This is a genomic window from Massilia aurea, assembly GCF_024753205.1.
Lineage (GTDB): Bacteria > Pseudomonadota > Gammaproteobacteria > Burkholderiales > Burkholderiaceae_D > Telluria > Telluria aurea.
Window position 1 is genome coordinate 1 of the sequence record NZ_JANUGZ010000003.1, and the last position, 115,343, is coordinate 115,343.

96 protein-coding genes, 1 tRNA gene, 1 other RNA gene and 1 riboswitch (1 of these 99 running past the window's edge) are annotated in these 115,343 nt (G+C 63.7%); of the genes, 51 read left to right on the forward strand and 47 right to left on the reverse strand.

Annotated features, from left to right (window positions below):
- Positions 1–64: 64 nt before the first annotated feature.
- Positions 65–991 carry a LysR family transcriptional regulator gene (locus tag NX775_RS10690; RefSeq protein ID WP_258836007.1) on the reverse strand — a complete coding sequence of 309 codons (927 nt, stop codon included), beginning with the start codon at positions 989–991 and terminating at the stop codon, positions 65–67.
- Between the two features lie 96 nt (positions 992–1,087).
- Here NX775_RS10690 and NX775_RS10695 point away from each other — a divergent pair, with 96 nt between their 5' ends.
- The 3 genes from NX775_RS10695 (at position 1,088) to NX775_RS10705 (ending at position 7,221) form a co-directional block, all read left to right on the forward strand.
- The gene (locus tag NX775_RS10695) at positions 1,088–1,723 is read left to right on the forward strand and encodes an NAD(P)H-dependent oxidoreductase (protein WP_258836008.1); all 636 of its coding nucleotides are present in this window, start codon (positions 1,088–1,090) and stop codon (positions 1,721–1,723) included.
- Between the two features lie 454 nt (positions 1,724–2,177).
- A complete protein-coding gene (locus NX775_RS10700) occupies positions 2,178–5,048 on the forward strand; it encodes a hybrid sensor histidine kinase/response regulator (protein WP_258836009.1) in 2,871 nt (956 codons plus the stop codon).
- A 1-nt stretch (position 5,049) separates the two neighbouring features.
- Positions 5,050–7,221, forward strand: a complete 2,172-nt coding sequence (locus NX775_RS10705; protein ID WP_258836010.1) for a putative bifunctional diguanylate cyclase/phosphodiesterase — start codon at positions 5,050–5,052, stop codon at positions 7,219–7,221.
- A gap of 19 nt (positions 7,222–7,240) precedes the next feature.
- Here the strand turns inward: NX775_RS10705 and NX775_RS10710 are convergent, their stop codons facing one another.
- From NX775_RS10710 to ubiD, 7 genes are all read right to left on the reverse strand, one after another.
- Positions 7,241–9,646: a penicillin acylase family protein gene (locus NX775_RS10710; RefSeq protein ID WP_258836011.1), complete on the reverse strand. Its 2,406-nt coding sequence runs from the start codon at positions 9,644–9,646 to the stop codon at positions 7,241–7,243.
- A gap of 77 nt (positions 9,647–9,723) precedes the next feature.
- Positions 9,724–10,704: a hypothetical protein gene (locus tag NX775_RS10715; protein ID WP_258836012.1), complete on the reverse strand. Its 981-nt coding sequence runs from the start codon at positions 10,702–10,704 to the stop codon at positions 9,724–9,726.
- A 57-nt stretch (positions 10,705–10,761) separates the two neighbouring features.
- Entirely contained in the window at positions 10,762–11,352 is a 591-nt protein-coding gene (recR, locus tag NX775_RS10720; protein WP_258836013.1) for a recombination mediator RecR, read from the reverse strand.
- 59 nt (positions 11,353–11,411) lie between these two features.
- Complete coding sequence (locus NX775_RS10725) at positions 11,412–11,741, reverse strand: YbaB/EbfC family nucleoid-associated protein (protein ID WP_183550557.1); 330 nt, start codon at positions 11,739–11,741, stop codon at positions 11,412–11,414.
- Between the two features lie 40 nt (positions 11,742–11,781).
- Positions 11,782–13,992 carry a DNA polymerase III subunit gamma/tau gene (locus tag NX775_RS10730; RefSeq protein WP_258836014.1) on the reverse strand — a complete coding sequence of 737 codons (2,211 nt, stop codon included), beginning with the start codon at positions 13,990–13,992 and terminating at the stop codon, positions 11,782–11,784.
- Between the two features lie 172 nt (positions 13,993–14,164).
- An RNA gene (ffs, locus tag NX775_RS10735) (signal recognition particle sRNA small type) lies at positions 14,165–14,263 on the reverse strand.
- A gap of 69 nt (positions 14,264–14,332) precedes the next feature.
- Positions 14,333–15,817, reverse strand: coding sequence for a 4-hydroxy-3-polyprenylbenzoate decarboxylase (ubiD, locus tag NX775_RS10740; RefSeq protein ID WP_258836015.1), 1,485 nt, complete (start codon positions 15,815–15,817; stop codon positions 14,333–14,335).
- Positions 15,818–16,439: 622 nt separating this feature from the next.
- Between ubiD and NX775_RS10745 the strand changes: the two genes are divergently transcribed.
- Entirely contained in the window at positions 16,440–17,243 is an 804-nt protein-coding gene (locus NX775_RS10745; RefSeq protein WP_258836739.1) for a transglycosylase SLT domain-containing protein, read from the forward strand.
- Between the two features lie 126 nt (positions 17,244–17,369).
- Here the strand turns inward: NX775_RS10745 and nusB are convergent, their stop codons facing one another.
- The 3 genes from nusB to ribBA are packed head-to-tail and all read right to left on the reverse strand — an operon-like array spanning position 17,370 to position 19,485.
- Positions 17,370–17,840, reverse strand: coding sequence for a transcription antitermination factor NusB (nusB, locus tag NX775_RS10750; protein ID WP_183550548.1), 471 nt, complete (start codon positions 17,838–17,840; stop codon positions 17,370–17,372).
- A 19-nt stretch (positions 17,841–17,859) separates the two neighbouring features.
- Positions 17,860–18,339, reverse strand: coding sequence for a 6,7-dimethyl-8-ribityllumazine synthase (gene ribH, locus NX775_RS10755; RefSeq protein WP_183550546.1), 480 nt, complete (start codon positions 18,337–18,339; stop codon positions 17,860–17,862).
- 33 nt (positions 18,340–18,372) lie between these two features.
- Positions 18,373–19,485 (reverse strand): bifunctional 3,4-dihydroxy-2-butanone-4-phosphate synthase/GTP cyclohydrolase II, encoded by a 1,113-nt coding sequence (gene ribBA / locus NX775_RS10760; protein WP_258836016.1) that lies wholly within the window; start codon positions 19,483–19,485, stop codon positions 18,373–18,375.
- Positions 19,486–19,831: 346 nt separating this feature from the next.
- Between ribBA and NX775_RS10765 the strand changes: the two genes are divergently transcribed.
- The 3 genes from NX775_RS10765 (at position 19,832) to NX775_RS10775 (ending at position 28,261) form a co-directional block, all read left to right on the forward strand.
- Entirely contained in the window at positions 19,832–22,504 is a 2,673-nt protein-coding gene (locus NX775_RS10765) for a two-component system response regulator (RefSeq protein WP_258836017.1), read from the forward strand.
- A gap of 115 nt (positions 22,505–22,619) precedes the next feature.
- Positions 22,620–25,562 (forward strand): M16 family metallopeptidase, encoded by a 2,943-nt coding sequence (locus tag NX775_RS10770; RefSeq protein ID WP_258836018.1) that lies wholly within the window; start codon positions 22,620–22,622, stop codon positions 25,560–25,562.
- 236 nt (positions 25,563–25,798) lie between these two features.
- A complete protein-coding gene (locus NX775_RS10775; RefSeq protein WP_258836019.1) occupies positions 25,799–28,261 on the forward strand; it encodes a hybrid sensor histidine kinase/response regulator in 2,463 nt (820 codons plus the stop codon).
- On the opposite strand, the gene NX775_RS10780 is transcribed toward NX775_RS10775, so the two are convergent.
- The 9 genes from NX775_RS10780 to glyA all read right to left on the reverse strand — a co-directional run bounded on the left by NX775_RS10780 (position 28,222) and on the right by glyA (position 35,279).
- Positions 28,222–28,854 carry a riboflavin synthase gene (locus tag NX775_RS10780; protein WP_258836020.1) on the reverse strand — a complete coding sequence of 211 codons (633 nt, stop codon included), beginning with the start codon at positions 28,852–28,854 and terminating at the stop codon, positions 28,222–28,224. The genes NX775_RS10775 and NX775_RS10780 overlap by 40 nt on opposite strands.
- Positions 28,855–28,860: 6 nt before the next feature.
- The gene (gene ribD, locus NX775_RS10785; protein ID WP_258836021.1) at positions 28,861–30,024 is read right to left on the reverse strand and encodes a bifunctional diaminohydroxyphosphoribosylaminopyrimidine deaminase/5-amino-6-(5-phosphoribosylamino)uracil reductase RibD; all 1,164 of its coding nucleotides are present in this window, start codon (positions 30,022–30,024) and stop codon (positions 28,861–28,863) included.
- A 51-nt stretch (positions 30,025–30,075) separates the two neighbouring features.
- Positions 30,076–30,669 carry a GspH/FimT family pseudopilin gene (locus NX775_RS10790; RefSeq protein WP_258836022.1) on the reverse strand — a complete coding sequence of 198 codons (594 nt, stop codon included), beginning with the start codon at positions 30,667–30,669 and terminating at the stop codon, positions 30,076–30,078.
- On the reverse strand, positions 30,666–31,136 hold the full coding sequence (locus tag NX775_RS10795) for a type IV pilin protein (protein WP_258836023.1): 471 nt from the start codon (positions 31,134–31,136) through the stop codon (positions 30,666–30,668). Before NX775_RS10795 ends, NX775_RS10790 begins: the two co-directional genes overlap by 4 nt.
- Before the next feature lie 37 nt (positions 31,137–31,173).
- A complete protein-coding gene (locus NX775_RS10800) occupies positions 31,174–31,818 on the reverse strand; it encodes a pilus assembly PilX family protein (RefSeq protein ID WP_258836024.1) in 645 nt (214 codons plus the stop codon).
- Between the two features lie 7 nt (positions 31,819–31,825).
- Positions 31,826–32,863: a PilW family protein gene (locus NX775_RS10805; protein ID WP_258836025.1), complete on the reverse strand. Its 1,038-nt coding sequence runs from the start codon at positions 32,861–32,863 to the stop codon at positions 31,826–31,828.
- Positions 32,860–33,387 (reverse strand): type IV pilus modification protein PilV, encoded by a 528-nt coding sequence (gene pilV, locus NX775_RS10810; RefSeq protein ID WP_258836026.1) that lies wholly within the window; start codon positions 33,385–33,387, stop codon positions 32,860–32,862. The genes NX775_RS10805 and pilV overlap by 4 nt, the downstream gene beginning before the upstream one ends.
- 103 nt (positions 33,388–33,490) lie before the next feature.
- Entirely contained in the window at positions 33,491–33,958 is a 468-nt protein-coding gene (nrdR, locus tag NX775_RS10815; RefSeq protein WP_183550526.1) for a transcriptional regulator NrdR, read from the reverse strand.
- A gap of 73 nt (positions 33,959–34,031) precedes the next feature.
- Positions 34,032–35,279, reverse strand: coding sequence for a serine hydroxymethyltransferase (gene glyA / locus NX775_RS10820; protein ID WP_258836027.1), 1,248 nt, complete (start codon positions 35,277–35,279; stop codon positions 34,032–34,034).
- 99 nt (positions 35,280–35,378) lie between these two features.
- Positions 35,379–35,498: riboswitch (ZMP/ZTP riboswitch) on the reverse strand.
- Between the two features lie 174 nt (positions 35,499–35,672).
- Here glyA and NX775_RS10825 point away from each other — a divergent pair.
- The 10 genes from NX775_RS10825 to NX775_RS10870 all read left to right on the forward strand — a co-directional run bounded on the left by NX775_RS10825 (position 35,673) and on the right by NX775_RS10870 (position 42,547).
- Positions 35,673–36,419 carry an SDR family oxidoreductase gene (locus NX775_RS10825; RefSeq protein WP_258836028.1) on the forward strand — a complete coding sequence of 249 codons (747 nt, stop codon included), beginning with the start codon at positions 35,673–35,675 and terminating at the stop codon, positions 36,417–36,419.
- 234 nt (positions 36,420–36,653) lie between these two features.
- Positions 36,654–37,058 carry a tol-pal system-associated acyl-CoA thioesterase gene (gene ybgC, locus NX775_RS10830; protein WP_183550519.1) on the forward strand — a complete coding sequence of 135 codons (405 nt, stop codon included), beginning with the start codon at positions 36,654–36,656 and terminating at the stop codon, positions 37,056–37,058.
- Between the two features lie 23 nt (positions 37,059–37,081).
- Positions 37,082–37,765 carry a protein TolQ gene (gene tolQ, locus NX775_RS10835; protein WP_183550516.1) on the forward strand — a complete coding sequence of 228 codons (684 nt, stop codon included), beginning with the start codon at positions 37,082–37,084 and terminating at the stop codon, positions 37,763–37,765.
- 16 nt (positions 37,766–37,781) lie between these two features.
- Entirely contained in the window at positions 37,782–38,213 is a 432-nt protein-coding gene (locus tag NX775_RS10840; RefSeq protein WP_258836029.1) for a biopolymer transporter ExbD, read from the forward strand.
- A gap of 24 nt (positions 38,214–38,237) precedes the next feature.
- Complete coding sequence (tolA, locus tag NX775_RS10845) at positions 38,238–39,320, forward strand: cell envelope integrity protein TolA (RefSeq protein ID WP_258836030.1); 1,083 nt, start codon at positions 38,238–38,240, stop codon at positions 39,318–39,320.
- Positions 39,321–39,351: 31 nt separating this feature from the next.
- Entirely contained in the window at positions 39,352–40,623 is a 1,272-nt protein-coding gene (gene tolB / locus NX775_RS10850) for a Tol-Pal system beta propeller repeat protein TolB (protein WP_183550507.1), read from the forward strand.
- A 33-nt stretch (positions 40,624–40,656) separates the two neighbouring features.
- Positions 40,657–41,184 carry a peptidoglycan-associated lipoprotein Pal gene (pal, locus tag NX775_RS10855; RefSeq protein ID WP_258836031.1) on the forward strand — a complete coding sequence of 176 codons (528 nt, stop codon included), beginning with the start codon at positions 40,657–40,659 and terminating at the stop codon, positions 41,182–41,184.
- Between the two features lie 130 nt (positions 41,185–41,314).
- Positions 41,315–42,070: a tol-pal system protein YbgF gene (gene ybgF, locus NX775_RS10860; RefSeq protein WP_258836032.1), complete on the forward strand. Its 756-nt coding sequence runs from the start codon at positions 41,315–41,317 to the stop codon at positions 42,068–42,070.
- Positions 42,071–42,143: 73 nt separating this feature from the next.
- Positions 42,144–42,219, forward strand: a tRNA-Lys gene (locus NX775_RS10865).
- A gap of 70 nt (positions 42,220–42,289) precedes the next feature.
- Entirely contained in the window at positions 42,290–42,547 is a 258-nt protein-coding gene (locus NX775_RS10870) for a hypothetical protein (RefSeq protein WP_258836033.1), read from the forward strand.
- A 358-nt stretch (positions 42,548–42,905) separates the two neighbouring features.
- Here the strand turns inward: NX775_RS10870 and NX775_RS10875 are convergent, their stop codons facing one another.
- The 5 genes from NX775_RS10875 to NX775_RS10895 all read right to left on the reverse strand — a co-directional run bounded on the left by NX775_RS10875 (position 42,906) and on the right by NX775_RS10895 (position 49,530).
- The gene (locus NX775_RS10875; RefSeq protein ID WP_258836034.1) at positions 42,906–44,630 is read right to left on the reverse strand and encodes an ATP-binding protein; all 1,725 of its coding nucleotides are present in this window, start codon (positions 44,628–44,630) and stop codon (positions 42,906–42,908) included.
- A 3-nt stretch (positions 44,631–44,633) separates the two neighbouring features.
- Positions 44,634–45,842: a hypothetical protein gene (locus NX775_RS10880; RefSeq protein WP_258836035.1), complete on the reverse strand. Its 1,209-nt coding sequence runs from the start codon at positions 45,840–45,842 to the stop codon at positions 44,634–44,636.
- Between the two features lie 649 nt (positions 45,843–46,491).
- Positions 46,492–47,301: an ABC transporter ATP-binding protein gene (locus NX775_RS10885; protein ID WP_258836036.1), complete on the reverse strand. Its 810-nt coding sequence runs from the start codon at positions 47,299–47,301 to the stop codon at positions 46,492–46,494.
- Positions 47,302–47,315: 14 nt separating this feature from the next.
- Positions 47,316–48,221, reverse strand: coding sequence for a nitrate ABC transporter permease (ntrB, locus tag NX775_RS10890; protein WP_258836037.1), 906 nt, complete (start codon positions 48,219–48,221; stop codon positions 47,316–47,318).
- A 28-nt stretch (positions 48,222–48,249) separates the two neighbouring features.
- A complete protein-coding gene (locus NX775_RS10895; RefSeq protein WP_258836038.1) occupies positions 48,250–49,530 on the reverse strand; it encodes a CmpA/NrtA family ABC transporter substrate-binding protein in 1,281 nt (426 codons plus the stop codon).
- Positions 49,531–49,956: 426 nt separating this feature from the next.
- Here NX775_RS10895 and NX775_RS10900 point away from each other — a divergent pair, with 426 nt between their 5' ends.
- The 5 genes from NX775_RS10900 to NX775_RS10920 all read left to right on the forward strand — a co-directional run bounded on the left by NX775_RS10900 (position 49,957) and on the right by NX775_RS10920 (position 54,281).
- The gene (locus NX775_RS10900; RefSeq protein ID WP_183550491.1) at positions 49,957–50,151 is read left to right on the forward strand and encodes a hypothetical protein; all 195 of its coding nucleotides are present in this window, start codon (positions 49,957–49,959) and stop codon (positions 50,149–50,151) included.
- 86 nt (positions 50,152–50,237) lie between these two features.
- Positions 50,238–50,567 carry a hypothetical protein gene (locus tag NX775_RS10905; RefSeq protein WP_258836039.1) on the forward strand — a complete coding sequence of 110 codons (330 nt, stop codon included), beginning with the start codon at positions 50,238–50,240 and terminating at the stop codon, positions 50,565–50,567.
- Positions 50,568–50,731: 164 nt separating this feature from the next.
- Positions 50,732–51,487: an ABC transporter ATP-binding protein gene (locus tag NX775_RS10910; protein WP_307732192.1), complete on the forward strand. Its 756-nt coding sequence runs from the start codon at positions 50,732–50,734 to the stop codon at positions 51,485–51,487.
- Positions 51,484–52,914 carry a DUF3526 domain-containing protein gene (locus tag NX775_RS10915; RefSeq protein ID WP_258836041.1) on the forward strand — a complete coding sequence of 477 codons (1,431 nt, stop codon included), beginning with the start codon at positions 51,484–51,486 and terminating at the stop codon, positions 52,912–52,914. The genes NX775_RS10910 and NX775_RS10915 overlap by 4 nt, the downstream gene beginning before the upstream one ends.
- Complete coding sequence (locus NX775_RS10920; RefSeq protein WP_258836042.1) at positions 52,911–54,281, forward strand: DUF3526 domain-containing protein; 1,371 nt, start codon at positions 52,911–52,913, stop codon at positions 54,279–54,281. The genes NX775_RS10915 and NX775_RS10920 overlap by 4 nt, the downstream gene beginning before the upstream one ends.
- 33 nt (positions 54,282–54,314) lie before the next feature.
- Here the strand turns inward: NX775_RS10920 and NX775_RS10925 are convergent, their stop codons facing one another.
- Positions 54,315–56,111 (reverse strand): methyl-accepting chemotaxis protein, encoded by a 1,797-nt coding sequence (locus NX775_RS10925; RefSeq protein WP_258836043.1) that lies wholly within the window; start codon positions 56,109–56,111, stop codon positions 54,315–54,317.
- 253 nt (positions 56,112–56,364) lie between these two features.
- Here NX775_RS10925 and NX775_RS10930 point away from each other — a divergent pair, with 253 nt between their 5' ends.
- The 4 genes from NX775_RS10930 to NX775_RS10945 all read left to right on the forward strand — a co-directional run bounded on the left by NX775_RS10930 (position 56,365) and on the right by NX775_RS10945 (position 60,304).
- On the forward strand, positions 56,365–57,765 hold the full coding sequence (locus NX775_RS10930; protein ID WP_258836044.1) for an L-cystine transporter: 1,401 nt from the start codon (positions 56,365–56,367) through the stop codon (positions 57,763–57,765).
- Positions 57,766–57,860: 95 nt separating this feature from the next.
- Positions 57,861–58,622: a histidine phosphatase family protein gene (locus NX775_RS10935; protein WP_258836045.1), complete on the forward strand. Its 762-nt coding sequence runs from the start codon at positions 57,861–57,863 to the stop codon at positions 58,620–58,622.
- 11 nt (positions 58,623–58,633) lie between these two features.
- Positions 58,634–59,611 (forward strand): NAD(P)H-hydrate dehydratase, encoded by a 978-nt coding sequence (locus NX775_RS10940; protein ID WP_258836046.1) that lies wholly within the window; start codon positions 58,634–58,636, stop codon positions 59,609–59,611.
- A 291-nt stretch (positions 59,612–59,902) separates the two neighbouring features.
- Positions 59,903–60,304, forward strand: coding sequence for a hypothetical protein (locus NX775_RS10945; protein WP_258836775.1), 402 nt, complete (start codon positions 59,903–59,905; stop codon positions 60,302–60,304).
- Positions 60,305–60,374: 70 nt separating this feature from the next.
- Here the strand turns inward: NX775_RS10945 and NX775_RS10950 are convergent, their stop codons facing one another.
- The 4 genes from NX775_RS10950 to NX775_RS10965 form a co-directional block, all read right to left on the reverse strand.
- Positions 60,375–64,613, reverse strand: a complete 4,239-nt coding sequence (locus NX775_RS10950) for an ATP-binding protein (protein WP_258836047.1) — start codon at positions 64,611–64,613, stop codon at positions 60,375–60,377.
- A gap of 263 nt (positions 64,614–64,876) precedes the next feature.
- Positions 64,877–68,083 carry an efflux RND transporter permease subunit gene (locus NX775_RS10955; RefSeq protein WP_258836048.1) on the reverse strand — a complete coding sequence of 1,069 codons (3,207 nt, stop codon included), beginning with the start codon at positions 68,081–68,083 and terminating at the stop codon, positions 64,877–64,879.
- 28 nt (positions 68,084–68,111) lie between these two features.
- On the reverse strand, positions 68,112–69,257 hold the full coding sequence (locus tag NX775_RS10960) for an efflux RND transporter periplasmic adaptor subunit (protein ID WP_258836049.1): 1,146 nt from the start codon (positions 69,255–69,257) through the stop codon (positions 68,112–68,114).
- Positions 69,258–69,524: 267 nt separating this feature from the next.
- On the reverse strand, positions 69,525–69,947 hold the full coding sequence (locus tag NX775_RS10965; protein WP_258836050.1) for a divergent PAP2 family protein: 423 nt from the start codon (positions 69,945–69,947) through the stop codon (positions 69,525–69,527).
- A 133-nt stretch (positions 69,948–70,080) separates the two neighbouring features.
- Between NX775_RS10965 and NX775_RS10970 the strand changes: the two genes are divergently transcribed.
- A complete protein-coding gene (locus tag NX775_RS10970; protein ID WP_258836051.1) occupies positions 70,081–71,139 on the forward strand; it encodes a DUF475 domain-containing protein in 1,059 nt (352 codons plus the stop codon).
- A 122-nt stretch (positions 71,140–71,261) separates the two neighbouring features.
- Entirely contained in the window at positions 71,262–71,696 is a 435-nt protein-coding gene (locus tag NX775_RS10975) for a DUF8785 domain-containing protein (protein ID WP_221290079.1), read from the forward strand.
- Positions 71,697–71,722: 26 nt separating this feature from the next.
- Here the strand turns inward: NX775_RS10975 and NX775_RS10980 are convergent, their stop codons facing one another.
- Positions 71,723–74,182 carry a coiled-coil domain-containing protein gene (locus tag NX775_RS10980; protein ID WP_258836052.1) on the reverse strand — a complete coding sequence of 820 codons (2,460 nt, stop codon included), beginning with the start codon at positions 74,180–74,182 and terminating at the stop codon, positions 71,723–71,725.
- 117 nt (positions 74,183–74,299) lie between these two features.
- Complete coding sequence (locus tag NX775_RS10985; protein WP_258836053.1) at positions 74,300–75,313, reverse strand: serine/threonine protein kinase; 1,014 nt, start codon at positions 75,311–75,313, stop codon at positions 74,300–74,302.
- Between the two features lie 156 nt (positions 75,314–75,469).
- On the opposite strand from NX775_RS10985, the gene NX775_RS10990 reads away from it, so the two are divergent.
- Together NX775_RS10990 and NX775_RS10995 are read left to right on the forward strand one after the other, a co-directional pair.
- Positions 75,470–76,510: an alpha/beta hydrolase gene (locus tag NX775_RS10990; RefSeq protein ID WP_258836054.1), complete on the forward strand. Its 1,041-nt coding sequence runs from the start codon at positions 75,470–75,472 to the stop codon at positions 76,508–76,510.
- A 142-nt stretch (positions 76,511–76,652) separates the two neighbouring features.
- A complete protein-coding gene (locus NX775_RS10995) occupies positions 76,653–77,339 on the forward strand; it encodes a UPF0149 family protein (RefSeq protein WP_183550443.1) in 687 nt (228 codons plus the stop codon).
- A gap of 27 nt (positions 77,340–77,366) precedes the next feature.
- On the opposite strand, the gene NX775_RS11000 is transcribed toward NX775_RS10995, so the two are convergent.
- A complete protein-coding gene (locus tag NX775_RS11000) occupies positions 77,367–79,868 on the reverse strand; it encodes an ATP-binding protein (protein WP_258836055.1) in 2,502 nt (833 codons plus the stop codon).
- A gap of 100 nt (positions 79,869–79,968) precedes the next feature.
- Positions 79,969–80,553 (reverse strand): oligoribonuclease, encoded by a 585-nt coding sequence (gene orn / locus NX775_RS11005; protein ID WP_183550437.1) that lies wholly within the window; start codon positions 80,551–80,553, stop codon positions 79,969–79,971.
- A 47-nt stretch (positions 80,554–80,600) separates the two neighbouring features.
- On the opposite strand from orn, the gene NX775_RS11010 reads away from it, so the two are divergent.
- The 5 genes from NX775_RS11010 to NX775_RS11030 all read left to right on the forward strand — a co-directional run bounded on the left by NX775_RS11010 (position 80,601) and on the right by NX775_RS11030 (position 85,460).
- Positions 80,601–81,863, forward strand: coding sequence for a M48 family metallopeptidase (locus NX775_RS11010; RefSeq protein WP_258836056.1), 1,263 nt, complete (start codon positions 80,601–80,603; stop codon positions 81,861–81,863).
- Complete coding sequence (locus tag NX775_RS11015; protein WP_258836057.1) at positions 81,860–82,204, forward strand: 4a-hydroxytetrahydrobiopterin dehydratase; 345 nt, start codon at positions 81,860–81,862, stop codon at positions 82,202–82,204. Before NX775_RS11010 ends, NX775_RS11015 begins: the two co-directional genes overlap by 4 nt.
- On the forward strand, positions 82,201–83,115 hold the full coding sequence (rsgA, locus tag NX775_RS11020; protein WP_183550427.1) for a ribosome small subunit-dependent GTPase A: 915 nt from the start codon (positions 82,201–82,203) through the stop codon (positions 83,113–83,115). The genes NX775_RS11015 and rsgA overlap by 4 nt, the downstream gene beginning before the upstream one ends.
- An 84-nt stretch (positions 83,116–83,199) precedes the next feature.
- Entirely contained in the window at positions 83,200–84,123 is a 924-nt protein-coding gene (gene argF / locus NX775_RS11025) for an ornithine carbamoyltransferase (protein WP_258836740.1), read from the forward strand.
- A gap of 104 nt (positions 84,124–84,227) precedes the next feature.
- A complete protein-coding gene (locus NX775_RS11030; protein ID WP_258836058.1) occupies positions 84,228–85,460 on the forward strand; it encodes an argininosuccinate synthase in 1,233 nt (410 codons plus the stop codon).
- A gap of 84 nt (positions 85,461–85,544) precedes the next feature.
- Here NX775_RS11030 and blaOXA (NX775_RS11035) read toward each other — a convergent pair whose 3' ends face one another.
- The 6 genes from blaOXA (NX775_RS11035) to murB all read right to left on the reverse strand — a co-directional run bounded on the left by blaOXA (NX775_RS11035) (position 85,545) and on the right by murB (position 91,116).
- The gene (gene blaOXA, locus NX775_RS11035) at positions 85,545–86,321 is read right to left on the reverse strand and encodes a class D beta-lactamase (protein WP_370660586.1); all 777 of its coding nucleotides are present in this window, start codon (positions 86,319–86,321) and stop codon (positions 85,545–85,547) included.
- On the reverse strand, positions 86,321–87,184 hold the full coding sequence (bla, locus tag NX775_RS11040; protein ID WP_258836060.1) for a subclass B3 metallo-beta-lactamase: 864 nt from the start codon (positions 87,182–87,184) through the stop codon (positions 86,321–86,323). Before bla ends, blaOXA (NX775_RS11035) begins: the two co-directional genes overlap by 1 nt.
- Positions 87,185–87,193: 9 nt before the next feature.
- Complete coding sequence (gene blaOXA, locus NX775_RS11045; protein ID WP_258836061.1) at positions 87,194–88,909, reverse strand: class D beta-lactamase; 1,716 nt, start codon at positions 88,907–88,909, stop codon at positions 87,194–87,196.
- On the reverse strand, positions 88,906–89,289 hold the full coding sequence (locus tag NX775_RS11050) for a BlaI/MecI/CopY family transcriptional regulator (protein ID WP_258836062.1): 384 nt from the start codon (positions 89,287–89,289) through the stop codon (positions 88,906–88,908). The genes blaOXA (NX775_RS11045) and NX775_RS11050 overlap by 4 nt, the downstream gene beginning before the upstream one ends.
- 92 nt (positions 89,290–89,381) lie before the next feature.
- Complete coding sequence (locus tag NX775_RS11055) at positions 89,382–90,089, reverse strand: SDR family oxidoreductase (protein ID WP_258836063.1); 708 nt, start codon at positions 90,087–90,089, stop codon at positions 89,382–89,384.
- Between the two features lie 10 nt (positions 90,090–90,099).
- A complete protein-coding gene (gene murB / locus NX775_RS11060; protein WP_258836064.1) occupies positions 90,100–91,116 on the reverse strand; it encodes a UDP-N-acetylmuramate dehydrogenase in 1,017 nt (338 codons plus the stop codon).
- 143 nt (positions 91,117–91,259) lie between these two features.
- Here murB and NX775_RS11065 point away from each other — a divergent pair, with 143 nt between their 5' ends.
- The 10 genes from NX775_RS11065 (at position 91,260) to NX775_RS11110 (ending at position 104,687) form a co-directional block, all read left to right on the forward strand.
- Positions 91,260–91,745, forward strand: a complete 486-nt coding sequence (locus NX775_RS11065; protein WP_258836065.1) for a YajQ family cyclic di-GMP-binding protein — start codon at positions 91,260–91,262, stop codon at positions 91,743–91,745.
- A 178-nt stretch (positions 91,746–91,923) separates the two neighbouring features.
- Positions 91,924–93,192 (forward strand): nitronate monooxygenase, encoded by a 1,269-nt coding sequence (locus NX775_RS11070; protein ID WP_258836066.1) that lies wholly within the window; start codon positions 91,924–91,926, stop codon positions 93,190–93,192.
- A gap of 216 nt (positions 93,193–93,408) precedes the next feature.
- On the forward strand, positions 93,409–95,736 hold the full coding sequence (locus tag NX775_RS11075; protein WP_258836067.1) for an FdhF/YdeP family oxidoreductase: 2,328 nt from the start codon (positions 93,409–93,411) through the stop codon (positions 95,734–95,736).
- The gene (gene fdhD, locus NX775_RS11080) at positions 95,733–96,590 is read left to right on the forward strand and encodes a formate dehydrogenase accessory sulfurtransferase FdhD (protein ID WP_258836068.1); all 858 of its coding nucleotides are present in this window, start codon (positions 95,733–95,735) and stop codon (positions 96,588–96,590) included. The genes NX775_RS11075 and fdhD overlap by 4 nt, the downstream gene beginning before the upstream one ends.
- 120 nt (positions 96,591–96,710) lie before the next feature.
- Positions 96,711–99,074, forward strand: a complete 2,364-nt coding sequence (locus NX775_RS11085) for a sensor domain-containing protein (protein WP_258836069.1) — start codon at positions 96,711–96,713, stop codon at positions 99,072–99,074.
- 206 nt (positions 99,075–99,280) lie between these two features.
- Entirely contained in the window at positions 99,281–100,564 is a 1,284-nt protein-coding gene (locus NX775_RS11090) for a sensor histidine kinase (RefSeq protein ID WP_258836741.1), read from the forward strand.
- A 104-nt stretch (positions 100,565–100,668) separates the two neighbouring features.
- The gene (locus NX775_RS11095) at positions 100,669–101,430 is read left to right on the forward strand and encodes a LytR/AlgR family response regulator transcription factor (RefSeq protein ID WP_258836070.1); all 762 of its coding nucleotides are present in this window, start codon (positions 100,669–100,671) and stop codon (positions 101,428–101,430) included.
- Positions 101,431–101,547: 117 nt separating this feature from the next.
- Positions 101,548–102,654, forward strand: a complete 1,107-nt coding sequence (locus tag NX775_RS11100) for a PAS domain-containing sensor histidine kinase (protein WP_258836071.1) — start codon at positions 101,548–101,550, stop codon at positions 102,652–102,654.
- Positions 102,655–102,805: 151 nt separating this feature from the next.
- Positions 102,806–103,846, forward strand: a complete 1,041-nt coding sequence (locus NX775_RS11105) for a porin (RefSeq protein ID WP_258836072.1) — start codon at positions 102,806–102,808, stop codon at positions 103,844–103,846.
- Positions 103,847–104,264: 418 nt separating this feature from the next.
- Positions 104,265–104,687: a hypothetical protein gene (locus NX775_RS11110; protein WP_258836073.1), complete on the forward strand. Its 423-nt coding sequence runs from the start codon at positions 104,265–104,267 to the stop codon at positions 104,685–104,687.
- A 121-nt stretch (positions 104,688–104,808) separates the two neighbouring features.
- Here the strand turns inward: NX775_RS11110 and NX775_RS11115 are convergent, their stop codons facing one another.
- On the reverse strand, positions 104,809–105,246 hold the full coding sequence (locus NX775_RS11115; protein ID WP_258836074.1) for a PACE efflux transporter: 438 nt from the start codon (positions 105,244–105,246) through the stop codon (positions 104,809–104,811).
- A 146-nt stretch (positions 105,247–105,392) separates the two neighbouring features.
- Between NX775_RS11115 and NX775_RS11120 the strand changes: the two genes are divergently transcribed.
- Positions 105,393–106,286: a LysR family transcriptional regulator gene (locus NX775_RS11120; RefSeq protein ID WP_258836075.1), complete on the forward strand. Its 894-nt coding sequence runs from the start codon at positions 105,393–105,395 to the stop codon at positions 106,284–106,286.
- Between the two features lie 117 nt (positions 106,287–106,403).
- Here NX775_RS11120 and NX775_RS11125 read toward each other — a convergent pair whose 3' ends face one another.
- From NX775_RS11125 to NX775_RS11150, 6 genes are all read right to left on the reverse strand, one after another.
- Entirely contained in the window at positions 106,404–106,694 is a 291-nt protein-coding gene (locus NX775_RS11125; protein ID WP_258836076.1) for a hypothetical protein, read from the reverse strand.
- Positions 106,695–106,827: 133 nt separating this feature from the next.
- Positions 106,828–107,397 carry a hypothetical protein gene (locus NX775_RS11130; protein WP_258836077.1) on the reverse strand — a complete coding sequence of 190 codons (570 nt, stop codon included), beginning with the start codon at positions 107,395–107,397 and terminating at the stop codon, positions 106,828–106,830.
- Positions 107,398–107,547: 150 nt separating this feature from the next.
- Positions 107,548–107,994: a YaiI/YqxD family protein gene (locus NX775_RS11135; protein ID WP_258836078.1), complete on the reverse strand. Its 447-nt coding sequence runs from the start codon at positions 107,992–107,994 to the stop codon at positions 107,548–107,550.
- A gap of 30 nt (positions 107,995–108,024) precedes the next feature.
- Complete coding sequence (locus NX775_RS11140; RefSeq protein ID WP_258836079.1) at positions 108,025–108,549, reverse strand: GNAT family N-acetyltransferase; 525 nt, start codon at positions 108,547–108,549, stop codon at positions 108,025–108,027.
- A complete protein-coding gene (locus NX775_RS11145) occupies positions 108,546–109,214 on the reverse strand; it encodes a class I SAM-dependent methyltransferase (protein WP_258836080.1) in 669 nt (222 codons plus the stop codon). The genes NX775_RS11140 and NX775_RS11145 overlap by 4 nt, the downstream gene beginning before the upstream one ends.
- A 29-nt stretch (positions 109,215–109,243) precedes the next feature.
- Positions 109,244–110,182 (reverse strand): CysB family HTH-type transcriptional regulator, encoded by a 939-nt coding sequence (locus NX775_RS11150; protein WP_258836081.1) that lies wholly within the window; start codon positions 110,180–110,182, stop codon positions 109,244–109,246.
- Positions 110,183–110,347: 165 nt separating this feature from the next.
- Here NX775_RS11150 and NX775_RS11155 point away from each other — a divergent pair, with 165 nt between their 5' ends.
- The 5 genes in view from NX775_RS11155 to NX775_RS11175 are tightly spaced (at most 24 nt apart) and all read left to right on the forward strand, a layout consistent with a single transcriptional unit that may run on beyond the window.
- Positions 110,348–112,036: a nitrite/sulfite reductase gene (locus NX775_RS11155; RefSeq protein WP_258836082.1), complete on the forward strand. Its 1,689-nt coding sequence runs from the start codon at positions 110,348–110,350 to the stop codon at positions 112,034–112,036.
- On the forward strand, positions 112,029–112,586 hold the full coding sequence (locus NX775_RS11160; RefSeq protein WP_258836083.1) for a DUF934 domain-containing protein: 558 nt from the start codon (positions 112,029–112,031) through the stop codon (positions 112,584–112,586). Before NX775_RS11155 ends, NX775_RS11160 begins: the two co-directional genes overlap by 8 nt.
- Before the next feature lie 3 nt (positions 112,587–112,589).
- Positions 112,590–113,306, forward strand: a complete 717-nt coding sequence (locus NX775_RS11165) for a phosphoadenylyl-sulfate reductase (protein WP_258836084.1) — start codon at positions 112,590–112,592, stop codon at positions 113,304–113,306.
- A gap of 24 nt (positions 113,307–113,330) precedes the next feature.
- A complete protein-coding gene (cysD, locus tag NX775_RS11170; RefSeq protein WP_258836085.1) occupies positions 113,331–114,263 on the forward strand; it encodes a sulfate adenylyltransferase subunit CysD in 933 nt (310 codons plus the stop codon).
- Positions 114,263–115,343 carry the 5' portion of a sulfate adenylyltransferase subunit 1 gene (locus tag NX775_RS11175; RefSeq protein ID WP_258836086.1) on the forward strand. 245 nt of this gene lie beyond the right edge of the window, so the window shows 1,081 of its 1,326 coding nt (coding positions 1–1,081); its start codon is at positions 114,263–114,265; the stop codon falls past the right edge of the window. Before cysD ends, NX775_RS11175 begins: the two co-directional genes overlap by 1 nt.

Genomic DNA, 115,343 nt, shown 5'->3' on the forward strand with positions numbered 1-115,343 from the left:
TTCAACAATAGCCTGCTTATGAAAGACTTTGTGAACGGACTAGTGAAGAGTCCGTGTCCAAATGTCAGACCTGACCCCGGCTTTTTGAACTGTCGTGCGCCGCTACCAGCATGTCGATCAGCGCGCGCGACGCTGCCGACAGGCCACGATGCGCCGGATAGACGACCGAGAATGCGCGTGTGCGGCCACTTAGCTGCGGCAATATCTCCACCAGCTGTCCCGCTGCAAGGCTGGTTTCGGCAAACAGGCGCGGACACAGTGCGATCCCCATCCCCTGCTCGGCCAGCCAGATGACGCCCATCGCGTCGGTCGAGACCATCACCGATGCCGGCGGGATCCAGTCGATGTCGCGCCCGCCATCGCGCAGCTGCCAGGGGAACACCCGGCCGGTGTTGGGCCGGACAAAGGCGATGCATTGCTGGCGCGCCAGGTCCTCGAGCGTCGCAAGCGATCCGGCGGTTTCCAAGTAGGCTGGGGATGCCAGCAGGCACAGTGGCGATGCTTCCAGCTGGCGCGACGCCATCGTGCTGCTCGGCAGTGGTCCGGAGCGGATCGCCAGGTCGAATCCTTCGGCCACCAGATCCACATTGCGGTTGGTGATATCGACGTCCAGCTCGACCAGCGGATAGGCGCGCGCGTAGGCGGCCAGTATCGGTGGCAGGCGCTGCTGGCCGTAGCCGGTGGACACGCTCATGCGCACCTTGCCGCTCAGTTGCGCCGTCGTGCTGCGCATCGCCTGCTCTGCCTGCCCGAGGCGGGCGAAGGCGTCGCGTGCCTCGTTGGCGTAGCGCTGACCGGCGTCGGTAAGGCTGAGGCTGCGCGTGGTCCGGCGCAATAACTGTGTGCCGAGCCGTGCTTCGAGTCGCGACAGAGCCCGACTCAGCACCGACGGCGTGGTTGACAGCACGATCGCGGCTGCGCTGAACGAACCGTGCTCGACGACACTCAGAAATACTTCGACATCGGCCAGGTGATCGAACTTTCTCGCCATCTTGCTTCCTCAAGAACAAATCATTTGCCAAATTCGTAGTTTATCTATCTACTGAGAAAAAATACAATGGTGAATCTTTTATCTGGAAGGATTCACATGGAATTGCTCGACAAACTGAACTGGCGCTATGCCACCAAGGCGATGGACCCGACCCGCAAGGTGCCGCAGGATAAGATCGATCGGATCATCGAAGCGGCGCGCCTGGCGCCGACGTCGTCCGGCCTGCAGCCCTATGAAATCCTGATCGTGAAGAATCAGGCGCTGCGCGCCCAGATCAAGGACGTCGCCTGGAACCAGGCGCAGGTGGTCGACGCCTCGCACCTGATGGTTTTTGCTGCCTGGGACAACTACACGCCCGAGCGGATCAACCACATGTTCGACCTGACCAACGAAGTACGCGGTTTCCACAACGAAGGCTGGGAAGCCTATCGCCAGCAACTGCTGTCAACCTACCCGGGCCGCGATGCACAGGTGAACTTCGAGCACGCGGCGCGCCAGGCCTACATCGGCTTCAGTGCGGCCATGATCGCCGCCGCTTTCGAGGAAGTCGACTGCACGCCGATGGAAGGCTTCGATCCGGCCGCGGTCGACAGCATCCTGAACCTGGGCGAACGCCACCTGCGTAGCGTGGTCATTCTGCCGTTGGGCTATCGCAAGGCCGAAGATGACTGGCTGGCAGGCCTGGCGAAAGTGCGCCGCCCGCTCGACCAGTTCGTCAGCGAAATCGACTGATTCCCGTTTTGCCGTAACCTGCCGGGCGGCGTCGATCTGCGCACGCCGCCCTCGTCCCCTACCATGATCAGGGGGAGTGACTCACCATCCGCGTATCGCGCTAGGCATCTCCGTGCTGCCCTCTGCGTTCGCGCATTAGGCGTCATGGGCCGGCCCCGGCCATGATCGCTGCTCTTCGGTGCCACGATCATCACCGTTGGTTAGTTACATTTTTAGCGAATGGGACTCAAACCTCGCTGTCCGGATCAGTCCATCCAACCTTCAGCAACTAATCTACGCGCTCCCTTTCAATTTGGGCGTGTTTGCAACATGAACCCGGTTCGCCCGCCCCCTTTGCGTTCACGCAAAGCCGCGCACGCCCCTACCCCGTATATTTTTTTCCTGCGGGCTCTTGCCCGCGCGGAGGATCCGCGTCGTGCAGGTCCATGCCGCTGTGCCCACCGCGGGAATTGCGATGCCGAACTTCGAGCGCTCGAGCCTGAACCGGAAGCTGACCATCATCTCGCTGCTCTCGACCGCGACGGCGTTGCTGTTCGTGTTCGGCGCGTTTGCCGTCACCTCCATCCACAATCACCGGCGCGCCGAAGCCGCGCAACTGACGGCGTTCGCGCGCGTCATCGGCGCGGCCTGCGCTGGCGACCTGATGCTGGTCGACCGCAAGCAGGCCGGTGCGACGCTGTCGGCCCTCGAAGCCCGCCAGAGCGTCTCGGCCGCCGTGCTGTACGACCGTTTCGGCCAGCCCATCGCCACCTACCACACGCCTGGGCGCCAGGCCGCCGCCCTCGCGCCGCTCGACGACATCGAGGCCGGCACGCTCGAGCGGATCAACCGCGGCGGCCGCGCGCTGCTGGCGCGCCACATGCGCGTGGTGCAGGCAGTGCGCCACGGCGAGCTGGTGGTGGGCGCGGTGATGATCGAAGCCGACCTGTTGCCGATGTGGCTCGACATCGCCACCAGCCTTGGCGTGATCGGGCTGGCGATGGGCGCGGCGCTGCTTGTGTCGCTGGTGCTGGCCGGACGCCTCAAGCACAGCATCGCCGAGCCAATCACCAAGCTGATCCAGGCCGCGCACAAGGTCTCGGCCAGCCAGAACTACGGCCTGCGCATCCCGCACACGCGCAGCGATGAACTGGGCGTGCTGATCGACAGCTTCAACGGGATGCTGGCGCAGATCGAAGAGCGCGGCGCCGCCCTGCTGCACCACCGCGACGAGCTCGAACGCCAGGTCGGCGTGCGCACCGAGCAGCTCGAGAAAGCCAAGAATGCGGCCGAAGCGGCCAGCCGCGCCAAGAGCGGCTTTCTGGCCACGATGAGCCACGAGATCCGCACGCCGATGAACGGCGTGCTGGGCATGACCGACATGCTGCTGGCCACGTCGCTGACCGACGCCCAGCGCAACTACACGCAGCTCGTAAAACGCTCGGGCGAGCACCTCCTGGTGATCATCAACGACATCCTTGATTTTTCCAAGATCGAAGCCGGCAAGCTCACCATCGAGTACATCAACTTCAACCTGTGGGACCTGCTCGACGAGATCCACAAGGTCTACACGCCGCAAGCCGCGGCCAAGGGCCTGGCGTGCGACTTCGACATCGCCAACGACATCCCGGTGGCGATCTGCGGCGATCCGAACCGGCTGCGCCAGGTCCTGGCCAACCTGCTGGGCAACGCGCTCAAGTTCACCGACGATGGCCGCATCCTGGCGCGCGTGCGCGTGGCGGGCGAAGACCCGCAACAGGTCATGCTGCGCTTCGAAGTGCACGACACCGGCATCGGCATTTCGCGCGAAGCACGGGCGCGCCTGTTCAACGCCTTCTCACAGGCGGACGACTCCACCACCCGCAAGTACGGCGGCACCGGCCTGGGGCTGGCAATTTCAAAGCAGATCGTCGAGCTGATGAACGGCGCCATCGGCGTCGAGAATGCACAGCAGCGCGGCTCGGTCTTCTGGTTCACGGTCAGCTTCGACAAGCACCGGGTCGACCCGTACGCGCCGGGCCATCACCTCAACACACTCGATGGCTTGCGCGTGCTGGTGGTCGACGAGCAGGACGCCAGCCGCAAGGCGCTGGTGCAGCAGCTGACCGCGTGGCATGCGCAGTGCGACGACGTCGGTGGCGCGCTCGCGTTCGAGTGGCTGGTCAACGCGGCCCGCGCCGGACGGCCTTACGATGCCGCGGTGCTGGACATGGAACTGCGCGAGACCAGCGGCCTGGCCCTGGCCGCCGCAGTGCGCGCCGAACCGCTGGCGCGCGACACGCACCTGGTGTTGCTCAGCCCCGAACGGCTGGCCGCCGATCCGGTACAGCGGCGCGAGGCGGGCGTGGCGTACCAGCTGGTCAAGCCGGCGCGCGCGGCCGATCTGTATGCGTGCCTGGCGGTGCGCGCGGCCCGGCTCCAGCGGCCGGCCGCGCCGCCGGCAGAAGGCAGCGGCCAGGAACCCGCGCCGCATCCGGTCAAACGCGCGCGGCGCGTGCTGCTGGCCGAAGACAACCCGGTCAACGTCGAAGTCGCCCGCGCGATGCTGGAAAGCCTGGGTCTCGAAACGGGCTGCGCGAAAAACGGCCAGGAAGCGCTGCGCGCCGTGCACGAGGGCCGTTGGGATGCGGTGCTGATGGATTGCCAGATGCCGGTGATGGACGGCTTTGCGGCCACCGGCGAGATCCGGCGCCACGAGCGCGAAATGGGCCGCCAGCGCGGCCTGCCCGTGATCGCGATCACCGCCAACGCGCTGCAGGGCGACCGCGAAGCCTGCCTGGCGGCGGGCATGGACGATTACCTGTCCAAGCCTTTCACCCAGCAGCAGCTGGCCACCGTCATCGGCCGCTGGATCGCGATGCCGCTGCTGTCGGCGCGCGAGCATGGCGACGAGCCGGTGGTCGAGATCGCGCCGGCGACGCCGCTGCCGCTACCGTCAGTCCGGCCTGCGCCTGCCGCCGCCGGTGCAGCCACGCGCACTGCCCCGGACGCCGACCCGATCAACCGCACCGCCCTGGACAATATCCGCGCCCTGAGCCGCGACGACGGCGACGCCCTGGTACAGAAGGTGATTGCCGCCTATGTCGGCGACACGCCGCGCCAGTTGCATGCGCTGCGCCAGGCGCTGGGCGAAGGCGATGCCGAGAGCGTGCGGCGCGTGGCCCACGGCCTGAAATCGGCCAGCGCCAATATCGGCGCCACGCACTTGTCCAGCCTGTGCCGCGAACTCGAACAACTGGGACGCAGCGGCAATGTGGACAGCGGCGCTTTGCTGCTGGCCGACGCGGCACGCGAGTTTCGCGCGGTAAGACTGTCGCTTCACGCAGCGCTTGAAAAGGAATCCTGACATGCCTTCCGCTCCCACCCAGCGCGTGACGGTCCTGGTTGCCGACGACGATCCGGTCATGCGGATGCTGATGCTCGAAATGGTGGCGCAGGTTGGCCTGGACGGAATTCAGGCCGGCGACGGCATCGAGGCCCTCGACCAGGCCCGCACCGGCCAGCCCGACCTGATCCTGATGGACGTCGACATGCCGCGCATGGACGGTTTTGCTGCCTGCCGCGCGATCCGCGCCGCCGAACGCGATGGCGTCTGCGTGCCGGTCATCATGGTGACCGGCAGCGACGACATCGAAGCCGTCACCCACGCCTACGAAGTGGGCGCGACCGATTTCGTGTCCAAGCCGATTAACTGGCAGATCCTCGGCCACCGCGTGCTGTACGTGCTGCGCGCCAGCGACGCCATCGCCCGCCTGCGCATCGCCGACGCCCAGAACCGCGCCGTGCTGGCGGCGATTCCCGATACCTTCTTTCGCCTGAATGCCGATGGCTTCTATCTGGATTACGAGCAGGGTCATGAGCGTCCGGGACACGAACGTCCGGGACCAGGAGGACCCACCCGCCCGGACCTGCCCGACAGCGCCGGCGCCCGCTTCATCGGCAAACACCTGACCGCGACGCTGCCGCCCGACATCGCCGGGCGCATGCTGGAGCAGATGAAAGCCGTGCTGACCACGCACCAGGTGCGCTCGGTCGAATACGAGCTGGTCGAGGCCGGCGTGGCCCAGCATTTCGAGGCGCGGCTGGTGGCCACCAGTTCGTCCGAAGTGCTGGGTCTCGTGCGCGACATCAGCGAGCGCAAACGCACCGAAGAACAGATCCGGCGCCTGGCCTATTGCGACGGCCTGACGGGGATCCCGAACCGCCAGGCGTTCCTGGAAACGCTCGAACGCGAGCTGCACCGCTCACGGATCGGCAACAAGAAGTTCGCGGTGCTGTTCATGGACCTCGACGCATTCAAGCGCATCAACGACACGCTTGGCCACAATGCGGGCGACCAGCTGCTCAAGATGGTATCCGAGCGCCTGCGCGACACCACGCGCCCGAGTGACCTGGTCTCGCGCGGCGATGGCGGCGACGTGAACGAAGACGGCGCCAGCAACCTGGCGCGCCTGGGTGGCGACGAATTCACGATCCTGATCCCGGACCTGGAGCGGGTCGAGCACGCGCTCAACGTCGCGCACCGGGTGAAAGAAGCGATGCGGCGCTCGTTCATCATCGAAGGCAACGAGATCTTCGTCACGGCCAGCATCGGCATCTCGCTGTTCCCGGAAGACGGCGACGATTGCGTCTCGCTTCTCAAGTTTGCCGACACCGCGATGTACCACGCCAAGAGCTGCGGCAAGAACAACGCCAAGTTGTACAGCTCATCACTGACGATGCAGATCATGAGCCACGTGAAGCTCGAGGTTGGGCTGCGCCGCGCGCTGCAGAACGACGAGCTGTATCTGGTGTACCAGCCGCAGCGCGACGTGCGCAGCACCGAGATTGTCGGCGTCGAGGCGCTGGTGCGCTGGCGCCACCCCGAGCGGGGCCTGATCGCGCCGACCGAATTCATCCCGCTGGCCGAAGAAACGGGCCTGATCGTGCCGATCGGCGAATGGGTGCTGCGCACCGCCTGCCGCCAGGCGCGCACGTGGCAACGCCTGACGCAGCGCACGCTGCGCATTGCGGTGAACCTGTCAGCCAAGCAGTTCAAGGACGAGAACCTGTCGCAGATCGTGCTCTCGGCGCTGCTCGACACGGGGCTCGAGCCGCGCCTGCTCGAACTCGAGCTCACCGAAGGCACACTGATGGACGATGCGCGCGCCACGATGGTCACGCTCGAGCGCCTGCGCAGTATCGGCGTACACCTGTCGATCGACGACTTCGGCACCGGGTATTCGTCGATGAATTACCTGAAGCGCTTCGACGTGCGCGCCTTGAAAATCGACCGCAGCTTCATCTCTGGCCTGCCGCAGGATTCCGAAAACGCGGCCATCACGCGCGCGATCATCGCGATGGCGCATGGCCTCAAAATGGTCGTGGTGGCCGAAGGCGTCGAGACGGGCGAGCAGCTCCTGATGCTCGAAGAATATGGCTGCGATATGGTGCAGGGCTACTATCTTGGCCACCCGTCAGGCGCCGAGACAATCACCGAGCTGCTGCAGGTCGTGCAACTGGTGCTGCCAGCCAGGTAAGGCCGCAGCACCAGCTGATTCACGGATGCAGGCGCAGCGTGTAGCGCGCCGCCCCCGGCAACAACGGCGTCGGCTTGCCATCGACCCAGGCCCCGTGCCCCGTCAGGAAAAACGGCGACAGCGGATGCCCGCTCTGCCCGCCCGGCATATTGTACAAACCCTCTTCTTCGCGCCCCGGCGACACGACCAGGCGTTCGGACTGGCCGAACTTCGGCCCCGCCACGCGCGGCATGTGCGCGTCGCCGGCCAGCTGGTCGGCCGGTGCGGCGAGCCAGGGCCGCAGCGCCGGCACCGCCATGCTGATCGGATGCGCAACGCCTGCCGTGTTGCGCTGGCCCCAGGTGGCTTGCGCCAGCGGCGTGCCGGCGTCCTGCAGCGCGGCGATCGCGCGGTCCACTGCGGCCAGTTGCAGCGCCTGCCAATCGGCGTGGCCCGGCGGCAGCCAGCCGGCCGGCCGTGTATCGAGCAGGCGCGCCACCACGGCCGGCCAGCGCGCGCTGGCGCCGGCGGCGCTGGCCTTCGGATCGACCTCCTTCAGCGCCAGGTTGGCGCCGCCGTACAGCAGATCATGCAGCGCCCACAGAAAATCGCGCGCAAGGCGGTAGCCAACCGAGTTGATGCTGGCACGGCCATCCCAGCTGGTCTCGAGCAGGCGCCGGAACTCGGCGCGCGCCGGATGCCCTGCCAGCGCCCCGGCGTCGAGCGCGGCCAGCGCGCGGTCACGCCAGGCGCCGATCAGGATCGCGCGATCGTCCAGCGCCGCGTCGAATGCACGGCGCACATCGGTCTGCGCGCCCAGCGCCGCCAGGCCATCGTGCAGCTGATGGTTGCGCATGCCCAGGTCGTAGCCGCCGTCGCCCAGCAGCGCGTAACCGGCGCCCATCAACTGGCGGCTGTTGGCGGTGGAGAGCTGGCCATTGGCGGGATTGACCACGCGCGGATGCGCCGTATAGGGCAGCGCGCCCGCCCAGGTGGGCGTTGCGCTATCCGTTGTCAGCGGAAACGTCGTGGCGCTCGGCGCGGTCGTGCGCTGCGGCAGCAAGCCCGCGATCGTCCAGCCGATATTCCCCTGCGCGTCGCCGGCCACGAAGTTCTGCGCCGGGATGCCATCGGTGGCCGCCGTTGCCAGCGCGGCATCGAGCGTGGCGCTGGACTCGAGCTGAAGATGCTGCATGTTCAGCGCCGCCGGATCGTGCGCGATCCAGTGCACGGCGTAGCTGTGGCCACCGGCCTCGCGGATCGGGCCGAGCGACGTCTCGCGAACCACCATCCGTTCAGCGGGCGCGCCTTTCACCAGGATCGACTCGGCGTGTTCCTGCGGCGTTTCCCACTGGCCCGCCACCTTGACCTGCCCCGGGCGCGCAGCATCGACGCCCAGTTCGACCAGGTCCATCGCGTCGGCATAGCTGTTGGTGAAGGCCCACGCTACCTGGCCATTGCTGCCGACGATGACGGAAGGCGGCGCACCGGGCAGGCTCACGCCGACGAGACGGCGCTGGCCGCCGGGCGCCGACGGATCAGGAAAACGCAGCGCCAGCCGGTACCAGATGTTCGGCAGTTGCAGGCCCAGATGCATGTCGTCGGCGACGATCGCCGCGCCGTTGGTGCTGCGGCTGCCGGCCAGCGCGTAGTTGTTGCTGCCGACGGAATCGGTCACGTCGAGGCCAGCCAGTTTGACGGGAGCATCCGCTGCGGCGGGCGCCCCACCCCACCAGGCTGGGGCACGCTCTGGAATCGGGGCCGGCGCTGGCGGGGCGCCGCCATCGAGCGTGGTGTCGAATGCAGTCGCCTCGGGCAACAGGAAGGCCAGTTGCGCGGCGTCGCTGTGCTCGCGCAGCCAGCCGCGCGCCAGTTCGCGCGACGCCTGCATGCCTTGCAAGTCGATATACATGGCCCAGACGACGAGCAGCGAATCGGCGCCATGCCACGGCCGCTGCGCTGCGCCGGTCAGCGCGTACTCGAACGGCCGCGCACCCAGCGCCGCCAAGCCGGCATTGACACCGGCCGCATAGCGTTCGAGCAGCGCACGCTCGGCCGGCGCCAGGCGCGCGAACGTGGCCTGGGCGCGGGCGGCGAAACGGTGAAGCCGGTTGGCGCGGTCGAGGGGCACGGCACGTGGCCCGAACAACTCGGCCAGCTCGCCGCTCGCCGTGCGGCGCAGCAGGTCCATCTGAAAGAAGCGTTCCTGGGCGTGCACGAAGCCGGTCGCATAGGCCACGTCTAGCCGCGTGGCCCCGGTGATCAGGGGCACGCCGCTCGCGTCGCGCTCGATGCGCACCTCGGCCGACAGACCCGCGCCCTGCCGCGCGCCATCGAGCTGCGGCAGGCTGGCGCGCAGGAACAGCCAGGCGCCCAGCAGCACCAGCAGCACGAGGCCCAGCAGCGCAACAAGGCTGCGCAACGTCCATTTCTTCCATCCCTGCATGGTGTCTCCGTGAGTACTCCCGCTTGCTGCGTATGTTGCCAGAAAACCCTGTCAACCTGGATGGAGACGGCGGATGATCAAACGGCGTTCTCGCCTGACCTCGCCTCGATCCTTTGCGTCGTTAGCCAGGGCAGCCGGGCAAAAACGGCGATGGGAATCAAAAATGGGTACAAACTCCAGATGGCCCGACCTTCGATACGTACGGACAAGGCTGCGTAGAGGGGCGGGATTGCCATCATCAAGAGAATCCCCTTGAGCGGCTTGATTGGCTCGGGTATCCGTTTCCATCCCAATACCGCCAACGGAATAACGATCATGGCAGCACTGGTCAAGGACATCAGCGCCCGGTGGTCATGCAACGCTGCAACGACGGTGCCGATATTGGGCACCCATACGTAGGATGGCAGACCAGAAAAAAGCCACCACCGCACACTGACCAGCCAAAGCGCGGCAACCGCCAGTGCAATGGCGCCGCGGACCAGGCCAACCTTGCCGAACACCAGCAGCCAACCGAGCAACAGGATGTTTTCTTCCCTGACCGACGTGGCAAACAACGCGCCCGCCAGCGCAACCCAGGGCTGACAAGTCACGACACCGAGCACGAATACCGACTTGCCAAAAATGGCGCCGGGATCGGTGAGCAGATAGGGCGCATACCAGAAGGTTGGCACCGAGAAGATGAGCAGTATTCCCGCCCACACCGTCTGGCGCCGGTTGCCGCCTGCAGCATGCACGACACAGGAAAGCACGATTGCGGTGCCGGCTGTTGCCAGCCAGTTCAGCATGGCGAACGCATGTCGAACGTCGCCCGGCATCAACGCCGCCAGGGCGGGCATGGTTACCCTGTAAGGAAATGGTGCAACCAACGCGGAAAATGGAAGTTCTCCACGGAGATACCGCGCCGTATTGAAGTAGGCCAGCGAATCTTCAATGGTGCCGCCCCAACGGGCCCACATGATTGCCAGTGAACACGCGGCAAACGCCAGAGACAGGCCAATCCACTGCGTTCGCGACCATGCGCTTTCGGAAGAAATTGCCCCGTTTTTCATGCCATCCATGCCAAGCCGCTTTTTGAAAATTGATGGAAGATGCGACCTTGAGACGCCGGCAATAACCTATGTGCTGCGCCGATCGAGCATCGCGCGCGCGATCGTGCCCGCATCGACGTACTCGAGTTCACCGCCGACCGGCACGCCACGTGCGAGACGGCTGACCTTGAGTCCGCGCGCCTTGAGCATTTCGCTGATGTAGTGCGCGGTGGCTTCGCCTTCGTTGGTGAAATTGGTGGCCAGTACCACTTCGCCCACCACCTCGTCGGTGGCGCGCGCCACCAGCTTTTCCAGGTGCAGATCGCGCGGCCCGATGTTGTCCAGTGGCGACAGGCGCCCCATCAGCACGAAGTACAAGCCGCGCCAGGTCAGCGTCTGCTCGACCATCAACTGGTCGGCCGGCGTTTCGACCACGCACAAGAGCGTGTGGTCGCGTTCGGGATCGGCGCACAGGTCGCAGATCTCGATGTCCGAGAAGGTATTGCACTTGATGCAGTGGTGCACCGTGTCGACCGCCTGGTACAGCGCGCGCGACAGTTGCGCGGCGCCCTCGCGGTCATGCTGGAGCAGGTGAAACGCCATGCGCTGGGCGGACTTGGGGCCCACGCCAGGCAGGCGCCGGAGCGATTCGATGAGAAATTCGAGGGATGTCGACATGAATGGGTGAATAAAACGGCCCGCCGGCATGGCGCCGGCAGTGCCGCATCATTCCTGGATCAGAAAGGCATCTTGAAGCCAGGCGGCAGGCCCGGCATGCCGGCGGTCACGCCGCTCATTTTTTCGGCGGCGGTGGCTTCGGCCTTGCGCGACGCGTCGTTGAATGCAGCAGCCACCAGGTCTTCCAGCATGTCGCGGTCGTCGCCGAGCAGCGACGGGTCGATCGTGACGCGCTTGACGTCGTTCTTGCAGGTCATGACGACCTTGACGAGGCCGGCGCCCGACTGGCCTTCGACTTCGACCAGGGCCAGCGCTTCCTGCGCCTTTTTCATGTTGTCCTGCATGGCTTGCGCCTGTTTCATCAAGCCTGCGAGCTGGTTCTTCATCATGGTGTGGTTCTCCAAATGGGGGTTATCTGTAGTGATTGGATCAGGCGATCTTGACCGAGCCGGGCACGACGAAGGCCTCGAAGCGTTGCTCGAGTTCCTGCACGAACGGGTCGGCCGCGACCAGGGCCTCGGCCTCGCGCTGGCGCGCCTCGCGCGCCGCTTTCTGTTCGGCGCCGGCGGTGTACCAGACCGGGCCGATATCGGACTCCACGCAGACGCGCAGGTTCGGGAAATGTTCTTGCAGCGCCGCTGCCAGCTTCTCGCTGTTGCCGCTCGCGCGCAGCGTGTCGACCGGCACGCGCAGGCGGAACGTGACCGCATTATCACGCGCTTCGCACGCAACCAGCTCGGTCTGCAGCGCCAGTTGCTGGGCGACGCCGCGCAGCGGCAGGCTGCCGGCCAGCGCCGGCCAGTTGCCGTCCCAGTCGATCTCGGGGACCGGCGTGATGACGTAGGCATGCGGCGCCACGCGCGGTGCACGCATAGCTGCAGCTGCGGCCGGAGCCGGAGCAACGACGACGGCTGGCGCGGCCTCGGTGGTGACGGTGGCCACGGCCGTGTCATCCGAAAACTCGGTGACCCAGGACGGCACATCATCATCAGGTGGCTGCTGGGCGCGCAGCGCCGGCTGCGGCGGTGCGATCGCTTGCGCCTGCGCGGGTGCAACGGATTGCGCGACGGCCTGCTGACCGCCGCCTTCCCATGGCGGCGCGGGCCGGCTTTGCGGCGCCGAAGACGCCGCGTGCATCGTGGCGCCCGGGCCCGGCGCGGCCGGCGCTGAAGGGCGCGGTGGCGGTGGTGCAGGGTCGGCGGCGGGCTCGGGCGCGGACTCGGGACGCTTGTTGCCGCTTGGTCGCATGCCAGCGCCGGCGCGCGCTGCTTCCAGCGCCGCATTGATCGCGGCCCGCGCCGACGTCATCGGTGGCGCACCGGGTGCCGAGGCACTGGTCGGCGCGGCAGGCATTGGCGGCGGTGGCGGCCCCGGGCGTGGTGCAGGTGCTGGCGGCGTCGCTGCAGCAGCGGACGCGCTCGCCGGTGCAGCAGCGCGCGGCGTCACCGCTGCATGGCTGGCAGCAGCGGCGGCAGCGGCGCGGGCGCCGGGCACGTTGATCGGTGCGGCAGCGGGTGGGGCCTGGACCTCGGCGCCGCCCTGCCCGGGGCGAAACGCCAGCATGCGCAGCAGCGTCATGGTGAAGCCCGCGTATTCGTCCGGGGCAAGGCCGATCTCGTTACGGCCATGCACGGCGATCTGGTAATACAGTTGCACTTCTTGCGGCTCGAACAGGCCGGCCAGGCGCATGATGTCGGCCAGCTCGGGCAAGTCCTGCGGCACCGCGCCCGGCACCGATTGCGCCAGCGCGATGCGGTGCAGCAGCGTGCCCAGGTCTTGCAGCGCGCCGTTGTACGACAGGCTGCGGCTGGCCATTTCATCGGCCACCGCCATCAGGTCGGCGCCGTCCTGCGCAGCGAGCGCATCGAGCAGGCGCACCAGGTACGACTGGTCGAGCGCGCCGAGCATGCCCTGCACCGATTCGAGCGTGACTTGGCCGGCGGCGTACGCGATGGCCTGATCGGTCAGCGACAGCGCATCGCGCATCGAGCCATGCGCGCCCTGCGCCAGCAGGCGCAGCGCGGGCTGTTCGAACGTGACGCCCTCTTGCCCCAGAATGTCTTCGAGGTGGCCGACGATATGGCCCGGCGGCATCTGCTTGAGGTTGAACTGCAGGCAGCGCGACAGCACCGTCACGGGAATCTTTTGCGGATCCGTGGTGGCGAGGATGAACTTGACGTGCGGCGGCGGTTCTTCGAGCGTCTTGAGCATCGAATTGAACGCGTGGTTCGTCAGCATATGCACCTCGTCGATCATATAGACCTTGAAGCGCGCATTGCTTGGCGCGTAGACCGCCTGTTCGAGCAGCTGGGCCATCTCGTCGACGCCGCGGTTGGACGCCGCATCCATCTCGATGTAATCGACGAAGCGGCCGGCATCGATGGCGACGCAGGCTTCGCACACACCGCAGGGCTGCTCGGTGATGCCGCCCTGCCCGTCCGGACCGATGCAATTGAGCGACTTGGCCAGGATGCGCGACAGCGTGGTCTTGCCGACCCCGCGCGTGCCCGTGAACAGATAGGCGTGGTGCAGCCGCCCGGTGCGCAGGGCGTGGCTCAGTGCACGGACGACGTGCTCCTGGCCGACCAGCGTATCGAAATTCTTGGGACGGTATTTGCGGGCGAGGACTTGATAGGACATGCCACGATTTTACCGCAGATGACGCCCGCCGCGGACATTCGGCGGATGCGCTGGCATACAAGACGGCACGCGACGCTGATGACAGGCGCGACAACGCCGTGCTGGCGAGCATGATGCAAAAAGGGGGGGCAAACAGAAAATACGAACGCGTAATGACGCGAAGAAGAACGAAAGAGGCGAGCCTGATCTGCGGCACTTGCGGTGAACGGCTTTGGCTGCTTCGTTCCCGACCTGACCAGGTAAACCATGCCGCAATGCGCAGGGGCCCGCCAGCGCGAATTATACCGCACGCGGGCGGTTTGGGGAAATGGCCGGCAACATCCATCGCCGGCCACTGTCATCAGATCCCCAGCTCTTGCCAGATCGCATCCACGCGCGCCTTGACGTCCGGCGCCATCACGATCGGCGTGCCCCACTCGCGGTTGGTTTCGCCCGGCCATTTATTGGTCGCATCGATGCCCATCTTGCTGCCCAGGCCACTGATTGGCGACGCGAAGTCCAGGTAATCGATGGGCGTGTTGTCGACCAGCACCGTGTCGCGGGTCGGATCGACGCGCGTCGTGATCGCCCAGATGACTTCTTTCCAGTCGCGCACATTGACGTCTTCGTCGACCACCACGATGAACTTGGTATACATGAACTGGCGCAGGAAACTCCAGACGCCGAACATCACGCGCTTGGCGTGGCCCGCGTACTGCTTCTTCATCTGCACGACTGCCATGCGGTAGCTGCAGCCTTCCGGCGGCAGATAGAAGTCGGTGATTTCGGTGAACTGTTTCTGCAGCAACGGGATGAACACTTCATTGAGCGCCACGCCCAGCACGGCCGGCTCGTCCGGCGGTTTGCCCGTATAGGTCGAGTGGTAGATCGGGTCGCGCCGCATCGTGATCCGGTCAATGGTAAACACCGGGAAACTGTCCTGCTCATTATAGTAGCCAGTATGGTCGCCATACGGCCCCTCGAGCGCATGCTCGAAACCGGTCGGGTGGTTCGCATCCGGATAGATATGGCCTTCCAGCACAATCTCGGCGGACGCTGGCACGCGCAGTTCGCTGCCGATCGCCTTGGTCAGCGTCGTGCGGCTGCCGCGCAGCAAGCCGGCAAACTGGTATTCAGACAGCGAATCCGGCACCGGCGTCACCGCGCCCAGGATCGTGGCCGGATCGGCGCCCAGCGCCACGGCGATCGGATACGGCTTGCCCGGGTTCGACAGCGCGTGCTCGCGGAAGTCAAGCGCGCCACCCCGGTGCGCCAGCCAGCGCATGATGACCTTGTTCCGGCCCAGCACCTGCTGGCGGTAGATGCCCAGGTTCTGGCGCTTCTTGTTCGGCCCCTTGGTAATCACCAGGCCCCAGGTAATCAATGGTGCGACGTCACCCGGCCAGCAATGCTGGATCGGCAGGCGGGCCAGATCAACGTCCTGCCCTTCCCAGACGATCTCCTGGCAAGACGCGCCCTTGACTTCCTTGGGCGCCATGTCCCACACCGCTTTTACCAGGGACCCCATGCCCATGATGTCGGCAAAGCCCTTGGGCGGCTCGGGTTCCTTCAGACGCGCCAGCACGTGGCCGATGCGGCGCAGCTCGCTCACATCGCTCGCGCCCATCCCCAGCGCCACCCGCTTTGGCGTGCCGAACAGGTTGGCCAGCACCGGGATCGTGTGCCCGGTCGGCTTGGAAAACAGCAGCGCAGGACCCTCGGCGCGCAACGTGCGGTCGCACACTTCGGTCATTTCAAGGTGCGTCGAGACAGGGAAATCGACACGTTTGAGCTCACCCATGCGCTCCAATTGGGCCATAAAATCACGCAGATCTGTATATTTCATCAAGTTTTAAGCTTTTCTTCGGTTGCAGAACATTAGTGAAGCGACGCCGCCAAGTGATTGATTCGACAAGTGTTTCACGCTCATCAGTACGCCCTTAATAACTGGAAGTAATATAGAACAGTCGTGCTAGGGTTGACTTGATATAAGCTCGCCCATACAATCCGTCCTACTTGATGAGTCAGCGATACCTTTTTTGACACAATTTTAGCTGTTCTCATGCATTCACGGGGTCGGGGCCCCACATGACATTGTAGGAGTGTTTTCAACGGGCGTCTGCCCACTCCCCCGAGACAGTTGTTGAGCCACTGGCACCAGTCCCCATGTTGGACGGCAGCCAGCTGAAGCAAGGCAATGACGGCGTTAGTCGGCCGCGTCGCGGCGACAAACGATTTTCTGATGCACGGTCCAGAGCACCCCCACGTAACGCCTTTGGCGCGACGACGGGCTTCTTTTTGCCGCGACAAGGGGAAATTCGATGTTTCATCGTTTGATCATGAGCGCAAAGTTCATGCATTCCAGGGCCAGCCAGCCCATCACGGTATCCTCCGTGACAAAAACGGCACGCAGTGTTGTACAAACTGCGCGTTCTACCCTGACCGTATTCGGTCTTAGCGCTGTGGCCCTGATGGCCCTGATCTACTCCAACGACAGCGTCGCCAAGCGCGTCTCCGAGATGCTGCATCCGGAACCGGTGGTCGCCGTCAATATGTCGGCAGCACCTGTTGCCACCGTCGTGCCCGCAATGCAGGCCACGGCCCAGACAGTTGCCGTGGAAACGACCCACATGGGCACATCGTCCGCTACGCTTGGCAATACCAAGCAGCAGCAGTATGTGACCAAGTGGCTGTCGAAGCGTTACCGTGTCGCCAGCGATGCCGCCAATATGCTGGTCTCGACCGCCTATCTGACGGCGCACGATCTGAAACTCGATCCGCTGCTGATCCTGGCGGTGATGGCCATCGAATCGGGCTTGAACCCGTTCGCCGAAAGCGCGATGGGCGCCAAAGGCCTGATGCAAGTGATGGCCAAGGTCCACCATGACAAGTTCGAGAAAGTCGGCGGCCAGCAGGCAGCCCTCAATCCCGTGGCCAACATCCGTGTCGGCGCCTTGATCCTGAAAGACTACGTCAAGCGCACCGGTTCGGTCGAAGGCGGCCTGAAGACCTATGTGGGCGCTGCGGACATGGACAGCGACCAGGGCTACGGCGCGAAGGTCATCAACGAGTACCGCCTGCTGAACCAGGTCGCGAAAGGCCAGAATGTGCCAGCAATGAAGCGCAACAAGCCAACGCCGACGTCGGCGCCAGTCGTCGTCAGCAAGCAGCCTGAGGCAGACAGCGTCAAACCGGGAGCAAAGCCAGTACCTGAAGCGACCACCGCTGCCACCGCACCGGTGGTTGCATCGGACGCGTTGGCCGGTCTGTAAATCCATAGCTCATCTGAAAACCACCGCCCCGGCGGTGGTTTTTTTACGCCGGTCACGCGGGCAACGATCAACAAAAAAGCCACCGGCTCGCGCACGGTGGCTTTTTACATGGTGCAGGCCAAACGATCAGCGGCGCTGATCGCCTGCCGCTTCGTCCGGACGCAGGCGCTGGGCCAGCTTGTCCAGCACGCCATTGACATACTTGTGGCCGTCGATACCGCCAAACGACTTGGTCAGCTCGACCGCTTCGTTGATCACGACGCGGTATGGCACTTCGGGATGGTTTTTCAGCTCGTACGCGCCCAGCAGCAGGACCGCGTGCTCGATCGGCGAGAGTTCGGCGATTGAACGGTCGATCAGCGGGGCGATCGACTCGCGCAGCTCGACCGAGGTGCTGATCGCGCCATTGAGCAGCGCCGAAAAAAACTCGCTGTCAGCTTTATCGAAACCATGGGCGCTGCGGATATTGGCCGCCACGATGCGTGCCGGTTCATTGTTCAGCAGCCATTGGTACAGACCCTGGAGCGCGAACTCGCGCGCGCGGTGGCGCGGCGTGCGGTTCTTGCTCGGGTTGGCATGCATATTCTTGTCAGTCATTGTTCTCTTGCCTTTAGTGTTATTCGTCTTCTGGCACCAGCTCGTCCAGCGCCATCAGCAGGTTGGCCATTTCGACGGCGACACGCGCGGCGTCGGCGCCTTTTTCGGCCATGCGCACTTCTGCCTGGGCATCGTTCTCGGTGGTCAGGATCGCGTTGGCGACCGGGATGCCGTAATCGAGGCCGATGCGGGTGATGCCAGCGCCCGATTCGTTCGACACCAGCTCGAAGTGGTAGGTTTCACCGCGGATGACCGCGCCCAGCGCGATCAGTGCGTCGAACTGTTCGGTTACGGCCATGCGCTGCAGCGCCAGCGGCACTTCGAGCGCACCCGGCACGGTCACGTGCAGGATGTCTTCATCGGCCACGCCCAGGCGCTTGAGCTCAGCCAGGCACGACGACAGCAGGCCATTGCCCACGGTCTCGTTAAAGCGGGCCTGCACGATACCGATGCGCAGGTCTTCGCCCTGCATATTGCTTTCAAAAGTTCCTACCGTCATGACTGACCTCTTGTATTAGTTGGATGGGATGATTCAGGCGTCGGGACGCGGCACGTAGCCGGTCACTTCCAGGTCGAACCCGGTCATCGACGGCATCTTGCGGGGATTGGCCAGCAGCTGCATCTTGCGCACGCCCAGCGCGCGCAGGATCTGGGCGCCGATGCCATAGGTACGCAGGTCCATCGACGCGGCGCGTGCGCCGGCGCGGTTGCCGCGCGCATCCTGCGGTGCCAGTTGCGCAAACAGTTGCTCGGCCGTTTCACCGCAATTGAGCAGCACGATCACGCCGGCGTCGCTGGCCTTAATCGTGCGCATCGCCGAAGCCATGTCCCACGAGTGGGTGGTGGCGCGGTTTTCCAGCAGGTCGAGAATCGACACCGGCTGGTGCACGCGCACGAGCGCTTCTTTATCAGGCGACAGTTCGCCATGCACGAGCGCCAGGTGGGCCGAGCCGCTTGGTGCGTCGCGGAACGCCACCAGCTTGAATTCGCCCGACTCGGTCGACAGCGCGCGTTCGGCAATGCGCTCGACCAGGCATTCGTTCTGGCTGCGGTAATGGATCAGGTCAGCGATGGTACCGATCTTGAGATCGTGCTCTTTGGCGAACTCGATCAGGTCGGGCAGGCGCGCCATCGTGCCGTCTTCCTTGATGATCTCGCAGATCACCGACGCGGGCGACAGGCCGGCCATCTGCGTCAGGTCGCAACCGGCTTCGGTATGGCCGGCGCGCATTAGTACGCCGCCCTTCTGGGCGCGCAGCGGGAAGATGTGGCCCGGCTGGACCAGATCGTCCGGCACGGTGCCCTTGTGGACCGCCACCTGGATGGTGCGCGCGCGGTCGGCCGCCGAGATACCGGTGGTCACGCCTTCGGCCGCTTCGATCGAGACGGTGAAATTGGTGCCGAACGAGGTGCCGTTCTTGGACGTCATCATTGGCAGGGCCAACTGGTCGCAGCGTTCTTCGGTCAGGGTCAGGCAGACCAGGCCGCGGGCGTGGCGGATCATGAAATTGATCGCCTCCGGGGTGACGAAATCGGCTGCAAGCACGAGGTCGCCTTCGTTTTCGCGATCTTCTTCGTCGACCAGAATGACCATGCGGCCAGCGCGCAGTTCGGCGACGATTTCCTCAGTGCTGGAAATGGACATACAGATTCCTTGAAACAGGGGTTTTGCGTAATCCGCTATTTTAAAGGATTTACAGACGCCCAACGGCATTCCCGATGCCCAGAGCGCCAAATTGCCAGCACGATGTGCCCTTGCCGTCAACCATGCGTTGCCAATCGACAACCACAGGTGACCGCGTGTCGGTTAATTGTTAAGCTAGTTCATTCGCGTGGCAAGCCCGCGGCACGACCGTCACCAACTGGATTATGATTAACACATTATTGCCGTATTTACCCTTCCACCGCGGCAGTCTTTCCGACGGAGTTGCCATGCCGCTAGTTCATCCCGTTCGCTCTCCAGGCACCACTGCCAGCGGCAGGCCTTACTGATGGCGACCATTCTGATTGTCGACGACCGGCCCAGCAACCGCAGTTATCTGAGCGCCCTGCTCGGCCTGACCGGGCACCGCATCCTCGAAGCCGAAAACGGCGCCTGCGCGCTGGCGATTACGCGCGCCGAGCTGCCTGACCTCATCATCACCGACATCCTGATGCCGACGATGGACGGTTACGAGTTCGTCCAGCAGCTGCGCGCCGAGCCGGCGCTGGAAAACACCCGTGTCATCTTCTTCTCGGCCGTGTACTCCGAGCGCGAAACGGTGGCGATGGCGGCGCGCTGCGGCGTGACCACAGTGCTGGGCAAGCCGGCCGACCCGCACCGCATCCTCGAGGCTGTCGACGCCGAACTGGGCGTGGCCGGCGGCGCGCCGGCGCCCTCCCCTGTCACCGAGCCAGAGCACGAGCGCGCCCTGCCGTTCGACCTGGGCGCGCGCCTCGGCGAACTCGAACGCATGTGCATGATGCTCGTCGGCGAACGCCGGGTCGAGGCGCTGGCCGCAGCATTTGTCGACGCCGTGCGCCGCGTGCTCGACGCCGATTGCGTTGCCCTGTGCCTGCTGGGCAGCTCGGAAAGCAGCGTGCGCCATCTGAGCACGTATGGTGTGGACGCCGCCCTGCTGTTGCCATCCGCGCTGGATGAGCACGACCTGCCGGGCGTGCTGCTGCGCGCCCGGGCGCCATTGCGGCTGGACGCGGACGATACGCTGCTGGCCACGCTGCCCGCCGGCCATCCGCGCGTCGTGCACCTGCTCGGCCTGCAGGTCCACGACCTGCAGCACCCACTGGGCTGGCTGTATTGCACGCGCGCCGACAACGCTGCGCCCTTCACGGACGAAGAAGAGCGCTGGGCCACGGCGCTGGCCGCGCAACTGGCGGTGGCCTACGAAAACCTGAACCTGTACGAAGTGGTGCAGCACCACGCGGCGCAGTTGCAGCTCGAGGCCATCGCCCGCGCCGATTCCGACGCCGCGCTGCGCGACAGCGAGCACCGGCTGGAACTGGCGCGCCAGGTGTTCGACAGCACCCAGGAAGCGATCCTGATGACCGACGCCGACGCCAACATCGTCGCGGCCAATCCGGCCTTCGAAACGATCACCGGGTTCCATGAAGCCGATGTCATGGGGACCAACCCGCGCTTCATGCGCTCGGGCCGGCACGACGCCGCGTTCTACGCCAGCATGTGGAACTGCCTCGAAAAAGACGGCCAGTGGCGCGGCGAAATCTGGAACCGCCGCAAGAACGGCGAAATCTACCCGGCCAGCATGAGCATCAGCGCGGTACGCGACGATGCCGGCAACCTGACGGCCTATGTGTCGGTGTCGACCGATATGTCGGCGCTGAAAGCGGCGCACCACCAGCTTGATTTCCTGTCGAATCACGACGCGCTGACGCAATTGCCGAACCGCTCGCTGTTCAACGACCGCGTGGGCCAGGCCCTGGCGGCAGCGCGCCAGGATGCCAGCCAGGTCGCGCTGCTGCTGTTCAACGTCGACCGGCTCTCGCGCATCAACGACAGCCTGGGCCACTCTGCCGGCGACACCGTGCTGCGCGAAGTCGCGCGCCGCGTCAGCGCGCTGGCTGGCCCGACCGACACCGTGGCGCGCCTGTCGGGCGATGAATTCGTGCTCTTGATGACCGATTTCGACGATACCGACGACGTCATCTACTGCGCCCAGAAGCTGATCGACGCCGTCGCCGAGCCGCATGGCGTAGGCGGTCACGATCTGGTGGTGACGGGCAGCGTGGGCATCAGCATCTATCCGCGCGATGGCGATGCGCCGGGCGACCTGCTCAAGGCGGCCGACGCGGCGCTCACCCACGTCAAGGAATCGGGGCGCAATGGCTTCCGCTTCTTCAAGGGCGAGATGAATGCCGAGGCGCTGCGCTGGCTGGCGCTGGAAACGCGCCTGCGGCGCGCGATCGAGCGCGACGAGCTGGCGCTGCACTACCAGCCGCAAGTGTCCCATCTGGACGGCACACTGGTCGGCATGGAAGCCCTGCTGCGCTGGAACAGCGGCGAGATCGGCAATGTCTCGCCGGCCGACTTCATCCCGCTGGCCGAAGACACGGGCCTGATCCATCCGATCGGCGAATGGGTGATTCGCCAAGCCTGCTTCCAGAACCAGGCCTGGCAGGATGCAGGCCTGGCGCCGGTACGCGTGGCGGTCAATGTCTCTGCCCACCAGTTCAAGGCCGGCGCCGTCGTCTCGGTGGTGCGCAGCGCGCTGCGCGACAGCGGCCTGGCACCGCGCTGGCTCGAAGTCGAACTGACCGAAAGCGTGATGCTGGGCGACAGCAGCGCGGCCGAGGCCCAGATGGCCGAACTGCGCGCGCTGGGCGTCTCGCTCTCGCTGGACGACTTCGGCACCGGCTACTCATCGCTGGGCTACCTGTCGCGCTTCCCGCTCGACAAACTCAAGATCGACCAGACCTTCGTGCGCAACATCACCAGCGAGCAGCGCAGCGCAGCGATTGCCCAGGCCACCATCGCGCTGGCCAAGGGCCTGTCGCTGGCCGTCGTGGCCGAAGGCGTCGAGACGATCGGCCAGCGCGATTTTCTCGGTTTGCTCGGCTGCGACGTGATGCAGGGGTATCTGTATGGCCGCCCTATTCCGGCGCTCGAGATGGCCGGGCTGCTGGCGCTGGGCGGCGTAAAGCTGTAAGTGCTCTTGTGGCGCCGCATCTTCTGGTGCGGCGTTCGTTAGCGCAGCCTTAAGCCCAGCCGTGCACGGATGGGCGCGCTGTAAAATGCACCGATCAAGTCACCGGGAACCCCCAATGAGCAACAAATTCGTACGCGGCGCCTGCCTGGCCGCGTTGGTGTGCGTGTCCTCACTGGCGCACAGTGCGCCGCAGGCCAGCGCGCCAAAGGCAGCCGTCTCGAAAATGGACGCGCTGCAGCTCGACGCCGTGATCCCGGTCGGCCCGCAGGTCAAGGTCGGCAAGCTGGCCAATGGCCTGACCTACTACATCCAGCGCAATGCGCGCCCCGAACACAAGCTCGAACTGCGCCTGGTCGTCAAGGCCGGCTCGATCCTGGAAGACGACGACCAGCGCGGCCTGGCGCACTTCGTCGAGCACATGGCGTTCAATGGCTCGACCAATTTCCGCAAGCACGAGCTGGTGTCGTACCTGCAATCGATCGGCGTGGGCTTCGGCGCCGACCTGAATGCCTACACCTCGTTCGACGAGACCGTGTACATCCTGCCGATTCCGACCGACAAGCCGCAGAATGTCACCCGCGCCTTCCAGGTGCTGGAAGACTGGGCCCATGGCGTGAGCTTCGATACTGACGCCATTGACAAGGAGCGCGGCATCATCCTCGAAGAAGCGCGCCTGGGCAAAGGCGCCGCCGACCGCATGGGCAAGCAGATCTATCCGCGCCTGTTCAACGGCTCGCGCTACGCCGAACGCCTGCCGATCGGCCGCGAAGACGTGCTGCGCAATTTCAAGCCCGAGACGCTCAAGCACTTCTACAAGGACTGGTACCGGCCCGACCTGATGGCGGTGGTCGTCGTCGGCGACATCGATCCGGCGCAGGCCGAGAAGCTTGTCAAGCAGCACTTCACGCGCCTGAAGAATCCGGCCACGCCGCGCCCGCGCGACTACGCCGCGATTCCGGCGCGCGCCGATACCGAGGCCCTGGTCGTGACGGATCCGGAAGCCGATGGCAATGCGGTGCTGATCCGCTATCCGGTGCAACCGGTGCGCGACCTGGGCACCGTGCGCGCCTACCGCGAAGAGCTGGTGCAGGGCCTGTTCGCGTCGATGCTCAGTGCGCGCCTGGCCGAGATCTCGCAACTGCCCGATGCACCGTGGCTGGGCGCCAGCAGTTCGCTGGGCAAGCTGACCCCGCGCTACCGCGCCTACAACGCGTCGGCCGCCATCGGCCCGCGCGGCGCGCAGCCCGCGATTGCAGCGCTGGTGCAGGAAAACGAACGGGCGCGCCAGCACGGCTTCGGCGTGCAGGAACTCGAACGCGCCAAGAAAAACCTGATGCGCACCTACGAGCAGGCCTGGAACGAGCGCGCCAAGAGCGATTCGGGCACCTACGCCGCCGAGTACATCCGCAACTTCCTGCAGGACGAAGCCATCCCCGGCATCGAGACCGAATACCGCTACGTGCAGAACCTGGTGCCCGGCATCACGCAGGCCGAAATGAACGCCTACGCGCGCCGCACCATTCCGCAAGACTCGGGCAAGCTGGTGCTGTACACGGGCGTGGCCAAGCCTGACACGCCCACCGGGCCGCAGTTGCTGGCGGCGGTGAGCGAGGCCGCGCGCCTGCCGGTCGAACCGTACGATGAAAAATTGCTGGCGGCGCGCCTGATGGAACGCCCGGCGCAACCGGGCACGATCACGCACGAAGAGCACGATAAGGCGCTGGGCCTGACGCGCTTGAGCCTGTCGAACGGCGTGAAGGTGATCCTGAAACCCACCGACTTCCTGAATGACCAGGTGGTGCTGAGCGCGGCGCGCCCCGGCGGGCAAAGTCTGTTTCCCGATCAGGACATCCTGAATGCGCGCTTTTCCAATGCGATCGTGGCCAGCATGGGCGTGAAGGATTTCACGCCGCTGGACATGCGCAAGATCCTGGCGGGCAAGGCGGCCGGCGTGACCGTGGGCCTTGGCAGCTACACCGACGTGATCGCAGGCGCCTCGGGCGCCACCGACATCGAAACGATGCTGCAGCTGTTGTGGCTGAAGTTCGCGGGCGTGCGCCGCGACGAAGATCTGTTCCACGCGTATATCGACAAGCAGGCCGAGATTGCGCGCAACGCCAGCGGCCACCCGGGGCGGCGCTTCGGCGACGCTGTGGTGTCGGCGCTGTTTGGCAATCACCCGCGCGCACCCCGCTCGCTTGAGGCCGACGAGTATGCCAAGATCGACCTCGATCGCAGCATCGCCATCTTCCGCCAGCGTTTCTCGAGCGCGAAGGACATGACGTTCATTCTGGTGGGCAGCTTCGACGAAAAAGCGATCCGGCCGCTGTTGACCAGCTATCTGGGCACCCTGCCCACGCCCGCGCTGCCGGTGGCGTACCGCGACGTGGGCCTGCGCCCGGTGACGGGCGTGGTCAAGCGCGAAGTACGCAGCGGCACTGAGCCCAAGAGCAGTATCTCGATCAACTTCACGGGTCCGGCTGAATTCTCGGAGGCCGAGCAGCTGCGCCTGTCGGCGCTGATCGAAGTGACCAATCTGCGCATCATCGAGGTGCTGCGCGAAAAGATGGCGATGATCTACGGCGGCGGCGCCAGCGGCGCGCTCAGCAAGATCCCGTACGGGAACTACTCGATCGGCATCAATCTGCCCACCGGGCCGGAAAATGTCGACAAGGTCGTGGCCGCGACGTTTGCCGAAATCAAGCGCCTGCAAGAAAACGGGCCGGACGCCGCCGAGCTGGAGAAAGTGAAATCCGGCTGGATCCAGAACCACCGCCGCTCGCTGCGCGAGAACGGTTACTGGGTGGCGAACCTGCAATCGAGCCTGACCGAAGGCACCGACCCGGCGTCGATCCTCAAGGTCGAGCAGCAGGTGGCTGCGCTGACGGCGCAGGATGTGCAGGCGGCGGCGCGGCGTTACTTCGACACGAAGAACTATGTGCAGGTGGTGCTCAATCCCGAAGCGGCCGCCAAGGCAGCCAATGTGGCCAAGGCGCTGCCTGCAGCGCTGCCGGGTCAGCCGGGCCAGCCGGGTCAGCCGACGCTGCCGGGCACCTGATCCGCCAGGCGCGCCGGCCTGGGCTTTCGGGCTGCCGGCGCGCATCGTCTATACTATGCGTGCCCGCAGCGGGCATTCACCCACGTACACATCAACGCCGGCGCCAGGCACCATCGGCGCTCTACTGGTAACAATCCATGAGCATGCCCGATCACCCGGTTCACCTGGCCAGCGCCCTGTTGCATGGCGCCCAAGCACACCACCGCGTAATGCCGGCGCACTGAGTCTGCAGCCACATGCATTCACCCGACGAATACCGCGCCGAGATCGACCGCCTGCGCAAGACCACGCGCGATCTGGTTGCGATGACTACCCTGCCGGCCATCTGGGGCGACCTGCCGCCGGAGGGGGTCATCGACAGCCTGGCGAGCTTCCTGCGCACGACGCTGGACCTGGCCCTGGTCGGTATCCACCTGCCGGGCAAGGGCGAGATCGATCCACTGGACACGATTCGCCTCCGGCGCAACGATGACAATGACGATGATGGGGCGATGCTGGCGGCTGCGCGCGCGGCGCTCGACGCCGCCATCGGGTCGGCCGACCCGCATGACATGCGGCCCGCGACCCTGCATGCCAACGACGCGCCGCTGCAGTTCGGCACAGCCCGCTTCGGCATTGGCAGCGAGCTTGGCGTCGTGGTCATCGGCGCGCGGCGCGCCGGCTTTCCGTCCGAACACGAGCGCCTGCTGCTGGGCGTGGCTGCCAACCAGGCCGCTGCCATCCTGCAGCGCCGCCTGGCAGAACGTGCGCTGGCGCGCAGCGAATCGCGCTTTCTGGACCTGGCCGACGCCGCGCCGGCCATGCTGTGGGTGACTGAGCCCGATGGCAAGCTCTCGTTCTTGTCGCGCGCCTGGCACGAATTCACGGCCCAGGACCGGGGAACGAGCCTGGCGTTCGGCTGGACGGCAGCCGTGCATCCCGACGAACGCGACGCGGCGCTACACGCCGTCGTCGATGCCAATGCGCGCCGCGTGCCATTCAGCATGGAGCATCGGCTGCGGCATGTCGTCGATGGGTACCGCTGGGTGATTGCGACAGGACAGCCGCGCTTTGCGGCGAACGGCGACTTCCTGGGTTTTGTCGGCAACGTGCTCGACATCAGCGACCGCAAGCGCACCGAACAGGCGCTGCACGAGACGCGCGACACGCTCGTCACGATGTTCGACGCCCTGCCGGTGGGCGTGGCCGTGGCCGGCCAGGACGGCAAGCTGCTGCTGTCGAACCAGGCAATGCACCGCTACCTGCCCACCGGCGTGCTGCCGTCACTGGACGAAGAGCGCTACATGCGCTGGACCGCGTTCGATGCAGATGGCCGGCCGCTGGAGCGCCGTGATTTCGCCGGCGCACGGGCATCGCGCGGCGAGCGCGTCGTGCCGGGCATCGAAGCGCGCTACCTGGGCGACGATGGTGTCGAGATCTGGACGCAGGTGGCAGCCGTGCCGCTCAAGGGCCGCGACGATGTCACGCGCGGCCACGTGGCGATCGTCACCGACATCGACGCCTTCAAACGCACCGAAGCCGCGCTGCGCCTGGCCGAATCCCGCCAGCGCGAACTGTTCGATGAAGTGGCCAAGGCCAACCGCAACCTGAGCGAATTCCTGGCCGTGCTGGCGCACGAACTGCGCAATCCGCTGGCCCCTTTGATGACGGGCCTGGAATTACTGCGCGTCGGGCCTCGCGACCCCGCCGTGGCGGCCAATGTGCGCGACATGATGGAGCGCCAGGTCCGGCAACTGGCGCACCTGATCGACGACCTGCTCGACATCGCGCGCGTTACCAACGGCAAGGTGGAGATCCGCAAGACCCGCGTCGACCTGAACGCCATCGTGACCAATGCGGTCGAGACCAGCCTGCCGCTGATCGACAAGCATCGCCATGCATTCGACCTGCAGCTGCACGCTGCGCCGCTGCCGGTACAGGCCGATGCCACCCGCATCGCGCAGGTGATTGGCAACCTGTTGACCAATGCGGCCAAGTACACGCCGCCAGGCGGCGTGCTGTCGCTGCGCGTGACGCAGGACGGCGCCCACGCGGTCATCACCGTCACCGACAACGGCGTCGGTATTCCCGCCGCCTCGCTGGAATCGGTGTTCGAGATGTTCAGCCAGGTGGGCAGCAACCGTCAGCACGCACAGGGCGGCCTGGGCATCGGCCTGTCGCTGGTACGACAGCTGGTCGATTTGCATGGCGGCACGGTCAGTGCGCACAGCGAGGGCATCGGCAAGGGCAGCACCTTCGTGGTCAGGCTCGCGCTCGATGAAACGCCGGCAGCGTCGGCGCCGCTTGAGGAGGTCGCCGCGCAGGACACGCCGGCTGCGCCGGCATTACGCATTCTCGTCACGGACGACAATGTCGATGCGGCGGTGACGCTGTCGATGCTGCTCGAGATGGAGGGCCACGCCGTTACGGTCGCCCATGACGGCCAGCAGGCGTTGCAGATGGCCGCGCAATGCGTTCCAGAAGTGGTGTTTCTCGATATCGGCCTGCCGGACATGTCGGGCCACGACGTGGCGCGCGGCCTGCGGCAGATCGCCGGGCTCGAGCGCTGCACCATCGTCGCCGTATCGGGCTGGGGCGCGCAGGACGACCTGGCGCGCTCGAGCGCCGCCGGCTTTGATGCACACTTCACCAAGCCGGTGGACTCGAGCCGGGTGCTCGACTACCTGGCGGTGGTGGCTGCCAGCATGCGCTCGACGTAACGCGCAATCAGGTCGATCTCGAGATTGACGCGCGAACCGGCCGCCAGGTGACGCAGCGTGGTGACCTCGATCGTGTGCGGAATCAGGTTGATCGAGAAGCGGCAGACTTTCTGGCCGCCCTCGTCCAGGTCGTGCACCCGGTTGACGGTCAGCGACACGCCATTGACGACAATCGACCCTTTATAGGCCAAAAATTTGCCCAGCTCGTGCGGCGCATCGATGATCAGTTCGCGCGATTCGCCGACCGGCTCGAAGCTGTGCACGACGCCCAGGCCATCGACGTGGCCCGACACCAGGTGTCCGCCCAGGCGCTCGGCCAGCGTCAGGGCTTTCTCGAGATTGACTTCACCGGGTGCGTCAAGGCCCACGGTCTTGTTCAGGCTTTCGCGCGAGACGTCGACCGTGAACCCGGTGGCGCTCTTTTCGGTGACGGTCATGCAGGCGCCGTTGATGGCGATCGAGTCGCCCAGGCCGACATCGGCCAGCGACAACGGGCCCGCATCGATGGCGAGACGCACGCCGGCGTCCAGGCCGCCGGCCAGCGGCGCGACGGAAGTGATGGTGCCGACAGCGGCGACGATTCCAGTAAACATACGACGTTATTCCTTGTTGGGGGTAGCAGAGGATGGGGAAGCAGCTTCGGCGAAGCGGGCCAGGATGCGCAGGTCGTCGCCCACGCGCGTGACGTCGTGGAAGCGCAACTGGCGCCGCTCGGTCAGTTGCGTGAGCGGCGGCAGGTCGAACATGCCCTGCCCCGGGCCGATCAGGCTGGGCGCCAGGTAGACCAGCAGTTCGTCGACGCAGCCTTCGCGCACGAGCGAGGCATTGAGCTTGCTGCCTGCTTCGACGTGGACTTCATTGACTTCGCGCCGCCCCAGTTCGCGCATCAGCGCCGGCAGGTCGACCTTGCCGTGGGCGTTCGGCAGGTACAGCACCTCGTGGCCGGCGGCGCGCAGGGCGGCGGCTTTCTCGTCGCCCGGTTGCTCAGCCGCCGCGACGAGCCAGCACGGTTCGCCCTGCAGGATATGCGCATCAAGATCGATCTCGAGGCGGCTGTCGACGATCACGCGGCGCGGCTGCATCGGCGTGGCCAGGCCCCGGACGGTGAGCTGCGGGTTATCGGCCTTGACGGTGCCGATGCCGGTGACGATCGCGCTGGCCCGGGCGCGCCAGGCATGGCCGTCGGCGCGCGCATCCGGCCCGGTGATCCACTGGCTTTCGCCGCCGGCCAGGGCCGTGGCGCCATCCAGGCTGGCGGCCACTTTGAGGCGCACCCACGGCAGGCCGCGCACCATGCGCGAGAAGAAGCCGATATTCAATTCCTGCGCTTCGCGCGCCATGATGCCGGAACGCACTGCGATGCCCGCCGCTTCCAGCTGCGCCAGGCCGCGCCCAGCGACGAGCGGATTGGGATCGACCATGGCGGCGACCACGCGCCCCAGGCCGGCAGCAATCAGCGCGTCCGAACAAGGCGGCGTGCGGCCGTGGTGGCTGCACGGTTCGAGCGTAACATAAGCCGTGGCGCCACGCACGTCGTTGCCGCGCGCGGCGGCGTCGCGCAGCGCTTGGATTTCTGCGTGCGCCTGGCCGGCCGGTTGCGTGTGGCCGGCGCCGATGACGATGTCGTTCTTGACGATCACGCAGCCGATGCGCGGATTGGGCGCCGTGATGAACATGCCGCGCGCCGCCCAGGCCAGCGCCGCGGCCATGCCTTCGGTGTCGTTGAGAATGGGTTGGCTGTCGTGCGTCACGTGGTCTTTCATCGGTGCGCATCGTGCAATGCGCTTGTTTTCAGTCTTGTTTTCAGTCTTACTTCAGGGCGGCGCGGCGACGCCATCGCAGCCGGCGTCACGCGCCGGGTTGCACAGGCGCGGGCGGCCAAGCATGTTGATTTTAATACGGCGTACCCCGCCGCCGTGGAAGAGCGACAGCGTGCCCGGCCGTGCCGCGGCGCTGCTCGTATCGCTGCAACTGCGTCCCGCGCCATTGTAGGCGATGTATTGCGGGGCTGCAGGGCTGGCAAAGGAATAGGTCACCTGCACCCCCTGCGGCAGCGTGGCGCGCACGGCAAGGATGTCGTCACCTGCGCCCGCCTGGCGATTGTTGTCGCGATCGACGTACACGGTCCAGCCACGCGACCAGTCGATGCCGGCCGCGTCGTTCCATGTCAGGATCACGGGCTCGTTGCGGGCGATCGCCATCGACCGGGTGAGCTGGACCGCACTGTAGAGGTCGGCTGCGGCCACGCGCAGCTCCTGGCCCTGCACGATCCGGTGCAAGCCGGGCGCCGCCAGCGAGGACGTGATCGCCACCATGCCCAGCACCACGGCCAGTTCCGCCATCGACAGACCGGTGCAGTGGCGGCGCAGGATGGCGCGGGGCAGCGTGGTCACACGATGGACTGTCATGGCCAGCAGCGTGTGGATGGGCCGCTTGAAGCACTCGCGCCGCTGGCGCCCTGCGCACCGGTGCTGGCCAGCGTCAGCGTGCCGCATTCCGGATCGGAAAACGCAGCGTTGACATTGGCCGTGCCGGGCCGCGCACGCAGCACGATGCAGGCGGCAATTGACTGCTCCGGACAGGCCTCGCCGTCGAGCTCATAGGCGCTGGCGGCGGCGCTGTTGCCAAGCCAGGTGCGGAACTGGCCCGTGTCAGAGGTGCTGCTGGCCATCGAGAACGCGACATAGCTGTGATGCTGGGCGCGGTATTGTTCCTGGCGCTGCATCAGGTCGAGCAGCGCCAACTGGGCTTCGACCCGGCGCGCCTTGACGATCTGGCGCGCATACGACGGATAGGCCACCGATGTCAGGATGCCGACGATTGCCAGCACCATCAGCAATTCGATCAGCGTGAAACCGTTGCGGTGTCGTGTCATGAATTTGCTCCTGTTTGCGACTGTTTGCCCGGGTGCGTCATTCGGATGCGGCGGCAACCAGCGAGGACCAGTTGCCGATCTCGCGCCAGCCAACGCGCCGCCCATGCCCGCCGGCGGCTGGCAGGTGGTAATAGGCCTGCACGGCAGCCCCGGCGCCCGGCATGCTGCCGGCGCCGCGCGCGGCGATGCGGTAGAGCTGGCCGTCGGCGGACGCCGGCATCAGCTCGATCAGGTAGCGTGGCGTCTCGAGTGGCAAGCCGCCCTCCCCTGTCGGCAGCGTGGCGCCGGTGAACGTGCCGAACGCGATGGCCGGGCCATCGTCAAGCGCCAGCCGGGTCAATTGGCCATCGGCGTCGGCGTCGTGCGCGCACAAACCGTTGTAGGGTCGGGCGCCCAGGCACGCGCCGACGAAGGCGTCCGTATTGCCGCCACGGATGGCGTTGGCGCGCGCCGAGCCTGGCGCCGCGCCACCGTCGATATCGTGTTCGGCATCGAGCAAGGCGGCTTCGGCCATGTGCAGGGCCAGCGCGCGATCGCGTTCGTACGCCGCGGCGCGGGTGCTTTGCAGTGCGCCGCGCGCCGAGGCGATGCCCGTCATGAGCACGGCCAGCATCAGCACGAGCGCGGTGATGAGCGCGATGCCATCCTGGCGCCGTGGCACGGGAAAACGTTGATGGCGCATATGCTGCTCAACGCGCGGCCACCGGCGGCGCAGAAGGTGGCACGCTGGGTGGAGCGACAGGCACCGCGACGGGCACCACATTTGGCACCGCAATTGGCACCGCAATCGGCACCGCGATTGGCACCCCGATGACCGCCCCATACACCTTGTGCATGCGCGCATCGCCGCCACGATCGAGGTCGGCCGCCGCCAGCCGAACACCCGGATCGGCAGCCGCCAGCGCACCGTCGTACCCCGGACCGAACAGCCAATGGACGAGGCCCGCGCCCACACCAGGCGCCTGACGCGGGCCATGCAACAGCAAGCCCACACGCACGCTCGCAACGTGCTTCCAGTGACTGCGCGTGCGCAGATCGGCAGCACGCTCACCTGGAGTCGAGCCGGCCAGCACCAGCGCCGAGTCGAGCGCCCGGATCGCGCTGGCGTTCACGTACCGGTTGGGCGCGCCATCGCCATCGGTATCGAGCCCGTACAGCACCTGGAAGCTGTCGACGTGGCCTGCCACGGCATCGGACGACCAGCTGCCGGCGCCCCGGTATTTGCAGCGCAGTTCAGCGTCGCCCTGCGCATTACGCGCAACATAAAAAATGCTCCAGCCTTCCTGATCGCGGTGCACGGGAAACCCGGCGCAATCGAGCGTGCCGCCATCGCCGTCCGGCGGCGCGCCGGTGCCGGCAAAGCGCAGCGCCAGCACGTCGCTGCCGTTGACAGTCGCCGGAAGCGGCGCATCGATGCCGGCGCCGGCATGGGTCAGCGACGACGCATCCAGTCCGGCGATGGCAGCCGGTAGCGCGGGATCGATCACCGGATGCGCGGCCCAGTCGACGTGGCCCGCCAGGTGCACGGCGCGCGCCAGCGCATCCAGCGCGTAACGACCGGCATCATCCATCTCGGCCGCTTCGAGCAGCGCCGCATGCGCACGCGTCGCGCCGATCAGCAGCGAGCCAGCCGCCAGCAGCACGGCCAGGCCAAGCGCCATCGCGACCATGAATTCGGCGATGGTAAAGCCAGCCTGGCGCACAAGCCGGTGCCGATAAATACTCATCGCGCCACCATCAGCACGAACGCCGGCAAGTCATCGTTGCCGTGCCAGCCGATCTTGATCGCCACCGCCGCATGCGCGCCACCACTGCACGCCCACCGATAGCGGCGGCTGGCGGCATCCCACGGGGCCGCATCGCGGCATACGGCAATGCGCCCGCCGGGAAAGCGCCGGTGCACGAGCAGGCGCGTCTCATCGAGGTCGAAGGCCGCCAGCGCCAGCGGATCACAGGCGGCAGTGCCGAAGCATGGGGCGGCGGCGACAGGCGGGCCGTCGGCGACGGCGTCGTAGTCGAGCGACAGATAGGGATTGCCCGCATCGGGCAGGCTGGCCAGCGGCAGATTGGCGCCGATGCGCGCCGCCAGCGAACTTGCCAGCTGGCCCGCTTCGGCCATCAGGGCTGCCTGCTGGCGCGTGCGCTCGGCCGCCAGCTGCGCCGCGCTGGCGCCGACGATGCCGATGGCGAGCACGAACAACGCCACCAGCACTTCGATGAGCGTAAAACCGTGGTGTGAATGGTTGCGCATGCAAGCCTCCCGATAACGAGCTACGACGTTATCAGGCCGGCTTTGCACGCCCGTGCGTCGGCGCAAGCGCAGGCCGCGCCGATCGGGGAACCTTGGGAAGGAATTAGTTGTCGAGCTTGCGCTGGTGCCCGACTTCGGCCAGCGCCGCCTGGAACGAATCCAGGTCTTCGAAATTCTTGTAGACCGATGCGAAGCGGATGTACGCGATCTTGTCGAGGCCCTTGAGCTCTTGCATCACGAGCTCGCCCACATGGCCGGTGTCGACTTCGCGCAGGCCACTGGTGAGCAGCTTTTCTTCGATGGAGGCAACGGCCTTGTCAATGGCTTCGGCCGCCACGGGCCGCTTGCGCAGCGCCAGCATCAGGCTGCCGCGCAGCTTCGACGACGCAAACTCGGTGCGGCTGCCGTTTTTCTTGACGATGATCGGCATCGACAGTTCGATGCGCTCATAGGTGGTGAAGCGCTTGTCACACTTGCCGCAGCGGCGACGGCGCCGGATGGCGTCCCCCTCCTCCGATACGCGGGTATCGAGGACTTGTGTATCTTCATGCTGGCAAAAGGGACATTTCATGGCGCCGGGGCTGCAATACTACGTGGAGACTACCGGGCCAGCGAACCGGCCCGGATAGACAGAGTCAGCCAGATCAGGCGGCGTAAACCGGATACTTGCTGGTGAGTTTCTTGACTTCGCCCTTGACGCGCTCGATGGTCGCAGCGTCGTGCGGGTTGTCCAGCACGTCGGCGATCAGGTTGCCCACGGTGACGGCGTCTTCTTCGACAAAGCCACGCGTCGTGAAGGCCGGGCTGCCCAGGCGAATGCCCGACGTGACGAACGGCTTTTGCGGGTCGTTCGGGATGCCGTTCTTGTTGCAGGTCATGTGCGCCTGGCCCAGGATTGCTTCGGCTTCCTTGCCGGTCAGGTTCTTGGCGCGCAGGTCGACCAGCATCACGTGCGATTCGGTGCGACCCGACACGATACGCAGGCCACGCGCGGTCAGCGTGTCGGCCAGTGCCTTGGCGTTCTTGACGACCTGTTGCTGGTACGTCTTGAACTCAGGCGTCAGCGCCTCTTTGAACGCGACGGCCTTGCCGGCGATCACGTGCATGAGCGGGCCGCCCTGGATACCAGGGAAGATGGCCGAGTTGATGATCTTCTCGTGCTCGGCCTTCATCAGGATGATGCCGCCGCGCGGGCCGCGCAGCGACTTGTGCGTGGTCGAGGTGACGAAGTCGGCGAACGGCACCGGGTTCGGGTACTCGCCTGCAGCGATCAGGCCGGCGTAGTGGGCCATGTCGACCATGAAGTAGGCGCCGACGGCCTTGGCGACCTTGGCGATGCGCTCGAAGTCGATCTTCAGCGAGAACGCCGATGCGCCGGCGATGATCATCTTCGGCTTGTGCTCGTGCGCCTGGCGCTCGAGGGCTTCGTAGTCGATGTCTTCATCAGCGGTCAGGCCGTACGAGACGACATTGAACCACTTGCCCGACATGTTCAGCGGCATGCCGTGGGTCAGGTGGCCGCCTTCGGCCAGCGACATGCCCATGATCGTGTCGCCTGGTTTCAACACGGCGAAGAACACGCCCTGGTTCGCCTGCGAACCCGAGTTTGGCTGCACGTTGGCGGCTTCCGCGCCAAACAGTTGCTTCAGGCGGTCGATGGCCAGTTGCTCGACGATGTCGACGTATTCGCAGCCGCCGTAGTAGCGCTTGCCCGGATAGCCTTCGGCGTACTTGTTGGTCAGTTGCGAGCCCTGCGCTTCCATGACGGCTGGCGACGTGTAGTTTTCGGACGCGATCAGCTCGATATGGTCTTGCTGACGGACGTTTTCCTTCTGAATGGCATTCCACAGATCCGGATCGACATTGGCCAGCGTATGGTCTTTAGCAAACATGTAAAACTCCAATCGATAGTATTCCAGGCAACGAGCGGCGCTGTGTGCGGGTGCGGGAGCCAAAGGGCGCGGGCAGCCGCGATCGAACGCGTACCGGTTGATGGCTGCCCAGGCGAACGGCGTATGGCGTCTCACGTTCCCCGGTGGGTACCCACCTTTGCCGCGCCGCGCACCAATCGGTGGCGCTTGTGCGGTGTTTCGCCAGTTACGTGAGACGTAAAGTCCGCAAATTGTACTGAACTCCCCATTGAAGGGCAAGGAAAGCGCCGTTCTGGTGACCAGCCCGGGCGTAATCGCCTGCCCGCCACGTCGGCCTGATCATTTCGGCTACAATTTTGCCAGCCTGCATTTGCCTTCTTACATTCCCCTCACTGCCCTTTTCAAGGATTCATCATGATCGTCCTCATTACCGGCGCATCGGCCGGCTTCGGCGCCGAAATGGCGCGCACCTTCGTTTCGAACGGCCACCGCGTGATCCTGGCAGCCCGCCGCACCGACCGCATCGCCGATCTGGCGACCGAGCTGGGCGACGCCGCCCTGCCGGTGACGCTCGACGTCACCAGCCGCGCATCGATCGAGACGGCGCTGGCCGGCTTGCCAGCCGACTGGAAGGGGATCGATGTGCTGATCAACAATGCCGGCCTGGCCCTTAATACAGTGCCGGCGCACGAAGTGCCGCTGGAAGACTGGGAAACCATGATCGCCACCAATTGCAAAGGCCTGGTAACGATGACCCGTCTCGTGCTGCCCGACATGGTCGCGCGCGGCAGCGGACTGGTGATCAATATCGGCTCGACCGCTGGCCACTACCCTTACCCGGGCGGCAATGTGTACGGCGCCACCAAGGCCTTCGTTGAACAGTTCACGCTCAATCTGCGCGCCGATCTCGTCGGCACTGGCGTACGCGCCACCAATCTGGCACCGGGGCTGTCCGGCGGCACGGAATTTTCGAACGTGCGCTTCAAGGGTGACGATTCAGCAGCAGCCAAGGTCTACGAAGGCACGACGCCATTAAGCGCAAAAGATATTGCCGACACCGCGTACTGGATCGCAACGCTGCCACCGCACGTGAACGTCAACAGCATCGAACTGATGCCAACCTGCCAGGGCTTCTCGCCATTCACGATCAAGCGCGCCTGACCGCGCAGGCACGTGCGCGGGTACGCTGAATGGCCACCGAGAGCATGCCCGCCATTTGTGAGAAAATGTTACAGTGATTGGTCTTTTTGCCAAGTTTCAAGTCTACTACCGCGCAAAAGCACTGTTTTGTGCGAGGGGTACGTAAGTAATTTCCACGATCGGTCACCTGAAACGGTGATATCGAGAAGGAAACTCGCGTAGAATGTTTCTCATGTTCATGTATCGGCAGTAACAATGTCTTCAGTATTTAACTGGCCAGTCAGGGTGTATTACGAAGATACCGACGCTGGCGGCATTGTGTTCTATGCCAACTACCTGAAATTCTTTGAACGCGCCCGCACCGAATGGCTTCGGTCACTCGGCGTACAGCAACAAGCCCTGCTCGATGCGGACAACACTGCATTCGTCGTCAAGAATGTAACCCTCGACTACCACGCGGCAGCGCGCCTCGACGACCAGTTGACGATACAAACCAGTATTGCCAGGCTGGGCCGTGCATCGGTCCAGTTCCTGCAGCAGGCCTGGTGCGGTGAAACCCTGCTCAATACGGCGAGCGTGACCGTGTGTTGTGTCGATATTGCCACAATGCGCCCGCGCCCCTTGCCCGACCACGTGGCTGCTAAAATGCGTGCCGCCTGAATACATACCTAAATAAATAGCCCATGACCGTCACCCCAGACCTTTCATTCGTCGCCCTGATCGGCAATGCCCACGTGCTGGTGCAATTGATTATGGCCTTGCTGTTACTGCTGTCGATCGTGAGCTGGACCTACATCTTCCGTAAGGTGTTTGCGATCCGCGCCGCCCGTGCGCAGACCGAGCAGTTCGAGCGCAGCTTCTGGGCTGGCGGCAACCTGCACACGCTGCACCAGAGCGCCAGCAGCCAGCGCGACCAGAGCGGCGCCCTGGCCCGCATCTTCGAGTCCGGCATGGGTGAATTCATCAAGGGCAAGCAAGCCTCGCGCGAGACGCTCGACATGAACTCGGTGCTCGACGGCGCCCGCCGCGCCATGCGCGCATCGTTCCAGCGTGAACTCGATGCACTGGAGTCGCACCTGAACTTCCTGGCGTCGGTCGGCTCGGTCTCGCCGTACATTGGCCTCCTTGGTACCGTCTGGGGCATCATGAACGCGTTTCGCGGCCTGGCCAGCGTCGAGCAAGCCACGCTGGCAATCGTCGCGCCCGGCATTGCCGAAGCACTGATCGCGACCGCGATCGGCCTGTTTGCCGCCATCCCGGCCGTGGTGGCATACAACCGCTTCACGCACGATATCGACCGCCTGGCCAACCGCTTCGAGAGCTTCGTCGAAGAATTCTCGAACATTCTTCAGCGCCAGTCGCGCTGATCGGGGGAGACTGTCCATGGCCTTTTCCAGCAGCATGCGCGGCGGACGTCGCCGCAAGCTCAAATCCGAGATCAACGTCGTGCCTTACATCGACGTGATGCTGGTGCTGCTCATTATTTTCATGGCAGTGCCGGCCAACCAGGCGCCGAGCGTGGTGAACCTGCCGCGCGCCGAGAAATCGGCGCTGCCGCCGGACACCTATATCCAGGTGTCGATCGAGCCCGAGAATCGCCTGTCGATCGGCGTGCAAGGCAAGGCGCGCGTGGCCCAGGAAGACGTGGCCGACCGCTCCGCCCTGCTGCAGCGCCTGCGCGCGCTGCATGAAGAACACCCCGATTATCCGGTCCTGATCGCGGGCGACCGCGAAAGCAAGTACGACGACGTCATCCAACTGATCTCGGAAGCCAAGAAGATGGGTATCAACCGGGTTGGCCTGGCCACCCAGTGATGTCGATGCATTGATGCCTAGAATATGCCCGAAATAAAGCCAGACAACGCCGGCGTGCCGTACCACGTGCCGCCCGAACCGAGCCGCCTGCCATCGTTCCTGCTGGCAGTGGCCGTGCACGCCGCGTTGCTGGCGTTTCTGTGGATCGGCGTGAGCTGGACGGCCAAGACGCCGATCACCGTCGAGGCCGAAGTGTGGGACATGTCGGTGCAGACCGCGGCCGCCCCCGAGTTGCCGCCCGAGCCTGCCCCGGAGCCTGAGCCAACGCCTGAGCCGAAACCCGCGCCTGAGCCGACGCTGGAACCCGTGCGCACCCCGCCACCGCCGCCACCACCACCGGTGGTGGAAGAGCCGGCGCCGAAGCCGGCGCCCGACATCGCGTTGCAGCGCGAAAAGGAACGCAAGGCGGAGGAAGCGAAGAAGAAAGCGCTGGCCGAGAAGCGTGACGCGGAAAAACGCGAGCGCGAGCGCGAAGAAAAACTCGCCGAGCAAAAGAAGAAGGACGACGCCGAGCGCAAGCAGAAAGAGAAAGAAAAAGAGCTGCTCGCAAAGAAAGAGGCGGACGAGAAAAAGAAACAAGCCGAGAAGGAAGCGGATAAAAAAGCAGCGGCGCTGGCAGCGGCTGAAAAGAAAAAAGAAGCGGACGAGAAAAAGAAAGCCGATCAGGTCGCAGCGGCTGCCGAGAAGAAGAAAGCGGATGCCGCGAAAGCCAAGGCAGCCGCTGCCGAAGACGCCAAGCTCGCGAAGCTGCGTGCCGATGAGCTCAAGCGCATGGCCGGCGCCATGGGCAGCGGCGGCAGCGCTGCCAAGTCGACGGGACCGAAGTCGGACGGTGGTTATATCGCCGCGATCACGGCGGCCATCAAGAGCAGCACGGCGTATCCGGGTAACACCGATGTATCGGGAAATCCACGCGCCACGTTCCGCGTCGAGCAATTGCCAACCGGTGAAATCATGTCGGTCAGGTTGGTGAAAAGCAGCGGTGTGCCGGAATTTGACAGGGCAGTGGAAAATGGTATCAAGAAGGCATCGCCACTGCCCAAAAAGAAGGACGGGACTGTGGAACGTACGCTTGACGTGAATTTCTCGATGCGCGATTACGATTGATTCGGTTCGAACCAGATTTACAAGAGAAACTATGAAAAAAATCCATTTCCTGCTGTTTAGCGCTTCCCTTGCCATGGGATCGGCAGCCAATGCGCAGCTGCAAATCGAAATCGCCGGTGTCGGCAGCAACCAGATCCCGGTCGCCATTGCGGCCTTCGCCGACGAATCCGTCGCACCCGATAAAGTCTCGGCCGTCATCCGCGCCGACCTCGAGCGTAGTGGCGTATTCAAGGTCATCGACGCCGGCCAGGTCATCAGCGACCGTGACGCCGGCAGTATCAATCTGGCTGCATTCAAGGCGAGTGGCGCGGACGCGCTCGTGGTCGGCAGCGTATCGAAACAGCCGGACGGCCGGTTCGCCATCCGCTACAAGCTGATGGACACGGTCAAAGGCGGCGAAATCTCGCAGATGGGCGGCGAAGTCCAGCCCCGCTACACCCGCCTGCAGGCGCACCGCATTGCCGACGATGTCTATGAAAAGCTGACCGGCGTGCGCGGCATCTTCTCGACCCGCATCGCGTACGTGAAGGCTGACAGCGGCGCCAAGCGCTATGTCCTGGCCGTGTCGGATGCCGACGGCGAGAACGAAGTCATCGCCACCCAGGGCAAGGAGCCGATCATTTCGCCATCCTGGTCGCCGGACGGCTCGAAAGTCGCCTACGTCTCGATGGAAGACCGCAAGCCGGTCGTGTATCTGCAAGACCTGATGACGGGTCGCCGCAACGTGATCTCGAACCAGAAGGGCAACAACTCGGCGCCATCGTGGTCGCCGGACGGCTCGACGCTGGCCGTGGCCCTGTCGAAGGATGGCAACACCGAGATCTACTCGGTCAATTCGGGCGGGACCGGCCACAAGCGGCTGACCAACAACCCGGCCATTGATACCGAGCCGCAGTTCTCGGCCGATGGCCGGACCATTTATTTCACGAGCGACCGCAGCGGTGGCCCGCAAATCTACAAGATGAGCGCAGCCGGCGGCAACGCCACCCGCGTGACGTTCAATGGCAGCTACAACATCAGCCCACGCGTGTCGTCTGACGGCAAGACGCTGGCCTGGATTTCGCAGCGCGGCGGCGCTTACTCCTTATATGCGATGGACCTGGCCAGCGGCCAGGAACTGCGCCTGGCCGATGGGGCCACCGAACCGAGTTTTTCGCCTAACGGCAAGTACATCATGTATGCAACCAAGGGTGGCGGTCGCACCTCGCTGGCCGTGGTGTCTGTGGATGGACGAGTCAAGCAACGCTTGACGACCAAAGCGGGAAACATTCGGGAGCCCAGCTGGGGTCCCTTCATGAAGTAAGAAGTAAAACCTCAACATAACAGGAGAAAATCCATGCGCAACTTCAAGAGTGTAGCTTTCATCGTTTCCACCGCAGCCCTGCTGGCCGCCTGCTCGTCGCCAACCAAGCTGAACGAAACCCCGGTCGTCGAGAAATCGCCAACGCCGGCAGCGCCAGCTGCTGCCGATCCACGCGACATCAACCCGGTCCAGACCGGCAGCGTCGATCCGCTGAACGACCCACAAGGCGTTCTGGCCAAGCGCAGCATCTACTTCGACTACGACAGCTTCGTCGTGCGCGCTGATGGCCAGCCAGTGGTCCAGAACCACTCGGGTTTCCTGACCAAGAACACCTCGCGTAAAGTCCTGATCCAGGGCAATACCGATGAACGCGGCGGCACCGAGTACAACCTGGCCCTGGGCCAGAAGCGTGCTGAAGCCGTCCGTCGTTCGATGGCATCGCTGGGCGTGTCGGAAAGCCAGATCGAAGCCGTGTCGCTGGGCGAAGAAAAGCCAAAAGCCACCGGCAGCAACGAAGAATCGTGGGCTGAAAACCGCCGCGCAGACATCGTCTATCAATAATCGATTCGGCTGAACAAGCCGGACAGGTTCGATTGACAGGGGGCGGGACGCAGTGCAGACTGCTACCCGCCCCTTGTTTTATCTCAGCAACCGCCGAAGTCACCGGCTTAGTAGAAAGAACACAACGCTTATGCTCAAACTGCCCAAGTCCCGCCTCGCATGCCTCGTGCTGGCCCTGTCGATGCCGCTGCACGCCGTCGCCGGCCCGTTCGACGACGAAGAAGCGCGCAAGGCCATCCTGGACCTGCGCACCAAGGTCGACAACATCACGCGCGACCTGACCGCACGCATCGACAGCAAATCGGACAAGACGGTGCAGATCGAGATGCTCAACCAGCACGAGCAGACGATGCAGGAAATCGCCCGCCTGCGCGGCCAGATCGAAGTACTGGCCAACGAAGTCGCCAAGGCCCAGAACAGCCAGAAGCAGCTGTACGCCGACCTCGACGCACGCCTGAAGAAGGTCGAGCCGCGCGCCGAAGTCATCGACGGGCAGACCGCCGAAGTGCTGCCAACCGAAAAGACCGCGTACGAAGCCGCCACCGCCCAGTTCCAGGCAGGCGACTACAAGGGCGCCTCGGTCGCGCTGCAGGAATTCGTCCGCCAGTACCCGCAGTCGCCGTATGCATCGAATGCGCAGTACTGGCTCGGCAACACCTTCTATGCACTGGGCGACTACAAGAAGGCCATCGCAGCGCAGCAGGTCGTCACGACCACCTACGCCACCAGCCCGAAGGTGCCGGACGCGATGCTCAATATCGCCAGCAGCTATACCCTGCTCAAGGACAACAAGAACGCGAAGAAGTCGCTCCAGACGCTGGTGGCGAAGTACCCGGATTCGAGCGCCGCACAGACCGCACGCGATCGCCTGGCGTCGCTGAAGTAAGCACACGGATCAGCGATACGCCGGGCGCGGCATTTGACAGCGCCCGTGTCGCCCCCTATAATCTTGCTTCTTCGGGTCGTTAGCTCAGCTGGTAGAGCAGCGGACTTTTAATCCGTTGGTCGCAGGTTCGAATCCCGCACGGCCTACCAAAGATTCAGCAAAAAAGCCAACCTTCGGGTTGGCTTTTTTGTATTCCGCTCACATTAGGATGATCGCACCATGACTTATGAAGATTTTCTCGACGAGGTGACCACGCTCCTCACGGAGATGTATGACCTCACCGACGAAGCGGCGATCAAGCTGGTGGTCGACGCGCAAGCCAACGATTACTTCGTCGCGCACGACGACAAGGAAGAACTGCGCACCGCCGAGCAAGCCAAGCTGGACGCCACCGCGCTCCACGAAGGCAAGCAGAACCGCAACCAGACGCAGCGCAAGCAGCAGCAGCGTCAGGTGCAGAAGAAAAAAGCGACTTGAGTTAATTCTGACAACTTTCTCATAAGTTATTTTTGTAACTTCGCGCTCGTTGCGATGATTAAATTTGCTGGTTTGAGTGACCCATTTATCGGGGACAGCGAGTTAGAAGCGGGTAATCTAAGTTTAAAGATAACTTAATTGCATAGATAGAACGCGAACCATTTGGGTGGTTGCCGGAAAGCTTGTGAGCTTTTGAATGGCTCGACTTTAAACATAAGCTCTTTGACCCGTAGTTGATTAGCATATGCGTTTCAATTAGGACTAATCCAATCAACCACCCAGATACTTACTAAAGAATTACTTTCGATTTAAAGCCCGAGATAAGATTTTCTTGTTTCGGATTAGGTCAAATCGAAACCTAACTCTTCCATGGAGTAATAATTTGAGGGAAATTAATGGCCCGCCACTCTTCTGACCACTCTTTCAAATAGGCAATATCGGTTGAGTTTGGCTTGTCTGAACAAGTGTCAATTAAAACCATGGACGGCAAGGATATTGAATCCCCAATGATAAGGGCCTCACCTGATTGCAAGACTGGCAGACTTGCGATCAAATCGCCAGATGTATCTGGCAAAAGCTTTTTTACGTAAGCCTGATCATCAGGATTAGTAAGCCGCATAGCAATGTAATTTGAACACTGCGAAAATATCGTTTCCGACACTTCAGACGGTCTCTGACTAACAATTCCAAGAGTAACGCCATATTTTCTGCCCTCTTTTGCGATCCTTTCGATCGCGACCTTTGAAGCTCGATATTTGACCATGTCGCTTCGCGGAACATACTTATGGGCCTCTTCATAAACAAGCAGTATCGGCGCCTCAGATTTGGGGTTTTTGACCAATGAACGTTTGTAATAATATCCAAATTCAAAAATAAGTCTTGATATAAGAGATACTGTAATACTTAAAACCTCGAATGGAATACCACTAAGATCTATCACAGTAACATTAGATTTTTTTGAATCCCCATATCCTAAAAATTGCTGCAATACTGATTCGATTGTTATACCCGTAGAATCCTTAAACAAGAATCCCAGCCTGGGATTGTTAATCGTATTTTCCAAGCGCATCAAAAATCTATCAAATTCCCCTGTATATGGACCATTTACAAAATCAGTGCTGACTTTATCGAATTCATATTCATCATTAAAGTAACAGGGAATTCGATCCGCTATTTGCTTACCATTCTTATCCTCAGGTACTTTAGCCTTCTTCTTATTGACCAACTCAGAATTCATATTCTGAATGTAACGTTTAACTTGCTTAATATCAAATTGAAGTGGCGAATCGAAAAAGACCTTTTCGCTTTTAGTAAATATTTTTTTATTCTCAATTACAGTATGCCTAAATTGAGAGACTTGATTGTATGAATTGCTTTCGCTACTTTCTATAAACAACTCCATCAACTCCTCTCCGTCGAAGAGCCAATATGGGATACTCAATGTTGACGAATCTAAATAATTACATTCGGGGAACGCTTGCGAATATTCTCCATGAATATCAAATAACACAATATGGGAATTATTTAATCCTGAATATTTACTTGATTTTGCGGAGATTGCACTCTGCAGTACTTTAGCCACTGTGTGTGACTTTCCTGATCCAGTAGCGCCCACAATAGCAAAATGCTTGTTAAAAAATTTATCGCCATTGATAGGGACTTTCACATCCGAGTGTGTCACGAGGCTAGAAAATGTGAACTTTTCAGTTTCTAGCAGCCCAGTTGAATAAATAGCAGACAACTCTTCTTTAGTAAGAATTCCAATCCCATTGTTGGGTGGCAGAGGGACGCCGTGGCCGCCCCTCTTGAATATGAGTGAACCCTTCGATCCATATAACATACCAACCAATTTCACGTCGAGAAGGAAAGACGGACTTGAAGAATCCGTTGCACTGATCGCTTGTAAATCTTTAATCCGATAATTATCGACAACTCCAACAACATAAGTATCTTGCATGCCGCGGCACGGAACTTTAACATAGCTACCTATGTTAAATTGCCCCTCAAAAAGAGATGGGTCAATGATCTCGATAACAAGAGCAGTAGAAGATACACTTGAAATCCTAAAATTTTCACTTATCATAGTTTAGATCCTTACTAAGCTCGGCACTTCATTATGGTGGATGTCAGTTACAAGGAACGCTGAAAATGGAATAAGCGTAGGAATTTCATCTTCTCCAAAATATAAAACTCGACTCGGTTGCAGTTTAGATGCCGTCAATTTTTCAAAACTCGTACGCGAGATGACTTTTGCGTGAAATGATATGTCCTCTAAAACGTCAGACGGCTTCCTATTGCTCATCAGCTTTCGCAACACAATTGCTTTTCGATGAAAAATATTTTCGTTGAAACCAAGATCCTCAAATCCATCATTCACTACAATATCTAGAGCCACTAAAACTCTCTTCACATTTGTGCAGACCCCATCTTGTAAAATAAAGGTTGGCGGACACAAATCATGCACTGCTGATTTGTAATATTTCCGCACTATTGATTCAATTGCTTTAGCAATTTGTTCTGATGACCCTGAACAACGGTCGCCAAATATAAAATAATTAGATTGATTCTTGTATAAGTTCGGCGTGTTGGAGATTAAGAACTTAAGAAAATTTTCACGCCCTTTGTATTCCTCGAACGAACCATAAAATAGACTTTTCTTACCATCGCCTATCATTTCCAAAACAGTTTTTCGATCGCAGAGTCTTTTTGTAACAGTGCCGTTTTCGATTACCAACTTTCTTAGATAATTAGCGATAATTGCATAGTAGTAAACTGCATCAACAGAGTTAACACAAAAATTCTGCTTGGATATAATCGAGATTACCTCAGAAAAATGAGGTGAATAACTATCTGCAAACTCCAAAGTAAATCGCCCCGCAAATGATTGTATGTCAAGGTCATTAAGGCTCTCGATAGTTTTAATTTTTTCGAGATGAGCAGCTGAGGAATTTGATTTGGAAGAAATTTTTAGAATCGACTTGATTCCGGCCAAGTCAAATTTGATGCGCGATTTTTCTTTATCAGTGAAATGACAATAAAGAATATAATTCCTATTACCGTTATCATTGATAGATAAATTTAATAGCTGTAAAATAGGGTCTCTAATTTTATATTCAGAAAATTCCTGTGTTTCTTTATACTTGACTTGAGTAACGAAATCGTCAGTATTCAAATCTTGAATATTTTCAATCCAAATCTCTTCGTCGTCGGCTCGTTCAGGATCGAAAATTTCCTTTATAGTTTTGTCAACTTGAAATTCAAAACCTTTGATTGCGTAATATCCCCCGTCCTCCATTTCGCGCCTTTAAGAAAGTTTGAAGCGCTATGCTAACTGAAAAATAATAAATATCATCAAGCATGGACTGAAAATAATCTTAATAAGATAAAGATGATTCATAGTTATTTGCTATCAAAATTATATTCAAAATGCATATTTTTATCGTTTTAATAATTTTTGGTGCGGTAGTACTAAACGAATCCTTAAACTTTTTAGGAAGACTTCCTAATAATTCAAGTCAGATGTCGAACATCGATTTAGACGGACATCTGACTGCGCAAAAATCTAGAATCGCAGCTTAGCCGGTTGAATCTATGCAAGGAGGATATGTTTCTTGAGGCGTTAGAACATCCCTTAGACATTTTTCACCTATGTCTGCGTGCGTAAAGAGTGCTTATTGTCCATGCGCTCGAGCAACGTCAATGCACAAGGGAGTCAACTTATAGGAACGCGTAGACGCCGTAAGCGCCCTACGCTACTAGCGGCTAACTGAACGACCTTGCAGGGTGCAGGTACATTCTCTTTGGAACCAGAAGCCTTATTGTAAATAGGCCTTTTTATCAACTAGCCGCTTTTCTTCGATCCCCGTTCTACGAAGAACCCGTTTTCAGATTGGTTAAGGGCGGTACTGAGAACATAGCCTCGCCAGGCGCAAAGACGAGACTAATCACGCCGCTACGGCCGGATTCGCCTGCTTGCGGTACAAGAACTCCAGCACCTGCCGGCGATGCTCGGTGTAACGCGCATCCTGCGCCAGCGCCACCCGGTCGCGCGGCCGCTCGAGCTCCACGGCGACGATCTCGCCGATTGTGGCCGCCGGCCCATTCGTCAGCATGACGATCCGGTCTGACAACAGCACCGCCTCATCCACGTCGTGCGTCACCATCACCACCGTGGATTTCGTGGCCGCCACGATCTTGAGCAGCTCGTCCTGCAAGTGCGCGCGCGTGAGCGCGTCGAGTGCGCCGAACGGCTCATCCATCAACAGCACCTTCGGCTGCATTGCCAGCGCCCGCGCGATGCCGACGCGCTGCTTCATGCCGCCCGAGATTTCATGCGGCCGCTTGGTTTCGGCACTTGTCAGGCCCACCAGCGCCAGCGCATCCATCGTCCGCTCGCGCAACTGCGCGCGGGATTCAGCCCCGCTGAACACCCGCTCGACGCCCAGATGGATGTTCTCGTAGCACGTCAGCCACGGCAACAGCGAATGATTCTGGAACACGACCGCGCGCTCCGGTGACGGGCCACCGATCTCGCGGCCAGCGCAGATCAGCAGGCCTGCCGTCGGTTTGAGCAGCCCGGCAACCAGGTTCAGCAACGTCGACTTGCCGCACCCCGAGTGGCCGATCAGCGTGATGAATTCGCCCTTGCTGACCGTCAGGTCGATCCCCTTCAACGCCGGGAACACGCCCTTCTTCGTGTGAAACGCCATCTCGACGCCGGTGATGTCGATGAATTTCTTTTGCAGTTCGTCCATGATCGAAACCCCTTTCAGTTAGCCACTTGTTCGTGGGTCAGTGCGCGTGCCAGCGACACTAGCGCCAGTTCGAGCAACAGGCCGACCACACCGATGATGGCAATCGCGATGATGATGTGCGCCACGTTCAGGTTGTTCCATTCGTCCCATACCCAGAAGCCGATGCCCACGCCGCCGGTCAGCATTTCGGCTGCGACGATGACGAGCCACGCGGTGCCGATCGCCAGGCGCACGCCGGTCAGGATGTAGGGCAGCGCCGATGGCAGCAGGATCTTGGTGAGGATTTTCCATTCCGACAGGTTCAGCACGCGCGCCACGTTCATGTAGTCCTGCGGCACGCGCTGCACGCCCACGGCCGTGTTGATGATCATCGGCCAGATCGAGCAGATGAAGATCGACCAGATCGCGGCCGGGTCGGCCGACTTGAATACCAACAGGCCAATCGGCAGCCAGGCCAGTGGCGAGACCGGCTTGAGCAGGCTGATGATCGGGCCGAACATGCGGCTGACAAATTGCACGCGCCCGATCACGAAGCCCAGCGGAATCCCGATCAGTGCCGCCAGGCCGAAGCCGATCGCTACGCGCTGCAGCGACGCCAACACGTTCCAGCCGATGCCTTGGTCGTTGGGGCTGTTGCGGTAGAACGGATCGGCGAACAGTTCGAGCGCTGCCTGCCACGTGACCAGCGGCGACGGAAACGCCTCGTTCTGCGCGGCGATCACTTGCCAGACCAGCAGCACGAGCGCGATGCCGGTCAGCGGCGGCGCCACGCGCCGGACCGCCGTGGCAAACGGCTGCGCGCGGCGCGCAGAAACGGTGCTGGCTGCCGGCTTGCGCGGTGTGGCGGTGCGCGCCGGGCCGCTGGCGGCCACCGGCACTGGCGCCGGCTCGTTGGGAACGGATTTCAACAGGGCATTCATGACGGCTCCTCGCAGTACGGGTGGATGGTCAAGCCTTGACCTTGAACGACGCGGCATACGCCTGTGGGTTCTTGCCATCCCACACGGTGCCGTCCATCAGCTTCGATGTGCGCAGCAAGCCCGCCGGGACCGGCGTCTTCGTCATCGTTGCCGCGTCCTTGTACAGCTGGATCTGGTTGACCGCCGTGGCCACCGCCAGGTAATCCGGATCGGTCTTGAGCAAGCCCCAGCGGCGATGCTGCGTCATGAACCACATGCCATCGGACAGGTACGGGAAATTGACCAGGCCATCGTTGTAGAACTTCATGTGGTTCGCGTCGTCCCAGGTCTTGCCCATGCCGTTCTGGTAGCGGCCCATGATGCGCTGGTCGATCGCGTCCTTACTCGTGTTGACATACGACTTGGCGGCGATCACTTCGGCCATCTTGTTCTTGTTGGCCAGTGACGCATCGATCCATTTGCCTGCCTCCAGAATGGCCGCCATCATCGCGCGGCACGTGTTCGGATTGGCCTTGGCAAATTCCAGCGTCGAACCCAGCACTTTCTCGGGGTGGTCGCGCCAGATGTCCTGGGTCGTCGTGGCCGTGATGCCGATGCCATCCATAATGGCGCGGTGGCCCCACGGCTCGCCGACGCAGAAGCCGTCCATATTCCCGATGCGCATATTGGCCACCATCTGCGGCGGCGGCACCGTGATGACCTTGGCGTCCTTCATCGGATTGATGCCGTTGGCAGCGAGCCAGTAATACAGCCACATCGCGTGGGTGCCAGTCGGGAAGGTTTGCGCGAACGTGTAGTCGCGCTTTTCAGTGCGCATCAGTTTGGCGAGGGAGGCGCCGTCGACCGCGCCCTTGGTGGCCAGTTGCTTCGACAGCGTGATGGCCTGGCCGTTGTTGTTCAGGCCCATCAGTACGGCCATGTCCTTCTTCTGGCCGCCAATGCCCATCTGTACGCCGTACAGCAGGCCGTACAGCACGTGGGCGGCGTCCAGGTCGCCATTGGCAAGCTTGTCGCGCACGCCGGCCCATGATGCCTCTTTGCTCAGCACAAACTTGACGCCGTATTTCTTGTCAAAGCCCAGCACCGACGCCATCACGACCGATGCGCAATCGGTCAGTGGAATGAAACCGATTTTGATCTCGGTCTTTTCGGGTTTGTCCGACCCCGCCGCCCATGCCCCGCCCCCGGCCAGCCCCAGCAGGCCGCCGGCCGCTGCCAGCGATGCGCCATGAATGATGTTCCGGCGGGTCCCGTCGACGTTCGTGCCGGTGGACGGGTTGCCCTGCGCTTGACGCTGTTGATTTTCCATTGCAAATCCCAAAAAGTGATCAGGCAAAAAAAAACGGCTACCCCACATGAACGTGTTCATGCGTTGGTAGACGTCGTTGTCCGGGGAGGCTGGGCCAGCGTTGGCATTCACCTCGTGCGCTCCGTTGCGCATTAACCATTACGCAAGCTTCGTGCCAGTGACTGCCGCAGAGTGAGCGCGAGAATGGCCACCGCTGCGGTGCACCGCAGCATGGCGCGCGCGGCGCACTACGATCGCGCAGCGCCTCTTTTTGGACGGCGTTGCAGGCCGGTGTGCTGGCTGTCCGTACGCGCGCACGGTTGACAACGCGGCCTTCCACAAGTGAATGCGTGCATGCTAGGATTGTTTATTGCCTCAAACACAAGCACGAGTACATTACTACCATTACTGACCTTGCACCGCCGGGGCCTGCAACTGGAGCCATTTATGCACACCGAACAAGTCCAGCGTCACCGCACGCCGATCCATACGGCGACCGCCGTCGACCGCAGCAATCCAAAAAAGCCACGCCGTCATATCGCGAAAGACATCGTCGCAAGCAGTCGCCGCCTGCGCCAGCGCATTGGCGTGGTCGCCGTCGTCTGCATCAGCCTGGCCACGCTGCTGGTGGCGTTCGAGTAAGCCGGCGCATTAGGCCCCGCCTTGCGCCTTGCCCGCGCCGTAATGGCCGGGCTATACTGCGCCGTCACCCGTTCCACCAGGATTGCATGTCGCTGTTGCACACCTTACGCATCACCCACACCAGTACGGCCCTGCGCCGGTTGCTCCTGTGTGCGTGCGCGCTGATCCTGGCACTGCAACTCATCGGCAGCTCGTACCACGAGCATGACCTGGCCGAGCAGCTGTCCGACTGCGTCAGCTGTCAGGTTGCCGCCCATGCCACGACGGACCTGCCGGCCGTATCGCCACAACTGCTGGCCGTCTTCCTGGCGGTCGTCTATCTCCTCGCGCGCCTGCCGCGCCCTGCGCCGTTCTACCGCCGCCAGTACCTGATCCCTTCCCCCCAGGCGCCACCACGCCACCAGTCCGTCCACTGATTCGTCCATGCGCCGACGCGGTCATCAACGTGACCTGACGGCGTAGCGGCGCGAGTCATCTCCAGCCCGTTTGCCACCGCCGCTTATGCGTACGTCTGCATCGAGCGTGCACGCTGCATGCGTGCGCCGGCATACCTTGTTTACTTTGAAAGAACACGATGACCATGACCACTCCTGCCATGGAGGCGACCGGCGTGACCGTCGCCTACGGCGCCACGACCGTGCTGCGCGACCTGAACCTGCGCGTTGCGCGCGGTGAAATCTATGCCCTGCTGGGCGGCAACGGCGCCGGCAAATCGACGACGCTCAACGCCTTCCTCGGCTTTCTCGCACCGCAGACCGGCAGCGTACGCGTGTGCGGCATCGACGTCGCCGCCGACCCGCTCGCCGCGCGCGGCCAGCTTGCCTACGTGCCGGAAAACGTCGCTCTCTATGAACACCTGAGCGCCCGCGAGAACATCGACTACTTCCTGCGCCTGGCCGGCAGCGATCGGACCGGTGCAGCGATGGACGCCACCATTGACGATGCCTTGCGCGCGGTGCGGCTCGATCCCGCCGCATGGACGCGTCGTCTCGGCGGCTACTCGAAAGGCATGCGCCAGAAGGTCGCGATCGCGCTGGCCGTGGCGCGTCAGGTGCCGCTGCTGCTGCTCGACGAACCGACCACGGGCCTGGATCCCCAGGCCACCAGCGAATTCAACACGCTGCTGCAAGACTTGCGCGCGCGCGGCAGCGCCATCTTCATGGTCACGCACGATCTGCTGGGTGCAGCCGAAGTGGCCGACCGCATCGGCTTTCTGGAGCGCGGCCACATCGGCCACGAAGTCGCTGCCAGCGGCGCCGAACACTATGACGTGCGCGACCTGTACCGGCGCTACGCCGGTGCCACTAACGCTGCCGCCAGACCGGAGGCCGCATGAGCGTTTCTCGAGCACTGCCTGCGGTTGCCATGGGCGAGTGGCGCGCCATGCTGCGCAACCAGGTGGCCGTCGCCGCCGGCATCCTGATGCTGGCGCTCACGCTCGTCGCCATCGTCGTCAGCCATGAGCGCGTGGGCGCCGTGAACGCTGAACGGGCGCGCTTCCAGAGCACGGTCGACGCCCAGTGGGCCAACCAGCCGGACCGCCACCCGCACCGTGTCGTCCATTACGGGCACTATGTGTTCCGGCCCCTCAGTCCCCTCGCCTTCTTCGATTTCGGCGTCGATCCGTTCACCGGCAGTACGCTGTTTTTGGAAGGCCACCGCCAGAACAGCGCCAACTTCAGCGACGCCGCCCAGTCGTCGGTACTGCTGCGCTTTGGCCAGTTGACGCCGGCCTTCGTGCTGCAGGTGCTCACGCCGCTGCTGATCGTGTTCCTCGCCTTCGGCAGCGTCGCGCGCGAGCGTGAACGTGGGCAGTTGCGGCTGCAGATCGTGCAGGGTGTCCGCGGCGCGACGCTGTTGCTTGGCAAGCTCGCGGCCCATGCGGGCGTGGCGCTGCTGCTGGGCGCACCGGCCTTCATCGCGCTGGTGGCGATCGCCGTCATGCACCCGACCGTCGCGGCCGAGGCACTGGCGCTGCTGGCCGGGTATGCGCTGTACCTGCTGGTATGGGTCGTGGCGGCCGTGCTGGTGTCGGCATCGCTGCCCCGGGCGCGCGACGCGCTGCTGGCGCTGGTGGCTGGCTGGATCGTCACGGCGATCCTGCTGCCGCGCGTGATGCCCGATGTCGCGGCCGGCGACGTGGGCCGCCCGAGCCGCATCGAAACCGAGGTCGCGATCCACGAGCGCCTGGCCAAGATCGGCGATACCCACAATCCGGACGACCCGTACTTCAAGGCGTTCCGCGCGCGCACGCTGGCGCACTACGGCGTCGCGCGCGTGGAAGACCTGCCGGTCAACTACAGCGGCCTGTTGATGGCCGAGGGCGAGCGCATGACCAGCGCCCTGTTCGATGAATTCATGCGCGCCGATCATGCGCGCCAGACCGAGGAAAGCGCGATCGTCCATTCGGCCAGCGTGGCCAGTCCGCTGATCGCGCTGCGCCGCATGTCGACCGCATTGTCGGGCACCAACCTCGACAGCCACGCGCGCTTCCTGCTCGAAGGTGAACGCTACCGCTACGCCTTCGTCCAGCGCCTCAACGGCCTGCACGTCAACGTCGTCACGCCCACCGGCGCCGGCGACGAGCGCATCGACAAGCACCACTGGGAAGACACGCCGCGCTTCGGCTACGCCCCTGCCCCGTTCGCCGACGTCGCCGCGCGCCATGCCTGGCTCGCGTTCGCCCTGCTGGGCGGCTGGCTGCTGGCGTTGTTAAGCATCGGCGGCTGGGTCGCCAAACGCCTGGAAAGGAATCCGGCATGAAAACACTGTTAATGGAACTGCGCCAGATCGCGCACTCGCGCCTGGCCGTCGGCGCTGTCGTGCTGCTGGCGCTGCTGTCTGCGCTGTCCGTCTGGACCGGTTTGCATGCCGTGAGCCAGCAGCGCGCCACGCTCGAGCGCATCGCGGCGAGCCATGCCCATGACCACGCGGCCATTCTGGCCACGCAGTTACGCGCTGTCAGTAAAACCGGCGGCGCCGAAGCCGGTGCGGTCGGCTATTATCTGCCGCACCTGACCGTCAATCCGCCGTCGCCACTGGCGTTTGCCGCCATCGGCGGGCGCGATCTGCAGCCGTCGGCGCTGCGCGTGCGCATCCTGGGTTTGCACGCGCAGCTGTACGAATCGGAGTCGATCAATCCCGAGCTGGCCATGCCGGGTCGCTTCGATTTTGCGTTCGTGCTGGTGTACCTGACGCCGCTGTTCGTCATCGCGCTGATGCACGACCTGGTGTCGAGTGAACGCGAAGCCGGCCGCCTGCGCCTGCTGGCATCCCTGCCCAAAGGCGCAGCCAACACCTGGCGCCGCCGCGTCGGCTTGCGCTATGCGTTGCTATGGCTCGCTGCGCTGCTGCCGCTGGCCGTGGGCGCCTTCATCGCCGGCGCCGGCGTGACGGGCTTCGCCCAGATTGCGCTGGTGGCGACGCTGTACCTGGCGTTCTGGTTCGGTCTGGCGGCCTGGGTGGCGGCGCGTGCGCGCACGTCGGCCGGCAGCGCCGCGATCCTGCTGGCAAGCCTGGTGGGACTGACGATGATCCTGCCGACGCTGGCCGATGCGGGCATCGCGCGCCTGTCGCCGGTGTCGAAAGGCGTCGAGCTGGCGCTGGCGCAACGCCAGGCAGTGCATTCGGCGTGGGACGTGCCCAAGACGGACACGTTCGAAAAATTCTTCCGCACGCATCCCGAATGGAAGGACACGGCGCCGGTCACCGGGCGCTTCCACTGGAAATGGTATTACGCGATGCACCAGGCGGGCGACGATGCGGTGGCGCCAAGCGTGGCGCAGTACCGCGCCAGCATGCAGGCGCGCGAAGACTGGACCGCGCGCGCCGGGCTGCTGCTGGCGTCGGTGAACGTGCAGGTGCTGCTGCACCGGCTGGCCGATACCGACCTGGCCTCGCAACTGGCCTACCACGACCGGATCGGGGCGTATCACACGCAGCTGCGGCAGTTCTTCTATCCGTACCTGTTCGACGAGCGGCCGTTCACACCAAGCGATGCGGCAAAGCTGCCCGTGTATGACGGGAGCGCGATGAAGGGGACGCTGGCGCCGGGACAGTTGCTGGCGCTGGCCGTGCTGGCCTTGTTGCTGCTGGCAGCGGGGCTGCGCACGTTGCGCACGGTGCGGTAGGAAAGGCGGCCGGACCGCCAATCCCGGACTGCGTCAGAACTCTTCCCAGCCGTCGCCAGTGCTGGCGTTGGCGGCTTCTGCCTTCGCTGGCTTCACTGGCTTCGCGGCTGGCGCGGCATCGGTGCGGGCTTTTGTCACGACCGGTTTTACCGTCGTTTTCACCGGCGCTTTCGTAGGCAACTTCGCAGGCGCCTTCTCCACCGGCTTCGGCGCCGCATTGCTCACCATCTTCGGCGCACTGGTCACCACGCGCGGCTTGGCCACGACTGCGCGCACGCCCGGCGACGTCACGAGCTTGAACTCGCCCACGGTCTGCGCCAGCTTGGCCGCTTCTTCCTGCAGCGAGGTCGCCGCCGCCGACGCCTGTTCGACCAGCGCCGCGTTCTGCGTCGTCACCTGATCCATCTGCGCGATAGCGCCGTTGATCTGCTCGATGCCGGCTGTCTGCTCCTGACTGGCGGCGGTGATCTCGGACATGATGTCGGTCACGCGGTTCACGCTTTGCACGATCTCGGCCATCGTCGTGCCGGCGCGGTCCACCAGTTCCGAGCCGTGATGCACCTTCTCGACCGAATCGTCAATCAGCACCTTGATTTCCTTGGCCGCGGCCGCGCTGCGCTGCGCCAGGCTGCGCACCTCGCCCGCCACGACGGCAAAGCCGCGGCCCTGCTCGCCGGCGCGCGCTGCCTCGACGGCTGCGTTGAGGGCCAGGATATTGGTCTGGAACGCGATGCCGTCGATCACGGCGATGATGTCGACGATGCGCGTGGCCGACGTATTGATCGCGCCCATCGTCTGCACCACCTCGGCCACCACGGCGCCGCCCTTGCCCGCTACTTCGGATGCCGACGTGGCCAGTGCATTGGCCTGGCGCGCATTGTCGGCGTTCTGCTTGACGGTCGACGTCAGTTCTTCCATCGACGAGGCGGTTTCTTCCAGCGAGCCGGCCTGCTGCTCGGTGCGCGACGACAGATCCAGGTTGCCGGCGGCGATCTCGCTGGAAGCGGTGGCGATATTGTCGGTGCCGGTACGAACCTGGCCGACGATGCGCACGAGTGAGTCGTTCATGTCCTTGAGCGCCTGCAGCAGGCGCCCGGTTTCGTCAGTCGACGTGACCTCGATGGTCTGGGTCAGGTCGCCTTGGGCCACGGCGCCGGCGATCTTCACGGCCTGCTCGATCGGCCGCACGATCGCGCGCACCAGCAGGTAGCCAACCAGCGCGGCCATGATGAGGCCAAAGGCCAGGCCGGCCAGGCATACTGCGCGCACCAGCTCAAAAGTAGCCTGCGAGGCCTGGTATTCGGCCAGCGCCGCAGCCTGCTGCTCGTCGATCAGCCGGATGCCCAGCGTATTGAGCGATGCATACAACTGCGTCATCGGCCCGTTCAGCAACTGGATCGCCTGCGCATTGTCATTGGCGCGGATCGCGGCCACTGCCGGCAACAGGCCGCCGTCGACGAACGCCTTGCGCGACGCTGCGATCTGACCGACCAGGGCGCGCTCTTTTTCGCTCATCGGGACCTGCGTGTACTGGCCCCAGAGCTTGCTGATCGTGGCGATATTCGCATCGACGGCGTCCATCGAAGCGCGGCGCTGACCGGCATCCTCCAGGTTGACGGCCTTGGCCACGGCCAGCTGGTTTGCCGTGATCAGCTGCGTGACTTCCCCGGCCTGGCTCAATCCGACCAGGCGGCGATCGTACATCTGCTTGAGCTCAGCGTTGGCCGTACCAAGGTTGTAGATGCCGATGACGGCGCCGGCGATGAGTTCGACCGCGAGGAACGCGATGACGAAAATGAGGCGCGACTTGATGCTGAGATGTTTGAACATGTTCGCTGGGCTGACGTGAGGAGAAATAAGAAGATACTTTATTGGATTATAGAAACTTATCCTTACCCATGGGAAGTATTGAACGCGAGATTGACGGGTTCCCTACACAAGACGGGCCGGGCGTCGCTGGTCCGCAACAATCCGTTAGTCCCCAGTCAATGCTGCGCCTTGGCAAAAATGACAAGCGCACTGTGAACAGGCAACTTTGTCGATAAAATGACATGATTGTCCACGCCGCCCCATCGAAGCCCCCATGACACTTCCCGTCCTGCTCAACCTGGCCATTGCCCTGGCCGTCTGCGTCTTCCTGTACCGGTTGCAGGCCAACCATGTTTCATTCACCAAGCGCGTGTTCGCCGGCCTTGGCCTTGGCGTCGTGCTCGGCGCCGCGCTGCAGGTGATGTATGACGTGGCGGGGCCGGAAATCAAGGCCACCAACGAATGGCTGAACGTGATCGGCAGCGGCTATGTCCAGCTGCTGCAGATGATCATCATTCCATTGATCATGGTCTCGATCATCCAGGCGATCCTGAAGCTGCGCGATGCCTCGTCGCTCGGCAAGATCAGCACGCTCACGATCGGCATCCTGCTCATCACGACCATCGTCGCGGCCTCGATCGGCATCCTGATGGCCAAGCTGTTCGGCCTGACGGCGGTCGGCCTGACCTCCACCGCTGCCGAAGTCGCGCGCGGCGAGTACATGCAGGGCAACCTGGCCGCTGCCAAGGAACTGTCGCTGCCGTCACTGCTGCTGTCCTTCATCCCGGCCAACCCGTTCCTCGACATGACGGGCGCGCGCAAGACCTCGACCATCGCGGTGGTGGTGTTCTCGATCTTCATCGGCGTTTCGGCCACCGGCATCGCCGGCAAGAAGCCGGAAGTCTTCACGTCGTTCAGCAGCTTCGTGCACGTGGCGCACGTGATCGTGATGCGCATGGTCACGCTGGTGCTGCGCCTGACCCCGTACGGCGTGTTCGCACTGATGGCCAAAGTGGTCTCGAGCTCGAGCTGGCAAGACATTCTGGGCCTGCTCAACTTCGTGGTCGCGTCGTATGCTGCGCTGGCGCTGATGTTCTGCGTTCACCTGGCGATGGTCGCAGCCAGCGGCCTGAAGCCATGGCGCTACGTGAAGAAGATCTTCCCGGTGCTGGTGTTCGCGTTCACGTCGCGCACCAGCGCCGGCTCGATCCCGATGAGCGTGGCCACGCAGACCGCGCGCCTGGGCACGCCGGAAGGCACGGCCAATTTCGCCGCCTCGTTCGGCGCCACGATCGGCCAGAACGGCTGCGCCGGCATCTATCCGGCCATGCTGGCGGTGATGATTGCGCCGACGGTCGGCGTCGATCCGTTCACGGCCGCGTTCCTGCTGCCGCTGCTGGCGATCATCGCGTTCGGCTCGATCGGCGTGGCCGGGGTCGGTGGCGGCGCCACCTTCGCCGCGCTGATCGTGCTGTCGGCGATGGATTTGCCGGTGGCGCTCGCGGGCCTCTTGATCTCGGTCGAACCGCTGATCGACATGGGCCGCACGGCGCTGAATGTCAGCGGTTCCATCGCCGCCGGCACCGTCACCAGCAGGGTCATGGGGCAGACCGATATGCGCGTGTTCAACGACGACGCCGACATCAACCTGGACAGCGAGGCGCAGGCCGTCTGATGCCGCCCGATGGTTTCCGTGCACGGAACAATCGTGCGCTGAAGCCGTCATGAAACCTTCTATGATGACGCCAAGATAACTTTTTGGCGGACTTCATGGAACAAAAATGGCCACAGGAAATTTGGGTCGTGCGGCACGGACAAAGCGCCGGCAACGTCGCCCGCGACCTGGCTGAAGCAGCAGCAGGACACCGCATCGACATCGCCGAGCGCGACGTCGACGTGCCATTGTCCGACCTTGGCGAGCGCCAGTCCGACGCCCTCGGCGCCTGGTTCGCGTCGCTCCCCGCAGCGCAGCGCCCGACCGTCGTGCTGCATTCGCCGTACGTGCGCGCGGCCGAAACGGCCAACCTCGTGATGCGCCACCTCGAACGCGACGACCTGTGCGTGCGCGAGGACGAGCGCCTGCGCGAAAAGGAATTCGGCGTGCTCGACCGCCTGACGACGCACGGCATCGCGCACGACTTCCCCGACCTGTACGAGCAGCGCCATCACGTCGGCAAGTTCTATTTCCGCCCGCCCGGCGGCGAAAGCTGGTGCGACGTCATCCTGCGCCTGCGCAGTGTCATGGATACGATCGAACGGGAATTTGCCGGCGAGCGTGTGCTGATCGTCGCGCACCAGGTTACGGTCAATTGCTTCCGTTACCTGTTCGAGCACCTCACCGAAGCGCAGATCCTCGAATTCGACCGCAACGGCGATGTCCCGAACTGCTCCGTCACATCCTACGAATTCGATCCCGAGGCCGGCAAGCGCGGCGATCTGGCGCTGCGCCTGGTCAATTTCGTCGCGCCGCTGGAAGAGACCGGTACACCGGTCACGGCGGCCAAGGACGTCGCATCGGCCCCCAACGCATAAGGGCACCCAGCATGGACAAGAACCAGGTACACGATGTCGACGCCGCCATGCTGGCCGCCTGGCCGCTGCCGCAGCCGGGCACCGGGGGCGACAAGGAAATGCGCGGCCACATCCTGATCATCGGCGGCTCGCGCGAAATGCCGGGCGCCATTATCCTGGCGGCCACGGCCGCGCTGCGCGCCGGAGCCGGCAAGCTGACGATCGCGACCGGGGCCAGTGTCGCCCAGCTGGTCGCACTGGCGATGCCCGAGGCGCGCGTGATCGGCCTGACCGAGCACGATACCGATGGCTTCAGCCTCGACGCGGTGGCGAGCCTCGATCCGCTGGCCGATCGCGTGGATGCGGTGCTGGTGGGTCCCGGCATGCGCGACGAAGCCAGCACGGCGCGCCTGGTGCATGCACTGCTGCCGCGCCTGGTCGAAGCGGACGTGGGCCTGGTGCTCGACGCCTGCGCGATGGACGTCCTGCTCTATCCGCCAGAGCACTGGCCCGAAGGCAAGCCGATGCGCTTCGAGCGTCCTGTGATCATGACGCCCCACTGCGGCGAAATGGCGCACCTGACGGGCATCGACAAGGATTGCATCGTGGGCCTGCCCGATGCGCCGGCCCTGGCCGCGGCGCGCGACTGGAACGCCGTCATCGCGCTGAAAGGCGCACGCACCGTGATCGCCGCGCCGGACGGCTCGCTGTGGCAGCACGAAGGTGCCGGCAATATCGGGCTGGCCAGTTCCGGCTCGGGCGACGTCCTGGCAGGCATCATCGGCGGCCTGCTGGCGCGCGGTGCGACCGAAGCGCAGGCAGCCTGCTGGGGCGTGGCGCTGCATGCACGCGCCGGCGACCGGCTCGCCGAGCGCCTGGGGACGCTCGGCTATCTGGCGCGTGAACTTGCCGCCGAGGTACCGGTGCTACTGGAGCAGCTTGGCCGGCAGGACAAGCATGCGGCAGAGGGTGTGGCGACTGTCTCGGGCGATGTGCACCTGGGAACCTAGAACACTGGCGGTCACACGATGTGTGTAAAAAATGTTACCGATTTCCGTAAGTGTGCGGTATCTAACGAACCAGCTGTCGGGCTTGCGGTCTAATTGACACAGATGCATTGAAACACATTGAAGTCGAAACAGATTCACAGATGTACGCACTGGGGCCGCGTATTGCGTCGGTACCCTCAACGTTTCGCCAGTGGCCATCGGGTCGCAGTGGAACTGATCTGGCGCCGCAATGTCCCAACAAGCAGTCCGGGATCTGCGGCACACAAATAGACTCAATCGAGGAGTGAAAAAATGAATGCAATGACCAAGGCACCAAAAATCCTGCTGACCGCCGCTGTGCTGGCAACCCTGCTGGGCGCATGCAAGAAAGACGAAGCAGCGACCACCACGACCGTTCCAGCCGACACCTCGGCAACCATGCCAAGCAGCACCTCGGGCGCCACCGGCACCATGGGTGACACCGGCACTGGCGCAACGGGCACCGGCACCACCGGTACGGGCGACATGGGCACCGGCGCTGCTGCTGGCACCACCGGCACCACGACCGACACGTCGGGCGCAGCTGGCACCACCGGCACGACTGGCGCCACCGGCACCACGGGCATGAACGGCACCGTAGAAGGCGCCACCAGCCCACAGACCACCGACCCACAAAGCACCACCACGCCAGCAACTGGCACGACCGGCAAGTAATCGCGGTCAACCAGCCGAACAGCGCCCTGCAGGTTGGGGCGGGTTCGGCGCACCATCGCAGCCCGGCTTTTTAGCCGGGCTGTTTGTTTTGTGATGGCGTCAGCGCAGATCCCGGCGTGCGCTCGGACACGTCGCGGATCAATTGCTCCACGATCAGGAAATCAGCTGGCTTGGTCAGATGATGATCGAACCCTGCCTGGCTCGAGCGCTTGCGGTCCTGCTCCGCGCCCCACCCCGTCAGCGCGATCAGCGTCGATGTTTCCATGCCGGTGATGCGCCGCATCGCCTCGGCCGCATCGTACCCGGTCATGTCCGGCAACCCGATATCGAGAAACACGACTTGCGGCAACAGCGCCGCTGCCTGCAGCAACGCCGAAGCGCCGTCGTGCACGGCCGTCACCGTGTGCCCGTTCATCTCCAGCAAGGCCTGCAGCGTCTCGGCCGCATCTACATTGTCGTCCACCACCAGGATACGCAGCACGCCTGGGTCGGTCTGCGCTGCCTGCAGCGCCGCGTCGGCCACGACTGGCGGCGGCGCGGCGCTGTCGGCCGGCAGCGGCAGCCAGACCGTGAACTGGCTGCCCTGCCCGGCCCCGGCGCTGGTAGCGGCCACCCGGCCGCCATGCAGCTTCACCAGGCGCTGCACGAGGTTCAGGCCCACACCCAGACCGCCCTGCGCCATCTCGGCGCCCGCATGGGCCTGTGCATACATGTCGAACACCCCCTCGAGCGCATCGGCGGCGATGCCGATGCCGTTGTCCAGCACCGAGATCGCGACTTCATCGCCCTCGATCTGCGCCCGGATTTCCAGCGCGCCACCGGGCGGCGTGTACTTGGCCGCGTTGTTGAGAAGGTTGCTCAGGATCTGGGCCACGCGGTGGCGGTCGGCGTGCAGGCCGACATAACCATCCGGCAGGTGCACGGCCAGTGTGTGGCGGCCACGTTCGACCAGCGGCATGCTCATGTCGACGGCTTCGCGCACCGCGTCGGCCAGCAGCACACGTTCGCAGCGCAGCGTGACCTTGCCTTCTGCCAGACGCGCCATGTCGAGCAGGTCGTCCACCAGGTGCACCATGTGATCGACCTGGCGCCGCATGATGGCCTGCACGTCGCCGCTGGCCGCGCCGATGCGCATCAGCTCCAGCCCCGAGCGGATCGGCGCCAGCGGATTGCGCAGTTCGTGCGCAAGCGTAAACAGGAAGTCGCTTTGCGCGCGATTCTTCGCGCCCAGTTCGCGCGCCAGGCGATGCAGTTCCTGCTCGGCGTGTTTCTGGCTGTCGATGTCGAGCGTGACGCCGTCGAAGCGCTCGGGCTGGCCATTCTTGTCCAGGCCACACCAGCCGATGGCGCGCAACCAGCGCGGCGCGCCGTCGCCACCGTCCGCTGCGGCAACACGGGTACGGAATTCGAGGTCCAGCGGCGCGCCGGCGCGCACCGCGTATTCGACGCTCTCGGCCAGCCGTTCGCGGTCTTCCGGCTCCACCGCCGCCAGCAGTTCGCTCACCGAAGCGGCGCGCCCCATGTCGACGCCGAAGTGCAGCGCCATCTCGGCATTGATCTGGAAATGCGTGAACGGCACGTCGGCGTACCAGACGCCGATATCGCCCGCCTCGGACACGCGCTCGAAGCGCTCCTGCAACAGCTTGCGCGCATGGACGTCGATCACGGTGCCGACATAGCCGTCCGGCTCCCCGGCGGCGTTCACGCGCGGCAGGCCGGCATCGATGAACCAGCGGTAGCTGCCGTCACTGCCGCGCAGGCGGTAGTCGAACGAGAACGGCTGGCGCGCCGCACTGGCGGCCAGGAAGATCTCGCCCGAGCGCGCGGCGTCGTCGGGGTGCACGTTCTCGAGCCAGCCCATGCCCAGGTCCTGCTCCGGCGCGCGGCCCGTGTAGTCGTACCAGCGCTGGCTCAGATAGGTGCACAGGCTGTCGTTGTCGGTGGTCCAGAGCATCGCGGGCGAGGCATCGATCAGCGCCCGCACATGCGCTTCACGCGCCTGCGCATCGCGTGCGTTCTGGCGCCGCTCGCGTCCCAGCGCCACCTGGGTGCCGATGCGCGCCAGCAGTTCGTTGGCCGAAAACGGTTTGACCAGGTAGTCGTCGGCGCCGGCCTGCAGGCCCTCGACCTTGGCTTCTTCGCCGGCGCGCGCCGACAGCAGCATCACCGGCAGATGGCGCAGCACTTCGCTGGCGCGCACCTTGGCGATCAGGCCGAAGCCGTCCAGGCGCGGCATCATCACGTCCGACAGCAGCAGGTCGGGCGGATCCAGCAGCGCCATTTCGTAAGCCGCCTGGCCATCGGCCACCACGCGCACGTCGGCATGCGGTTCAAGCAGCGATTTCAGATAGGCACGCATGTCGTTGTTGTCGTCGGCGACCAGGATGCGCGGTCGCGCTTCAGGCTGCACCTCAGACTGCGCGGGCGCGATCGTGCCCAGGTCAGAATCCGGCGCCGGCGCAGCGCCTTCCTGCGTGTCGGGCAGCCAGCGTAGTGCTTCTTCGACGAACGCCGCGCCCATGCGCTGGCGGTCGCCCAGCGCTTCCGGCGCCTGCACGATGCGATCCGCCGGCAGATGGGCGTCGCCAAACGGCAGGTCGACATCAAAGCGCGTACCTTCGCCAAAGGTGCTCGACACCGCGATCGTCCCGCCATGCAGGCGTACCAGCTCCTGGATCAGCGCCAGGCCGATACCGGTGCCTTCGTAGGTGCGGCCCGGCGCGCCCTCGATACGGTGGAAGCGCTCGAACATGCGCGGCAGTTCGTGCTCGGGAATCCCGGTGCCGGTGTCCTGCACCGACAGGCGCGCCATGCCGGCATGTTCACGCAGCGTCACCGTCACGCCGCCGTGCAGCGTGAACTTGAAGGCGTTCGACAGCAGGTTGAAGACGATCTTTTCCCACATGTCGCGGTCGACAAAGACCGGCTGGGTCAGCGGCTGCAGATCGACCGTGTACTCCAGCCCCCCCTTGGCCATGGCCGACTCGAACACGCCGGCCAGGTCGACCGTCAGGCGCGTGAGATCGACCGGGACGTAGCTGGCCTGCACGCGGCCCGCCTCGATGCGCGAAAAGTCGAGCAGCGAATTGACCAGCTTGAGCAGGCGCAGCGAGTTGCGGTGCGTGAGCTCGACGCGCTGGCGCTGGACTGCATTCATCGACTCGGGCGCATCGGCCAGTGCATCGTCGAGCGGGCCGAGAATCAGCGTCAGTGGCGTGCGAAATTCATGCGAGACATTCGAGAAGAACGCCGTCTTGGCGCGGTCGATCTGGGCCAGTTCTTCGGCGCGGCGCTGCTCCTGCTCGTAGGCGACGACGTTGCCCACCGCAGTGTTGACGGCCGCGCCGAGCAAGGCGTAGAAATTGCGGTACTCGGCGTCGAGCGCGCGGCGCACGCTGACCCCGGCCACGACAAAGCCGAACAGCTCCTGCTGCCCGGGCAAGGTCAGTGGCAGCACCAGCGCGGAGCGCGGCGCGTCCTCGTACGGTCCGCAGGCAACACCGCCGAGCCGCGTTGCAACGTCATCGACCTGTTCGACGCTGTGCGACGCGCTGCTGCGGGCAAATGGCCAGATGCTGTCATCGAAGGCGGCTGCCAGCGGGGCCAGTGGGTTGCCCGCCACCAGGCCAGCGTTGCCACGCAGCGCCAGCATGCCTGTCTCGGCATCGATCTGGTAGAACAACACGAACGGCACGTCGGCCGTCATGGGCGCGCAGTGGCTTGCCAGCTGCGTACCGATGTCACCGATCGCGCGCACGCCTGACAGGCTCGCGGTCAGGTCACGCAAGCCCTTGCTGCGGCGCGCGCTGAGCACCTGGACCGTGGTTTCGGTAATTGGGTGGAAGATCCCGCCGATCGCGCCCGACTCGTCGCGGATCGGCGAGAACGAGAACGTCATATTGGCTTCTTCAAGGTAGCCACTGCGATCAAGGAACATCTGCTGGTCGCGGATGTACGCACCCGAGCCCTGGTGCGCGAGTTCGAAGGCCTCGCCCACGACCGGCAGGGCCGTGGCCCAGACCACCTTGAATGGCGCGCCCATGGCGGCAGGATGCAGGTCGCCGCAGATCGGGCGATAGGCGTCGTTGTAGATCTGGATGTCGTCCGGCCCCCAGCAGACCAGGATCGGGAACGTCGACGACAGGCACAGGCTGACCGATGTGCGCAGGCTCTGCGGCCAACCGGACAGCGGTCCGAGGGGCGTGGCCGACCAGTCCATGCTGCGGATCAGTTCGCCCATCTCGCCCCCACCGGCGAGCCAGTTCATGTCGTCGTTCACGAACAAGGCAATGGGCTGGGCTGCGGGCATGGGGCTGGACCTTACGGAGGAAAAATGGAGATGCGGCGTGGCGTCATGCGAAGGCACGCCACCGTTGCACATGCTGCCTAATGGCAAGGTGCATGGCAAAACAGCCGCTATTAGACCATAAGCCGTCGTCCGTCGGTTGCCGAGGTGCTATTTTACAACCCCGGTAAAGCAACCATTAGTCACGCATAAAAAAACACGGCCAGTCGAGACTGGCCGTGTCCGGTAAATCCGGCAAGGCGCGCGCAGCGCCCTGCCCTGGCGAATCAGACCGGCGCGACCTTGGTACGGCCGCGGCCCGTCACCATCTGCACGAGGCGCATGATCACCCGATACACCAGGCGTACCAGCGTCAGCGCCAGGATGGCTTCGACAAACGTCATCAGGAACGCCACCAGCGCATTGCGATGCTCGGCGCGGCGGCCATACTTGGCCACCATGCGGTCGCGGGCGATCTCGATGCTGTCATAGAAGGTTGGCACCACCAGCAGCGTCAGGATGGTCGAGGTGATCGTGCCGCCGATGATTGCAATGGCCAGTGGCTGGTAGAACTCGCCCGAGTCGCCCAGGGCCAGCGCCACCGGCAGCATGCCGGCGATCAGCGCGAAGGTGGTCATCAGGATCGGCCGCAGGCGCTTGCGCCCGGCCGCCATCAGCGCTTCTTCGCGGTCCATGCCTTCGTCCTCGAGCGCCCTGGCCGCGTCGAGCAGCAGGATCGCGTTCTTGGCCACCAGTCCCATCAGCATCAGGATGCCGATCATGCTCATCAGGTTGAGCGTGTTGCCGGTCATGATCAGGGCCAGCACGACGCCGATCAGTGACAGCGGCAGCGACAGCATCACGCCGATCGGCGCCGTGAACGAACCGAACTGCATCACCAGGATCAGGTACATCAGCGCGATGCCCGAGAACAGCGCAATGAGCATCTGGGTGAACAGCTCCTGCTGGTCTTCACCCGAACCGCCCAGCGCCAGGCCATAACCCGGCGGGAAGTCGAAGGTGCGCGCCAGCTTCATGGCGTCGGTCGTGACTTCGCCCGCCGAACGGCCCTGGGCATTGGCCGACACGGTGATCATGCGCTCGCCGTTCTTGTGGCGGATCGCCGACGGGCCCTTGCCCATCGTGATCGACGCAATCTGCTCGAGCGGCACCATCATGCCGGTGCCGGTGACCGGGATCGGCAGGCGCTCGATGCTGTCGGTATTGACGCGGTCATCAGGATGCAGGCGCACGGCGACGTCGCGGGTTTCACTGGTCGGATCGACCCAGTCGCCCACTTCGATGCCGGCAAACGCCACCCGCAGCGACTGCGCCGCATCGCCCACCGAAATACCCAGGGCATTGGCAAGCCCCCGGTCGAGCACGATCTGCAGCTCGTTCTTCGGATCCTGCTCGGACAGCGCAACGTCGACCGCGCCCGGCACTTCACGCAGCTTTTCCATGTAGGCGGTGGTCAGCTCCATGAGTTTGCGCGAATCGGGACCGGTAAATTCCACCTGCACCGGCTTGCCGCCGCCGGACAGGTCATCGATGACCGTGTATTCGGCGCCCACCAGGCTGGCGATCTTGGCACGCAGCTCGACGGCGACTTCGGACGCGGTGCGCTTGCGCTCGCTACGCTTGCCGATGTCGACGTAGATCGTGCCGCCGCTGGTCTTGACGTTGCTGTTGGTGTCCTTCGTTTCAGGCAAAGTGCGGGCCAGCACGGCCGCTGCTTCGAGCTTGCGGCGCGCATACTCGATCGACGACGAGGCCGGCGTACGCACCTCGATCTGCAGGTTGCCCGAGTCCTGCTTGGGCAGGAAGCTCGAACCGCCAAAGAAATGGTGCATGGCCAGCGCGCCGATCAGGCTGAGAACTGCCAGGCACGCCATCGCGCGGCGGTGATGCAGCGCCCAGGCGATCACGCGGCCATAGCGGTCGGCCTGACGGTCGAACCAGTGATTGAAGCGGTCGAGCACGGCGCCGATGCCGGTTTTCGGGCGGCTGTGGTGATCCGGTGGATCGCCCCAGTAAGCCGACATCATCGGGTCGAGCGTGAACGAGATGAACAGCGACACGATCACCGAGCAGGTCACGGTCAGGGCAAACGGGCGGAACCACTCACCGGACACGCCCGGCATGAACGCCACCGGCACGAACACGGCCATGATCGAGAACGTGGTTGCAGCCACCGCCATGCCGATCTCGGCGGTGCCTTCAAGCGCCGCGGTGCGACGGTCGGATCCCATTTCCATATGGCGCACGATATTTTCCCGCACCACGATCGCATCGTCGATCAGCACGCCAATGGCCAGCGACAGGCCCAGCAGCGTCATGAAGTTCAGCGTGAAGCCGCACAGCCAGACGGCGATGAACGCGGCCAGCACCGACGTCGGCAGCGCCAGCGCGGTGATCAGCGTCGAGCGCCACGAATTGAGAAACGCATAGACGACGAACACGGTCAGGACCGCACCCAGCACCAGCGCTTCGATCACGTTGTTCAGGCTCGACTGCGCATCCTTGCCGCCGTCGCGCACGACTTCGAGTTGGGTGCCTGCCGGCAGCAGCTTGCTTTGCGCCGCCACCACTTCGTGCACGCGCTTGGCCAGCGACACGGTCGAGGCGTCGCGTGAACGCGAGATCTGCAGGCCGACATTCGGCTTGCCGCTGCGCACCGACAGCGTGTTCACATCGGCAAAGCCATCGCGGATCTCGGCCACCTGGCTCAGGCGCACGATCTGGTCGCCATTACGCTTGACGACGATCTGCGAAAAGTCTTCCGGCCGCTCGATGCGACCGACGAGGCGGATGCCTTTTTCGTCGAGTTCGCTACGCAGCTTGCCCACCGGCGCGTTGGTATTACCGTTACGCAGTGCGTTGGTGACATCGGACGCCGAGACATTAAATTCACTTAGCTTCTCGGCGCGCAGCAGCACCGACAGCTCACGGCGCAGTGCGCCGTTGACGACCACGGTCGAGACGCCGTCGATGCCGCGGAATTCGTCGGCCAGCACGTCTTCGGCGTAGCGCGAGATTTCGGCGTGGCTTTGGGTGCTGGACGACAGCGCCAGCGACATGATCGGCTGGGCCGACGGATCGATCCGGCGCAGCACCGGCTCGCGCATCTCGATCGGCAACTTGTAGCGCACGGCGGCAATCGCGTTGCGCACGTCGTCCGATGCTTCGATCAGGTCGCGGTCGAAGTCGAATTCCATCCAGATCGAGGCGCCGCCTTCGTAAGAGTTGGAGTTGACGTCCTTCACGCCCTGGATCGCCTGCATCTGCTTTTCGAGGCGGTTGGTGATCTCACGCTCGGCAGTCTCGGGCGAAGCGCCCGGATAGGGAATGTCGACCACGATGATCGGAATCTCGACGTCCGGCTCCTGGTTGACCTTCAGCTTGGACAGGGCCAGCAGGCCGATGGCCATCATCGCGACGATGATGACAATCGTCGCGACCGGTTTCTTGACACTAAAATTGGACAGGAACATGGTGGGTTTTCCTTTGGTGTTCCTGGGCTTACTTGCCCTGGACCGCGCCGGCGCCCGCACCCGCGCCATTGGCGCTGGCAACACGGGCGTTCGGCATGTCGACCTTCTGGCCGTCCTTCAGGTTCGACGTCGGCGCACGCAGCACCACGTCGCCGGCCGCGAGGCCCTGCTTGATCTCGACATTGCCGGTGCGGGCGTCGCGCGCGCCGACCACCAGCTTGACCTTCGACAGCGTCTTGTCCCTGATGCGCCAGGTGTGGCTGGCGTCGCCCACGCGCACCAGCGCGCTCTCGGGCAGCATCAGCGCATCGCTCGCGGCGGCGTCGACACGCCCTTCGGCGTACAGGCCGGCCACGCGCGGCTGCGCATTGTCGACAAAGCCCACCAGCACCTCGACCTGGCGCGTCACCGGATTGGCGGCGGGGTCGATCCGTCTGACCACGCCGGCAAACGTCTGGTCCGCGTAGCCATTGACGCGGAAGTTGACCTTCTGGCCGATCTTGACGGTGCTGACCGAGTCCGCCGAAACCGCGCCTTCGAAACGCATGCTGGTCGGGTCGATGACCTTGACGAGTTCCTTGCCGATGGTGGCGGTGTCGCCATTGGAGACCTTGCGCTCGGAAACGATGCCGTCAAACGGTGCGCGCACGGTGGTGCGGGCCAGTTGCTGGCGCGCGGTGGCCACGCGGCTGCGCGAGCTCGACAGTTCACTCATGGCGTTGTTGCGCGCCATTTCGGCGTCGTCCAGCGCCTTGGCCGACGTCATGCCCGACGCCGTCAGGGTTTTCAGGCGCTCGAGCTGGCGGTTGGCTTGGTCGACGGCCAGCGAGGCGGCGCGTTGCATGTCTTCGGCCGACATCAGGGTGTCGCGGATCGAGGTTTCGTCGAGGCGCACCAGCACGTCGCCGCGCTTGACCGGCTCGCCATTTTCCTTGAGCACCTGCAGCACGATGGCCGAGACTTCAGCGCGCAGGTCGGCGCGGCGCTCGGGCTCGATCGAGCCGGTAATCACCGGGCCCGACGACACCGACGCACTCTGGATCGTCAAGACATCCTCCTGCGCCACGGTCAGCTGGGTCGGCTTGTTATCCTTGCCCTCGGGGGCTTTGGCATCTTTGCCGCAAGCGACTAAGCTTGATGCGATGGCTAGAACGAGGAGTGTTTTGCGCAGCATGGTGGTTCTCCGGAAATGGACTCGGTGTTTTTATAAAAATAAGTTCAGATACATCCAGCGCGCAGTATTCAGGAGGTCTCCAGCAGCGTCAATTGACGATCCTGTGGTTTGCGGAATTGGATGGATGAAGTGCGGAATCTGGCGATGAGCTGCATTCAGTCCGGGATGAAATGCAGTAAAAAACGGACAACCAACGAACAACCAACGGACAACAACGGACGCCCGGACGTCCGGCGGGATGCGCGGCGCACGCATCCCGTACATACATTAGAAACCGCCCAGCACGGTGTAGATCAGAAAGCCCATGCCGATGCCGGTCAGGATGCCGCCGGCGATTTCGAACCGGGTGTGCCCCATGCGCTCGCGCAGGATGACGTAATCTTCCTTGCCATCATGCAGGCGATTCAGTGTGACGGCGTGGCGACCGACGTGCTGGCGCAGGCTGTTGGCGTCGATCATGACGATGAAGGCGAGCGTGACGGCCACGCCGAACGCCGGATGGCCCATGCCTTCACGCAGCGCGATCAGCGTGGCCATGCTGGAGACGACGGCGCTATGGTTGCTGGGAAAGCCGCCATTGCCGACCAGGTCGAAGGCCCAGCGCCGGTAGCGAATACTGGATATGAGGAACTTGATCGGACCGACTACCATCCAGGTCAGTACCGGTGTGACGAGATAAATGATTTCCATGATGTCTTAGAGTGAAAAATGCTGGGCAGAATTATCTCAGAAGCAAGGCTCGACGGGCGACTTTCGGTACGGTCCATTTTGGCAGGGACACGGTAATATTGACCCAACAGATATCTGCACACAAGAGGCGCATATGCGGCATTTCCGGTGGTCGTTCGTCGTAACGGCAGTGCTCATGGTGCTCGCCGGCTGGTGGGGCTACGCGCACCGGGGCTGGCCGGGGCTGCTGCAAGCCTTGTGGATCACCGCCATCCTCGGCGTGCTCGAAGTGTCGCTTTCTTTCGACAATGCCGTCGTCAACGCATCGGTGCTCAAGCACTGGAACGAATTCTGGCGCAAGTTGTTCCTCACCGTCGGCATCCTGGTGGCGGTATTCGGGATGCGCCTGCTGTTTCCGCTCGTGATCGTGGCAGCCGCGACCGGCCTGGGGCTGCCGGACGTCTGGCACATGGCGCTCGACAATCCCGCCGAGTATTCACGCAACCTGACCGCGCACCACGCCGAGGTCGCCGCTTTCGGCGGCGCCTTCCTGATGCTGGTGTTCCTGAACTTTTTGTTCGATGAAGAAAAAGAGCTGCACTGGTTCGACTGGTTCGAAGCGAAGGTCGGCAAGTACGGCACCGAAGGCCTGGCCGTGCTGCTCACGCTGCTGTGCGTGGTCGGCGCCATGCGCCTGATGCCAGAAGCGCGCAAGCTGGCGGTGCTGATCGCCGGCGTCACCGGCGTGCTCATCTATATAGCGGTGAAATGGCTCAGCAACCTGCTCGAAGCGAAGGAACACGATCCGTCCGTGGGCGCGATCATCTCGCAGGGGAGCATCGGCGGCTTCCTGTACCTCGAGGTGCTCGATGCGTCGTTCAGCTTCGATGGCGTGATCGGCGCGTTTGCCATCACCAACGATGTCGTCATCATCATGCTGGGACTGGCCATCGGGGCGATGTTCGTGCGCTCGATGACCGTGTTCCTGGTCTACAAGGGCACGCTGCAGGAATTCGTGTATCTGGAGCACGGCGCGCACTATGCGATCGGCATCCTGGCGCTGATCATGTTCGCCAGCGTCCACTATCACATTCCCGAGTGGTTCACGGGGCTGTCCGGGCTGGCGTTCATTCTCGTGTCGCTATGGTCGTCGATCCGGCATCGCCGGCGGCTGGCCGCAGAAGAGGTCACGGCTGCCAGCCAGCCGGGCTGAATCCTTCGTTGTCCGGAATCCCGGTTTGCGATTAAGGCAAGGCATGGCAGAATGGGCGCGCACCGCGTTTGCGCTGCCCGTTTGCCAACCCCGCCCACTTTCTTGATCGACCAGCCCCAACCATGCCGACCACCATGCCCAAGCGCACTTCCGCCATCCTGCTCATCCTCATCGCCATCGTCGCGGTCCTGGCTGCAGGCTATACCTGGTTCACGCTGACCTGGTCGTATTCGGAAGGCGAACGGGCCGGCTACCTGCAGAAATTCTCCAAGCGCGGCTGGCTGTGCAAAACGTGGGAAGGCGAGATTCTGCTGTCGAGCATGCCGGGCGCGATTCCCGAGCGCTTCGTGTTTACGGTGCGCGACGAAACCGTGGTGCCGGCCCTGCTGGCCAGCATGGGCAAGCGCGTGCAGCTGACGTATGACCAGCACAAGGGCGTGCCGACCACGTGCTTTGGCGAGACCGAGTATTTTGTGTCGAAAGTGGCCGGCGGCCCGGACAATCCGTTGTCGCCAAGCCAGGCGCCGGGTTTGCCTGAACAGGCGCCGGCGCAGTAAGCACAGGGGCGGACCGCCCGCCCCCGTTATGGTTTGCGATCCGGGTCCAGCTCGCGCTGGGTCGCAATCACTTCTGCCAGCCTGGCGGCCGCCTGCGCCGCCGATGTATCGCCGGCCCGCGCCTGCGACTGCTTGAACCGGCCCAGCACCTCGCGCGTCAGGTCGGCCGAAACCGAGCGCTGCCCTGCTTCGACCTTGCGTTCGCCAATCGCGCGCTGGGTCGCTGCCAGCTCAACCGCGTCGTCGTCCTGACGCCGGCTTTCCAGATTCACCAGCTGCTTGCGCGCGTCGGCCATCTGCTGCGTCGCGTGCGCTGCCTTGCGCTGCATTTCGGCGTGCTCTTGCGCGTGTTCGAGCAGCGCCCGCTGCGCTTCGCGTTTTTCAAGCGCTGCCTGCACCGCGGCCAGCTCGGCCAGTTCGCGCTGGCGTGCCAGTTCGGCCTGCGCCTGCTCGGCGTCGGCGCGCGACATGGCTGCCTGCGCCGCCGCCTGTTCGGATGCCAGCCGCGCTGCCTGCGCTTCGTTGGCGCGGGTGTCGGCGGCGGCCTGCTCGCGCTGCGCGGCCAGCTTGCGCTCGACCAGCAACAACGCTTCACGCGCAGCCCGGGTTGCCTCGCGCTCGGCAGCGATCGCCGCCTCGGTCAAGGTCACCTGCTGCTGCTCGAGCTCGGCCCGTTCAGCCTGGGCCTGCGCCAGCTCGGCGGCGCGGCGCGCATGCGCTTGCTGCACGGTTGCGGCCGCCTCGGCCTGCGAGGCTTCTTCGATGGCGGCATCGGCCTGCGCCTGCTGCGCTTCCCAGGCGGCGCGCTGCGCTTCTTCGATGCGCCGCTCGGCCTCGATTTTCGACTGCAGGGCCGCTGCTGCTGCCGCTTCCGCCTCGCTGCGCGCCTGCGCCGCCAGCGTCAGCGCGTGCTCGGCCGCGATTTTCTGTTCGAGCGCTGCCAGGGCCTGTGCCTCGGCCGCTTTACGTTCCTGCTCGGCCTGCACCAGGTGTTCAGCCTGTTCGCGGCGCTGCGCCGCCAGTTGCGCCGCCTCTTGCTGCAACTGCACCTGCGACGCTTCGAGCGCCAGGGCCGCCGCGTCGTCGTCGTTCACTGCAGCCTGCGCGTCGGCTGCTGCCTGCGACAGTGCAGCACGCTCGTCGGCCAGCACGCGCTCGCGCCGGTGTTCTTCGGCCTCAACCTGCGCCGCGGCGGTGGCCGCTTCATCAGCGGCCATGCGCGCCCGCGCATCGAGCGCGGCCTGGGCTTCGGCTTCCAGCCGCGCCTGCACCTGCTCGCCCGCTTCTTCCTCAGCGCGGGCGCGGTCCTCGGCCACCAGACGCAGCTTGCGGTCGGCCTCAATGCGCGCTTCGGTCGCGGCCAGGATGCGCGTTTCGGCGTCGCGCCGTGCGGCGGCGCTCGATGCCGCCATCTGTTCTTGCCGCTCGCGGTGCACGGCGGCGTCGCGGATGTCTTTCTCGGTCTGCAGGCGCATGCGCAGCGACTGGCCGGCCACCCGTTCGGACTCGGCCTGGGCCAGCGCGATCGCCTCGCGTTCCTGCTCGATGTGGGCGTAAGCGCGTGCTTCTTCGAGTGCGCGCGCTTCGGCCGCCGCGCGGGCAAAGGCCGACGTGAGCGCGATCTGGTCGGCGCGCTCGCGCTGCTGGGTCAGTTCGAGGGCTTCGGCCTCGGCATCGGCCAGTTTCTCGGCGGTCTGACGCGCAGAGCGTTCGGCCCGCTCGCGCTCGCGCGCCAGGATGGCGATACGGGCGTCGGCGCTGGCGTTGTGCTGCACTTCTTCACGCGCCGCCTCGACAGCGGCCATGCGCTCGACCGCCTGCAGGCGCGCCTGCTCGGTGTGCACGACCAGTTCGTCGGCTGCGCGTGCGGCCTTGGCGGCCAGTTCGGCTTCGGCTTCGATCTGGGCCGTCGCGCGGCGGCGCGCTTCTTCTTCGAGGCGGGCACGCGCTTCGGTGGCGACCCGCACTTCGGTATCGCTTTTTACGCGCGCGCGCAGCTCGGCAGTCTCCTGACGAATCGCGTCCAGGCGTTCGCTGGAGGCCTGCGCGGCGGCGCGCAGCGAGTCGAGGCGTTCGCGGTTGGCGGCGATGGCGTCTTCGGAGGCCTGGGAATTGGCTTGCGCCGCCGCAGCGGCAGCGGCGTCGATCGAGGCGCGCTCATCGGCCAGCGAACGGGCGCGTGCTTCGGCGTGGTGGCGGCTCTCGGCCGCCATATTGGCCTTGGCTTCCGCCTCGACACGGGCGATTGCTTCCTGGATTTCGCGCATCTCGAGCGGTTTGCGACCCGGACCGGCAAAATCAGCAGGTTCCGCCGCAGCGGGCAGCACCGGCGTGACCGGCAGCACCGGCTGCGCAAACGCGGCAGCCGCCGGGGTTGAAACGGGCACTGGCATTGACACCGCATCGGTCGGCGCCAGCGCGCCGGCGGCCGGCGACAGGTCGATCGTGAAGTCGGTGTCGTCTTGTTGGGCTGGGTTCGGTTCCATGCGGAGTCTCTGTGGCGGCGGTCGGGTTGATTATCCGGCAAATCCGGTTCTCGTGCTATGCCGAACTGGGTGGCAATCGTGCATCAGCTTGGCGCTTTGCCACACCCATCTACATTCTTACATCTGCCACAGCGGCGGCTCATCCATCAGCGCGACCTGCTCGCGTAGTTCAAGAATGCGGTCTTGCCAGTAACGCTGGGTATTGAACCAGGGGAAAGCGGCCGGGAATGCCGGATCGGTCCAGCGCATCGCCAGCCACGCCGAGTAATGGATCAGGCGCAGCGTGCGCAACGCTTCGACCAGGTACAGCTGGCGCGGGTGGAAATCGCAGAAATCCTCATAGCCGGCCAGCACGTCGGCCATCTGGCCGACCATCTCCTGCCGCTCGCCCGACAGCAGCATCCACAGATCCTGCACTGCCGGGCCCATGCGGCTGTCGTCGAAGTCGACAAAGTGTGGCCCGTCAGGCGTCCACAGCACGTTGCCGCCGTGGCAATCGCCATGCAGGCGCAAGAGCGGCAATTCACCGGCGCGCTCGTAGCAGCGTGCAACGCCTTCCAGCGCCTGTTCCATCACGCTCGACCAGGCCGGCATCAGTTCGGGTGGCACGAAGTCGTGGCTGCGCAGCCAGTCGAACGGTTCGCGGCCGAACGTGACCGGGTCGAGCGCCGGGCGCAGCAAAAATGGCTTGACGGCGCCCTGCGCGTGAATGCGACCAATGAAGCGCCCAATCCATTCCAGCACGGCGGGGTCGCCCAGCTCGGGCGCGCGCCCGCCGCGGCTTTCAAACACCGAAAAACGGAACCCGTCGAACGTGTGCAGCGTGCGCCCGTCGATCTCGATGGCCGGCACCACGGGGACCTCCTGCGCCACCAGCTCGGCAACAAAGCCGTGCTCTTCCAGGATGGCCTCATCGCTCCAGCGTTCTGGCCGGTAAAACTTGACCACCACCGGCTCGCCCTCTTCGCGGCCCACGCGGTAGACGCGGTTCTCATAGCTGTTGAGCGCCAGCAGGCGCCCGTCACCATGCAAGCCGACGCTGTCGAGCGCATCGAGCACGGTGGCAGGATCGAGGCGCGCGTACGGGTGGTCTGGCGTGGCGTCGGCGGTGGCAGGGTTCAGGTTATCCATGCCCCATTGTACGGCGGCGCACGGTCGCGTGGTGATTGCGAACATTTCACTATTGCTGTGTTCGTTCGCGCACAGAGTGTGACAATCTAACAAGGTCTCATGTCATGTATGTACCCGCGCATCGTGCAGCGGACAAATAACTGCATAGGACTGACCATGAAAAAACTGACTTTGACCGTCATCGCTCTCGCCGCTGGCCTGCTGGCTGGCACCGCCATCGCACAAACTGCTGCCCAGCCGCCAAAGGCCGAGCCGAACATGCAAAAGGTGCTGGACGCGATGGCGGCCCTGAAGCCAAAGCCGATCGAAACCCTGAGCCCGGAAGAAGCGCGCAAGCAGCCAACCCCAAGCGACGCTGTCAAGAAAGTGCTGACCGACGCCGGCAAGAGCACGGCACCCGAACCAGGCGTGACGATGAAGACGCAATCGATCCAGGGCAAGGACGGCAGTTTCCCGATCCACATCTTCACGCCTGAAGGCGCGGGTCCGTTCCCGGTCGTCGTGTACTTCCACGGCGGCGGCTTCGTGATTGCCGACACCAAGGTGTATGAAGCGTCGGTGCGCGGCCTGGCCAAGAAGGCCAAGGCGATCGTGATCTCGGCCGACTATCGCCGTGCACCGGAGCACAAGTTCCCGACCCAGACCGAAGACGCATTCGCGGCTTACCAGTGGGCGCTGGCCAATGCCAAGAGCATCAATGGCGATCCAATGCGTGTTGCAGTGGCGGGTGAATCGGCCGGCGGCAACCTGGCGACCGTGGTGTCGATGATGGCAATGGAAAAGAAAATCCAGATGCCAGTGCACCAACTGCTGGTCTACCCGGTCGTGAACGACGACATGAACAACGAGTCGTACAAGAAGAACGCCAACGCCAAGCCACTGAACAAGGCGATGATGACCTGGTTCTTCAAGCACTACGGCGCCGACCCGAAGAGCCCGCACGCACTGCCGATGAAGGCCGCCTCGCTCAAGGGCCTGCCGCCAGCAACCGTGATCACCGCGGAAATCGATCCATTGATGACCGAGGGTAAGGCCTACGCCGACCGCCTCAAGAAGGAAGGTGTGACCGTCAACTATCGCCACTTCACCGGCGTGACCCACGAGTTCTTCGGCATGGACGCCGTGGTGCCGAAGGCCAAGGAAGCCCAGCAGTTCGCAGCTGATGAGCTGACCAAGGCGTTCGCCGCCAAGCGTTAATCTTCTGTACTACCGTTCGACACTGAAGTAAACGTTGCAAGCAGCGCCTCGCCGGCAGGTTTTTCGTGCCCGGCGACGGCGCAGGCGTTACACTGGCGCCTTTGACGCAACAGGCGCGCTCGCGCCACAGACCACCTACCCCATGCACCTCGAACAGCCCCTCTCCGAAAAAGAATTCGACGAACTCGACCAGTTCCTGCTCTCCGACCGTTGTTCCGACGACGCGATGACGATGGACACCCTGCACGGCTACCTGACCGCCATCGCGATCGGTCCGGAATCGATCATGCCGGCCGAATGGCTGCCAATGGTCTGGGGCGAAGACGAGGCCGCCGCGCCGAAATGGAAGAACAAGCGCGACGAAGAACGCATCGTCAACCTGATCATGCGCTTCATGAACGAAGTGTTGATCACGTTCGAGGTCGCGCCAAAGGATTTCGAGCCGCTGTTCTGCGAGCACGAGGTCGATGGCAAGGTGCTGATCGATCCGGAAGCCTGGTGCTGGGGTTTCTGGGAAGGCGTCGAACTGCGCGCCGGCTCGTGGGATGCGATCTGGGACAGCGACGTCGCCGAACTGATCCGCCCGATCTACCTGCTGGGCGCGGACGAAATCGAAGAAGCCGAACTGGCCGAAGTCGACGATCCGGTCAAGGTGCATGCCCTGGCGCTGCAGATCGAGGCCAACGTGCCGGCGATCTACCGCCACTGGCTGCCACTGCGCAAGCCAGCGGTGGAAACGATCGTGCGAGACGAGCCGAAAGTCGGCCGCAACGACGATTGCACCTGCGGCAGCGGCAAGAAATTCAAGAAGTGCTGCGGCGCTGAATAACAAGCCGCAGGATTGACGGCCTGGCCGTCAATCCTGCCCGACCTGTTCCCATACGTTTTCGCGAACCTGCTGCCCGGGCACCCTGCCCGGCACGCCGGCCAGCACCTCCAGCAATACCTCCACATCGAGCGGCTTGACCAGGTGGTGCGCAAACCCTGCCGCCAATGCCGCATCGCGGTCCTGCGGCTGCCCGTAACCTGTCACCGCCACCAGCACCGAATCGGCCATTCCAGGATCCTGCTGCAGGCGCCGCGCCAGTTCATGACCGTCGATTTCAGGCAAACCGATATCGAGCAGGCAGACATCGGGCCGCATGCTGCGCGCCCGCGCCAGTGCGCCCAGCGCCCCGTGTTCGATCGCCACGTCATGCCCCTGCGCCGCCAGCAGCAAACCAAGCATCTCGGCCGCATCCGTGTTGTCATCGACCACCAGCACTTTCAGCCGCGCGATGCCGGCTGGTGCCGCGACGACCGGCTCTGGCAGGTTCGGCGCTTCTTCGAGCAGCAGCGGCAGCGTGATGACGAAGGTGCTGCCCTTGCCCAGTCCCGGACTCGAACAGCCCACCGTGCCACCGTGCAGCTCGACCAGGTGCTTGACCAGCGCCAGCCCGAGCCCCAGGCCGCCCTGGGCGCGGTCCGATGAGCGCTCGGCCTGCGTAAACAGGTCGAACACGCGCCCGGTCAGTTCGACGTCCATGCCGATGCCTTCGTCGCGCACGCTCAGTACCAGGCGGTTGCCGTGCAGGTCGGCGCGCAGGTCGATGCCGCGCCCGGCCGGCGTGTACTTGGCCGCATTGGCCAGCACGTTGGCCACCACCTGCACCAGGCGCGCCTTGTCACCGAGCACCGCGATGCCAGCCGACGGCAGGCGCACGGTGAGCGTCTGCGCGCGCGTGTCGACCGTCGGACGCACCTGCTCGATCGCTTCTTCGATGACGGTGCGCGCGGCCACGCGCGCCTGGCCCAGCGTGATCAGGCCACGCGTCACGCGCGAGACGTCGAGCAGATCGTCCACCAGCCGTGTCATGTGGCGCACCTGGCGGCTGATGATGGTGCTGCTCTGGTGCACCCGGCGCACATCGACGTTGCCGAGCCGGAGCAGCTCGGCCGCGGCGCTGATCGGCGCGAGCGGATTGCGCAGCTCGTGCGCGAGCATCGCCAGGAATTCATCCTTGCGGCGGTCGGCCTCCACCAGCTTTTCTTCAACCAGCTTGCGGTCGGTGATGTCGCGGAAGAACGTCGCGATGCCGCCGTCCTGGGTCGGATAGGCGCGCAGATCGATCCAGACGCGGCGGCCATCGGGAAACTCGCGGCACTGTTCGGCGCTGCCCGCCTTACGGCTGGCCATCACGCGCTGGTACATGCGCCCGGCCTCGCACTCCCGCATGGCCGGGAACACGTCCCAGTGATTGCGGCCGACGACCTCGTCGCTCGTGACGGCGCAAATGCGCAAGCCTTCGGTGTTCATGTGCTGCATCACCCAGTTGCGGTCGAACAGCACGAAGCCTTCCGAGATATTGGCGAAGATCTCGCGGCCCCGGTCACGCTCTTCGCGCAGCATCGCATGCGCACGCGCCGTGCCGGCCGCCGCCCAGGTGCGCTCGGCAACGTCGCGCGCCAGCCGGATATCGTGTTCGGTCCACGCGCGCGGCGTCGGCGCATCGACGCACAGGCACGCGGCCAGGCGGCCCGCCGACATCAACGGCACCACCAGCATGGCGCCTACGCGCTCGCCAAACGGCGACTGGAGCGCGCGCGGATCGCTGGCGGCGTCGTGGATGCTCACCACGGCGCCCTGCTGCAGCGCGGCCATCATTGCCGAACCAAAGCGGTCCGGCTGCGCCTGCGGCGCGCTGCCCGCCAGCGCCGACAGGCAGGGTGCGGCCAACGTCCCGCTGAGCGGATCGATCTCGGCATACCGCGCGCGCGTCGCGGTCGAGTCTGCACTTAATTCTGCACCCAGCAGCGCACTGGCGGTGGCAATCACGTCACCCGGATCGGCCAGCACGGCCAGCGCGTCGGACAGCATGAGCTGGAACGCCGCGCGGCGCTCGCCCAGCATGCGGGCCGTGGTTTCCATCGCGGTACAGAACAGGCCGCCGACACTGCCGCCGTCGGCATGCAGCGGGGCGTACGAAAAGGTGAACCAGGCGCGCTCGGGATAGCCGTTGCGCAGCAGGCATAGCCCGTAATCTTCGAAAAAGACCGGCTTGCCCGCCATCGTGCGTTCGATCTGCGGCTGCAGCTCGGGCCAGACCTCGGGCCACACGGCCGCGAACGGCTTACCGAGCGCGCCTGGGTGGCGCTCGCCGAGCATCGGGATATAGGCATCGTTGTACAGGACGATGTGCTGTGGCCCCCACGCAACGAACATCGGGAAGGCGGAATGCAGCAACATGTCGACGGCCGTCTGGAGAGACGGCGGCCAGGTGTCGGGTGCGCCGAGCGGGCACTGGCGCCAGTCGTGGCTGCGCATCTGCGCAGCCATCACACTGTCACCCGAAAAAACGGTAGCGGAGAGCGAGGCCATGCGCAGGATTGTCGCATAACTTGCTTGCCGGATTGCAGCTTTTTCCGGTTTGGCAGTGGCCCTTGCGCAACTTTACAACTCTCGGATTACCGTTAAGGCATCACAGCTTAATGAAGTGCTCACGGTAGTAGCGCAGCTCTTCGATCGACTCGACGATGTCGGCCAGGGCCGTGTGCTTCTGGTGCTTCTTGAAGCCGGACGCCAGCTCGGGCTTCCAGCGTCGGCACAGTTCCTTCAGCGTCGACACGTCGAGGTTGCGGTAGTGGAAGAATGCCTCGAGCTTCGGCATGCCGCGCGCCATGAAGCGGCGGTCCTGGCAGATCGAATTGCCGCACATCGGCGACTTGTTCTTCGGCACGTACTGCTTGAGAAATTCGATCAGCTCGACTTCGGCCTGGGCTTCGGTCACGGTCGACGCCTTCACGCGGTCGATCAAGCCCGACTTGCCGTGGGTACCCTTGTTCCAGTTGTCCATCTTGTCGAGTGTTTCATCCGACTGGTGGATTGCGAACACCGGGCCTTCGGCGATGATGTTCAGGTCTGGATCGGTGACGACGACGGCGACCTCGATGATGCGGTCGTTGTCCGGGTCGAGGCCCGTCATTTCCATGTCGAGCCAGACGAGGTTGAATTCATTGGGCCGCTGGGGCGTGCCCGGCACTGCGGAAGGTGTCGCTTGTGACATAATTCTCTCTTTGCCTAATCAATCCTGCATTTTCTCACAGGCACAGAATGTCTTCATTCGCGTTTTCGGTTTTGTTCGTCGTTTTCCTGCTGCTCACCTTGTCGCTGCGCACCTGGCTGGCCGCGCGCCATATCCGGCATATCGCGCGCCATCGCGCCAGCGTGCCGGCCGAGTTTGCGCCGAAAGTGCCGCTCGCGGCGCACCAGAAAGCGGCCGACTACACCGTCGCCAAGACCCGGCTCGGCCTGATCGGCACGCTGTGGGGCGCCATCGTCCTGATCGGCTTCACGCTGATGGGCGGCCTGCAACTGCTGTCGCTGGCAATCCTGCCATTCACCGGCCCCGGCCTGATGCATCAGCTGGTGCTGGTCGTCGCGTTTGCCGTGATCGCCAGTGTGCTCGACCTGCCGCTCGACTGGTACCGCCAGTTCGTCCTCGAGCAGCGTTTCGGCTTCAACAAGATGACGCCCGGCCTGTGGTTGGGTGACCTGGTCAAGAGCACGTTCGTGGGCGCGCTGATCGGCCTGCCGCTGCTGTGGGTCGTGCTCAAGCTGATGGAAGCCAGCGGCGCGCTGTGGTGGCTGTACACGTGGTTCGTCTGGAGCGGCTTCCAGCTCCTGATGATCGCGTTCTACCCGACCGTGATCGCGCCGCTGTTCAACAAGTTCACGCCCCTGGCCGACGTCAGCCTCAAGGAGCGCATCGATGGCTTGATGACGCGCGTGGGCTTTGCGTCGCGCGGCCTGTTCGTCATGGACGGCAGTAAGCGCAGCGCCCACGGCAACGCGTATTTTTCGGGCTTTGGCCGGGCCAAGCGCATCGTGTTCTTCGACACGCTGCTGTCGCGCCTGGAGCCACAGGAAATCGAAGCTGTGCTGGCGCACGAGCTGGGCCACTTCAAGCTGCGCCACATCGTCAAGCGCGTGGCCACGATGTTCGCGATCTCGCTGGCCTTCCTTGCCCTGCTCGGCTACCTGAAGGGCCAGGCCTGGTTCTACACGGGCCTGGGCGTGCTGCCGTTCATGAACGCGTCGAACGATGGGATGGCGCTGATCCTGTTCATTCTCGTGCTGCCGGTGTTCACCTTCGTGCTCGCGCCGCTGAGTTCCATCACGTCGCGCAAGCACGAATTCGAGGCCGATGCCTTCGCTGCGCAGCACACCGACCACCGCGACCTGGTGTCGGCGCTGGTGAAGATGTACGAAGACAATGCGTCGACGCTGACGCCCGATCCGCTGCACTCGGCGTTCTACGATTCGCACCCGCCGGCGTCGGTCCGGGTCAAGCGTCTGACGATGGCGGCCGCATGAATTTGACGCCACCACTCACGTCGCGCCATTGCACGCGCAAGGCGGTCGCGCTTGACGGGGCGGCCATCGCCACGCTGCTGCACGAAGTGCCCGGCTGGGAAGTGACCGACAGCGTCCTGGCCCGCACGTTCACGCTACCGGACTACCGCGCCACGATCGCATTCGTCAACGCGGTCGCAACGCTGGCCGAACAAGAAGACCATCATCCCGAGATGACGGTCGGCTACACCACCTGCCGCGTCAGCTGGACCACCCATTCCGCGGGCAGCGCGCTGTCCGACAACGACTTTATCTGCGCCGCGAAAGCCAATGCGCTGTACCTCAACCAGGAAACCGCATGAGCGCATCCCCCACTGAACTGACCGGCACCATCATCGCGGCCCATGGCCGCCACTACCTGGCCGACATCGACGGCGAAAAACTGCAGTGCGTCACGCGCGGCAAGAAGACCAATGTGGCCGTCGGCGACGTCGTCCACGTGGTCAGGACGTCCGAGAACCAGGCCGTGATCGAGCGCATCGCCGAGCGCACCACGCTGCTGTACCGCTCCGACCAGTACAAATCCAAGCTGCTGGCGGCGAACATCTCGCGCCTGTTCGTCGTGATTGCCACCGAGCCAGGCTTTGCCGACGACCTGGTGTCGCGCTCGCTGGTGGCATGCGAAGCGGCCGGCATCGAGGCGCACCTGATCCTCAACAAGACCGACGTGACGGACCTGCTGCCCCGCGCACGCGAACGTGCCGCGCAGTATTCGCGCCTCGGCTACCCGGTGCACGAGGTCTCGGCGCAGGCGCATCCTGAAGAAACGGTCGAGATCCTCAAGCCGCTGCTGGCCGGCCAGTCGTCGATTTTCATCGGCCAGTCGGGCATGGGCAAGTCGTCGCTGATCAATCTGTTGATCCCGGACGCCGATATCGCCGTGCGCGAAATCTCGGCTGCGCTCGATACCGGCAAGCACACGACGACCTTCACGCGCCTGTACTGGCTGCCGGAAGTCGATGGCAAGGCCGGGGCGATCATCGATTCGCCGGGCTTCCAGGAATTTGGCCTGTACCACCTGAGCGAAGGCATGCTCGAGCGCGCCTTCGTCGAGTTCAAGCCCTACCTGGGCGGCTGCAAGTACTACAACTGCCGCCATCTGGCCGAGCCGTTCTGCGCCATTCTCGATGCCGTCGCAGCGGGCAAGATCTGGAAGCACCGCCATGAACTCTACGGGCAATTGCTGCACGAATCGGCGCAGACCCTGTATTGAGACCCTGACTACTTTCCCTAACGGAAAGAAATTCCCCTTATAATTCAAGGGACAAACATAGCAGCAGACACGAGCAGACTTATGATGACGAGTACCCCACCGATCAAGCACTTCCTGCAGTTTTCCGACTTCACGCTCGATGAGTTTGAATACGTCATCAAGCGCGCGGCCATCATCAAGCGCAAGTTCAAGGCCTATGAGGTGTACCACCCGCTGGTCGACCGCACGCTGGTGATGGTGTTCGAAAAAAGCTCGACGCGCACGCGCCTGTCGTTCGAAGCCGGCATGCACCAGCTGGGCGGCGCCGCCATCTACCTCAACACCCGCGACAGCCAGCTCGGCCGTGGCGAACCGGTGGAAGACGCTGGCCAGGTGATGAGCCGCATGTGCGACATCATCATGATCCGCACCTTTGGCCAGGACATCATCGACCGCTTCGCCGCCAACTCGCGCGTGCCGGTCATCAATGGCCTGACCAATGAACACCACCCGTGCCAGGTGCTGGCGGACGTGTTCACGTTCCACGAACACCGCGGTTCGATCGCCGGCAAGACCGTCGCATGGATCGGCGACGCCAACAATATGCTGTACTCGTGGCTGCAGGCAGCCGAAGTCTTCGGCTTCCACCTGAACGTCGCCACCCCGAAAGGCTACGAGATGGACCCGAGCCTGGTCTCGACCACGCGCTACACGCTGTTCGACAACCCGTCGGACGCCTGCGAAGGCGCGCACCTGGTCAATACCGACGTCTGGACCAGCATGGGCTACGAGAAGGAAAACGCCGAGCGCATGAAGGCGTTTGACGGCTTCATCGTCGACGAAGCCAAGATGGCCCGCGCCGCGAGCGACGCGCTGTTCATGCACTGCCTGCCGGCGCACCGCGGCGAAGAAGTGGCCGCCGAGGTCATCGACGGCCCGCAATCGGTCGTCTGGGACGAAGCCGAAAACCGCCTGCACGTGCAAAAAGCCCTGATCGAGTACCTGCTGCTCGGCCGTATCGAAGATTGATTTTTACCCCTGAAGCTTGATCGTTGGCCGTCCATCCCGGCGCTTGCCGGGCTGGATTTGCGAGCCAGCTGACCATTACCCTCCCTCCATCACTGGAACATCCCATGAGCGACATCAAGAAAGTAGTACTGGCCTATTCTGGCGGCCTCGACACCTCCGTCATCCTGAAATGGCTGCAAGACAATTACGGCTGCGAAATCGTCACCTTCACCGCCGACCTCGGCCAGGGTGAAGAACTGGAACCGGCACGCGCCAAGGCCATCAAGTTCGGCATCAAGCCAGAGAACATCTATATCGACGACGTGCGCGAAGAATTCGTGCGCGACTTCGTCTACCCGATGTTCCGCGCGAACACCGTGTACGAAGGCGAATACCTGCTGGGCACGTCGATCGCGCGGCCGCTGATCGCCAAGCGCCTGATCGAGATCGCCAATGAAACCGGCGCCGACGCCGTCTCGCACGGCGCGACCGGCAAGGGCAACGACCAGGTGCGTTTCGAGCTGGGCGCCTATGCACTCAAGCCGGACGTCAAGATCATCGCGCCATGGCGTGAATGGGATCTGCTGTCGCGCGAAAAACTGCTGAAGTACGCAGAAGACGCGGGCATCGCGGTGGACATGAAGCACAAGAACGGCGGCGCGCCGTACTCGATGGACGCCAACCTGCTGCACATCAGCTTTGAAGGCCGTCACCTGGAAAACCCGAGCGCCGAAGCCGAGGAATCGATGTGGCGCTGGACTGTCTCGCCAGAAGCAGCGCCGGACGAAGCGGAATACCTGGACGTCGAATTCGAGCGCGGCGACATCGTCGGCCTGAACGGCAAGCGCCTGTCGCCAGCCGCGGTCCTGACCGAGCTGAACCGCCTGGGCGGCAAGCACGGCATCGGCCGCCTGGACCTGGTGGAAAACCGCTACGTCGGCATGAAGTCGCGCGGCTGCTACGAAACCCCGGGCGGCACGATCATGCTGCGCGCGCACCGCGCCATCGAATCGATCACGCTCGACCGCGAAGTGGCGCACCTGAAGGATGACCTGATGCCACGCTACGCGTCGCTGATCTATAACGGCTACTGGTGGGCGCCGGAACGCGTCGCGCTGCAGACGCTGATCGACCACACGCAAGCCACGGTCAACGGCTGGGTGCGCATCAAGCTGTACAAGGGCAATGTCATTGTCGTGTCGCGCGATTCGAAGACCGATTCGCTGTTCGACATGAACATCGCAACGTTCGATGAAGATGGCGGCGCGTACAACCAGGCTGACGCGGGCGGCTTCATCAAGCTCAATGCGCTGCGCATGCGGATTGCGGCGAAGGCACGCGCCAAGCGCGGGCAGTAAGCCGATTGGTTGGCCGCAAGGCTGGCCAGGCACAGAGAAGCCGCCCTCGGGCGGCTTTTTTTGCAGCGTCATTTGAACGCGATGCTACAGCAGCCCTAATGACTGCAACGCTGCTTTCGCCAGCGATACGCGCTTGTCGTCGGCCCCGTCCGGGATGTCGATGTTCAGCGCGAACGTGTAGAGCTTGCCGTCCTTCTTGATCCAGCCGACCCACCAGCCGATATCGGGCTGGCCGGGGCGCTTGCCCCAGCCGGTTTTCGCATACAGTTCGGCCGGGCCGTCCTGGCGCGCGATGGCGCGCACGGCCTCCATGTGCACGTTCTCGAACGGCAGCTGGCCCTGCGCCAGCCGGGCCAGGAACGCCGTCTGCTCGAGCGCGCTGATTTCGAGCGGGCCATCGAGCCAGAAGCGGTCCACCACCGTGCCGGTTTCCATGTTCCCGTAATTCATGCGCACGAGCGCGCCGCGCATGCGTTCCAGGCCGATGCGCCGCGCCATTTCCTGGTAGACAGGCACGTTCGATATCTTGATCGCTTCGCGCAGGCCCATGTCCCGGGCCCACTCGGGGCGGGCGACCGGCTTGCCGCCGTACGGCACGATCTCGTCGACCGAGGCGACGGCGCCCGTGCTCAGTGCGATCAGCGAGTTTGGCAGCTTGAAAGTCGACGCCGGGATGAACCGCTTGGCGGCGCGCTGGCGGTCGTGGCCCGTGTCGGTGTCCTGGGCCACGTCGTGCACGACGAAGGTGCCGGTGACGCCCTCTTTCTTGAACAGCTGCGTGACGGCCAGGCTGTCGCGCCATTCGGTGGCCTGGGCGACGGCGCCGAACGCCATCAGGACAAGTGCAAGAACATGCTTGATCATTGGTCTGCTTCCTTGGTCAGTTGGGCGGCCAGACGCGCGCGCGCCTTGTCGGCATACGTTCGGCAGGCGGTGGTGTCGATGAAAGCGGCGTTGCCCCGCGAGGCACGGCGGGCGTAGCGCTGCCACAGGTCGCTGCCTTCCGGATGCGCCGAGACCAGCACATCGCACGGCAGGCCGGCCACTGTCGCAATTGAACGTTCGAGGTCCGCGCGCGCCGCCGGGTAGGATGGATGGCCACGGTAGCGAAATGGCCCAGCTGCGATCGCGTTCAGGCTGTCGGCGTACACCATGTGCGCCGTCCGGCCGCCTTCGAAGGCGTTCCAGGTCCAGCTTGCGCCGCCCTGCGTGTGGCCAGGCGTGGCGTGCATCGTCACGGCCAGCGGGCCGAGCTTGACGACGTCGCCGTCAGTTACGGCCCGCACGCGGGCAGTTGGCGCCATCGGCTGAAGGTCGGTGTATTGCGGGTCACCCTTGTCGGCCTGGCCGCTCGCCAGCACGGGTACGGCAGCGCTGCCGACCAGGACCTCGGCGCCCGACAGGCGCTGCAGCTCGGCGATGCCGCCTGCGTGATCGGAGTGTGCGTGCGAGTTCAGGATGAAGCGGATATCTTCGACCTTGAAGCCGAGCTGGCGCATATTGCGCACGATCTGCGGAGCCGATTTCTCGCTGCCGCCGTCGATCAGAATGTGGCCCTGTGGCGATGTGATCAGGACCGCCGACAGGCCATGCGTGCCGACATAGTAGGTGTTGCCGTACAGGGCAAACGGTTTCTGCGGCGTGTTCCAGTCGTTGGCTGCAGCAGGCTGCAGGCACGCAACGAGGCCAGCCGCGGCCAGTGCCAGGCTTGTGTGTTTCATCATGACGATTCCTTATGTGGACGGTGACAGCGTAGCGAGTCTTCCCGGCAGCGCGCGCAGGAAGCGTTCTTTCAGGAGCGGCCCGGCCGCGCGGTCCGGGTGACCGGGGCCAAGGTTCTGGCGTGCGAAGACGACGGTGCGCCCATCCTTCGTGGCCCAGCCGGCGAACCAGCCAAGCGCGCGGTCCGTGTCCCCGGCCCCATCATCAGTGGCAGTGCCGGTCTTGCCGTACACCTGCCAGCCATTGGCAAGCAGGGGCAAGCGCAGCAGCTGCGCCGTCATGTCGAAGGCGTGCGCGCTGACGGGCAGTTGGCGGTTGGCGACCTTGCGCAGAAAAGCGACCTGCTCGCGCGGCGAGACCTGCAGCGACGACGAGATCCAGGCCCTGTCGACGCCGCCGGTGAGGTCCTGGTTGCCGTAGTTGAAGCGACCCACGTAATCCTGTACGCGGCGTTCGCCCAGCCGGCTAGTGACCTGCTGCGCATACCAGACGGTCGAATTGCGGATCCAGCTCGTCGGGTCGGTAGTGGCGCGCCACGACGGCTGCCAGTCGATGTAACCTGCCTTGAACGGCAGCGCCGGCGTGTGGGCGTCCTGCAGGATGCCGGCGTCAAAACCCATCAGGCTCACGGCGATATTGAAGGTCGACGCCGGCGTGGTGCGTACGTCGCAGCGCCCTTCCTCGACCAGCACCGCCCCCGTGGCAGCATCAAGCATCAGCGTGCAGTCGAGCGTTTCCGGTGCATCGCCCCAGGCCAGCGCTGGCTGCAGGGCCAGATTGGCGCCAAACACCAGCGCCAGTGCGGCCAGGCCGGCGCAGCGGGCACGGCCAGCATTCCGGGCAAGGAACGGCGTGCGGATCAACGCGACACGTGCAGCCAGCGTGTCCGGCGCAACGCCGCCGAAGGCCAGCGCATTGGCTGGCGCCGCCTGGTACTGAAAGCGCAACTGCGCGACCAGCGCGGCAGCGTAGGCCTTGCGCTGGACCTGCGGCCGGCCGCGCAGCACGTCGCGGTCGCAGCCCAACTCCTGGGCCCAGACAAGGCGCGCGCGCAGCAGGCGCATCGCGGGATTGAACCAGCACAGCGCCTGGAGCAGCGCGCAGGCGGCGAGCCACCACAGATCACCCCGGCGCCAGTGCGTCAGTTCGTGGGCAACGATCAGCTCGCGCTGCAGCGGATCGATTGTGCGCAGGGCCAGCGGCAACAGCAGACGCGGTCGGAACGGGCCAACCAGCATCGGGGAGATGGGGGCATCGACTTCGATCATGGGTGGCAGCGCCCCATCCGCTGACAGGTGCGCACCGGCGCGCAGCAACTGCGCCAGCGCGCGCTGGCCATGGAACAGGCGCGCAAGCATCCACAGCAGACCGCCCGTGTAAGCCAGTGCCCAAGTCCACGCGGTCCAGGCCAGCCACGAGCGGGGTTCTACTAATGTGCCGATGGGCCCGAGAGTCTGGGGGGACGTGGCGACCGTGGCGGCCGTCATGGGCGACAGGTCGACGTCGAACACAGGCAGCATGTGAAGTTGCTGCGCCTGCGGCAGCATCAGGATAATGAAGGTGGCCCCAAGCGCGACCTGCCCCAGCATCCACGGGGTGCGCTGCATGCCGAGCGCCGGCAGGTTCCGCTGCGCCAGCGCCAGCACGCCCCACACAGCCAGGCCGGCGGCCAGACAGCCGATGCTGGCGAACAGGAAGCGGATGAGGGTCGCGTCGAGCAGGTTCATGGCGCCGCGTCCTTGTCGACTGGCCAGTCGTTGAGCAGTTGCTCCAGGCGCGCGAGTTCATCGTCGTCGACCAGCTTGCTGCCGGTGAACATATTGACCGGCAGCGGCGTATCGATCTCCATCACGCGCTTGCCGAAATCGTGGGCGAACGCGGCCAAGGTATCGACCTTGTCGCTGACCGCCGCATAGACCTGCACGCCATGGCGCAGCTCCTGGCGCACCATGCCTTTGTCGAGCATGCGCTCGAGCGTCTTGCGGGTGGACGAATACGACCAGCCCAGTTCGGCCTCGACGGCGTCGTGGATTTCACGGGCGCTGAGCGGCTGCTGGCGCCACAGCGCCTTGAGCAGGCTAAGTTCGGAAATCGAGGGTACGGCCATGGCAACAGTCCTTGATATGACGCCTAATGTGACGCTTGCCGCAATGATGCGACAAGTGTCGCACCTGCGTCAACAAGAAATTGTTATCGCCGTCAGTTGCGCAGATCGTCGACCGCTTCGCGGCCAAAGCCAGGTGCGAGCAGATAATCGGCCAGGTTGCGCGCGCAGTCCTCGGGTGAGGTCAGGCCGCCCGTGTCCTTCAGCTCGACGAAGCGCTCGCGCAGCGGGAAGTTGGCGTCCGGTGTCGCGCGGATCGCCGCCTGCATGTCGGTGTCGATGACGCCCGGCGCCAGGCTGACCGCCAGCACCTGCGGGTCGCCATCAAGCTGGATGGCGCGCGCATGCTGGTCGAGCGCAGCCTTCGTCGCGCAGTACACGGCCCAGCCAGGATAGGCATTGCGCCCTGCCCCGCTGGACACGTGCAGGATGCGCCGCGCCGCATCGGGCGCGGCCTGCACGAATGCGGCGGCCAGCGCCAGCGGCGCGCCAACGTTGAGCATCACCGCCTGCAGCACGTCTGCCGGATCCTGCGCGGCAAGCGGGCCCACTGGCGTGACGACGCCGGCATTGTTGACGAGGTACACCGTATCGGCGCCCGCAAGGAAATCGCGCAGCGTTGGCCCGGCGAGCCAGGCCTGCAATGCAGCCGGATCGGCCATGTCGACTTCGGCCTGTTCGATCCCGGCCAGCGCAGAACGTCCGCGCGCCAGGCCCAGTACGGCCAGGCCGCGCGATTGCAGTTCGGCCGCGATGGCGGCCCCGAGGCCACGGGTGTGGCCGGTGACGATGACTTTTTTCATGAGGTGTTCCTTAGATGAAGACGGGTTCGGGTTCCAGCATCACGCCGTAGCGCGCCGCCACATCGGCCTGGATGGCTGCGGCCAGCCGGACAACATCCTGCCCCGTGGCCCCGCCCAGGTTAACGAGCACCAGCGCCTGCTTGTGGTACACGCCGGCCGCGCCCAGGTGGCGGCCCTTCCAGCCGCACTGGTCGATCAGCCAGCCCGCGGCCAGCTTGAACGTGCCGTCCGGCTGGGCGTGGTGCACCAGGGTCGGGAACTGCGCGAGCAGGCGCGTGCATTCGGCGTTTGACACCACCGGGTTCTTGAAGAAGCTGCCGGCATTGCCGATCTCGCGCGGATCGGGCAGCTTGCGGCGCCGGATCGCTTCGACCATCAGGCCGATGTCGTTCGGCGTGGGCGCCGTCAAGCCCGCGTCGCGCACTGCATTGCCCAGTTCGGCGTAGCGCAGGTTTGGCTGCCATGCGCGCGGCAGGGCAAACGTCACGTCCAGCACGACGAGATTGGCGCCGTCTAGATGCTTGAAGATGCTGTCGCGGTAGCCGAAGCGGCAGGCGGCCGCGTCCAGCGTGCGCGTGGCGCCGCTTGCCATGTCGTAGGCAGTGAGGCTATGGAATACGTCCTTGGTTTCGACGCCATACGCCCCCACATTCTGGATAGGCGCGGCGCCCACGGTGCCGGGTATCAGGGACAGGTTTTCCAGCCCGCCGATGCCCTGCTCGAGCGTGAAGCGCACGAAGCCGTGCCAGTTTTCACCGGCCTGGGCGCGTACGAGGATTTTGCCGGCCTCTTCGCCCAGCACCTCGCGGCCCTGCCCGGTCATGTGCAGCACCAGGCCCTCGACGTCGCGCGTGAACAGCAGATTGCTGCCGCCGCCAAGCACCAGGCGTGGCAAGGCAGCCAGCGCCGGATCGGCACGCACCGCGGCAAGTTGCTCTGCGCCATCCACGCGCAGGTAGTGGCGCGCGCGGGCGGGAATGCGGAAGGTATTGAACGTGTCGAGCGGCTGGTCGTGAATGAGAGGCATGATGTAACGGCGTAAAAGTGTCGTTTCATTATAGTGGTTCGTGCATTGCCGGCTTTCCACACGGGTGAAACGGTCGCGATTCGGGCCGCCGTCCGCTAAAATAGAGCGATTCATCTACATGCAAGACAAAACAAGGACACCCCATGCCATCATTTGATGTCGTCTGCGAAGCAGACATGGTCGAAGTAAAGAACGCGGTTGAGCAATCGAACAAAGAAATCACGACCCGTTTCGATTTCAAGGGCAGCTCGGCCAATGTCGAGCAAAAAGACAAGGAACTGACGCTGTTTGCCGATTCCGATTTCCAGCTGACCCAGGTCAAGGACGTCCTGATCAACAAGATGGCCAAGCGCAAGGTCGACGTACGCTTTCTGGACGAAGGCAAGGTCGAGAAAATCGGCGGCGACAAGGTCAAGCTGGTGATCAAGGTGCGCAACGGTATCGAAACCGACGACGCGAAAAAAATCACCAAGCTGGTCAAGGAAAGCAAGATGAAGGTGCAGGCGAGCATCCAGGGCGAATCGGTGCGCATCACGGGCGCCAAGCGCGACGACCTGCAGACGGCCATGGCCATGCTGCGCAAGGACGTGGAAGACCTGCCGCTGGCCTTCAACAACTTCCGCGACTGATCGGTATCAGCGCGTTGCAACGGGCCGGCATGACCGGCGCTGGCACAGGGCGATCCGTGGACAATGTGTCCGCTGAAGCCTTGTAACGCTTGGAGTAAAATGGCGCCGTGCATCGACCAGGGGTCGAGTATTACGCACCGCAGCCACTCCGGGCAGATTAGGTAGTCTAAGGATAGCAATGAAACGTGTTGATGATTTCCGCCTGCGCATGGGCAACAAGGAATACGTGCCCATCATGATCGGCGGAATGGGTGTGGACATTTCGACGTCCGAGCTGGCGCTGGAAGCAGCCCGCCTGGGCGGGATCGGCCATATCTCCGATGCAATGTCGCAAGACGTGTCCGACCGCAAGTTCGACACCACGTACGTCAAGGAAAAAACCAAGACCTACAAGTTCAACATCAACAACATGAACAAGGCCGTGGTCCAGTTCGATCTGGATCACCTGGCCGAGGCTACGCGCCGTCATGTCAGCTCCACCATGGAAGCGAAGAAAGGCGATGGCCTGATCTACGTGAACTGCATGGAAAAGCTGACCATGAACGCGCCGAAGGAAACGCTGCGCGTGCGCCTGGCGTCAGCCCTGGACGGCGGCATTGACGGCATCACGCTGTCGGCCGGCCTGCACCTGGGTTCGTTCGAGCTGATCAAGGATCACCCGCGTTTCCGTGATGCGCACCTGGGCATCATCGTCTCGTCCGTGCGCGCGCTGCAACTGTTCCTGCGCAAAGTCTCGCGCCTGGACCGCAAGCCCGACTTCATCATCGTCGAAGGCCCGCTGGCCGGTGGCCACCTGGGCTTCGGCATGGATGACTGGAAGCAATACGACCTGCACACGATCATGGACGAGATCCATGCGTTCGTGAAGGCCGAGCAGCTGGGCATCCCGGTGATTGCCGCCGGTGGCGTGTTCACCGGTTCGGATGCCGTCAGCTTCCTCGAAAAAGGCGCCGGCGCCGTCCAGGTCGCCACGCGCTTTACCGTGACCACCGAATGCGGCCTGCCTGACGACGTCAAGCAGGAATACTTCCGCGCCAGCGAAGAAGACATCGAAGTCAACGGCATCTCGCCGACCGGCTATCCGATGCGCATGCTCAAGAATACGCCGGCCATTGGCTCGGGCATTCGCCCGGGCTGCGAGTCGTATGGCTATCTGCTCGATGCGACTGGCAATTGCTCGTACATCAATGCCTACAACCGCGAGGTGCAGGCGCATCCGGAACTGAAAAAAGTCACGGTGATGGACAAGACCTGCCTGTGCACGCACATGCGCAACTTCAATTGCTGGACGTGCGGACATTACACGTACCGCCTGAAGGACACGTCGCATCTGCTGGCCGATGGCAAGTATCAGATCCTGAGCGCCCAGCACGTGTTCGAGGATTACCAGTTCAGCGTCAACAACGAGATCGCCTTGCCCGAGAAACAGGACATCATCGCGGCGTAAGCCCGCGACGTAATCTCGCCTGTTGCTGTTGCCGCGCCGTACGGCGGCCATGAAAACGTCATTCCTGCCCCCGCGGGATTGACGTTTTTTATGTTTACGGCAGATTGAACCGCCTTGTCCCGCCCCTGCCCCGTGATCGCCGCTGAATGTGCGCAGGCGCACCGAAGCCGTCTTGCATGAACGTTACGGTAACCATTCCATCAGCGGGAGTGAGCAATGAGCGAAGAGAAAAAGCAGGTCCGTATTACCAAAGCGACGATGCCGGCCGGTGGCTGGGGTTCCGTTGGCGACGTCAGCACGATCCTGACCGACCAGAACGTCGTCGTCAAAGACACGGGCTTGCTGCTCAAGCAAAACAAGACCGATGGCTTCGCCTGTGTCAGCTGCGCCTGGGCCAAGCCGGCCAATCCGCATCCCTTCGAATTCTGTTCCAGCGGCGCCAAAGCCACCGCCTGGGAAACCACGAGCAAGTCCATCGGCGCCGACTTTTTCCAGCGCCACACCCTGACCGAGCTCGAAGGCTGGAGCGACCATGAGCTCGAAGACCACGGCCGCCTGACCACGCCGCTGCGCTACGACGCCGCCAGCGATAAATACCTGCCGGTCGAATGGGACGTGGCCTTCAACGAGATCGGCGCCGCGCTGCGCGGCTTTGACCCCAAGCAGGTCGTGTTCTACGCATCGGGCCGCGCCTCATTGGAAACGTCGTATATGTACCAATTGCTGGCGCGCATGTATGGCAACAACAACCTGCCGGACAGCTCGAACATGTGCCACGAAAGCACGTCGGTCGGCCTGCAAAAGACGATCGGCATCGCGGTGGGCACGGTCAAGCTGAGCGATTTCGAGGACACCGATTGCATCCTGTTCTTCGGCCAGAACGTGGGCGTCAACAGCCCGCGCATGCTGCACCAGCTGCAAGAAGCGCGCAAACGTGACGTGCCGATTATCACCTTCAACCCGCTGCGCGAGCGCGGGCTGGTGAGCTTCACCAATCCGCAGTCGCCACTGGAAATGCTGACCAGACAAGAGACGGCGATTTCGACCCAGTACCATCAGGTCAAGCCGGGTGGCGACACAGCCGTCATCATGGGCATGTGCAAGGCGATCTTCGCGCTTGACGATGCAGCGCTGGCAGCCGGCGAACAGCGCGTGATCGACATCGCATTCATCCAGGAACACACCAACGGTTTCGGCGACTTCGAGCAGGCCGTGCGTGCCTGCTCGTGGGAAGCCATCGAGCGCGAAGCGGGCCTGTCGCAAGCGGCGCTCGAAGAAGCAGCGGGCGTGTATGCCAGGTCGAGCGCCGTGCTGGGCGTGTACGGCATGGGCCTGACCCAGCACCGCAATGGCGTGCAGAACGTGACGATGCTGGTCAACCTGCTGCTGTTGCGCGGCAATATCGGCAAGCCGGGCGCCGGCATCTGCCCGGTGCGCGGTCACTCGAACGTGCAGGGCCAGCGTACGGTCGGGATCACCGAAAAGCCCGAACTGGCGCCGCTCGACAAGCTCAAGGAACAATTCAACTTCGAGCCGCCGCGCGACATGGGCCTGACGACGGTGGATGCCTGCGAAGCCATTATCAAGCGTGATCTGCAGGGCTTCATCGGCCTGGGCGGCAATTTCCTGCGCGCCGTGCCGGAAACGGTGCTGATGGAAGCGGCCTGGCGCGAGCTGCCGCTGACGGTGCAGATCGCTACCAAGCTCAACCGCAACCACGTCATTCACGGCAAGGCGGCCTACCTGCTGCCATGCCTGGGCCGGATCGAGATTGACCGCCAAGGCTCGGGCAACCAGTCCGTGTCGGTTGAGGACAGCACGTCGCACATGCACGGCTCGCGCGGGATGACCGAGCCAGCCGCGCCCGGGCTGCTGTCCGAACCGGCGATCGTGGCCGGCATTGCCAAGGCGACACTGGCGCCCAACCCCAATGTCAACTGGGACGCCTGGGTGGCCGATTACCGCGTCATCCGCAAGGCGATGGGCGTGACCTTCCCCGAGATTTTCAAGGATCTGAACGAGCGCATGTGGACGCCGGGCGGCTACCGCAAGCCACTGGCCGCCGCCGAGCGCATCTGGAAAACCGAGAGCGGCAAGGCCGAATTCACGGTGCCCGAAGAACTGCCAGGCAACCCGAACATGCCGGGCGGCCCCGACATCCTGCGCCTGTTTACGATCCGCAGCGATGGCCAGTTCAACACGACCATCTACAGCAATGACGACCGCTTCCGCGGCGTGCACGGCAGCCGCATGGTGCTGTTCATGAACGCGGCCGACATGGAACGCTATGGCCTCGGCAAGGGCGACGTCGTGGCGCTGCGCACGCATGCAGACGACGGCGTGAATCGCCGGGTCGAAGGCTTGCAGATCGTGCCCTACGATGTGCCGTCCGGCTGCATCGCCGGTTATTACCCGGAATGCAATCCGCTGATTCCGCTGTGGCACCACGCGAAGGAAAGCAAGGTGCCGGCGGCAAAAGCCATCGATGTGCTGCTCGAGCGCAGCACCCGTGGGGCAACCAGCGCAGCAACGAGCATTGCATGAACGCGCGCACGTCCTTCCCCGGTGACGGCGGGCCGGATTATCCGGTAGCCAGCAGCGTGCCGGCGGCCTGCTGGCAGGCCGGCGCGAGCGAGGCGCTGGCCGAAGTGCTGGCCGAGGAAGTGCCGGTAGCGCTCGTCTACAACGGCATCAGCCACGCCGTGATGCTGGCTTCGCCTCAAGACCTGGAGGACTTCGCGCTGGGGTTCTCACTGTCCGAGCGCATCGTGCGCCAGGCGGCAGATATCCGCGACATCACCATCGAGACGGGTCCGCACGGCATCACGTTGTCGATGGAGATTGCCCCCGGCGCCATGGCGCGCCTGAAGGAAACGCGGCGTGCACGCACCGGCAAGACCGGCTGCGGCCTGTGCGGCGTGGACAGCCTGGCCTGGTTCGAGCGCGAAACGGGCCTGATCGATGCACGCGATGGCGGCGCGCATGGCGTGACGACACAGTTTGCGCCCGATGCACTGCACCGCGCGATGGCCGCGATGGCGGCGCGCCAGCACCTGCACCTGGCAACCGGCGCCGTCCACGCGGCGGGCTGGGCCGACCGCGATGGCGTACTGCGCACGGTGCGCGAAGACGTCGGCCGCCACAATGCGCTCGACAAGCTGATCGGCGCGGTGGCGCACGATGGCGTGCCAGCCGACAGCGGCTTCGTCGTCGTGACCAGCCGTGCCAGTTTCGAGATGGTGCAAAAGACCGCGCGCGCCGGGATCGCCGTGCTGGCGGCCATCTCGGCGCCCACGGCCATGGCTGTTCGCCTGGCGGATGCAGCGGGCGTGACGCTGGCTGGCTTCGTGCGCGCCGGTCGCCACGTCGTCTACAGCCACCCGCAGCGCCTGACCTGAGCGCTTGATATAGACGCCTGCGCACGCCGCACACGCGGCGCGCGACAACGATGTTGAACGGGTATAAGCTGAAAGCATGCGCGCAACCGACGCAGCGCGATGCGAGAGAGGCGGCCCGACATGTCAACGTTTGCCCCTGCCGAGCAGGTCAGCTTCCTGGCTGATCAAGCGGGCACCATCACCAGTTGGAACCCGGCGTGCGCCGCGTTGTTCGGTCATGCTGCAGCCGATGTCATCGGTCAGCCGGTTGCCAGCCTGCTCGACGGCGCCAGCTGGACAGTCTTGCAAGGCGCCGCTCAGAGCCAGACCACATTGGCGACCAGTGCCGGCCCCCGCCCTGCCAACCTCCACCTCGTGTTGCAGACTGGCCGCGACGGCGCCCCGCTCGGCTACAGCATCACCATCATCCCGGCAGTGATCAGCGTATCGGAAGGCGAGCGGCTCGGCGCGACACCACTGTCCGCCGTCGTCGACCTGCTGCCAGGCACCTTCTACATCATGAACCGCGAAGGCCGCGTCCTGCTATGGAACCATAACCTCGAGCGGCTATGCGAAATGATGCCAGACGAGATCGCCGCCGCCAACGGCATCGCCATGCTCGACCCGCGCGACCGCCCCGGCGCGCTCAGACAGGTCGAGGCCATGTTCGACAACAACACCGAGATCGCCCTGGAAACCGACTACGTTTCGCGCAGTGGCCGCGAAACACCGATGCTGCTGCGCGGCGCGCGCATCGACTGCAACGGGGGCCAGTACATCTTCGGCATGGGCATCGACATTTCGCGCCAGCGCGCACGCGAGCGCCAGCTGGCCCTGTACCGGCGCGCGCTCAATGCGGCCCGCAATGGCGTGATCATCGCCCACGATGGGGGGCCCGACCACCTGATCGAGTACGTCAATCCCGCCTTTGAACACATCACCGGTTACAGCGCCGACGAAGTCATCGGGCGCGATTCGCGCTTCATGGCGGCGCCCGGGCTGGACGCCGACGAACGCAGCCGCATGCGCCGGGCGCTGCGCGAACACCGCTCGGTGCACGTCGTGCTGCGTAACCTGCGCAAGAATGGCGAACTGTTCTGGAATGACCTGCATATCACGCCCGTGCACGACGACAATGGCAAGGTCACCCACTTCATCGGCATCATCAACGACGTCACCGCCAGCAAGCAGCGCACCGACAATCTCGGGCACGACGTCAACCATGACAGCCTGACGGGCCTTGCCAGCCGCACGCTGTTGCGCGACCGGCTTGACCATGCCCTGCACCTGGCTCAGCGCCACCAGACGCTGGTGGCCACAGTGCTGATCGACCTGGACGGCTTCAAAGCCATCAACGACACCTTCGGCCACGATGCGGGCGACGCCGTGCTCAAGGTCGTGGCGCGGCGCTTGCAGGCAGCCGTGCGCGACAGCGATACGGTGGCGCGCATGGCAGGCGATGAGTTTGCGATGGTGCTGGTCGACCAGCCGACACTGCGCTTCACGCTGCGCATGGTCGAACGGTTACGGCGCGCATTGATCATGCCGGTCTCGTTTGGCGGCAACGACATCGCCGTGGGCGCGAGCCTGGGCGTGGCGGCCTACCCGCACGATGGCGCGACGACGGCTGACCTGATCCGCGCCGCCGACATGGCAATGCACCGCGCCAAGCGCCATGGCGGCGGCGTACACTTTCATTCCCGCGAAATGCACGACGTCAGCGCAGCGCGCACCGCACTGGCCGACAGCATGCGCAGCGCACTCGAGGACGATCAGCTGTTCCTGTTGTTCCAGCCCCGGATGGAAGCGCACAGCGGCAAGGTGCGGGGGTTTGAGGCCCTGCTGCGCTGGCGCCATCCCGAGCATGGCGTGATGCTGCCGGCGTCTTTCCTGGCCGAAGCCGAAGAAAGCGGGCAAATTGTCGAGATCGGCGGCTGGGTGCTGGACCAGGCCTGCGCCTTCGCCCGCGACCTGCGCAGCGCCGGTTACGCCGGCTTGCCGGTGGCAGTGAACGTGACGCACCGCGAATACAGCCGGCCCGATTTCATCGCCGGCATCGCCCGCCGCATGCAAGAGGCCGGGTTACCGCCCGGAAGCCTCGAAATCGAAATCCCCGAAGCTGACCTGATCCGCAACCCGGGCCTGGGGCGCGACCTCTCGGTGCAACTGCGCGCGACAGGCGCAATGCTGTCGGTCGACCAGTTCGGGCAAGGGATGTCCGATCTGGCGTTCCTGCAGCAGTTATCGGTGCGTCAGGTGAAACTGTCACGCAAGGCTGTGCACGACATCGCCGACCACGGCCGCAACGGCGCGCTCGCCCGGACCCTGATCGACATCGGCCACAACCTCGACATCACCGTGGTGGGCGAGGCGGTCGAAACCGAGGCGCAGGTCGACTTTTTGCGCAGCCACGGCTGCGACCAGATGCAGGGGCAATGGTTCAGCGCGCCGTTGTCGGCCGCCGCCGCGCGCGCTTTCCTCAAGGACCGGCAACATGCGTTGTAGGGTGGACGGGTCCCCCGTCCACGCGTTCAACGAACGTCGATGCCGCCAGATAGTCAACGTCATCAGAACACCCACCCCGTCCATTCCCCGATTTGTGCAGGCTGTCGCAGGATACTGGCCCTGACGCGCCCCGCGCGTTAAAGTTGCATCATTCCAACGGCCGCCGCTTCGGGCCGATGCAACATCCTCCGACGATCGACGACGCCATGCAAGCACGCAGCACGACACAGCACCATCTGGCCGGCACCCTGTCCTGGCTCTACCGCGCCTTCGACGGCGTGGCGACCTGGGTCACCCAGCTGTCATGGTGGAAGTTTCTTCTTTTTGCCGGCCTGACGCTGACCGCTGCCGGCATCCTGCAGGAAGAACTGTTCAACGGCCCGGCCGAAGAAGAAATCGCCCGCGCCGAGCGCGAATCCGGCCGCCGCAGCGACGCCAGCATCCTGATCGACGAGAGCGGCATCCGTTTCAATCCCCGCACCCGGACCCGCGCGGCCGAGCCGGTCCCGGCAACGACACCGGAAACGCCCGAAGTCCCCGCCGTGCCGGACACACCCGATGCACCACCGGGCCCGCCAGTGACGGCGACGGCACCCTCCTCGACCGCTGGCGCCGTGAACATTTCGCCGAACAGTGACTCGGTCCACATCGAACTGCCGCCGCAAATTGGCGAAGAATTGTCGAACGCCATCGAGGCCGCCGTCGAAGACGCCGCCGAGCAAAAAGTGTCGCGCTATCACAAGCAGGCATCTACCTGGTTCATGAACTTTGTCGTGCTGTTGCTGCTGGCGCTGTTCGGCACCAAGGCGCTGGTCGGCGGCAAGAAGCGCGCCGATGCTGAAGCCCAGGTGGCCAACGCGGCCGCCGAGCGCGAGGCGATGCAGCGCCAGCTGATGGAAACCAAAATGCAGATGATGCAGGCACAGGTCGAGCCGCACTTTTTATTCAACACGCTGGCGTCGGTCGAGCACCTGATCCGCGTCGATCCGCCGCGCGCGTCGGCCATGCAGCGCAGCCTGATCCAGTACCTGCGCGCGGTGCTGCCGCAAATGCGCGACAACGCCGTGGTGACGGGCCTGGGGCGTGAGGTCGACATGGTCAATGCCTACCTGGACCTTCTCAAGATGCGGATGGAAGAACGCCTGAGCGTCAACCTGCGCGTGCCGGACGGCCTGCGCAGCGCGGCCTTCCCGCCGATGATGCTGCAGTCGATGGTCGAAAACGCCATCAAGCACGGGCTGGAATGCAAACCTGAAGGCGGCACCCTGAACATCGTCGCCGAGGTCGTCGACAGCCGCCTGCGCGTGACCGTGGCCGACGACGGCGTGGGCTTTGGCGTGATGCCGAGCGACGGCACCGGACTGGGCCTGCAGACGATCCGCGAACGCCTGAAGCTGCTGCATGGCGAGGCCGGCTGGCTGCATATCGGCGCCAACAGCCCGAGCGGCGTGATCGCGACGATCGAAGTGCCGTACCAGTTGTCCAAGTAATCAGCTGGCAGGCGGGCAGCGGCGATCGATCGCTTGCCTGTAAATCAGTTTCATTGAATAATCATTCAATCATATTTTCATAACAACACGCTCAAGAGACCACCATGCCCACCGCAATCATTGCCGATGACGAAAGACTGATGCGCGACCAGCTGCGCATGCGCCTGCAGGACGCCTGGCCCGAACTGCAGATCGTCGGCGAAGCGAAAAATGGTGACGAGGCGGTGCAACTGGTGGGCGAACTCAAGCCTGACCTGACGTTTCTGGACATCCGCATGCCGGGCAAGACCGGCATGGAAGCGGCGCGCGACATCGGCGACACGAGTCTGGTCGTGTTCGTCACGGCCTACGACCAGTACGCGGTGGAGGCGTTCGAGCGCGGCGCCATCGATTACGTCCTCAAGCCGACCGAGCCGGACCGCTTGCGGGTGACTGTCGACCGCCTGAAGGAGCGCCTGGAGCGGCCGCCGGCCAATGTGAACGACAGCGTCAGCGCCATGCTGAGCCAGCTGGCCGAAAAGATCGCCTCGCCCAAGCCGAAGCATCTGCAATGGATTCAGGCCAGCATCGGCCAGGACCTGCGCATGATTCCCGTCGAAGACATCCTGTTCTTCCGCTCGGACGAGAAATACACCAGCGTGCAGACGAGCGGCTTCGAGGCGCTGATCCGCAAGCCGGTGCGTGACCTGGCCGATGAGCTCGATCCTTCGTTGTTCTGGCAAATCCACCGCGCGACACTGGTCAACGTCAATGCCATCGAAGGCGTGACGCGCGATATCCGTGGCCGTCACCTCGTGATGGTCAAGGGCCGGCCCGAAAAGCTCGAAGTCAGCCGCAGTTTTTTGCACCTGTTCAAGCAGATGTGACAGCGTTGCGGGGCGCGCGTGCTATTGCGCGCCTTGTGACCTCTCAAGGCCCCGCCGGGGCGGACGCGTAGTGTAGAAGGTCCGGCCCACGCCCGTGGCCTTCTCGCCCCTGCCCGCATGAAACTCCAGCGCACGATGCACCTGCGGCGCAACCGCAGCCTTGACCAGCGCGCCGCGCACGCCTGCGACAGCCGGCGCATCCTGCACAGCGCCAGCGACGCCATCCTGTCAGTCGGCCACGACAACACGATCCTGCTGGCCAACCCGGCGGCGGCGCGCATGTTCGATACGGGCGTGGCCAGCCTGCAGGGCAGCCCGCTCGCGCGCTTCATCGTCGCACCCGGCGCCGATGCCCGCACCCCGCCCGATTATTTTCCCGCCGGCCTCGGTCGCGCCGGCCGGCGCGCCACCGACTACGCCGTCACGGGCATCCGCAGCGACGGCGAACGCTTCCCCATTGAAGGGTCGATCTCGAGCGTCGAGCACGAAGGCCGGCCGATCTACACGGTGATCCTGCGCGATGTGTCCGAGCGCCACCTGGTCCAGCAGACGCTGGCGCGCTCGCACGACCAGCTGCGCCAGTTGTCGTCGGCACTGCAAAGCATCCGCGAAGAAGAGCGCACGCATATCGCGCGCGAGCTGCACGACGACCTCGGGCAACTGCTCGCCTCGCTGCGGATGGACCTCACGCTGCTGGCGCGGGTCGAGCGTTTGCCCGAGGCCAGCACGCCCCTGCTCGGCGGCATGGAAAGCAATCTGCTCACGGCCATCGCATCGCTGCGCCGGATCGCCACCAACCTGCGCCCGCGCGCCCTCGACGAAGGCGGCCTGTACTTCGCGCTGCAGGGCTTGCGCGACGAATTCACCGAACGCCACGGCATCGCTTGCACCGTCCTCGCCGACGAAGCCGAATTGCGGCTGGACGATGCGGCCAGCACCGCCATCTTTCGCATCGTGCAAGAAGCACTGACCAATATCGCGCGCCATGCGGGCGCGCGACACGTGTGCGTAAACCTGTACCGCACCAATGGCGACCTGCTGCTGACGATCCAGGACGACGGCCGGGGCATCCGCGCGCAAGACATGGGCAAGGCCGAATCGCTGGGCCTGATCGGCATGCGCGAGCGGGTCTGGGCCATGCAGGGCGACATCACGATCGGCGCCGACGAGCCGCCAGGAACGCGCATCGATATCGTGCTGCCCATTGCAGGCCACGTGGTTTGATGCATGAAGAATCGGGCGCGATGATCGTCCTATTGCATAAAAACAACAGTGCCAAGCTGTCATGAACTCGACACATAGTCTCGATAAGATCGCTGTCGATCTGAGTTGATTACAAACTCAACATCTTGTCGAAACCACACTGGAGATCTTCATGAAGTATAAGTTCCTGGCCGCCGCCGTGCTGTCATCCCTGCCACTGTTCGCATCCGCCCAAACCAACGTCCAGATCTATGGCGTGATGGACGCGGCCGTCGCTCTCGAGGACACCGATGTGCCGGGTGAAGACCGTCGTACCACCGTCAGCTCGGGCAACCAGTCGAGCAGCCGTCTGGGCTTCCGCGGTACCGAAGATCTCGGCAATGGCCTGAAAGCCCTGTTCAACATCGAAGCCGGCGTTGCGCTGGACACCGGCGCCACCGACACGCAAACCTTCGGCCGCCGCGCCGTGGTCGGCCTGCAAGGCAACTTCGGTACCGTGACCCTGGGCCGCGAGTACTCGCCAATCGCTGCTGTCGCCGCCGCATCGGACATCAACGGCCAGGGCATGTACGGCAGCAACCTGTCGGCCTTCGGCACCAACCGTCTGACCCGTCGTCTGTCGAACTCGATCAACTACAAATCGAACGACCTGTCGGGCTTCGTCGTCAACGCCGCCTACTCGACCGCTGAAAAAGCCGTGGAACCATCGGGCGACTTGCTGGGCATCGCGCTGGAATACAAGATCGGCGGCCTGTACCTGGGCGCCGGTTACCACGCCATCGAGCGCCTGGCCTCGGGCGACGACAAGGAAATGGCATTTGGCGCCGGCTACAAATTCGGCGACTTCGAAATCAAGGGTAACTACCTGGAAGCCGAACTGGAAGGCACCACCGCCACTAACGGCGTCGAGTACAAGAACGCCAACATCGGCGCGTCGTACGCACTGGGCGCGAACAAGTTCTTCCTGAACTTCCAGCAGCAAAAGCTGAACAACGGCGCCAAAGGCAACACCGTGGCCGTGTCGTACACCTACACGCTGTCAAAGCGCACCAACTTCTACGGTACCTACGCCCAGCTGAGCAACAACAACCGCGCCGCGTTCGGCATCAACGCATCGTCGAACAACGTGACCCCGGTCTCGACCAACCCGGCCATCAGCGCCCTGAGCGCCGATCCATCGGTGCTGACCGTCGGTATCCGTCACGCGTTCTAAGCATGGCGCCGCACATGCCGCCAACGGCGGCGTGTGACGGACGCTCTCAGTTCCTGCGTTTGTGGGAATTTTTAATGCCGGCGCTGCCGGCATTTTTCATTGTCCGGTCGTTGCCATCTGATCTGGTGCCTGCCTCGCCTTTGCGCGAGGTTACCGCTCGGCTCTCTGGATTTGATACGAATCTGAAAACGACCAGACGAATCGCGTGTCATGTCGTTTGCATCTAACTTTTTGCGCCAATAGTCAATTTAGTCAGGATCATGGTTTTACGCTTGCCGTTCAAATCACCCGACCTAAACTCCACTCTGACTCACGACAGCCTCAAACGTGGTCAATGTTTTTCCCGACGACAGGCATCACGCCCTTCTTGCGCAACGCCAGAACAGGCGTCACTACCTATATTTCATAAGGAAATATCATGCGCATTTCATCTGTTTTGCTTCCCGCAACCCTGCTTCTTCTCGCTTCGACTGCTGGCGCGCAGTCCTGGCCTTATCCACAAAGTGACACGGCGCCAGTCACGTCCGTGGTTGTCAGCGCAGCAGCAAAGCCGGTTCGGATCCAGGAAGAACAAGCCCGGCAAATTGCCGGAACCTACGACCTGGCGAATGGCTGGCGCCTGAAAGTACGACCAGGCACCCGCACGATCGAGACTAAAATCGATAAACAGCAACCGATGCGTCTGCTTGCTGTCGCCCCCTATAAATTCGTGTCGGGAGATGGCCGAGTCACCATGGAATTCAATCGTGGCGAATTCGGCGACGACATGCTCATGACCTACGCGCCAGACCCGCGCTTTGCTGATATGGTGGTGATCTCATCGGCTGTTGCGCAGCACTAGTGAAGGACCATGACTGGCCACTGCCCAGCCAAGGCCTCTGCCGATCAATCATAATGCGGCTTCTCAATACAGCGGGTTGCCGCGTTATTCCCAACCAGACGTTCCGGACATTTGGCGATATTCAGCAGGGCTGCGCGGGCGCCGCCACGCTGACGACTGGAAACAAACGGTCATAGGCAAGATTGAACAGAAAGCCGTAGACCAGATAAAACGTCACGATAGCAATATCCATCAGTAGCGCAGCCCACAGGCCAATCCCCAGATACCAGGCGATCAGCGGGATCAGCATGGCAACCAGGCCGGCTTCGAACAGAAAGGTATGCGTGACCCGTATCGCCATCGTCTTTTCGACGCTGCCGCGCAGACGCAGCATGGCGCGGTCAAATCCAACGTTGAACACGAAATTCCAGAGTGTGGCGATCGTGGCCGAGAAAATGCCGATGACGCCCATGTCCTGCACGGGCTGGTCGAACAAGACGGCAGATCCCGGGATAAAGATGGCCAGAGCCACTGCCTCGAAAAGAAGCGCGTGCCGCACGCGATCGGCGAATGTACGCATGTAAATCCTTGTTATTGTTGGTGGGGCTTATGGCAGGCAGATGTTGAGCAGTACGTTCAAACGCTGGACCGGCAAAGCAAGGCAAGATCATCCCATAGTCTATAAATGCACACATAGCCAAGAAACTGAGGCATCATGGTGCAAATATGAAACACTTGAACTGGGACGACCTGCGCTTGCTGGCACTCATCGCACAAGAAGGCACGTTGCGCGGTGCGGCGCGAAGGGCGGGATTGAGCCCTGCCACACTGTCGCGAAGGCTCGACCAGCTCGAGGAGGCGGTCGGCCAGAAGCTTGTCGAGCGCCATCAAGGTGGTTGCGTTCCAACGACGTTTGGCGTGGACATGTTCGCACTGGCCGAACAGATGAGCGATATCGCGCTGGAAGTCGAGCATGCACAGGCGCGACAGAATGCAAGTTCTGCGTCGGGCGTGGTACGCATCAATACCGACGAATGGCTCTCGTACTTCCTCACTACCCGCTTTGCACCGTTCCATGACGCCTATCCGGATGTGGAGGTCGAGATCGTTACCTCCCACCGGCCCTATAACCTGGCACGGCGCGAAGCCGATATCGCAATTCGTCCTTACCGGCCCGAACAGCTCGACCTCGTGGCGCGCCAGGTCGGCACGCTGTCGTTTGGACTGTATGGCAGCCAGGCGATCGCAACGCGTTATGCCGAGGCCATAGCGAACCAGAACTGGACAGGCGTGCCATTCGTGGGCTTCGACGAGCCACGTGCCGAGTTCCAGTCCGATCAGTGGCTACGGGCGCTGCCCGGTGCGCCTGCACCCTGGATGCGCTGCAGCTATGGCCTTGGCATCCTTGATGGTGTAACGCACGGCGCCGGTCTGGGTGTGCTGGCCTCGTTTCTGGCAAGCGAAGCACATGGCCTCGTCACGGCAATCCCGCATATTCCCGAATTAGATCAGGCGATCTGGCTCTCGATGCATCGCACGGTGCGAACGACTGCGCGCGTCAGGGCGGTGGTCGATTTCGTGGGGCTGCTGTTCGCGCAGTACCACGAGGGCGAAGGTTGATGCGTAAAAAAACCCGCGACACTCGCGGGTTCTTTTATGCGGCCAAACGATGATCGGTTCTTGCCGCCTCTGATACAGGTGTTCTGTGGGTCCCGGTTTGCACCGCTCCCCGCGCCCTTACTTTGCCTTGACGTCGTCCTTGCTCTCGGCTTTCGCCGTTGCCTTGGCTTCCTTGTCGGCTTGTGCTACCGCTTTCGCATCGGCCTTGCTGACCTTCTTGACCAGCTTGCCGTCGGTTTGCGTGCTGCCCTTCAGATTCTCGTTAGGGACAAATGTAGCTTTCGGGGTCTTGGTGTCCGTCGTGGCGTGTGCTTCTGGCGTCGCTGACGACGAATGCGTGGCTGGCGTCTGGGCGAAGGCAGCGGTGGCAAACAGACCTGCAATCAGGGTAACAGTCAATTTTTTCATGGTGCAGCTCCTTGGGTGGTGGTTTGGAAGTGCATGTTTTCCATGCTACTGACCAATCAACGATGAGCTTGCCATTCTGTTGACCGACTTAACAAATGCTTACATTTATTGGGTGGAGCGATGATCTGCTTAGTCATGCTAGAGCGCGCCTGGCGCGGACCTTGCGCCATAGCACGCGCCACGCGGTATGCACCATCCATGAAAACAGCGCGACCATGGCGCCGAATAGTGCTGGCAAGATCGGCCCGATCACGAACCCCATGCCGAAAACGAATCCAAGCACATACTCGCCATGCCACAGGCGCAGCACGAGGGCCAGGGCCAGCAGACCGAAGAAAGCATAGTCAACCAGCGTGCTGCCGTGCGAGAACAGGAGCGACAATACGAGGCCATAAGCCAGGGCACATACGAATGCGGCCAGCGCTGCAAACCCCTTCGCGCTGTACTGAGCGCTGCGCTCACTGCGGCGGCGCAACTGGGTCATGGTCCACCACGTCAACAGCGGAATCAGGAGCAGTCCCCACCAGTTCGAGACAGCGGGCAGATCCGGATTGGCCAGCAGGTGGTGGGACCGAACGCCACCGTTCAGATATTCCCATGCCAGGATGCCGGCTTCGGCGCCAAACGCGAGCAACGTAAGCAGGATGCGGCGATCGCTGACTGAAACGGCTGGCATGATTCCCCCGGATGGCAAGTCGATCAAGTGGCCGACGCTCCGCCACTGGCGCAGATTGCAGGTACAAGCGGACTACCCTACCAGAAGCCACGACCGGAATCTACGGCCCGGACTGATTCCATGCCGCTGTCATACTGTGCAACGACATCTGGGCCGACCTGTCATGGCAAGCAGGATTTATTTCCGCTTTGCCAGCGCGCGATCAAGGGCATTGGCAAAATTGCGGCTGTCAGCCTGGCTGAACGCCGCCGGCCCACCCGTATCGACGCCGCTGCCACGCAGTTCTTCCATGAAGGCGCGCATCGTCAGTTGCTGCGCGATCGTGTCCTTCGTGTACCAGTCGCCGCGCGGATTGAGCGGCAGGCCGCCCTTCTCCAGCACCAGCGCCGCCAGCGGAATGTCACCGGTGACGACGATGTCACCCGGACTCACGCGCTCGACGATCTCGGCATCGGCCACATCGGCGCCGGCCGGCACTTGCAACGCGCGGATGAAGCGCGAGCCCGGCACGCGTATCAACTGATTCGCCACCAGCGTGACGGGCAACTGGGTGCGCTCCGCTACGCGAAACAGAATGTCCTTGATGACGCCAGGACAGGCATCGGCATCGACCCAGATGTGCATGATAAGAATGAAGTAAGTTGTTCTGAAAGATCAGCCGGGCACATCACCATTGATGATGAACTGGTGAAAAAGCTCATGATGTGGCCCGGGCTGGACCGACCTGAACGGCAGCCGCGTAAAGGCGCCCTGCCAGTAATGCAGCGCACGTTCATCCTTGCGAAACACCGACAACAACCACGGCCCTTCGTGACCGGGCACGATCTTGCGTGTGGCAGCCTCGGCCAGGCCGAGACCGCGGTACTTCGGCATGACGAACAGGTCGGCCAATTCCCGTATCTGTCCACCTTCGAACGGGATCAATTCGACCAACACGACACCGGCCGGGTGGCCATCTACTTTCAACAGCCAGGCTGCGTCCACGCCGTCCGGCTCGCAGTAGCTTGCCACGCCAGCCGGGTCGCACTCGTACAGCCCATCTTCCAGCAAGTCTTCGCCGCTCCACTGGGTCGCCTCGAAGTAATAGAACTGCAGCATGCGGAACAGCAACGCCTGGTTCTCGCGTGTGGCACGCTCGACCGCGAAGCGGCTGTCGGCTGGCTGCAAAGACACGGTCATTTCAAGCGGCAGGTCAGCACCCAGTAAAACTCCCAGCGCGCCACGCGGATCTCGCGCCCGGCCACGCCCACGCGCTTGCGCAGCGCGCTGTCGGTCGGGTAGTTCTTGACAAGTTCGTGCTGCTTGCCGTCGGCGTCCAGCTGGAATTCGTGGGTGTTGCCCAGCAAATCGGTGCGCACGGTGACGGCGCTCTCGCCTTCGACGTAGTTGTCGTCGAACAGCACCAGCAGCACGTCCTTGCCCAGGCGCTTTTTCAGTGATTGCAGCAGGTCGTCCTGCTGCTTGCGGGTCAGGTGCGCCCACAGGCCGCCCAGGAACACGGCGGTAAACTTGTCGTCGCCCGTGCCCAGATCGGCCGGCAGCGCCAGTGCATCCATCAGGCGGTATTCAACATTGTCCAGGTCCTCGCCATGCATTTGCGCAAGCTCGAGCATCGCGGCGCTGGCGTCGGTAGCGACGATCGACTCGGCCGTCTCGGCCAGTACCTCGGTCCAGGCGCCGCTGCCGCAGCCCAGTTCCAGGATACGGTGGCCGGCCAGCAGCGTGGAAATTTGCTCGCGCGCTTCGTCCAGGTCTTCCAGCTGCTCGTCGGCCACCTCGGCGGCGGCGTTGTCATAGTGAGCGGCAATGCTGTCGTAGTAGGCGATAACCGGATTCTTGTCCATCGGTGTTTCCATTGAAATGTCGTTGTGCATCAAAGTTCGTAATTGTCCCCACCGCGCATGGCCGATTCGACCATCTTGCGATTCAGTGTCGGCGTCAGCAGTTCGATGAAGGTGTACACATAGCTGCGCAGGTAGGCGCCCTGCTTGATCGCCACGCGCGACGTGTTCATGCCGAACAGGTGGCCGACCGGGATCGCACGCAGGCCGCGGTCGCGCTCGGGGTCGAACGCCATGCCGGCGATGATGCCGATGCCCATGCCCAGTTCGACATAGGTCTTGATCACGTCGGCGTCGATCGCCTCCAGCAGGACGTCCGGGCTCAGGGCGCGCAGGCCGAAGGCGTGATCAATCTTGCTGCGCCCGGCGAAGGCGGCATCATACGTGATGATCGGGTAGCTGGCGATTTCTTCGAGCGAGATCGCCCGCGACTTGAACAGCGGGTGCTCGGGCGGCGCCACCACCACGTGTTCCCACTGGTAGGCCGGTAGCGTGATCAGGCCGTCGATCGTCGTGATCGCCTCGGTGGCGATGGCCAGGTCGGCCTGGTCGCTCTTGACCATGTCGGCGATCTGCTTCGGATTGCCCTGCAGCAGCGAGAGGCGCACCTTCGGGTACTTCTGCATGAAGGCCTGCACCACTTTCGGCAACATGTAGCGCGCCTGCGTGTGCGTGGTGGCAATGGTGAAGCTGCCGCTGTCGTGGGCGGCGTACTCCTTGCCGATGCGCTTGAGGCTTTCGATCTCCTGCATGATCAGCTCGACCGACTGCAGCACCAGCCGGCCCGGCTCGGTCAGGCCGCGAATGCGCTTGCCGTGGCGCGTGAAAATATCGACGCCCAGCTCTTCTTCCAGCTCGATGATCGCCTTCGAGACCCCCGGCTGCGAGGTAAACAGCGATTTGGCGGCGTCGGTCAGGTTGTAGTTCTGGCGTACGGCCTCGCGCACGAAGCGCAGCTGGTGGAGGTTCATTCTGTAAATATTCTTGTTGGCTCTGCGAACAGCATTTTAAGATGCTTATTCGGGTTACGTATATAAGCAAATAAATTATCCGTAGTTTGGAATATAAGCCGATCTCCGTATCATCGGACCATTATTGAATGGGCGTGCACTATCCGCCCTTACCGGAACAAGCCCATGTATCGTTACGACCAGTACGACCACCTCATCGTGCGCGAGCGCATCGCCCAGTACCGCGACCAGGTGGCGCGCCGCCTGAGCGGTGAGTTGCTCGAAGAAGAATTCATCCCGCTGCGCCTGCAGAACGGCCTGTACATGCAGCGCCACGCCTACATGCTGCGCGTCGCCGTGCCATACGGCCTGCTCTCGAGCGCCCAGGTGCGCATGTTCGGCCACATCGCCCGCACCTACGACCGTGGCTACGGCCACTTCACCACGCGCCAGAACATCCAGTACAACTGGATCGAGCTGGAGCAGACCCCGGACATCCTGACCGACCTGGCGTCGGTCGAGATGCACGCGATCCAGACCTCGGGCAATTGCATCCGCAATATCACCACCGACGAATTCGCCGGCGTGGCGGCCGATGAGATCATCGATCCGCGCCCGTTCGCCGAAATCCTGCGCCAGTGGAGCACCTTCCATCCGGAATTTGCCGCCCTGCCCCGCAAATTCAAGGTCGCCATCAATGGCGCCGTCGAAGACCGTGCGGCGATCGCCGTGCACGATATCGGTCTGACGGTTGTGCACAACGAAGCTGGCGAAGTCGGCTTCAAGTTCATGGCCGGTGGCGGCATGGGCCGCACGCCGATCCTGGGCAGCGTCATCCGCGAGTTCCTGCCATGGCAGCACCTGCTGACCTACACCGAAGCCGTGATGCGCGTGTACAACCAGAACGGTCGTCGCGACAACAAGTACAAGGCACGCATCAAGATTTTGCTCAAGGCCATGGGCGTCGAGGAATTCACGCGCCAGGTCGAAGCCGAATGGGCCGACCTGAAGGATGGCCCTGAAACGCTGACGCAGGAAGAATTCGACCGCGTCGCCAAGTGGTTCCAGCCGCACGCCTATCGCACGCTCGAGACGATCGACGTGGCTGCGTCACAGCCGGACAACAAACCATTCGCCAACTGGCTCGATCGCAACGTCAAGCCGCACAAGGTGCCGGGTTACGCTGCCGTGCTGCTGTCGCTGAAGAAAACCGGCGTGCCGCCGGGCGACGCCACTGACGGGCAACTCGATTTCGTGGCCGACCTGGCCGACCAGTTCAGCTTTGGCGAAGTGCGCGTGACGCACGAGCAGAACCTCGTGCTGGCCGATGTGGAACAAAGCCAGTTGTTCGCGCTGTGGCAATTGCTCAAGTCGCAGGGCCTGGCCACGCCGAACATTGGCCTTCTGACCGACATCATTGCCTGCCCGGGGGGCGACTATTGCTCGCTGGCCAATGCCAAGTCGCTGCCGATTGCCGCAGCCATTGCCGAGCGCTTCGACGATCTGGACTTCCAGCACGACATCGGCGACATCGAACTGAACATCTCGGGCTGCATCAATGCCTGCGGCCACCACCACGTCGGCAACATCGGCATCCTGGGCGTGGACAAGGATGGCAGCGAGTGGTACCAGGTGTCGGTCGGCGGCGCACAGGGCAACACCTCGGCCATCGGCAAGATCATCGGCCCGTCGTTCTCGGCCCCGCAAATGCCGGAAGTCATCGGGCGCCTGCTCGAAACGTATGTCCAATGCCGGATCGAGGGTGAGCGCTTCATCGACACCGTGGGCCGCCTGGGCATCGCCCCATTCAAGGAACATCTGTATGCCACGCCGATTCCGGCCGGCGAACCCGCAAAGGAAGACCAGTATGCTTGACGCTCACCCACAGATCATCAAGGGCCGCGAAGTCGTCGCCGACGACTGGAGCGTGCTGCGTCTTGCAGAAACCGATACAGCCGAGACGATCGAGGTCCCGGCCGGCAAGATCATCGTGCCGCTGACCGTCTGGCTGGCCCAGCGCGCTGCGCTGGAGACGCGCGCCGAGCTCGGCGTATGGCTGGCGCCCGACGAACGCGCGGAGAGCATCAAGGACGATCTGGGCCGCTTTGCGGTCATCGCGGTCGACTTCCCGAAGTTCACCGATGGGCGTGGCTACTCGACGGCCTTCAACCTGCGTCGGCGCCTTGGCTGGACGGGCGAACTGCGCGCCATCGGCGACGTGCTGCGCGACCAGCTGTTCCAGATGCAGCGCTGCGGCTTCGACGCATTTGCCACCCGCCCGGATCGCAGCATCCACGATGCGCTCAAGGGCTTGTCGGTGTTTTCCGAAACCTACCAGGCGTCGATCGACAATCCGGTGCCATTGTTCCGCCGCGTACCGCGGGAAACCCCGGCGACCTCGAGCGTCATTGCCAGCCAGGAGTAACCCATGAGCGATCTGCATCGTCGCGTGGCCGAGACCAGCGCGATCCTGGAACGTATTGCCCGTGATTTCACGCCAGCCGTGTTCGCATCGAGCCTGGCGGCCGAAGACATGGTGCTGACCGACCTGATCCTGAAGGCAGAATTGCCAATTGCGATCTTCTCGCTCGAGACAGGCCGGCTGCATGCCGAAACGCTGGCGATGATTGATCGGGTCAAGGAAACGTACGACTACGATATCGCCCTGTTTCGCCCCGACCCGCTGGCGGTCGAGCGCTACGTCACCCAGAACGGCCTGAACGCGTTCTACGAGAGCGTGGACATGCGCAAGGAATGCTGCCGCATTCGCAAGGTCGAGCCGCTTGGTCGCGCGCTGGCCGGCAAGCGCGCCTGGATCACGGGCCAGCGCCGCGCGCAGTCGGCCACCCGCGCCGAACTGGCGGTGCAGGAAGACGATCTGAGCCACGCCATGCAAAAGTTCAATCCGTTGACGGACTGGAGCGAAGAGAACGTCTGGGAGTATCTGCGCTCGAACAATGTGCCGTACAACGCCTTGCACGATCGTGGTTTCCCGTCGATCGGCTGCGAACCGTGCACCCGCGCCGTGCAGCCCGGCGAAGATGTGCGCGCCGGCCGCTGGTGGTGGGAAAACCCGGAATCGAAAGAATGCGGGCTGCACGTAGTCGACGGCAAACTTATCCGCATCAAATCCGTGGCTGCCTAAGCCACAACAACAACAGGCACCGCCATGACATCTGTTACCGAGAATATCTTTAACGAAGTAAACGCCGCCCACCTGGACGCGCTGGAGTCCGAAGCGATCCACATCCTGCGCGAAGTGGCCGCCGAATGCAGCAACCCCGCCCTGCTGTTCTCGGGCGGCAAGGACTCGGTCGTCCTGCTGCGCCTGGTCGAGAAAGCCTTCCGTCCGGGCAGTTTTCCGTTCCCGCTCGTGCACATCGATACCGGCCACAACTTCGATGAAGTGATTGCCTTCCGCGACGCCCGCGCCGCTGAGCTGGGCGAGCGCCTGATCGTTGGCAGCGTCGAAGAATCGATCCGCCGCGGCACGGTGCGCCTGCGCAACCCGGCCACCGATTCGCGCAACGCCGCCCAGGCCGTCACGCTGCTGGAAACCATCGCCGAGCACGGCTTTGATGCCTGCATCGGCGGCGCACGCCGCGACGAAGAAAAAGCCCGTGCCAAGGAACGCATCTTTTCGTTCCGCGACGAATTCGGCCAGTGGGACCCGAAAGCCCAGCGCCCTGAACTGTGGGACCTGTATAACACCCGCGTCCATCCGGGCGAAAACATGCGCGTGTTCCCGATCTCCAACTGGACCGAGCTCGATGTGTGGCAATACATCGCCCGCGAACAACTGGCACTGCCGTCGATCTATTTCGCGCACCAGCGCGACGTCATCGAACGCAATGGCCTCCTGGTGCCGCTGACGCCACTGACGCCAGCGCGTGAGGGCGAAACGGTCGAGAACCGCACCGTGCGCTTCCGGACCGTGGGCGATATCTCGTGCACCTGCCCGGTGGCCTCCAGCGCCGATTCGCTGGCCGACATCATTGCCGAGACGGCGATTACCGACATCACCGAACGGGGCGCCACGCGCATGGATGACCAGACTTCCGAAGCCTCGATGGAAAAACGCAAGAAAGCAGGATACTTCTGATGAACGCCATGACTGATCTCAACGCCAACGGCGACACCAAAGCCAACCGCTCACTGCTGCGCTTTATCACGGCCGGCTCGGTTGACGATGGCAAGAGCACGCTGATCGGCCGCCTGCTGTTCGATAGCAAGGGCATCTTTGCCGACCAGCTGGCAGCCGTCTCGCGCGCCAAGCACAAGCGCACAGTGGGCGACACGATCGACCTGTCGCTGCTGACCGACGGCCTCGAAGCCGAACGCGAACAGGGCATCACGATCGACGTGGCCTACCGCTACTTCGCCACGCCCAAGCGCAAGTTCATCATCGCCGACACGCCGGGCCACGAGCAGTACACACGCAATATGGTCACGGGCGCATCGACCGCCGACGCCGTCATCATCCTGATCGACGTGTCGAAGGTCACGCTGCGCGAAGACGGTGGCGTCGACCTGCTCACGCAGACCAAACGCCATTCGACGATTGCGAAACTGCTGCAGATCCAGCACGTCGTGGTGGCCGTCAACAAGATGGACCTGATCGGTTACGACCAGGCGATCTATGACCGCATCGTTGCCGAATACCAGAATTTCGCCGCGTCGCTGGGCCTGAAGGACATCACGGCCATTCCGCTGTCGGCGCTCACCGGCGACAACGTGGTGGAAAAATCGACGAACACGCCGTGGTACAGCGGTCCGACGCTGATCGACCTGCTCGAATCGCTGTCGGTCTACGACGAATCGCACAGCGCGCCCTTCCGCTTCCCGGTGCAGCTGGTGGCGCGCCACAACGGCCATGCGGCCAAGGACTTCCGTGGCTATATGGGCCGCATCGAATCGGGCGTCGTGGGCGTCGGCGATACGCTGGTCGTGCAGCCGTCCGGCCAGAGCGCGACGGTGAAAGAGATCGTCACGTTCGACGGCTCGCTGCAGTCGGCAACGGCCGGCCAGTCGGTCACGCTGGTGCTGAACGAATACGTGGACGTCTCGCGTGGCGACATGCTGGCCGGCAGCACGCAGCCGGCGACCTTGCTCAAGCAGGTCACGGCCGACGTCTGCTGGATGGCCGATGAGCCGCTCGACCTGCGCCGCAAGTACTGGCTCA

What these genes read in the sequence shown, in the direction of transcription:
- NX775_RS10690 (WP_258836007.1), bottom strand. Translation starts at nt 991, where the DNA reads ATGGCGAGAAAGTTCGATCACCTGGCCGATGTCGAAGTATTTCTGAGT.
- NX775_RS10695 (WP_258836008.1), top strand. Translation starts at nt 1,088, where the DNA reads ATGGAATTGCTCGACAAACTGAACTGGCGCTATGCCACCAAGGCGATG.
- NX775_RS10700 (WP_258836009.1), top strand. Translation starts at nt 2,178, where the DNA reads ATGCCGAACTTCGAGCGCTCGAGCCTGAACCGGAAGCTGACCATCATC.
- NX775_RS10705 (WP_258836010.1), top strand. Translation starts at nt 5,050, where the DNA reads ATGCCTTCCGCTCCCACCCAGCGCGTGACGGTCCTGGTTGCCGACGAC.
- NX775_RS10710 (WP_258836011.1), bottom strand. Translation starts at nt 9,646, where the DNA reads ATGCAGGGATGGAAGAAATGGACGTTGCGCAGCCTTGTTGCGCTGCTG.
- NX775_RS10715 (WP_258836012.1), bottom strand. Translation starts at nt 10,704, where the DNA reads ATGGATGGCATGAAAAACGGGGCAATTTCTTCCGAAAGCGCATGGTCG.
- recR (WP_258836013.1), bottom strand. Translation starts at nt 11,352, where the DNA reads ATGTCGACATCCCTCGAATTTCTCATCGAATCGCTCCGGCGCCTGCCT.
- NX775_RS10725 (WP_183550557.1), bottom strand. Translation starts at nt 11,741, where the DNA reads ATGATGAAGAACCAGCTCGCAGGCTTGATGAAACAGGCGCAAGCCATG.
- NX775_RS10730 (WP_258836014.1), bottom strand. Translation starts at nt 13,992, where the DNA reads ATGTCCTATCAAGTCCTCGCCCGCAAATACCGTCCCAAGAATTTCGAT.
- ubiD (WP_258836015.1), bottom strand. Translation starts at nt 15,817, where the DNA reads ATGAAATATACAGATCTGCGTGATTTTATGGCCCAATTGGAGCGCATG.
- nusB (WP_183550548.1), bottom strand. Translation starts at nt 17,840, where the DNA reads ATGACTGACAAGAATATGCATGCCAACCCGAGCAAGAACCGCACGCCG.
- ribH (WP_183550546.1), bottom strand. Translation starts at nt 18,339, where the DNA reads ATGACGGTAGGAACTTTTGAAAGCAATATGCAGGGCGAAGACCTGCGC.
- ribBA (WP_258836016.1), bottom strand. Translation starts at nt 19,485, where the DNA reads ATGTCCATTTCCAGCACTGAGGAAATCGTCGCCGAACTGCGCGCTGGC.
- NX775_RS10765 (WP_258836017.1), top strand. Translation starts at nt 19,832, where the DNA reads ATGGCGACCATTCTGATTGTCGACGACCGGCCCAGCAACCGCAGTTAT.
- NX775_RS10770 (WP_258836018.1), top strand. Translation starts at nt 22,620, where the DNA reads ATGAGCAACAAATTCGTACGCGGCGCCTGCCTGGCCGCGTTGGTGTGC.
- NX775_RS10775 (WP_258836019.1), top strand. Translation starts at nt 25,799, where the DNA reads ATGCATTCACCCGACGAATACCGCGCCGAGATCGACCGCCTGCGCAAG.
- NX775_RS10780 (WP_258836020.1), bottom strand. Translation starts at nt 28,854, where the DNA reads ATGTTTACTGGAATCGTCGCCGCTGTCGGCACCATCACTTCCGTCGCG.
- ribD (WP_258836021.1), bottom strand. Translation starts at nt 30,024, where the DNA reads ATGAAAGACCACGTGACGCACGACAGCCAACCCATTCTCAACGACACC.
- NX775_RS10790 (WP_258836022.1), bottom strand. Translation starts at nt 30,669, where the DNA reads ATGACAGTCCATCGTGTGACCACGCTGCCCCGCGCCATCCTGCGCCGC.
- NX775_RS10795 (WP_258836023.1), bottom strand. Translation starts at nt 31,136, where the DNA reads ATGACACGACACCGCAACGGTTTCACGCTGATCGAATTGCTGATGGTG.
- NX775_RS10800 (WP_258836024.1), bottom strand. Translation starts at nt 31,818, where the DNA reads ATGCGCCATCAACGTTTTCCCGTGCCACGGCGCCAGGATGGCATCGCG.
- NX775_RS10805 (WP_258836025.1), bottom strand. Translation starts at nt 32,863, where the DNA reads ATGAGTATTTATCGGCACCGGCTTGTGCGCCAGGCTGGCTTTACCATC.
- pilV (WP_258836026.1), bottom strand. Translation starts at nt 33,387, where the DNA reads ATGCGCAACCATTCACACCACGGTTTTACGCTCATCGAAGTGCTGGTG.
- nrdR (WP_183550526.1), bottom strand. Translation starts at nt 33,958, where the DNA reads ATGAAATGTCCCTTTTGCCAGCATGAAGATACACAAGTCCTCGATACC.
- glyA (WP_258836027.1), bottom strand. Translation starts at nt 35,279, where the DNA reads ATGTTTGCTAAAGACCATACGCTGGCCAATGTCGATCCGGATCTGTGG.
- NX775_RS10825 (WP_258836028.1), top strand. Translation starts at nt 35,673, where the DNA reads ATGATCGTCCTCATTACCGGCGCATCGGCCGGCTTCGGCGCCGAAATG.
- ybgC (WP_183550519.1), top strand. Translation starts at nt 36,654, where the DNA reads ATGTCTTCAGTATTTAACTGGCCAGTCAGGGTGTATTACGAAGATACC.
- tolQ (WP_183550516.1), top strand. Translation starts at nt 37,082, where the DNA reads ATGACCGTCACCCCAGACCTTTCATTCGTCGCCCTGATCGGCAATGCC.
- NX775_RS10840 (WP_258836029.1), top strand. Translation starts at nt 37,782, where the DNA reads ATGGCCTTTTCCAGCAGCATGCGCGGCGGACGTCGCCGCAAGCTCAAA.
- tolA (WP_258836030.1), top strand. Translation starts at nt 38,238, where the DNA reads ATGCCCGAAATAAAGCCAGACAACGCCGGCGTGCCGTACCACGTGCCG.
- tolB (WP_183550507.1), top strand. Translation starts at nt 39,352, where the DNA reads ATGAAAAAAATCCATTTCCTGCTGTTTAGCGCTTCCCTTGCCATGGGA.
- pal (WP_258836031.1), top strand. Translation starts at nt 40,657, where the DNA reads ATGCGCAACTTCAAGAGTGTAGCTTTCATCGTTTCCACCGCAGCCCTG.
- ybgF (WP_258836032.1), top strand. Translation starts at nt 41,315, where the DNA reads ATGCTCAAACTGCCCAAGTCCCGCCTCGCATGCCTCGTGCTGGCCCTG.
- NX775_RS10870 (WP_258836033.1), top strand. Translation starts at nt 42,290, where the DNA reads ATGACTTATGAAGATTTTCTCGACGAGGTGACCACGCTCCTCACGGAG.
- NX775_RS10875 (WP_258836034.1), bottom strand. Translation starts at nt 44,630, where the DNA reads ATGATAAGTGAAAATTTTAGGATTTCAAGTGTATCTTCTACTGCTCTT.
- NX775_RS10880 (WP_258836035.1), bottom strand. Translation starts at nt 45,842, where the DNA reads ATGGAGGACGGGGGATATTACGCAATCAAAGGTTTTGAATTTCAAGTT.
- NX775_RS10885 (WP_258836036.1), bottom strand. Translation starts at nt 47,301, where the DNA reads ATGGACGAACTGCAAAAGAAATTCATCGACATCACCGGCGTCGAGATG.
- ntrB (WP_258836037.1), bottom strand. Translation starts at nt 48,221, where the DNA reads ATGAATGCCCTGTTGAAATCCGTTCCCAACGAGCCGGCGCCAGTGCCG.
- NX775_RS10895 (WP_258836038.1), bottom strand. Translation starts at nt 49,530, where the DNA reads ATGGAAAATCAACAGCGTCAAGCGCAGGGCAACCCGTCCACCGGCACG.
- NX775_RS10900 (WP_183550491.1), top strand. Translation starts at nt 49,957, where the DNA reads ATGCACACCGAACAAGTCCAGCGTCACCGCACGCCGATCCATACGGCG.
- NX775_RS10905 (WP_258836039.1), top strand. Translation starts at nt 50,238, where the DNA reads ATGTCGCTGTTGCACACCTTACGCATCACCCACACCAGTACGGCCCTG.
- NX775_RS10910 (WP_307732192.1), top strand. Translation starts at nt 50,732, where the DNA reads ATGACCACTCCTGCCATGGAGGCGACCGGCGTGACCGTCGCCTACGGC.
- NX775_RS10915 (WP_258836041.1), top strand. Translation starts at nt 51,484, where the DNA reads ATGAGCGTTTCTCGAGCACTGCCTGCGGTTGCCATGGGCGAGTGGCGC.
- NX775_RS10920 (WP_258836042.1), top strand. Translation starts at nt 52,911, where the DNA reads ATGAAAACACTGTTAATGGAACTGCGCCAGATCGCGCACTCGCGCCTG.
- NX775_RS10925 (WP_258836043.1), bottom strand. Translation starts at nt 56,111, where the DNA reads ATGTTCAAACATCTCAGCATCAAGTCGCGCCTCATTTTCGTCATCGCG.
- NX775_RS10930 (WP_258836044.1), top strand. Translation starts at nt 56,365, where the DNA reads ATGACACTTCCCGTCCTGCTCAACCTGGCCATTGCCCTGGCCGTCTGC.
- NX775_RS10935 (WP_258836045.1), top strand. Translation starts at nt 57,861, where the DNA reads ATGGAACAAAAATGGCCACAGGAAATTTGGGTCGTGCGGCACGGACAA.
- NX775_RS10940 (WP_258836046.1), top strand. Translation starts at nt 58,634, where the DNA reads ATGGACAAGAACCAGGTACACGATGTCGACGCCGCCATGCTGGCCGCC.
- NX775_RS10945 (WP_258836775.1), top strand. Translation starts at nt 59,903, where the DNA reads ATGAATGCAATGACCAAGGCACCAAAAATCCTGCTGACCGCCGCTGTG.
- NX775_RS10950 (WP_258836047.1), bottom strand. Translation starts at nt 64,613, where the DNA reads ATGCCCGCAGCCCAGCCCATTGCCTTGTTCGTGAACGACGACATGAAC.
- NX775_RS10955 (WP_258836048.1), bottom strand. Translation starts at nt 68,083, where the DNA reads ATGTTCCTGTCCAATTTTAGTGTCAAGAAACCGGTCGCGACGATTGTC.
- NX775_RS10960 (WP_258836049.1), bottom strand. Translation starts at nt 69,257, where the DNA reads ATGCTGCGCAAAACACTCCTCGTTCTAGCCATCGCATCAAGCTTAGTC.
- NX775_RS10965 (WP_258836050.1), bottom strand. Translation starts at nt 69,947, where the DNA reads ATGGAAATCATTTATCTCGTCACACCGGTACTGACCTGGATGGTAGTC.
- NX775_RS10970 (WP_258836051.1), top strand. Translation starts at nt 70,081, where the DNA reads ATGCGGCATTTCCGGTGGTCGTTCGTCGTAACGGCAGTGCTCATGGTG.
- NX775_RS10975 (WP_221290079.1), top strand. Translation starts at nt 71,262, where the DNA reads ATGCCGACCACCATGCCCAAGCGCACTTCCGCCATCCTGCTCATCCTC.
- NX775_RS10980 (WP_258836052.1), bottom strand. Translation starts at nt 74,182, where the DNA reads ATGGAACCGAACCCAGCCCAACAAGACGACACCGACTTCACGATCGAC.
- NX775_RS10985 (WP_258836053.1), bottom strand. Translation starts at nt 75,313, where the DNA reads ATGGATAACCTGAACCCTGCCACCGCCGACGCCACGCCAGACCACCCG.
- NX775_RS10990 (WP_258836054.1), top strand. Translation starts at nt 75,470, where the DNA reads ATGAAAAAACTGACTTTGACCGTCATCGCTCTCGCCGCTGGCCTGCTG.
- NX775_RS10995 (WP_183550443.1), top strand. Translation starts at nt 76,653, where the DNA reads ATGCACCTCGAACAGCCCCTCTCCGAAAAAGAATTCGACGAACTCGAC.
- NX775_RS11000 (WP_258836055.1), bottom strand. Translation starts at nt 79,868, where the DNA reads ATGGCCTCGCTCTCCGCTACCGTTTTTTCGGGTGACAGTGTGATGGCT.
- orn (WP_183550437.1), bottom strand. Translation starts at nt 80,553, where the DNA reads ATGTCACAAGCGACACCTTCCGCAGTGCCGGGCACGCCCCAGCGGCCC.
- NX775_RS11010 (WP_258836056.1), top strand. Translation starts at nt 80,601, where the DNA reads ATGTCTTCATTCGCGTTTTCGGTTTTGTTCGTCGTTTTCCTGCTGCTC.
- NX775_RS11015 (WP_258836057.1), top strand. Translation starts at nt 81,860, where the DNA reads ATGAATTTGACGCCACCACTCACGTCGCGCCATTGCACGCGCAAGGCG.
- rsgA (WP_183550427.1), top strand. Translation starts at nt 82,201, where the DNA reads ATGAGCGCATCCCCCACTGAACTGACCGGCACCATCATCGCGGCCCAT.
- argF (WP_258836740.1), top strand. Translation starts at nt 83,200, where the DNA reads ATGACGAGTACCCCACCGATCAAGCACTTCCTGCAGTTTTCCGACTTC.
- NX775_RS11030 (WP_258836058.1), top strand. Translation starts at nt 84,228, where the DNA reads ATGAGCGACATCAAGAAAGTAGTACTGGCCTATTCTGGCGGCCTCGAC.
- bla (WP_258836060.1), bottom strand. Translation starts at nt 87,184, where the DNA reads ATGATGAAACACACAAGCCTGGCACTGGCCGCGGCTGGCCTCGTTGCG.
- blaOXA (WP_258836061.1), bottom strand. Translation starts at nt 88,909, where the DNA reads ATGAACCTGCTCGACGCGACCCTCATCCGCTTCCTGTTCGCCAGCATC.
- NX775_RS11050 (WP_258836062.1), bottom strand. Translation starts at nt 89,289, where the DNA reads ATGGCCGTACCCTCGATTTCCGAACTTAGCCTGCTCAAGGCGCTGTGG.
- NX775_RS11055 (WP_258836063.1), bottom strand. Translation starts at nt 90,089, where the DNA reads ATGAAAAAAGTCATCGTCACCGGCCACACCCGTGGCCTCGGGGCCGCC.
- murB (WP_258836064.1), bottom strand. Translation starts at nt 91,116, where the DNA reads ATGCCTCTCATTCACGACCAGCCGCTCGACACGTTCAATACCTTCCGC.
- NX775_RS11065 (WP_258836065.1), top strand. Translation starts at nt 91,260, where the DNA reads ATGCCATCATTTGATGTCGTCTGCGAAGCAGACATGGTCGAAGTAAAG.
- NX775_RS11070 (WP_258836066.1), top strand. Translation starts at nt 91,924, where the DNA reads ATGAAACGTGTTGATGATTTCCGCCTGCGCATGGGCAACAAGGAATAC.
- NX775_RS11075 (WP_258836067.1), top strand. Translation starts at nt 93,409, where the DNA reads ATGAGCGAAGAGAAAAAGCAGGTCCGTATTACCAAAGCGACGATGCCG.
- fdhD (WP_258836068.1), top strand. Translation starts at nt 95,733, where the DNA reads ATGAACGCGCGCACGTCCTTCCCCGGTGACGGCGGGCCGGATTATCCG.
- NX775_RS11085 (WP_258836069.1), top strand. Translation starts at nt 96,711, where the DNA reads ATGTCAACGTTTGCCCCTGCCGAGCAGGTCAGCTTCCTGGCTGATCAA.
- NX775_RS11090 (WP_258836741.1), top strand. Translation starts at nt 99,281, where the DNA reads ATGCAAGCACGCAGCACGACACAGCACCATCTGGCCGGCACCCTGTCC.
- NX775_RS11095 (WP_258836070.1), top strand. Translation starts at nt 100,669, where the DNA reads ATGCCCACCGCAATCATTGCCGATGACGAAAGACTGATGCGCGACCAG.
- NX775_RS11100 (WP_258836071.1), top strand. Translation starts at nt 101,548, where the DNA reads ATGAAACTCCAGCGCACGATGCACCTGCGGCGCAACCGCAGCCTTGAC.
- NX775_RS11105 (WP_258836072.1), top strand. Translation starts at nt 102,806, where the DNA reads ATGAAGTATAAGTTCCTGGCCGCCGCCGTGCTGTCATCCCTGCCACTG.
- NX775_RS11110 (WP_258836073.1), top strand. Translation starts at nt 104,265, where the DNA reads ATGCGCATTTCATCTGTTTTGCTTCCCGCAACCCTGCTTCTTCTCGCT.
- NX775_RS11115 (WP_258836074.1), bottom strand. Translation starts at nt 105,246, where the DNA reads ATGCGTACATTCGCCGATCGCGTGCGGCACGCGCTTCTTTTCGAGGCA.
- NX775_RS11120 (WP_258836075.1), top strand. Translation starts at nt 105,393, where the DNA reads ATGAAACACTTGAACTGGGACGACCTGCGCTTGCTGGCACTCATCGCA.
- NX775_RS11125 (WP_258836076.1), bottom strand. Translation starts at nt 106,694, where the DNA reads ATGAAAAAATTGACTGTTACCCTGATTGCAGGTCTGTTTGCCACCGCT.
- NX775_RS11135 (WP_258836078.1), bottom strand. Translation starts at nt 107,994, where the DNA reads ATGCACATCTGGGTCGATGCCGATGCCTGTCCTGGCGTCATCAAGGAC.
- NX775_RS11140 (WP_258836079.1), bottom strand. Translation starts at nt 108,549, where the DNA reads ATGACCGTGTCTTTGCAGCCAGCCGACAGCCGCTTCGCGGTCGAGCGT.
- NX775_RS11145 (WP_258836080.1), bottom strand. Translation starts at nt 109,214, where the DNA reads ATGGACAAGAATCCGGTTATCGCCTACTACGACAGCATTGCCGCTCAC.
- NX775_RS11150 (WP_258836081.1), bottom strand. Translation starts at nt 110,182, where the DNA reads ATGAACCTCCACCAGCTGCGCTTCGTGCGCGAGGCCGTACGCCAGAAC.
- NX775_RS11155 (WP_258836082.1), top strand. Translation starts at nt 110,348, where the DNA reads ATGTATCGTTACGACCAGTACGACCACCTCATCGTGCGCGAGCGCATC.
- NX775_RS11160 (WP_258836083.1), top strand. Translation starts at nt 112,029, where the DNA reads ATGCTTGACGCTCACCCACAGATCATCAAGGGCCGCGAAGTCGTCGCC.
- NX775_RS11165 (WP_258836084.1), top strand. Translation starts at nt 112,590, where the DNA reads ATGAGCGATCTGCATCGTCGCGTGGCCGAGACCAGCGCGATCCTGGAA.
- cysD (WP_258836085.1), top strand. Translation starts at nt 113,331, where the DNA reads ATGACATCTGTTACCGAGAATATCTTTAACGAAGTAAACGCCGCCCAC.